The 115,343-nt window shown below is 68.1% G+C and carries 102 protein-coding genes, 5 pseudogenes, 3 CRISPR repeat arrays and 1 riboswitch (2 of these 111 running past the window's edge); of the genes and pseudogenes, 51 read left to right on the top strand and 56 right to left on the bottom strand.

Annotated features, from left to right (window positions below):
• The 3 genes from sdhA to P5P27_RS05165 all read left to right on the top strand — a co-directional run.
• On the top strand, window positions 1-1,282 hold the 3' portion of the coding sequence (gene sdhA, locus P5P27_RS05175) for a succinate dehydrogenase flavoprotein subunit (RefSeq protein ID WP_006897241.1). The gene continues 473 nt to the left of window position 1, outside the view; the window shows 1,282 of its 1,755 coding nt (coding positions 474-1,755); its start codon lies off the left edge, out of view; it ends in the stop codon at window positions 1,280-1,282.
• Complete coding sequence (locus P5P27_RS05170; RefSeq protein ID WP_006897240.1) at window positions 1,282-2,067, top strand: succinate dehydrogenase iron-sulfur subunit; 786 nt, start codon at window positions 1,282-1,284, stop codon at window positions 2,065-2,067. Before sdhA ends, P5P27_RS05170 begins: the two co-directional genes overlap by 1 nt.
• 311 nt (window positions 2,068-2,378) lie before the next feature.
• Window positions 2,379-3,629, top strand: coding sequence for a D-alanyl-D-alanine carboxypeptidase family protein (locus P5P27_RS05165; protein WP_006897239.1), 1,251 nt, complete (start codon window positions 2,379-2,381; stop codon window positions 3,627-3,629).
• Between the two features lies 1 nt (window position 3,630).
• On the opposite strand, the gene P5P27_RS05160 is transcribed toward P5P27_RS05165, so the two are convergent.
• Entirely contained in the window at window positions 3,631-4,692 is a 1,062-nt protein-coding gene (locus tag P5P27_RS05160; RefSeq protein WP_006897238.1) for a YhjD/YihY/BrkB family envelope integrity protein, read from the bottom strand.
• Between the two features lie 62 nt (window positions 4,693-4,754).
• A complete protein-coding gene (gene trpS / locus P5P27_RS05155) occupies window positions 4,755-5,786 on the bottom strand; it encodes a tryptophan--tRNA ligase (RefSeq protein ID WP_006897237.1) in 1,032 nt (343 codons plus the stop codon).
• Between the two features lie 223 nt (window positions 5,787-6,009).
• Here trpS and P5P27_RS05150 point away from each other — a divergent pair, with 223 nt between their 5' ends.
• Complete coding sequence (locus P5P27_RS05150) at window positions 6,010-6,774, top strand: hypothetical protein (protein ID WP_278126715.1); 765 nt, start codon at window positions 6,010-6,012, stop codon at window positions 6,772-6,774.
• Between the two features lie 232 nt (window positions 6,775-7,006).
• The gene (locus P5P27_RS05145) at window positions 7,007-7,690 is read left to right on the top strand and encodes a hypothetical protein (RefSeq protein ID WP_278126714.1); all 684 of its coding nucleotides are present in this window, start codon (window positions 7,007-7,009) and stop codon (window positions 7,688-7,690) included.
• 30 nt (window positions 7,691-7,720) lie between these two features.
• Here P5P27_RS05145 and P5P27_RS05140 read toward each other — a convergent pair whose 3' ends face one another.
• From P5P27_RS05140 to P5P27_RS05130, 3 genes are all read right to left on the bottom strand, one after another.
• Window positions 7,721-8,563 carry an exodeoxyribonuclease III gene (locus tag P5P27_RS05140; protein ID WP_278126713.1) on the bottom strand — a complete coding sequence of 281 codons (843 nt, stop codon included), beginning with the start codon at window positions 8,561-8,563 and terminating at the stop codon, window positions 7,721-7,723.
• Window positions 8,564-8,572: 9 nt separating this feature from the next.
• Entirely contained in the window at window positions 8,573-9,832 is a 1,260-nt protein-coding gene (locus P5P27_RS05135; RefSeq protein WP_278126712.1) for an MFS transporter, read from the bottom strand.
• Window positions 9,833-9,925: 93 nt separating this feature from the next.
• Window positions 9,926-11,143: an NADP-dependent isocitrate dehydrogenase gene (locus tag P5P27_RS05130; protein WP_278126710.1), complete on the bottom strand. Its 1,218-nt coding sequence runs from the start codon at window positions 11,141-11,143 to the stop codon at window positions 9,926-9,928.
• Between the two features lie 364 nt (window positions 11,144-11,507).
• A riboswitch (SAM riboswitch) is annotated at window positions 11,508-11,622 on the top strand.
• Between the two features lie 66 nt (window positions 11,623-11,688).
• Between P5P27_RS05130 and P5P27_RS05125 the strand changes: the two genes are divergently transcribed.
• Window positions 11,689-12,999: a bifunctional o-acetylhomoserine/o-acetylserine sulfhydrylase gene (locus P5P27_RS05125; protein ID WP_278126708.1), complete on the top strand. Its 1,311-nt coding sequence runs from the start codon at window positions 11,689-11,691 to the stop codon at window positions 12,997-12,999.
• Between the two features lie 48 nt (window positions 13,000-13,047).
• Window positions 13,048-14,208, top strand: coding sequence for a homoserine O-acetyltransferase MetX (gene metX / locus P5P27_RS05120; protein WP_006897230.1), 1,161 nt, complete (start codon window positions 13,048-13,050; stop codon window positions 14,206-14,208).
• Window positions 14,209-14,231: 23 nt separating this feature from the next.
• On the opposite strand, the gene P5P27_RS05115 is transcribed toward metX, so the two are convergent.
• The 4 genes from P5P27_RS05115 to P5P27_RS05100 are packed head-to-tail and all read right to left on the bottom strand — an operon-like array spanning window position 14,232 to window position 16,532.
• Window positions 14,232-14,609, bottom strand: a complete 378-nt coding sequence (locus P5P27_RS05115) for a nuclear transport factor 2 family protein (RefSeq protein ID WP_278126705.1) — start codon at window positions 14,607-14,609, stop codon at window positions 14,232-14,234.
• 42 nt (window positions 14,610-14,651) lie between these two features.
• Window positions 14,652-15,014 (bottom strand): DUF3017 domain-containing protein, encoded by a 363-nt coding sequence (locus P5P27_RS05110; RefSeq protein ID WP_278126704.1) that lies wholly within the window; start codon window positions 15,012-15,014, stop codon window positions 14,652-14,654.
• Window positions 15,014-15,880: a bifunctional methylenetetrahydrofolate dehydrogenase/methenyltetrahydrofolate cyclohydrolase gene (locus P5P27_RS05105; protein ID WP_278126702.1), complete on the bottom strand. Its 867-nt coding sequence runs from the start codon at window positions 15,878-15,880 to the stop codon at window positions 15,014-15,016. The genes P5P27_RS05110 and P5P27_RS05105 overlap by 1 nt, the downstream gene beginning before the upstream one ends.
• A gap of 43 nt (window positions 15,881-15,923) precedes the next feature.
• On the bottom strand, window positions 15,924-16,532 hold the full coding sequence (locus tag P5P27_RS05100) for a TetR/AcrR family transcriptional regulator (protein ID WP_006897226.1): 609 nt from the start codon (window positions 16,530-16,532) through the stop codon (window positions 15,924-15,926).
• Window positions 16,533-16,653: 121 nt separating this feature from the next.
• On the opposite strand from P5P27_RS05100, the gene P5P27_RS05095 reads away from it, so the two are divergent.
• Together P5P27_RS05095 and P5P27_RS05090 are read left to right on the top strand one after the other, a co-directional pair.
• Window positions 16,654-17,991, top strand: coding sequence for a cytochrome P450 (locus tag P5P27_RS05095; protein ID WP_278126700.1), 1,338 nt, complete (start codon window positions 16,654-16,656; stop codon window positions 17,989-17,991).
• An 80-nt stretch (window positions 17,992-18,071) separates the two neighbouring features.
• Window positions 18,072-18,407 (top strand): PASTA domain-containing protein, encoded by a 336-nt coding sequence (locus tag P5P27_RS05090; protein ID WP_278126699.1) that lies wholly within the window; start codon window positions 18,072-18,074, stop codon window positions 18,405-18,407.
• A gap of 80 nt (window positions 18,408-18,487) precedes the next feature.
• Here the strand turns inward: P5P27_RS05090 and P5P27_RS05085 are convergent, their stop codons facing one another.
• The gene (locus P5P27_RS05085; protein WP_278126696.1) at window positions 18,488-18,658 is read right to left on the bottom strand and encodes a hypothetical protein; all 171 of its coding nucleotides are present in this window, start codon (window positions 18,656-18,658) and stop codon (window positions 18,488-18,490) included.
• Between the two features lie 304 nt (window positions 18,659-18,962).
• Here P5P27_RS05085 and P5P27_RS05080 point away from each other — a divergent pair, with 304 nt between their 5' ends.
• Window positions 18,963-19,427, top strand: coding sequence for a tRNA (cytidine(34)-2'-O)-methyltransferase (locus P5P27_RS05080; RefSeq protein ID WP_006897221.1), 465 nt, complete (start codon window positions 18,963-18,965; stop codon window positions 19,425-19,427).
• A gap of 37 nt (window positions 19,428-19,464) precedes the next feature.
• Here the strand turns inward: P5P27_RS05080 and P5P27_RS05075 are convergent, their stop codons facing one another.
• Window positions 19,465-20,529 carry a citrate synthase gene (locus tag P5P27_RS05075; RefSeq protein WP_278126694.1) on the bottom strand — a complete coding sequence of 355 codons (1,065 nt, stop codon included), beginning with the start codon at window positions 20,527-20,529 and terminating at the stop codon, window positions 19,465-19,467.
• A gap of 54 nt (window positions 20,530-20,583) precedes the next feature.
• Between P5P27_RS05075 and P5P27_RS05070 the strand changes: the two genes are divergently transcribed.
• Window positions 20,584-21,738, top strand: a complete 1,155-nt coding sequence (locus P5P27_RS05070) for a citrate/2-methylcitrate synthase (protein ID WP_278126692.1) — start codon at window positions 20,584-20,586, stop codon at window positions 21,736-21,738.
• On the opposite strand, the gene nagB is transcribed toward P5P27_RS05070, so the two are convergent.
• Both nagB and P5P27_RS05060 read right to left on the bottom strand, forming a co-directional pair.
• The gene (nagB, locus tag P5P27_RS05065; RefSeq protein ID WP_278126691.1) at window positions 21,735-22,484 is read right to left on the bottom strand and encodes a glucosamine-6-phosphate deaminase; all 750 of its coding nucleotides are present in this window, start codon (window positions 22,482-22,484) and stop codon (window positions 21,735-21,737) included. The two genes, P5P27_RS05070 and nagB, sit on opposite strands and share 4 nt — an antisense overlap.
• A 75-nt stretch (window positions 22,485-22,559) precedes the next feature.
• Window positions 22,560-25,850, bottom strand: a complete 3,291-nt coding sequence (locus P5P27_RS05060) for an error-prone DNA polymerase (RefSeq protein ID WP_278126689.1) — start codon at window positions 25,848-25,850, stop codon at window positions 22,560-22,562.
• Window positions 25,851-25,996: 146 nt separating this feature from the next.
• On the opposite strand from P5P27_RS05060, the gene P5P27_RS05055 reads away from it, so the two are divergent.
• A complete protein-coding gene (locus tag P5P27_RS05055; protein ID WP_278126687.1) occupies window positions 25,997-27,916 on the top strand; it encodes an SDR family oxidoreductase in 1,920 nt (639 codons plus the stop codon).
• A 33-nt stretch (window positions 27,917-27,949) separates the two neighbouring features.
• On the top strand, window positions 27,950-29,014 hold the full coding sequence (locus P5P27_RS05050) for an alanine racemase (RefSeq protein ID WP_278126686.1): 1,065 nt from the start codon (window positions 27,950-27,952) through the stop codon (window positions 29,012-29,014).
• Between the two features lie 33 nt (window positions 29,015-29,047).
• On the opposite strand, the gene P5P27_RS05045 is transcribed toward P5P27_RS05050, so the two are convergent.
• Both P5P27_RS05045 and P5P27_RS05040 read right to left on the bottom strand, forming a co-directional pair.
• Window positions 29,048-30,655 carry a DNA polymerase Y family protein gene (locus P5P27_RS05045; protein ID WP_278126684.1) on the bottom strand — a complete coding sequence of 536 codons (1,608 nt, stop codon included), beginning with the start codon at window positions 30,653-30,655 and terminating at the stop codon, window positions 29,048-29,050.
• Window positions 30,652-31,431 (bottom strand): hypothetical protein, encoded by a 780-nt coding sequence (locus tag P5P27_RS05040; RefSeq protein WP_278126682.1) that lies wholly within the window; start codon window positions 31,429-31,431, stop codon window positions 30,652-30,654. The genes P5P27_RS05045 and P5P27_RS05040 overlap by 4 nt, the downstream gene beginning before the upstream one ends.
• A gap of 213 nt (window positions 31,432-31,644) precedes the next feature.
• Between P5P27_RS05040 and P5P27_RS05035 the strand changes: the two genes are divergently transcribed.
• The gene (locus P5P27_RS05035) at window positions 31,645-32,157 is read left to right on the top strand and encodes a hypothetical protein (protein ID WP_278126681.1); all 513 of its coding nucleotides are present in this window, start codon (window positions 31,645-31,647) and stop codon (window positions 32,155-32,157) included.
• Window positions 32,158-32,229: 72 nt separating this feature from the next.
• Here P5P27_RS05035 and P5P27_RS05030 read toward each other — a convergent pair whose 3' ends face one another.
• Complete coding sequence (locus P5P27_RS05030) at window positions 32,230-33,156, bottom strand: SPL family radical SAM protein (RefSeq protein ID WP_278126679.1); 927 nt, start codon at window positions 33,154-33,156, stop codon at window positions 32,230-32,232.
• A gap of 100 nt (window positions 33,157-33,256) precedes the next feature.
• On the opposite strand from P5P27_RS05030, the gene P5P27_RS05025 reads away from it, so the two are divergent.
• On the top strand, window positions 33,257-34,510 hold the full coding sequence (locus P5P27_RS05025; protein ID WP_278126677.1) for a serine/threonine-protein kinase: 1,254 nt from the start codon (window positions 33,257-33,259) through the stop codon (window positions 34,508-34,510).
• A 12-nt stretch (window positions 34,511-34,522) separates the two neighbouring features.
• Here P5P27_RS05025 and P5P27_RS05020 read toward each other — a convergent pair whose 3' ends face one another.
• The gene (locus tag P5P27_RS05020; RefSeq protein WP_006897209.1) at window positions 34,523-35,191 is read right to left on the bottom strand and encodes a response regulator; all 669 of its coding nucleotides are present in this window, start codon (window positions 35,189-35,191) and stop codon (window positions 34,523-34,525) included.
• A complete protein-coding gene (locus P5P27_RS05015) occupies window positions 35,188-36,435 on the bottom strand; it encodes a sensor histidine kinase (protein WP_045537802.1) in 1,248 nt (415 codons plus the stop codon). Before P5P27_RS05015 ends, P5P27_RS05020 begins: the two co-directional genes overlap by 4 nt.
• A 99-nt stretch (window positions 36,436-36,534) precedes the next feature.
• On the opposite strand from P5P27_RS05015, the gene P5P27_RS05010 reads away from it, so the two are divergent.
• On the top strand, window positions 36,535-37,818 hold the full coding sequence (locus tag P5P27_RS05010) for a PspC domain-containing protein (protein WP_278126674.1): 1,284 nt from the start codon (window positions 36,535-36,537) through the stop codon (window positions 37,816-37,818).
• Window positions 37,815-38,033, top strand: a complete 219-nt coding sequence (locus tag P5P27_RS05005; RefSeq protein WP_278126672.1) for a hypothetical protein — start codon at window positions 37,815-37,817, stop codon at window positions 38,031-38,033. The genes P5P27_RS05010 and P5P27_RS05005 overlap by 4 nt, the downstream gene beginning before the upstream one ends.
• Window positions 38,034-38,187: 154 nt before the next feature.
• On the opposite strand, the gene guaA is transcribed toward P5P27_RS05005, so the two are convergent.
• Window positions 38,188-39,771: a glutamine-hydrolyzing GMP synthase gene (gene guaA, locus P5P27_RS05000; protein WP_006897205.1), complete on the bottom strand. Its 1,584-nt coding sequence runs from the start codon at window positions 39,769-39,771 to the stop codon at window positions 38,188-38,190.
• A 311-nt stretch (window positions 39,772-40,082) separates the two neighbouring features.
• A CRISPR array of direct repeats spans window positions 40,083-45,663; the repeat unit is 28 nt; unit sequence GTGCTCCCCGCGCGAGCGGGGATGGTCC.
• Window positions 45,664-45,798: 135 nt separating this feature from the next.
• On the opposite strand from guaA, the gene P5P27_RS04995 reads away from it, so the two are divergent.
• The 3 genes from P5P27_RS04995 to P5P27_RS04990 all read left to right on the top strand — a co-directional run bounded on the left by P5P27_RS04995 (window position 45,799) and on the right by P5P27_RS04990 (window position 47,826).
• Window positions 45,799-46,686, top strand: coding sequence for an IS5 family transposase (locus tag P5P27_RS04995; protein ID WP_278126670.1), 888 nt, complete (start codon window positions 45,799-45,801; stop codon window positions 46,684-46,686).
• A 19-nt stretch (window positions 46,687-46,705) separates the two neighbouring features.
• A CRISPR array of direct repeats spans window positions 46,706-47,040; the repeat unit is 28 nt; unit sequence GTGCTCCCCGCGCGAGCGGGGATGGTCC.
• A 191-nt stretch (window positions 47,041-47,231) separates the two neighbouring features.
• The gene (locus tag P5P27_RS20755; protein ID WP_423201244.1) at window positions 47,232-47,570 is read left to right on the top strand and encodes an EndoU domain-containing protein; all 339 of its coding nucleotides are present in this window, start codon (window positions 47,232-47,234) and stop codon (window positions 47,568-47,570) included.
• Between the two features lie 10 nt (window positions 47,571-47,580).
• On the top strand, window positions 47,581-47,826 hold the full coding sequence (locus tag P5P27_RS04990; RefSeq protein WP_278126668.1) for a hypothetical protein: 246 nt from the start codon (window positions 47,581-47,583) through the stop codon (window positions 47,824-47,826).
• A 77-nt stretch (window positions 47,827-47,903) separates the two neighbouring features.
• On the opposite strand, the pseudogene P5P27_RS04985 reads toward P5P27_RS04990, so the two are convergent.
• A pseudogene (locus tag P5P27_RS04985) lies at window positions 47,904-48,103 on the bottom strand (transposase); the annotation flags it as partial.
• A gap of 555 nt (window positions 48,104-48,658) precedes the next feature.
• On the opposite strand from P5P27_RS04985, the gene cas3 reads away from it, so the two are divergent.
• The 13 genes from cas3 (at window position 48,659) to cysE (ending at window position 63,949) form a co-directional block, all read left to right on the top strand.
• Entirely contained in the window at window positions 48,659-51,442 is a 2,784-nt protein-coding gene (gene cas3, locus P5P27_RS04980) for a CRISPR-associated helicase Cas3' (RefSeq protein ID WP_278126666.1), read from the top strand.
• Window positions 51,439-53,028: a type I-E CRISPR-associated protein Cse1/CasA gene (casA, locus tag P5P27_RS04975; RefSeq protein WP_278126664.1), complete on the top strand. Its 1,590-nt coding sequence runs from the start codon at window positions 51,439-51,441 to the stop codon at window positions 53,026-53,028. The genes cas3 and casA overlap by 4 nt, the downstream gene beginning before the upstream one ends.
• Window positions 53,025-53,651 (top strand): type I-E CRISPR-associated protein Cse2/CasB, encoded by a 627-nt coding sequence (casB, locus tag P5P27_RS04970; RefSeq protein WP_006897196.1) that lies wholly within the window; start codon window positions 53,025-53,027, stop codon window positions 53,649-53,651. Before casA ends, casB begins: the two co-directional genes overlap by 4 nt.
• Window positions 53,608-54,849, top strand: coding sequence for a type I-E CRISPR-associated protein Cas7/Cse4/CasC (gene cas7e / locus P5P27_RS04965; protein WP_278126661.1), 1,242 nt, complete (start codon window positions 53,608-53,610; stop codon window positions 54,847-54,849). Before casB ends, cas7e begins: the two co-directional genes overlap by 44 nt.
• A complete protein-coding gene (gene cas5e / locus P5P27_RS04960; RefSeq protein WP_006897194.1) occupies window positions 54,846-55,547 on the top strand; it encodes a type I-E CRISPR-associated protein Cas5/CasD in 702 nt (233 codons plus the stop codon). Before cas7e ends, cas5e begins: the two co-directional genes overlap by 4 nt.
• Window positions 55,548-56,219 (top strand): type I-E CRISPR-associated protein Cas6/Cse3/CasE, encoded by a 672-nt coding sequence (gene cas6e, locus P5P27_RS04955; protein WP_278126659.1) that lies wholly within the window; start codon window positions 55,548-55,550, stop codon window positions 56,217-56,219.
• Window position 56,220: 1 nt separating this feature from the next.
• A complete protein-coding gene (gene cas1e / locus P5P27_RS04950) occupies window positions 56,221-57,198 on the top strand; it encodes a type I-E CRISPR-associated endonuclease Cas1e (protein WP_278126657.1) in 978 nt (325 codons plus the stop codon).
• Complete coding sequence (cas2e, locus tag P5P27_RS04945) at window positions 57,192-57,539, top strand: type I-E CRISPR-associated endoribonuclease Cas2e (RefSeq protein WP_341338032.1); 348 nt, start codon at window positions 57,192-57,194, stop codon at window positions 57,537-57,539. Before cas1e ends, cas2e begins: the two co-directional genes overlap by 7 nt.
• Before the next feature lie 94 nt (window positions 57,540-57,633).
• Window positions 57,634-59,908: direct repeats of the CRISPR family, unit length 28 nt; unit sequence GTGCTCCCCGCGCGAGCGGGGATGGTCC.
• A gap of 350 nt (window positions 59,909-60,258) precedes the next feature.
• Window positions 60,259-60,876 (top strand): biotin transporter BioY, encoded by a 618-nt coding sequence (locus P5P27_RS04940; protein WP_006897190.1) that lies wholly within the window; start codon window positions 60,259-60,261, stop codon window positions 60,874-60,876.
• Window positions 60,869-61,567 (top strand): energy-coupling factor ABC transporter ATP-binding protein, encoded by a 699-nt coding sequence (locus P5P27_RS04935; RefSeq protein ID WP_006897189.1) that lies wholly within the window; start codon window positions 60,869-60,871, stop codon window positions 61,565-61,567. Before P5P27_RS04940 ends, P5P27_RS04935 begins: the two co-directional genes overlap by 8 nt.
• Complete coding sequence (locus tag P5P27_RS04930) at window positions 61,564-62,160, top strand: energy-coupling factor transporter transmembrane component T family protein (protein ID WP_278126654.1); 597 nt, start codon at window positions 61,564-61,566, stop codon at window positions 62,158-62,160. The genes P5P27_RS04935 and P5P27_RS04930 overlap by 4 nt, the downstream gene beginning before the upstream one ends.
• 269 nt (window positions 62,161-62,429) lie before the next feature.
• Entirely contained in the window at window positions 62,430-63,368 is a 939-nt protein-coding gene (gene cysK, locus P5P27_RS04925; protein ID WP_278126652.1) for a cysteine synthase A, read from the top strand.
• Window positions 63,368-63,949 (top strand): serine O-acetyltransferase, encoded by a 582-nt coding sequence (cysE, locus tag P5P27_RS04920; protein WP_006897186.1) that lies wholly within the window; start codon window positions 63,368-63,370, stop codon window positions 63,947-63,949. The genes cysK and cysE overlap by 1 nt, the downstream gene beginning before the upstream one ends.
• A 78-nt stretch (window positions 63,950-64,027) precedes the next feature.
• On the opposite strand, the gene P5P27_RS04915 is transcribed toward cysE, so the two are convergent.
• The 6 genes from P5P27_RS04915 to guaB all read right to left on the bottom strand — a co-directional run bounded on the left by P5P27_RS04915 (window position 64,028) and on the right by guaB (window position 70,906).
• The gene (locus P5P27_RS04915) at window positions 64,028-65,758 is read right to left on the bottom strand and encodes a GMC family oxidoreductase N-terminal domain-containing protein (RefSeq protein ID WP_278126650.1); all 1,731 of its coding nucleotides are present in this window, start codon (window positions 65,756-65,758) and stop codon (window positions 64,028-64,030) included.
• Between the two features lie 54 nt (window positions 65,759-65,812).
• Window positions 65,813-66,406, bottom strand: coding sequence for a TetR/AcrR family transcriptional regulator (locus P5P27_RS04910; protein WP_231875708.1), 594 nt, complete (start codon window positions 66,404-66,406; stop codon window positions 65,813-65,815).
• Window positions 66,403-67,626 carry a cytochrome P450 gene (locus tag P5P27_RS04905; RefSeq protein WP_278126648.1) on the bottom strand — a complete coding sequence of 408 codons (1,224 nt, stop codon included), beginning with the start codon at window positions 67,624-67,626 and terminating at the stop codon, window positions 66,403-66,405. Before P5P27_RS04905 ends, P5P27_RS04910 begins: the two co-directional genes overlap by 4 nt.
• Before the next feature lie 67 nt (window positions 67,627-67,693).
• Complete coding sequence (locus tag P5P27_RS04900) at window positions 67,694-67,984, bottom strand: DUF4287 domain-containing protein (protein ID WP_006897182.1); 291 nt, start codon at window positions 67,982-67,984, stop codon at window positions 67,694-67,696.
• A 180-nt stretch (window positions 67,985-68,164) separates the two neighbouring features.
• Complete coding sequence (locus P5P27_RS04895) at window positions 68,165-69,331, bottom strand: GuaB3 family IMP dehydrogenase-related protein (protein WP_039867727.1); 1,167 nt, start codon at window positions 69,329-69,331, stop codon at window positions 68,165-68,167.
• 63 nt (window positions 69,332-69,394) lie between these two features.
• On the bottom strand, window positions 69,395-70,906 hold the full coding sequence (guaB, locus tag P5P27_RS04890; protein WP_006897180.1) for an IMP dehydrogenase: 1,512 nt from the start codon (window positions 70,904-70,906) through the stop codon (window positions 69,395-69,397).
• A gap of 66 nt (window positions 70,907-70,972) precedes the next feature.
• Here guaB and P5P27_RS04885 point away from each other — a divergent pair, with 66 nt between their 5' ends.
• Window positions 70,973-71,359, top strand: a complete 387-nt coding sequence (locus P5P27_RS04885) for a DUF5319 domain-containing protein (protein ID WP_039867726.1) — start codon at window positions 70,973-70,975, stop codon at window positions 71,357-71,359.
• 93 nt (window positions 71,360-71,452) lie between these two features.
• On the opposite strand, the gene P5P27_RS04880 is transcribed toward P5P27_RS04885, so the two are convergent.
• The 3 genes from P5P27_RS04880 to P5P27_RS04870 form a co-directional block, all read right to left on the bottom strand.
• Window positions 71,453-72,274 carry an anti-sigma-D factor RsdA gene (locus P5P27_RS04880; protein WP_051999664.1) on the bottom strand — a complete coding sequence of 274 codons (822 nt, stop codon included), beginning with the start codon at window positions 72,272-72,274 and terminating at the stop codon, window positions 71,453-71,455.
• Between the two features lie 11 nt (window positions 72,275-72,285).
• On the bottom strand, window positions 72,286-72,861 hold the full coding sequence (locus P5P27_RS04875) for a sigma-70 family RNA polymerase sigma factor (protein WP_278126642.1): 576 nt from the start codon (window positions 72,859-72,861) through the stop codon (window positions 72,286-72,288).
• Window positions 72,862-72,944: 83 nt separating this feature from the next.
• Window positions 72,945-73,787: a hypothetical protein gene (locus P5P27_RS04870; RefSeq protein WP_278126640.1), complete on the bottom strand. Its 843-nt coding sequence runs from the start codon at window positions 73,785-73,787 to the stop codon at window positions 72,945-72,947.
• 460 nt (window positions 73,788-74,247) lie between these two features.
• On the opposite strand from P5P27_RS04870, the gene P5P27_RS04865 reads away from it, so the two are divergent.
• Complete coding sequence (locus P5P27_RS04865) at window positions 74,248-74,487, top strand: WhiB family transcriptional regulator (RefSeq protein ID WP_045540292.1); 240 nt, start codon at window positions 74,248-74,250, stop codon at window positions 74,485-74,487.
• Between the two features lie 124 nt (window positions 74,488-74,611).
• On the opposite strand, the gene groES is transcribed toward P5P27_RS04865, so the two are convergent.
• The 16 genes from groES to rplM all read right to left on the bottom strand — a co-directional run bounded on the left by groES (window position 74,612) and on the right by rplM (window position 88,035).
• Window positions 74,612-74,908, bottom strand: a complete 297-nt coding sequence (gene groES / locus P5P27_RS04860; protein ID WP_006897174.1) for a co-chaperone GroES — start codon at window positions 74,906-74,908, stop codon at window positions 74,612-74,614.
• A gap of 169 nt (window positions 74,909-75,077) precedes the next feature.
• On the bottom strand, window positions 75,078-76,106 hold the full coding sequence (tsaD, locus tag P5P27_RS04855; RefSeq protein WP_278126639.1) for a tRNA (adenosine(37)-N6)-threonylcarbamoyltransferase complex transferase subunit TsaD: 1,029 nt from the start codon (window positions 76,104-76,106) through the stop codon (window positions 75,078-75,080).
• Entirely contained in the window at window positions 76,103-76,675 is a 573-nt protein-coding gene (gene rimI / locus P5P27_RS04850) for a ribosomal protein S18-alanine N-acetyltransferase (protein WP_278126638.1), read from the bottom strand. The genes tsaD and rimI overlap by 4 nt, the downstream gene beginning before the upstream one ends.
• Window positions 76,668-77,378: a tRNA (adenosine(37)-N6)-threonylcarbamoyltransferase complex dimerization subunit type 1 TsaB gene (tsaB, locus tag P5P27_RS04845; protein ID WP_006897171.1), complete on the bottom strand. Its 711-nt coding sequence runs from the start codon at window positions 77,376-77,378 to the stop codon at window positions 76,668-76,670. Before tsaB ends, rimI begins: the two co-directional genes overlap by 8 nt.
• Window positions 77,375-77,827: a tRNA (adenosine(37)-N6)-threonylcarbamoyltransferase complex ATPase subunit type 1 TsaE gene (gene tsaE / locus P5P27_RS04840; protein ID WP_006897170.1), complete on the bottom strand. Its 453-nt coding sequence runs from the start codon at window positions 77,825-77,827 to the stop codon at window positions 77,375-77,377. The genes tsaB and tsaE overlap by 4 nt, the downstream gene beginning before the upstream one ends.
• Complete coding sequence (locus tag P5P27_RS04835; protein WP_006897169.1) at window positions 77,824-79,023, bottom strand: alpha/beta fold hydrolase; 1,200 nt, start codon at window positions 79,021-79,023, stop codon at window positions 77,824-77,826. Before P5P27_RS04835 ends, tsaE begins: the two co-directional genes overlap by 4 nt.
• The gene (gene alr, locus P5P27_RS04830) at window positions 79,016-80,176 is read right to left on the bottom strand and encodes an alanine racemase (RefSeq protein WP_278126635.1); all 1,161 of its coding nucleotides are present in this window, start codon (window positions 80,174-80,176) and stop codon (window positions 79,016-79,018) included. The genes P5P27_RS04835 and alr overlap by 8 nt, the downstream gene beginning before the upstream one ends.
• Before the next feature lie 5 nt (window positions 80,177-80,181).
• On the bottom strand, window positions 80,182-81,612 hold the full coding sequence (locus tag P5P27_RS04825) for an NAD(P)H-hydrate dehydratase (RefSeq protein WP_222111262.1): 1,431 nt from the start codon (window positions 81,610-81,612) through the stop codon (window positions 80,182-80,184).
• A gap of 13 nt (window positions 81,613-81,625) precedes the next feature.
• Window positions 81,626-83,488, bottom strand: a complete 1,863-nt coding sequence (glmS, locus tag P5P27_RS04820) for a glutamine--fructose-6-phosphate transaminase (isomerizing) (RefSeq protein ID WP_045540802.1) — start codon at window positions 83,486-83,488, stop codon at window positions 81,626-81,628.
• Between the two features lie 17 nt (window positions 83,489-83,505).
• Window positions 83,506-84,408, bottom strand: coding sequence for an alpha/beta hydrolase family protein (locus P5P27_RS04815; protein WP_006897165.1), 903 nt, complete (start codon window positions 84,406-84,408; stop codon window positions 83,506-83,508).
• 50 nt (window positions 84,409-84,458) lie between these two features.
• Complete coding sequence (locus P5P27_RS04810) at window positions 84,459-84,704, bottom strand: hypothetical protein (RefSeq protein WP_006897164.1); 246 nt, start codon at window positions 84,702-84,704, stop codon at window positions 84,459-84,461.
• Window positions 84,701-85,318 (bottom strand): hypothetical protein, encoded by a 618-nt coding sequence (locus P5P27_RS04805; protein ID WP_101841721.1) that lies wholly within the window; start codon window positions 85,316-85,318, stop codon window positions 84,701-84,703. The genes P5P27_RS04810 and P5P27_RS04805 overlap by 4 nt, the downstream gene beginning before the upstream one ends.
• Window positions 85,315-85,635, bottom strand: coding sequence for a hypothetical protein (locus P5P27_RS04800; RefSeq protein ID WP_006897162.1), 321 nt, complete (start codon window positions 85,633-85,635; stop codon window positions 85,315-85,317). Before P5P27_RS04800 ends, P5P27_RS04805 begins: the two co-directional genes overlap by 4 nt.
• A gap of 95 nt (window positions 85,636-85,730) precedes the next feature.
• Window positions 85,731-87,059: a phosphoglucosamine mutase gene (glmM, locus tag P5P27_RS04795; RefSeq protein ID WP_062367114.1), complete on the bottom strand. Its 1,329-nt coding sequence runs from the start codon at window positions 87,057-87,059 to the stop codon at window positions 85,731-85,733.
• 14 nt (window positions 87,060-87,073) lie between these two features.
• The gene (gene rpsI, locus P5P27_RS04790) at window positions 87,074-87,595 is read right to left on the bottom strand and encodes a 30S ribosomal protein S9 (RefSeq protein WP_006897160.1); all 522 of its coding nucleotides are present in this window, start codon (window positions 87,593-87,595) and stop codon (window positions 87,074-87,076) included.
• Window positions 87,592-88,035 carry a 50S ribosomal protein L13 gene (rplM, locus tag P5P27_RS04785; protein WP_006897159.1) on the bottom strand — a complete coding sequence of 148 codons (444 nt, stop codon included), beginning with the start codon at window positions 88,033-88,035 and terminating at the stop codon, window positions 87,592-87,594. Before rplM ends, rpsI begins: the two co-directional genes overlap by 4 nt.
• A 175-nt stretch (window positions 88,036-88,210) precedes the next feature.
• Here rplM and P5P27_RS04780 point away from each other — a divergent pair, with 175 nt between their 5' ends.
• Entirely contained in the window at window positions 88,211-88,744 is a 534-nt protein-coding gene (locus tag P5P27_RS04780; RefSeq protein WP_278126629.1) for a YceI family protein, read from the top strand.
• Here the strand turns inward: P5P27_RS04780 and P5P27_RS04775 are convergent.
• Window positions 88,741-89,922 (bottom strand): type VII secretion-associated protein, encoded by a 1,182-nt coding sequence (locus tag P5P27_RS04775; protein WP_278126627.1) that lies wholly within the window; start codon window positions 89,920-89,922, stop codon window positions 88,741-88,743. The two genes, P5P27_RS04780 and P5P27_RS04775, sit on opposite strands and share 4 nt — an antisense overlap.
• Window positions 89,919-92,402, bottom strand: a pseudogene (eccCb, locus tag P5P27_RS04770) (type VII secretion protein EccCb); the annotation flags it as partial. The gene P5P27_RS04775 and the pseudogene eccCb, both read right to left, overlap by 4 nt.
• Before the next feature lie 1,587 nt (window positions 92,403-93,989).
• Here eccCb and P5P27_RS04765 point away from each other — a divergent pair.
• The 6 genes from P5P27_RS04765 (at window position 93,990) to P5P27_RS04740 (ending at window position 99,357) form a co-directional block, all read left to right on the top strand.
• A complete protein-coding gene (locus P5P27_RS04765) occupies window positions 93,990-94,481 on the top strand; it encodes a hypothetical protein (protein WP_278126625.1) in 492 nt (163 codons plus the stop codon).
• Between the two features lie 88 nt (window positions 94,482-94,569).
• Window positions 94,570-96,936, top strand: coding sequence for a bifunctional DNA primase/polymerase (locus tag P5P27_RS04760; protein WP_278126623.1), 2,367 nt, complete (start codon window positions 94,570-94,572; stop codon window positions 96,934-96,936).
• Window positions 96,937-97,002: 66 nt separating this feature from the next.
• Window positions 97,003-97,695 (top strand): hypothetical protein, encoded by a 693-nt coding sequence (locus P5P27_RS04755; RefSeq protein ID WP_278126620.1) that lies wholly within the window; start codon window positions 97,003-97,005, stop codon window positions 97,693-97,695.
• Window positions 97,692-97,925, top strand: a complete 234-nt coding sequence (locus P5P27_RS04750) for a glutaredoxin family protein (protein WP_278126618.1) — start codon at window positions 97,692-97,694, stop codon at window positions 97,923-97,925. The genes P5P27_RS04755 and P5P27_RS04750 overlap by 4 nt, the downstream gene beginning before the upstream one ends.
• A complete protein-coding gene (locus P5P27_RS04745) occupies window positions 97,922-98,275 on the top strand; it encodes a hypothetical protein (protein ID WP_278126616.1) in 354 nt (117 codons plus the stop codon). The genes P5P27_RS04750 and P5P27_RS04745 overlap by 4 nt, the downstream gene beginning before the upstream one ends.
• Entirely contained in the window at window positions 98,272-99,357 is a 1,086-nt protein-coding gene (locus P5P27_RS04740; RefSeq protein WP_278126615.1) for a helix-turn-helix domain-containing protein, read from the top strand. Before P5P27_RS04745 ends, P5P27_RS04740 begins: the two co-directional genes overlap by 4 nt.
• A gap of 1,800 nt (window positions 99,358-101,157) precedes the next feature.
• Here the strand turns inward: P5P27_RS04740 and P5P27_RS04735 are convergent.
• The 9 genes from P5P27_RS04735 to P5P27_RS04695 all read right to left on the bottom strand — a co-directional run bounded on the left by P5P27_RS04735 (window position 101,158) and on the right by P5P27_RS04695 (window position 107,513).
• Window positions 101,158-102,126: a hypothetical protein gene (locus tag P5P27_RS04735; RefSeq protein ID WP_278126612.1), complete on the bottom strand. Its 969-nt coding sequence runs from the start codon at window positions 102,124-102,126 to the stop codon at window positions 101,158-101,160.
• Between the two features lie 29 nt (window positions 102,127-102,155).
• Complete coding sequence (locus P5P27_RS04730) at window positions 102,156-103,466, bottom strand: hypothetical protein (RefSeq protein WP_278126611.1); 1,311 nt, start codon at window positions 103,464-103,466, stop codon at window positions 102,156-102,158.
• A gap of 13 nt (window positions 103,467-103,479) precedes the next feature.
• On the bottom strand, window positions 103,480-103,839 hold the full coding sequence (locus tag P5P27_RS04725) for a hypothetical protein (protein WP_278126609.1): 360 nt from the start codon (window positions 103,837-103,839) through the stop codon (window positions 103,480-103,482).
• 52 nt (window positions 103,840-103,891) lie between these two features.
• Window positions 103,892-104,980 carry a hypothetical protein gene (locus tag P5P27_RS04720; RefSeq protein WP_278126607.1) on the bottom strand — a complete coding sequence of 363 codons (1,089 nt, stop codon included), beginning with the start codon at window positions 104,978-104,980 and terminating at the stop codon, window positions 103,892-103,894.
• Window positions 104,981-105,099: 119 nt separating this feature from the next.
• Window positions 105,100-105,393, bottom strand: coding sequence for a helix-turn-helix domain-containing protein (locus P5P27_RS04715; RefSeq protein WP_278126605.1), 294 nt, complete (start codon window positions 105,391-105,393; stop codon window positions 105,100-105,102).
• A 369-nt stretch (window positions 105,394-105,762) separates the two neighbouring features.
• Window positions 105,763-106,062, bottom strand: a complete 300-nt coding sequence (locus P5P27_RS04710) for a hypothetical protein (protein WP_278126603.1) — start codon at window positions 106,060-106,062, stop codon at window positions 105,763-105,765.
• Window positions 106,062-106,622 carry an antirestriction protein ArdA gene (locus P5P27_RS04705; protein WP_278126601.1) on the bottom strand — a complete coding sequence of 187 codons (561 nt, stop codon included), beginning with the start codon at window positions 106,620-106,622 and terminating at the stop codon, window positions 106,062-106,064. Before P5P27_RS04705 ends, P5P27_RS04710 begins: the two co-directional genes overlap by 1 nt.
• A gap of 11 nt (window positions 106,623-106,633) precedes the next feature.
• Entirely contained in the window at window positions 106,634-107,008 is a 375-nt protein-coding gene (locus P5P27_RS04700; RefSeq protein ID WP_278126599.1) for a hypothetical protein, read from the bottom strand.
• Window positions 107,009-107,066: 58 nt separating this feature from the next.
• Window positions 107,067-107,513: a hypothetical protein gene (locus tag P5P27_RS04695; RefSeq protein WP_278126597.1), complete on the bottom strand. Its 447-nt coding sequence runs from the start codon at window positions 107,511-107,513 to the stop codon at window positions 107,067-107,069.
• A 1,012-nt stretch (window positions 107,514-108,525) separates the two neighbouring features.
• Between P5P27_RS04695 and P5P27_RS04690 the strand changes: the two are divergent.
• From P5P27_RS04690 to P5P27_RS04650, 9 genes and pseudogenes are all read left to right on the top strand, one after another.
• Window positions 108,526-109,044 (top strand): annotated as a pseudogene (locus P5P27_RS04690) (DUF262 domain-containing protein); the annotation flags it as partial.
• Window positions 109,045-109,161: 117 nt separating this feature from the next.
• Window positions 109,162-109,368, top strand: a pseudogene (locus P5P27_RS04685) (IS481 family transposase); the annotation flags it as partial.
• Window positions 109,368-110,069 (top strand): annotated as a pseudogene (locus P5P27_RS04680) (ISL3 family transposase); the annotation flags it as partial. The pseudogenes P5P27_RS04685 and P5P27_RS04680, both read left to right, overlap by 1 nt.
• A gap of 155 nt (window positions 110,070-110,224) precedes the next feature.
• Complete coding sequence (locus P5P27_RS04675) at window positions 110,225-111,118, top strand: alpha/beta fold hydrolase (protein ID WP_006897061.1); 894 nt, start codon at window positions 110,225-110,227, stop codon at window positions 111,116-111,118.
• Between the two features lie 38 nt (window positions 111,119-111,156).
• The gene (locus P5P27_RS04670; RefSeq protein ID WP_006897060.1) at window positions 111,157-112,107 is read left to right on the top strand and encodes an MFS transporter; all 951 of its coding nucleotides are present in this window, start codon (window positions 111,157-111,159) and stop codon (window positions 112,105-112,107) included.
• A 75-nt stretch (window positions 112,108-112,182) separates the two neighbouring features.
• Entirely contained in the window at window positions 112,183-113,049 is an 867-nt protein-coding gene (locus tag P5P27_RS04665; RefSeq protein ID WP_006897059.1) for an aldo/keto reductase, read from the top strand.
• A gap of 138 nt (window positions 113,050-113,187) precedes the next feature.
• Window positions 113,188-114,651, top strand: a complete 1,464-nt coding sequence (locus P5P27_RS04660) for an aromatic-ring-hydroxylating dioxygenase subunit alpha (protein ID WP_006897058.1) — start codon at window positions 113,188-113,190, stop codon at window positions 114,649-114,651.
• Window positions 114,652-114,653: 2 nt separating this feature from the next.
• The gene (locus P5P27_RS04655; protein WP_006897057.1) at window positions 114,654-115,265 is read left to right on the top strand and encodes a 3-phenylpropionate/cinnamic acid dioxygenase subunit beta; all 612 of its coding nucleotides are present in this window, start codon (window positions 114,654-114,656) and stop codon (window positions 115,263-115,265) included.
• On the top strand, window positions 115,262-115,343 hold the beginning of the coding sequence (locus tag P5P27_RS04650) for a hypothetical protein (RefSeq protein WP_006897056.1). The gene runs 224 nt beyond the window's last position; the window shows 82 of its 306 coding nt (coding positions 1-82); its start codon is at window positions 115,262-115,264; the stop codon falls past the right edge of the window. Before P5P27_RS04655 ends, P5P27_RS04650 begins: the two co-directional genes overlap by 4 nt.

Genomic DNA, 115,343 nt, shown 5'->3' with positions numbered 1-115,343 from the left:
CAACGAGTTCTACGCTCTGGACGTCAACATGACGACCGACGAGAACGGCGAGCCCGTCGCCAACGGTGTCGTCGCGTACGAGTTGGCCACCGGCGAGATCCACGTCTTCCACGCCAAGTCGATCGTCTTCGCCACCGGCGGTTCGGGTCGCATGTACAAGACCACGTCCAATGCGCACACGCTCACCGGCGACGGCATGGGCATCATCTTCCGCAAGGGCCTGCCGCTGGAGGACATGGAGTTCCACCAGTTCCATCCGACGGGTCTGGCCGGTCTGGGCATCCTGATCTCCGAGGCGGTCCGAGGCGAGGGCGGCATCCTCCGCAACGCCGACGGCGAACGCTTCATGGAGCGGTACGCACCCACGATCAAGGACCTCGCCCCGCGTGACATCGTCGCCCGGTCGATGGTGCTCGAGGTGCTCGAAGGCCGCGGCGCCGGACCCAACAAGGACTACGTCTACATCGACGTGCGTCACCTGGGCGAGGACGTGCTCAACGAGAAGCTCCCGGACATCACCGAGTTCTCGCGCACCTACCTGGGCGTGGACCCGGTCACCGAGTTGGTCCCGGTGTACCCCACCTGCCACTACGTGATGGGCGGCATCCCGACCAACGTCCGCGGCCAGGTGCTCGCGAACAACGAGCAGATCGTTCACGGTCTGTTCGCCGCCGGCGAGTGCGCCTGCGTGTCGGTCCACGGCGCGAACCGCCTGGGCACCAACTCGCTCCTCGACATCAACGTCTTCGGTCGCCGCGCCGGAATCGCCGCTGCCGAGTACGCCAACTCCACCGACTTCACCGAGCAGGTGGAGAACCCGACGGCGATGGTCGACGGCTGGCTCGCCGGCCTGCTGTCCGAGCACGGCAACGAGCGCGTGGCCGACATCCGCACCGAACTGCAGCAGACCATGGACAACAACGCGTCCGTGTTCCGCACCGACGAGACCCTGAACAAGGCGCTCGCCGATGTCCGCGCACTCAAGGAGCGGTACAACCACATCCGCGTCCACGACAAGGGCAAGCGCTTCAACAGCGATCTGCTCGAGGCCGTCGAGCTGGGCTTCCTGCTCGAACTGGCCGAGGTCACCGTCGCCGGTGCGCTCAACCGCAAGGAGTCGCGCGGCGGTCACGCCCGCGAGGACTTCCCGAAGCGCGACGACGAGAACTACCTGGTGCACACCATGGCGTACAAGAAGGGCGACGGCCTGCTCGCCGACATCGAGCTCGACTACAAGCCCGTCGTTCAGACCCGCTACGAGCCGATGGAGCGTAAGTACTGATGACTGCCACACTCGAATCCACCCCGGCGACCAATGAGCCCCCGCTGCCTCCGGTTCCGGCCGAGGCGACGATGGTCACGCTGAAGATCTACCGGTTCAACCCGGAGAACCCGGACGCCCAGGGCTTCGAGAGCTTCCGTGTCCCGGCGCTGCCGACCGACCGCCTGCTCAACCTGCTCCTGTACGTCAAGGGTTACCTGGACGGCTCGCTGACCTTCCGCCGCAGCTGCGCCCACGGCGTCTGCGGTTCGGACGCGATGCGGATCAACGGCGTCAACCGGCTGGCCTGCAAGCTCCTCATGAAGGATCTGCTGCCGAAGGACTCGTCCAAGGAGATCACCATCACCATCGAGCCCATCAAGGGCCTCCCGGTGGAGAAGGACCTCGTGGTCGACATGGAGCCGTTCTTCGACGCGTACCGCGCCATCAAGCCGTTCCTGATCACCTCGGGCAACGAGCCGACGTACGAGCGGATCCAGAGCCAGGCCGACCGCGCCCGGTTCGACGACACCACCAAGTGCATCCTGTGTGCGTGCTGCACCACGAGCTGCCCGGTGTTCTGGAACGAGGGATCGTACTTCGGACCGGCCGCGATCGTGAACGCTCACCGGTTCATCTTCGACAGCCGTGACGAGGGCGCCGCCGAGCGTCTCGACATCCTCAACGACGTCGACGGTGTGTGGCGCTGCCGCACCACCTTCAACTGCACCGACGCATGCCCCCGCGGCATCCAGGTGACGCAGGCGATCCAGGAAGTCAAGCGCGCCCTGATGTTCGCCCGCTAGAAGCAGACCTTTCTCTGCAGCCCCGACGAGGCCCCCGGTTACTTCCGGGGGCCTCGTCGTCTGCGCTGCGGGCAGCGTTTGTTTCGACTCGCTTCGCTCGCTCAACTGGCCTGGGTGGCGTTTGTTTCGACTCGCTTCGCTCGCTCAACTGGCCTGGAGTTCGCTCGCTCAACTGGCCTGCAGAAGGACTGCGACTGTCGAACGCTAACGCTCCCCCAGGCTGGTTGAGCGAGCGGAGCGAGTCGAAACCACCCGCACCCGGACGCCGAGCGCGGACCGCCCGACGACCGCCCTGTAGGGTGACGCTCGTCATGAGCATGTCCGTCTTGAAGCGCGCCGCGGCGACGGTCGCCGCGTTCGGCGTCGTCGCGGCGCTGTGCGCACCGCCCTCGTCGGCCGATCCGGCCGTGGCGGTCACTCCTCCGGTGCCGATGACCACCCCGAACACCGACGCATGCCCGCATCGCACCGATCCGCCGCCCGCGGTCGACGAATCCGAAGCGGTCGCTCCCGGCGTCCCCTCGCCCTCGCCGCTGCCGGTGCCCCAGCGGCCAGTCGGCGGTGACGCGCTCGGCGGATGCGGCGTAGTCGCCGACCCCGCGGCGGGCCCGCTGCCCGACCGTCTCAACTCCTCCGGCTGGCTGATCGCCGACCTCGACTCGGGTCGAGTGATCGCCGCGAAGGATCCGCACGGCCGGTACCGCCCGGCGTCGACCATCAAGGTCCTGCTCGCGCTCGTCGTCCTCGACGAACTCGACCTCGACTCGTCTGTGGAACCGACGCCCGCGGACTGGTCGATGGAGGGCGACTCCTGCGGGATGGGCCCGGGCGGCCGCTACACGGTGCGCGACCTGCTCACCGGCCTGCTGGTCGTCTCCGGCAACGACTGCGCCTCCGCGCTGGCCGGGCGTCTCGGCGGGCATGACGCGGCGCTGGCGAAGATGAACGCGAAGGCCGCCCACTTGGGCGCCGACGACACCCGTGCGGCCAGCCCGTCGGGCCTGGACGCACCGGGGATGTCGACCTCGCCGTTCGATCTGGCGGTGATCTTCCGAGAGGCGATGCGGAATCCGGTGTTCCGTCAGATCGTCGCACTGAGGACCTTCACCTTCCCCGGCTATCCGAAACGGCCGGACGTTCCCGGCGACGTCGACCATCCGGCATGGACGATGCACACGTCGAACACCCTGCTCCGCGACGGCTGGCCCGGCATGCTCGGCGGCAAGACCGGGTACACCGACGACGCCCTGAAGACCTTCGTCGGCGCCGCCGAGCGCGACGGCCGCAGGGTGATCGTGACTCAGATGTACGGGCTCAACGAAGCCGACAACATGTACTCGCAGCAGGCTGAGCGGATGTTCGACTACGGGTTCGCGGCCCCGCCCGACACCTCCGTCGGAACACTCGACGTCGCCGATCCGCCATCGGCCGCTGCCACGACCGCCGAGCCGGGCCACGACGATCCCTCGCCCGCCTCGGTCTGGACGGCAGGGCTCGTGGCCTTCGCCGCCGTGTGTCTCACCGCCGCGGCGGTCCTGTGGCGGAAGCGATCACGGCGCTGACTCAGCGGTCGTGACGGCCGAGCCAGCCGGCCAGCCCCGCCGCCGCGGCGCCTATCCCGGCCGCGGCGATCAGACGGCGCGCCTGCTTCTCCGGCTCCGCCTCATACACCGGCGCCAGGACCACGGGTTCGGCTTCCGGCTCCTCCGGGTGCTCGAGCTCGTCGACGATCAGGAACCGCTCGTTGTTCGGGTCGGCGGCGCTCCAGGCGGCCGCGTAGAGCACGATCCGGGAAGCGAGATAGGCGAAGACCATCACACCGATGATCGGCCCGAACGCGGTGCCCGCCGGGCTCCCCAACACCTTCTGCAGATACAGGCTGCTCACCGATTTCAGGATCTCGAACACGACCGCCGTGCCGAGGGCCGGCCACAGGATCGCACGTGCCGACACGGTGCAGCGCGGCATCCACGCGAGAACCACGATGAACAGCACCCAGGTGGCGGCCACCCCGACGATCACCGACGCCGCGCGCAGCAGGAAAGTCATGAGCCAGTTGTCGGGCAGACCCAGATAGTCGGTGATCTGCGAGCCCAGCGGCCCGGTGGACACGATGTTCAGTCCGATGGTGACGAGGAACAGCAGTCCCAGCGCCACGAACGTGCCGAGGTCGTACAGTTTGCCGAGAATCGCGTTGTTCTTGACGCGCCCGCCCCACATCTCCGTGAGACCGTTGCGCATCAACGTCATCCAGCCGATACCGGTCAGCGCCGCGGTCACCAGACCGATCACACCGACCGTGCGGCGCGAGGCGATGGCGGAGTCGATCACCGAGTTCAGCTGATCCCCGAGCTCGCCGGGCACGTGTTCGACGATCGCATCGGTGATATCGGTCAGCAGCGCGGGATTCCAGACCAGCACGAAGGCTGCGGTGGCGAACGACACCATCAGGATCGGGACGAGAGCCAGGATGCCGATGAAGCTGATCGCCGCGGCGTAGGCATTTCCGCGACGCTCGTTGTACCGGTCGAGCGTCGCGACGACGTGGCGCAGCAGGCCCCACCGGTCGATCGACGCGTCGTACAGCGCCTTCAGCCGGGCGATGATCTCCTTGATGCGGTCCATGCTCCCCTTCGTCTCGGCCACGTCACTCCCCGCGGCGTCGTCGCTCGGACCCTACCCGGTGATCAGCCGGGCAGCAGGAATCCGACCTTGTCGTAGACGGCGGCGACGGTGTCCGACGCGATCTCCCGAGCGCGTGCGGCTCCGTCGGCGAGGATGCCGTCCAGGTGAGCCCGATCGGCCAGGATCTCTTCGACGCGACCGCGCAACGGCGTGACGAACTCCGTGAGGATGTCGGCGGTATCGACTTTCAGCTCACCGTATCCCTTGCCCTCGTACGACGCGACGATTTCGTCCATCGCACGCCCGGTCAGCGCCGCTTGAATGGTGAGGAGGTTGGAGACGCCCGGTTTGTTCTCGCGGTCGAAGGCGACGACCCTGTCATTGTCGGTGACGGCCGAGCGGATCTTCTTGGCCGACCGCTTCGGTTCATCGAGCAGAGAGATCAGACCCGAGTCGGAGTCGGCCGATTTGCTCATCTTCGCCGTCGGGTTCTGGAGGTCGTAGATCTTGGCGAACTCTTCGACGATGTACGGCTTCGGCACCGTCAGCGTCTTGCCGTATCGCTTGTTGAAGCGCTGGGCGAGGTCGCGCGTCAGTTCCAGATGCTGCCGCTGGTCCTCGCCCACCGGAACACTGTCGACCTGGAAGGCGAGGATGTCGGCCGCCATCAGGATCGGATAGGTGAACAGGCCTACGCCGGCAGCATCGGTTCCCGACTTCGCCGACTTGTCCTTGAACTGCGTCATCCGGCTGGCCTCGCCGAACCCGGTGAGACACGACAGCACCCAGGTCAGCTGCGCGATCTCCGGAACGTGCGACTGCACGTAGATGGTCGCGCGCTTCGGGTCGACGCCGACCGCCAACAATTGTGCGACGCTGCGTCGGGTGCGCTCCCGCAGCACCTTCGGGTCCTGCGGAACCGTGATCGCATGCATGTCCGGGATGAAGTAGAAGGCCTCGTCGAACTCGTCCTGCAACTGCACCCACTGCCGTACCGCGCCGAGGTAGTTCCCGAGGTGGAACGAGTCGCTGGTCGGCTGGATTCCGGACAGGACGCGGCGGCGCGGTGCGGGCCGCGATACAGGCGATGTCATGACCTCAATTGTTTCAGACCCGGACAATCGAGTTTCCGACGGTCGCGGACCGGCTTCCGCGCCGGTCGATCGGCCGACGAAACACCGAAATCGTGTCGCCATATGTGACATGTCCGGTCATTGGATCGTCACGTGGTCACCACCACTGTTAGCTTCAGGCTTCAACCGGTCACCGCACCGGCCTCTCCCTCCTGGTCAATCCCTTCCGAACAACGGAGCCCCCATGAAGCTGTCCCTCGTCAAGCGCGGCGCGATCGTCGCTGCTGCCGCCGCCGTCGCGGGCGCCGGACTCACCGCTGCCCCGGCGGTCACCGGTGCCGTCGGCGGCGCCTCGGCCGCCACCTGCAAGTCGGAGTCGACCGAGAAGAGGTCGCTGGTCGTCGACTACTCCTTCCAGAAGTCGGTCCCGGCGACGGTGGCTCAGGGCGGAACTGTCACTTACTCGCTCGCGGTGAGCACATCCAGCGTCGGCAATCCGTACGTTCAGAAGGTCTGGGACGTTCCCCCGACCGCTCTCCGCGACGTGAAGCCGGTCGTCAAGGTGAAGGCATTCACCTTGCTCGGCGGCATCCTCGGCGGCGGCGGGGCCTTCGGCCCGCTCATCAACGAGAGCACCATCAACCCGGCGAATGTCCAGAAGGACGGCATCAGCTGGAGCATCGCGCACACCGGCTGGGCTGTGTTCTCGGGTCAGGCATTCGTCGCTGAGTTCTCTTACCAGTTGCCGAGCAGCATCCGGGCCGGCAAGCAGCTCACCAGTGGCGGCGCGACCTTCAACGCGACCCCGAATCCTCCGCTGGGCCACGTCGACATGCCCGGCCTGACCGCCTGCACCACGGTGCGCGCACCCAACGCCGGCGAGGCGATCACCGGCAGCCTGGACTCGGCAGGCTTGGGCTCCTCGGAGGGTCAGCTCTCGAGCACCGGCTCGCTCACCGACATGATTCCGGCCATCATCGGCGGCGCCGTCGGCGGACAGGACGACTGACCTCCACGACACCGACACATAGGCGACGGGTCCGCTCCATGGGAGCGGGCCCGTCGTCGGTTTCTCGACATGAGAGGGGTGAAGTCCGACCTCGGATTCGTGCCATCGCCCGCGCCGCGAATCGGCTACTCGACTGTGTGCGTGCCAGGATCGCACCGAAGCGCCCTTGGCGCAGTCACTGACGATTCTCTCTGAACGGTGGTCCCGCATGAAGCGAATCCCCTTGTCCCGCATGACTTCTCTCGTCACCGCAGCCGCCCTGATCTGCGGTGGACTCACCGCCGCCTCCGTCGGCGCGGCAGGTGGCGCCGACGCCGCGACCTGCTCGTCGGCGAGCCGCACCACGAAGAATGCTTGGGGAGTGACGCATAACTACTCCAAGTCGGTGACCCAGACCGCCGGTGCGCTCGCGAAGGTGACCTACACGATCGACGTCGGCACCTCCGGTGCCGGCAATCCGTACGTCAACTCGATCACCGACACCCCGCCCGCCGGATTCGGGAAGCCGACGGCGAAGGTGAGGGCGTACCACCTCGCCGGCGGACTCAAAGAAGAGGCGGTTCCGGTGACTGCGGCCGGGACCGGCTGGAAGGTCTCGAACACGGGCTGGTCGGTGACCTCGAGCCATCCCGTCACGGCGTCGTTCACCTACGACATGCCGCTGTCGAAGTTTCCCGGCTTCCCGGTCACCAGCGGCGGCATCGCCGTCACCGGAACCGCCGGGGTCGAAGGCGACTTCCCCGGTCTCACCGCGTGCTTCCTGACTCGCCCGATGTCTCCCGGCGAGGCGATCGGCAGCGTCAGCGGCGATCTGTCCAGTTCCGGGTCCACCCAGGACATCATCAGCGAGGTGGTGGCCGGACTGGTCGGCGGCGTGATCGGCGGCATCGGCAGCGGAAGCAAATCGGCCAGCTGACCGGATGCGCCCCGGGTGGCCGCGGACCGCTCAGCCGAACACCGCGGTCACCGGGGCGTGATCGGACCACCGAAGGTTGTACGCGCCGGCTCGATCAACCCACGTCCGTTGCGCTCGTGCAGCCAATGCCGGCGTCGCGAGGTGGTAGTCGATACGCCAGCCGGCGTCGTTGTCGAACGCCTTGCCCCGCCACGACCACCACGCGTACGGCCCAGCGACGTCGCCGTGATGCTCGCGCGCCACGTCCGCCCAGCCGGCCTCCAGCAGTCCGGCGACCCATGCCCGCTCGTGCGGGAGGAAACCCGCGTTCTTGAGATTGCCCTTCCAGTTCTTGATGTCGCGCTCGTCGGGCGCGATGTTCCAGTCGCCCGCCACCACCGCCAGTCCCCCGGTGCCGAGCAGTTTGTCGAGGTAGGGCCGGAACGCTTCGAGGAAGCGGCGCTTCTCCTCGTACTTCTCGATGTCTTTCTCCTGCTCGGTCGGCGCCGCCCCCGTCGGCAGATACAGGCTCGCCGCGGTCACCGTCTCACCGCCGAAGTCGAAGTCCGCCTCGATATAGCGTCCCGCCGTGTCGAACTCGTCGCTGCCGAAACCGACCCGCACCTGCGAGGGTGCGCGGCGAGACAGGATCCCGACGCCGGCGCGGCCCTTGACCGACGATTCCGTGTGCACGAAGTGCCACCCGGCATCCAGCGCGGGCTGCAGCGCCTTGCGAGCGATCGCGTCGCCTGCCCTCACCTCTTGCATCAGCACCACGTCGGGTGCGGCGTCCTCGAGCCACGGGAGCATGCCCGGATTGTCGTCCGAGCGCTGCTTCACAGCGGCACGGATCCCGTTGACGTTGATCGTGGTGATGGAGAACGGTGTGGTCACGGGACCACCCTAGCGACCGCTTCGGACATCGCCCACGGGCTCGTCTCCGACCGGAACCGCGACCTCCCGCTGCGGCATCTCCTCGCCGGACCGCCGCGCAGCCGCCACCGCCGCCGCGAGCACCAGCACGCCGCCCACCGCGAGGACCGCACCGACCAGTGACGGTGCCCGGTAACCGAGACCGTGGGCGATCACCAGCCCGCCGACCCATGCGCCGAGAGCGTTGGCGACGTTCAGCGCCGAATGGTTGAGCGCGGCCGCGATCGTCTGCGCATCGTGCGCGACGTCCATCAATCGCGTCTGCAGCCCGGGGATGGCGGCCGATCCGGAACAGCCGACGAAGAAGGTCATGATCACGGCCGGCCACCCGGTGGACACCAGGAGCGCGAACAGCACCAGCGCCGACGCTGCGCTCGCCATGCCGATGGCGATGGCCTTGTCGCCCAGGCGGTCGGCGAGACGGCCGCCGAGGTAATTGCCGCTCACCATTCCCGCGCCGAACAGCATCAGCGCGATCGGCACCGCGGCCTCCGACAGTCCGCCCAGCGAGGTGAGCGCGGTGTTCAGATACGTGTAGAAGGCGAAGAAGCCGCCGAATCCCACCACGCCGACCAGCAGCGTCAGCCAGATCTGCCCGTGGCGGAGTCCGCCGAGTTCAGTGGCGGGATCGGTGGTGCGCATCGACCGCAGATCGGGCACCACGCGCCACAGCGCGAGCACCGTCACAGCACCGATCACCACGACGAGGGCGAGGGCGGCGCGCCACCCGAGCGCCTGGCCCAGCCAGGTGGCCGCCGGCACCCCGAGGACGTTGGCCACCGACAGTCCCATCATCACCTGCCCCACCGCCTGCGCACGGCGGCCGGGGCCGGCGAGGTGGGCGGCGACCAACGAGGCCACGCCGAAATACGCCCCGTGCGGCAGCCCGGCGACGAAGCGTGCGGCCATCAGCGTCGGATAGTTCTGCGCCACCAGACTCAGCGCATTGCCGAGAGTGAACGCCACCATGAGTGCGATCAACAGCGTCCGTCGCGACACCCGGGCCGCGACCACCGCGATCAGCGGCGCGCCCACCACCACGCCCAGCGCATAGGCGGAGATCAGGTGCCCGGCGGTCGGCTCACTGACGCCGAGGCTCGACGCGATGTTCGGCAGCAGCCCCATCGCGACGAACTCGGTGGTTCCGATGCCGAATCCGCCGAGCGCGAGTGCTCCGACCACCCAGCCCACCCGCCGAGCCGGATGCTCGCCGTCGCACGATGCCGCCACGTCCTGAGTCTCGGTGTCCACCCGATGCGCAACACCCGCACGCCGAGCGCCATTCCACAGACCGCGGTGACCTCCGACACCCGGAGGAGAGGACTACCGCAGCGCGGCCTGCAGATTGTCGTCGAGGGCGCCCAGGAACTCCTCGGTGGTGAGGTACGCCTGGTCGCCGCCGACCAGCAGTGCCAGGTCCTTGGTCATCTTCCCCGACTCGACGGTCTTGATGACGACGTCCTCGAGCTTCTCCGCGAACTCGCGCACCTCGGGAGTGTTGTCGAGCTTGCCGCGGTGGTCCAGACCACGCGTCCAGGCGAAGATCGACGCGATCGGATTGGTCGACGTCGGCTTGCCCTGCTGGTGCTGCCGGTAGTGCCGGGTCACGGTGCCGTGCGCGGCCTCGGCCTCACAGGTCTGGCCGTCGGGTGTCATCAGAACCGAGGTCATCAGTCCGAGCGAGCCGTAGCCCTGGGCCACGGTGTCCGACTGGACGTCGCCGTCGTAGTTCTTGCACGCCCAGACGTAGCCGCCCTCCCACTTGAGCGACGAGGCGACCATGTCGTCGATCAGCCGGTGCTCGTAGTGCAGCCCCGCGGCATCGAACTCGGCCTTGAACTCACGCTCGAAGACGTCGGCGAAGATGTCCTTGAACGCGCCGTCGTAGGCCTTGAGGATGGTGTTCTTGGTGGACAGGTACACCGGATAGTTGCGCTGCAGTCCGTAGTTGAACGACGCGCGCGCGAAGTCCTCGATCGACTTGTTGAAGTTGTACATGCCCATCACGACGCCGCCCGACTCCGGGATTCGGACGATCTCGTGCTCGATCGGCTCGCTTCCGTCGTCGGGCGTGTACGTGATGGTGACCGTTCCCGCCGAGGGCACCTTGAAGTCGGTGGCGCGGTACTGGTCACCGAAGGCGTGACGCCCGACGACCACCGGCTTGGTCCAGCCGGGCACCAGCCGAGGCACGTTCGAGATCAGGATCGGAGCGCGGAAGATGGTGCCGCCGAGGATGTTCCGAATGGTGCCGTTCGGCGATCGCCACATCTTCTTGAGACCGAATTCCTCGACGCGGGCCTCGTCGGGGGTGATGGTGGCGCACTTGACGCCGACACCGTGCTTCTGAATCGCGTGCGCGGCGTCCACGGTGACCTGATCGTCGGTCGCGTCGCGGGTCTCGATCCCGAGGTCGTAGTAGTCCAGATCGATGTCGAGGTAGGGGTGGATCAGCTTCTCTTTGATGAACTGCCAGATGATTCGCGTCATCTCGTCGCCGTCGAGTTCGACGACGGTGCCCTCGACCTTGATCTTGCCCATATGGCTCTGTGCCCTCCTCAGCAGTAGACCGCCGGCCACTCGTCCTCAAACGTAATACGGACGGTCGTTCGGCGCGGCGGGCTCCAAACAGAACGCGCGTACTGTTTTAACCAGCATATCCCATGAGCAGCTCAGCGACCGAGCGATCGTGCAAGCACCGCCGTGCCACCGCAGATCCGCGCCGAATGCACTGTGCGGCAGCAGTTCTCCTTGTACACAGCGCCGACGCGCCGAGACCGACCGCTCGCACCGGTCGCCGCTTTTGCGCGGTCCTACCACATCGCCCACCGAGTCGACAGATTTACGACCAGGGGCGGTGAAGCCGTTTCAACAGCCGCATCGAGTTGATATATCCTCAGCAACAGGTCATGAGTGTCAGCGCACAGCCCCGGCTTGCTGACCGGCAACCCTCCATCCGCGGTGGGGTGCTCCGGGTGATGACCTGGCTGCGACGGAAGTCGCCGCAGCAAGCGCGGGTCCGAGGGTCGGACCCAACATACGAGGCCCGCCCCGGGCCGCCGACCGAAGAAAGAGAATGACGTCTCATGTCTGACGCCGCGAATTGGAGCTTCGAGACCACCCAGGTGCACGCCGGGCAGGTAGTCGACGCGACCGCCAAGACACGCGCACTGCCGATCTACCAGACCACGTCGTACGTGTTCGACAACACCGACCACGCGGCGAACCTGTTCGCGCTCGCCGAGCCGGGCAACATCTACACCCGGATCATGAATCCGACGCAGGACACCGTCGAGCAGCGCCTCGCGGCTCTCGGCGGCGGCGTCGCGGCCCTCTTGGTGGCCTCCGGCCAGGCCGCCACCACCTACGCGATTCAGAACATCGTCGAGGCCGGCGGACACGTCGTCTCTAGCCCCCGCATCTACGGCGGCACATACAATCTCTTCCACTACACGCTGCCGAAGTTCGGCATCGAGGTCTCGTTCGTCGACGATCCCGACGATCTCGAGTCGTGGAAGTCGGCGATCCGGCCCAACACCCGCGCACTGTTCGGTGAGACCATCGCGAACCCGCACAATCAGGTCCTCGACATCGCCGGAGTGGCGGACGTCGCACACTCGCACAGCCTCCCGCTGATCGTCGACAACACGGTCGCGACGCCGTATCTGCTGAATCCCATCGAGCACGGGGCCGACATCGTCGTGCACTCGGCTACCAAGTACATCGGCGGTCACGGCACCGCGATCGGCGGCGTCATCATCGACGGCGGCACCTTCGACTGGCGCGTCCAGCGCGACGGTGAAGACCTGTTCCCCGGCTTCACCACCCCGGACCCGAGTTACAACGGCGTCGTCTTCGCCGACCTGGGGGCTCCGGCCTACGCGCTCAAGGCGCGGACGCAATTACTGCGCGACACGGGCGCGGCCATCTCGCCGTTCAACGCCTTCCTGCTGGCTCAGGGCATCGAGACGCTGAGCCTGCGCGTGGAGCGCCACGTCTCCAATGCACAGAAGGTGGCCGAGTTCTTGGAGGCCAACGACCAGGTCACCTCGGTCTCGTACGCCGGTCTCAAGTCGTCGCCGTACTACGAACGGGCGCAGAAGCTGCTGCCGAAGGGCGCCGGCGCGGTCATCGGATTCGAGATCGAGGGCGGCGTCGAGGCGGGCAAGGCCTTCGTGAACGCGCTGACCCTGCACAGCCATGTCGCCAACATCGGCGACGTCCGCTCGCTGGTGATCCACCCCGCGTCCACCACGCACAGCCAGCTCTCCCCGGAGGAGCAGCTGGCCGCCGGTGTGACGCCCGGTCTAGTCCGGCTCGCCGTGGGCATCGAGGGCATCGACGACATCCTCGCCGACCTCACCACCGGGTTCGCCGCGGCAGCGCGAGTCAAGTAGCCGTTGTCTCGTCCACTGCCGTTGTCTCGTCCACTGAAGGGAGGCCAGGTGTCGGTCAGTATCGACCCGGCCACGACGGTGAGCGACCCCGACTGGGCCACCCGTCCGGACGGAGCTCAGGTCAGTGTCTCGATCGGCGATCTGACTCTCGATTCGGGGGCCACGCTGGCCGACGTCACCGTCGCCTTCCAGAAGTGGGGCACGCCGACGGCGGCCCGGGACAACATCGTGTTGGCGCTGCACGCGCTCACCGGTAACTCGCACGTCGCCGGCCCGGCCGACGATCAGTTCTCGATGACCGGATGGTGGGACGGACTGATCGGGCCGGGCTGCGCGGTCGACACCGACGAATGGTGCGTGTTGGCGCCGAACGCGATCGGCGGCTGCTTCGGCTCCACCGGTCCCGGCTCCCTCGCTCCCGACGGCAGGCCGTGGGGGTCACGCTTCCCGCGGCTCACCGTTCGCGACCTCGTCCGGTCGGAGTCGCTCGCGCTGGAGGCACTCGGCATCAGCCGGCTGGCCGCCGTCGCGGGCGGCTCGATGGGCGGTGCCCGTGCCCTCGAATGGGCGGTCACCTACCCCGACGCGGTCGGCGCCGCGCTGGTGCTGGCGGTGGGCGCGCGGGCCAGCGCCGATCAGATCGGCACGCAGACCACCCAGATCGAGGCGATCAAGTCCGATCCCGCGTGGCAGGGCGGCGACTACTACGGGACCGGCCGCTCCCCCAGCACCGGAATGGGTATCGCGCGCCGGATCGCGCATCTGAGCTACCGAAGCGACCGCGAGCTCGACCAGCGTTTCGAGAACCGCCCCCAGGGGGAGGAGAACCCGCTGGTCGACGGCCGCTACTCCATCGCCAGCTATCTGGAGCACCAGGCCGAGAAGCTCAAGCGGCGCTTCGATCCGGGCGCCTACGTGGTGCTCTCGGACGTCCTCAACAACCACGACGTCGGCCGCGACCGCGGCGGCGTCGCGGCGGCCCTGGCCGGATGCAGCGTGCCGACCGTCGTCGGCGCCATCGACTCCGACCGGCTGTATCCGCTGTACCAGCTCGAGGAGATCGCCCGCGAGCTCGGCGACTGCGTCGGCGGGCTGCACGTGATCCGCTCCGACGCCGGCCACGACGGATTCCTCACCGAGTTCGAGCCGATCCGGGAACTCCTCGCGAAGACGATGGACGTCGCGCGCCTGCGGCGGTCGGCGGACTGAGCCGCACCCCGCAGCGCTCACTCTCACAGTTCCGTCGAGGTCACCCAGTACTCGGTGAACCGTCCGTCGCGGACGCTCAGGATGTCGTTGCCCGTCAGATACGAGATCTGTCCGTCGGACGTCGTACCCTGACCTGCCCACCGCCCGGCCACGTAGCCGTCGGCGGCGAACGGCCCGACCTCCACCTCGAAGACCAGGTCCCGGTAGGTGGCTTTCGTGGCGTCGACCAGTGCGGCGAGCTTGCCGGGACCGGCGACCTCCGCGCTCGGCCAGTGCCCGAGGAAGTCCTCGCTCACCAGTTCCTCGGCGACCGCCTTGAGACGTTCACGGTCGGTCGGCCCGTTCCACAATTCATCGATCCAGCGGCGATACAGATCGCATGCGTCGGCAGATTCGGTCATGCCTCAACCGTGACACATCACGGCGCCGACCCGGCGGAGGTGCTATGCGGTTCCGAGCGAGTCGATCGATGTGGCGAGCCAGAGCACGGTGCCGCCGAGCGCCGCCATGGCGCAGATGTCGAAGACGCGGCTGCGCACCTGCAGGAGGCCGACGCGATTCGCCGGAAGGAACGCACGGAACACCGCGCCCAGGAGCATCGCCGAGCCGAAGACGAATGCCCCGCGTCGCCAACGGTCGATCAGCACCAGCAGCGCCGCGACGGCGATCACCGCCAGAACGGTGTAGTAGGGCACGTTCGCGATGAAGCCGTGCAGCTTGCGGGCACGGCGCATCGATTCCACCCGTGCCGAGTCGACCGGGACGGGCCCGTCGTGCGCGGCACCCCCGGACGCCTCGGCCGCCATCACTTGCTCTCGAGGTCCGCCAGCTGAGCTTCGGCGCGCTCGACGACGTTCGCCAGCAGGAATGCGCGCGTCAGCGGACCGACGCCGCCCGGGTTGGGCGACACTGCGCCGGCGACCTCCCAGACGTCGGGGTGCACGTCGCCGGTGAGTCCCGCCTCGGTGCGGCTGACGCCGACGTCGATGACGGCGGCACCCGGCTTCACCATGTCGGCCGTGATCAGGTGCGGCACGCCGGCTGCCGCGACCACGATGTCGGCGCGGCTCACCTCGGCCGCGAGGTCGCGGGTACCGGTGTGGCACAGCGTGACCGTCGCGTTCTCGCTCCGGCGGGTCAGCAGCAGGCCGATCGGCCGGCCGATGGTGACGCCGCGGCCGACCACGGTGACGCGCGCGCCGTCGAGCGGGATGTCGTAGCGGCGCAGCAGGTGGATCACGCCGCGCGGCGTGCACGGCAGGGTCGACTCCTTACCGAGCACGAGGCGGCCGAGGTTGATCGGATGCAGACCGTCGGCGTCCTTCTCCGGTGCGATGCGCTCGAGCGCCGCGTTCTCATCGAGGTGCTTGGGCAGCGGCAGCTGCACGATGTAGCCGGTGCACGCGGGGTCCGCGTTGAGTTCGTCGATCGCGGCGTTCAGCTGCTCGGTGGTCGCGTCGGCCGGGAGATCCTTGCGGATCGACGCGATGCCGACCTTGGCGCAGTCGGAGTGCTTGCCCTTCACGTACGAGTGCGAACCCGGGTCGTCGCCGACGAGCACGGTTCCCAGTCCGGGAGTGATCCCGGCTGCGTTGAGCCGCGCCACGCGGGCGCTCAGATCGGTGAAGATCTCGTCGCGGGTGAGTTTGCCGTCCAGTCGAATCGCCGTCACGGGTCTCTATTGTTCCACTATCCCCGCCGATCGCGCGTACCCCCTAGTCGACGGCGCGCGCAGCGGCCGTGCCGCCGACCAGTGCGACGCACGCCGCCACCGCCGGCTCCTCGAGCGAGCTCAGCGGAAGGCCGCGTTCGATCGTCGATGCCGCGAGTTCCCGAATGCCTCCCCAGACGATCACCGCGGTCTCGCGAGACATCGGCGGGATGCCCGCGGCGTGGAACCGGTCCGTGCCGGTCAGGCGTGCCATCAGAGCCGTGAACGCCTCCAGCGAAGCGAGCTGCACCGCACGGGCCGCGTCACCGAGAGCCGGCAGTTCCCGAATCCAGCTGCGCGTGGTGCCGGGATTCGATTCACACACCGTGATGTAGGCGTGCACCGCCTGTCGCACCTGCGCCGGCCACGCGGACGCCGGGTCGACGGCCGTCTCGATTGCCGCCAGCAGTTCTACGTTGACGGCGCCCAGCAGTTCTACGTAGCACTCCTGCTTGTCTGCGAACTCGGCGTAGAAGGAACGTTTCGACGTGCGTGCCACACGCACGATGTCGGCGATGGTGGTCGCTTGGTAGCCGCGATCGGTCAGGCACTGGCGCATCGCGTCGAGCAGCCGTCCGCGGACGGTCGGGCTCTCCTGCGCTGTCGTCGGCATCTCCCACCTCACGGGTCCCCTTGGCAAGTTCGGTACTTCATCGTACCGTTGGTACTGACTGGTACCAGAGCGGACGCGGGCCGCGTTCCGCCGGTGCCCGCTCCCGAGAAAGGACGATGTCGTGGATCTCCAAGTCTCCGATCCGGAACGCACTCGCGCCGACGGGCCGCACCGTCTTCCACCCGGCCCTCGACTGCCGCGCGCGGTGCAGGGTGCCGGATTCCTCGTCGACCGACGTCGATCCCTGCGCTGGATCGCGCACCGCTACGGCGACGCCGCCGCGCTGTCCCTTCCGTTCTTCGGCGAGACCGTGCTGATCAGCGATCCGGCGATGGCCAAGCAACTGTGCATGGCGAAGTCGGACACCGTCGTCAACGTCCGGCCCAACCTCGGGCGCACTCTGGGCCGCGGTTCGATGTTCGCACTCGACGGCGACGAGTACCGGCGCCGACGGCGTCTGCTCACTCCGCCGCTGCACGGGCGGCGAATCAAGGAGTACGAGGCGATCGTCGCGCAGGAGTTCGCCTCGGAGGCGTCGCGCTGGCCGGTCGGACGTCCCTTCGCGACGCTCGAGCCGATGATGCGGATCACGCTGAACGTCATCCTCCGCGCGGTGTTCGGGGCGCAGGGCAGCGGACTCGACGCGCTTGCCGACCTCATGCCTTCGTTGGTGACGAACGGGTCGCGGCTCGCCACGCTTCCCGAACTGCCGCGGTTGGGAGGAAAGGCCAACCCGCGCAACCGATTCGACGCCGAGCGAGCCGAGTACGACGCAGTCATCTCGCCGTTGATCACTCAGGCCCGCGCTGACGCCCACCTCGCCGAGCGCAACGACATCCTCGCGCTGATGGTGCAGAGCAGCTACGACGACGGCACAGTCATGTCCGACGCGGAGATCCGCGACGAACTGCTGACCCTGCTCGCCGCCGGTCATGAGACCACCGCGACCACGCTCGCGTGGGCGATGGAGCGTCTGAGCCGGCACCCGCGGATTCTCGCCGACCTCGCGGCCGAGGCGCGGTCGGAGGAGAACGCACTCCGGATCGCGACGATCCACGAGGTCCAGCGGAGCCGGCCGGTGATCGACCTGTTCGGCAGACACGTCATCGCCGAGGACGGTCTCGAACTCGGCGACTACCGAATCCCCAAGGGATACAACGCGGTGGTGGCCATCTCACTGCTGCACGACGACAGCCGGCAGTTCGCCGACCCGGCACGGTTCGACCCGCAGCGCTTCGTCGACGCGAAGCCCGGGCAGGCGTGGCTGCCCTTCGGCGGCGGCACCCGGCGCTGCATCGGAGCAGCGTTCGCGCACATGGAGATGGATGTGGTGCTCCGAGAACTGCTGCGCACGTTCACCGTCCAGCCGACCGCAGCGAAGGGCGAACGCTGGCACTCCCGAGGCGTCGCGTACGCGCCCGCACGAGGCGGGCGCGTGGTGCTGTCGCGACGAATCTGAGGCGGCGGACGCGGGGTGGTTCCCCGCCGCCGGCCGATATGAGTCGGTATCGTCCCATTCATCAGAATGAGAGGCGCCCCATGTTTCGCTCTGTGACCGGTGTTGTTGCGGCAGTCGTCGCAGCCGGCCTGCTCGTCGGCTGTTCCACAGGCGACGTCTCCGCCGGAGGCGCGACGTCGCCGGAGACGACCGAGATGAATACTCAGCACCCTGCGGCGCCAGTCAGCTCGCCCGCGAACGCGATCATGCCGAACGTCGTGTGCATGAACCTCCAAGAGGCTCAGAACGAGATCCAGCGCGCCGGTGTCTTCTACTCGCGAAGCAACGACGCCACCGGCAGGGGCCGGCACCAGATCCGCGACCGGAACTGGGTGGTCGTCGCTCAGACTCCGTCCCCCCGGGACGCCGATCGGTGAGGGCGACGCCGTTCTGTCGGTCGTCAAGATCGGCGAGCCCAGCCTGTGCTGAACCGCCCGGTACCTGCCGCGAACAGAGGTCAGGCGGCGGCCATCTGCTGCGACCGCGCGACGGCGAGGAACTCCTCGACCGTCACGTAGAAGCCGGTGGCGTCGTCGATCTGAAACCAGACGGTCTGCTTCGGATCGAGCCCGGCCCGTCCCGCGATCGAGGTGATGGTGGTGGTGTTGTTGTCGATAGTGCTGTTCATGTGATGCCTCCTGGCATTCGGGTAGATGGCAACGGCTCACGCCGTCGCGGGAGATGTCATGGGTCTGGGGGCTCCGATATCGGCCCAGTCACGGACTTCATGAGGCTCTCGTGGTTCGGCTGCATCGATGCGCCGATCCTTGACCCAGAGTTCCTCGGGAGATTCGCGGATCGCTTCCGGCGGACCGTGAGAGGGTCTACGCCAGCGAATCGCGGATACAACATCCTCGCACATTCATTCGAGACGCGTCAAGCGCCCGTCCCTCGACTCCGGCTTCCGAGGTGCCGGAGCATAGGATCCTCGTGTGTTCCGAATCGTCTACTACCAGCCCTGCATCCCTCCGAACACCGGCAATGCGATTCGGATCGCGGCCAACACGGGCTGCGAACTGCACCTCATCGAGCCGCTCGGGTTCACCATGACCGATGCCCAGGTGCGCCGTGCCGGTCTCGACTACCACGAGATGGCCAATGTGACCGTCCACCCGGACCTGGACACCGCGTGGGAACGGCTCGCTCCCCGACGGGTGTTCGCCTTCACCGCCCACGCCACCCGCTTCTACACCGACGTCGCCTACGAGACCGGCGATGTGCTGTTGTTCGGACCGGAACCCACGGGACTGCCCGACGAGGTCCTCGCCGATCCGCGGATCACCGACCGGCTGCGCATCCCGATGCTGGAGGGGCGGCGTTCGATGAACCTGGCGAATGCCACCAGCGTCGCGCTGTACGAGGCGTGGCGTCAGCACGGGTTCGACGGCGCGGTGTGACGCCGGTGACGAGGTCGCGTCCGGCACGTCCCACTCGTCACCCCGTCCTGCTGCCTCGCCACCGCAGCGGCGCCTCGCCGTACTCCTCGACCGCGTGCGCGGCCATCCCGACCGTCCGCCCGTACTGAAACAGCACCTCCCCCGACCGCACCGGGAGCCCCAGCTCGTGGGTGACGACAGCACCGGCGAAGTCGATGTTCATCGGCCGCCCCACCCGGCGGGCGATCGACTCGGCCGCAGCCAGGGCCTGCGAGTCGGGCCGGTCGGCCCGGACACGGTCGAGCACGATCCGCGCCCGCGGATCCACCCCGGTGTAGATCACGTGCCCGAACCCCGGCACACGGCCTCCGACTACCGCGTCGGCCAGCGCGCGATCGACTGCCGTCCCGCCGACCACCGCGTCGAGCAGCACCCGGGCAGTGGCCGGCGCCCCACCGTGCAGCGGACCCGACAGCGCCGCGTATCCGGCGAGCAGCGCGTCGAACACCCCGGCGCGTGCCGACGCCGCGACCCGGGCCGCCGTCGTCGACGCGGCGAGCCCGTTGTCGATCAGGACGGTCGCGAGCAGGTCGATCCACGGGTGCGTGAAGTCGATTTCGGGCACTGATGCGGCAAGACGCGGAAGCAGTCCCACGACGCGGTCGCCGATGTCCGACAGATCGGCCCGCAGCGGGTCGGCCGCGGCGATCAACGCCACCGTCAACGGGATGCGGCGCTCGACGGGCACGCCCGACACCACGGAACCGTCGACGTCGGGCGGGGTCACGGCCGACGAGGCTCCGAGGACCAACTTCGCCGCCCCCGCGAAATCGGTCTCCGCGCACAGTTCGGCGAGATCACGGCCCCGCAGGTACAGGCGGTCGTCGCGGATCGCGGACACGCCGCTGGCGACGGCGCGGAACCGCAGCAGTCGGTCGCCCGCCCGGCGTCCGTCGTGCTTGGCGGCGGCCAGGGAGTCGATCTGCGTGCGGTCGAACAGCGATTCCGACTGGCCCGGCATCCGCCGCGAGGACAGGACGCCGCGACTGACGTACGAGTACAGCGTCCCGCGCTTGACTCCGAGCCGAGCCGCCGCCTCCGACGTGGTGATCCACTGGTCCACGGGTTGATTCAATCAACATTGCAGATGTTGATCAATGGGCGCAGACTCGGCCGCATGACTCAGAGCACGCCCATCACCGTTCCCCGCGGACTGAAGAATGTGATCGTCACCGACACGGCCATCGGCGACGTCCGCGGCGAGGAGGGCTTCTACCACTACCGGCAGTACGACGCGACGGAGCTGGCGCGCACGGCGCGCTTCGAGGACGTCTGGCATCTGATGATCTACGGCGAGCTTCCCGACGCCGCGGCGTCGGAGCGGTTCGCGCGCCGCATCGGTGAACTCCGCGTCCTCGACGGCACCACCGTCGATCTGCTGCGCAGCGTCGTCACCCCCGACGTGGAGCCGTTGGCGGCATTGCGCGTGGCACTGGCGACGGCGGGGATCACCGAACGCCCGCTGTTCGACCTGCCCGAAGCCGACCGCATCCACGCCGCGCTGCGCTACGCGGCCATCGCTCCCACCGTGATCGCCGCCGCGCACCGGCTCGCGCGCGGACTCGACGTCGTCGACGCCGACCCCGCCGCCGGACACGCGGCCGACTACCTGCGGATGGCGACCGGGAACACCGCCGACGACGCCGTCAGCGCCCTGCAGACCTACCTCGTGACCACCATCGACCACGGCTTCAACGCCTCGACGTTCGCCGGGCGCGTGGTCGCCTCATCGGGGTCGGACATGACCTCGTCGATCCTGGGCGCGCTCGGTGCGTTTCTCGGCCCGCTGCACGGCGGCGCGCCCGGACGGGCGCTGGCGGCGCTCGAGGAGATCGGCGATCCGTCGAACACCCGGGACTGGGTGCGGGGAAAGGTGGCCGGCGGCGAGGTCATCATGGGCTTCGGTCATGCCGTCTACCGCACGCACGACCCCCGCGCCGAACTGCTGAAAGAGGTGGTCACCACGCGCTACGACTCTCCCCTGGTCCGGCAGGCGGCCGCGGTGGAGGCCGAGATCGAAACCGCGATCAACGAACTCAAGCCCGGTCGGCGGCTGTACGCGAACGTCGAGTTCTACGCCGGTGTGCTGATGAGCGAGGTCGGTCTGCCGCCGGAGATGTTCACGCCGACCTTCGGCGTCGCGCGAATCGTCGGCTGGACCGCGAACATCCTCGAACAGGCCGCCGAGCGCAAGATCATCCGTCCGGTGGCCCGCTACGTGGGACCGGAGCCGAGCCGCACCGCGAGTTCGCGAACCACTGCGGACGCCTAAGGCTTGTGGGCGTAGACGTACATGTAGTAGTCGGCGTCGGCCAGCTTGCTCGCGGCCGCGGGATCGATCACCACCGTCGCGTGACGATGCCACTGGAGGATCGATGCCGGGCACGACGCCGACAGCGGTCCCTCCACCGCCGCCGCGATCGCGTCCGCCTTGCCCTCGCCGGTGGCGACCAGCGCGAGCCGTTCGGCATCGCAGATGGTGCCGAGCCCCTGGGTGATCACGTGCATCGGCACTTCGTCGAACGAGTCGAAGAATCGGGCGTTGTCCTGCCTGGTCTTCTCGGTCAGCGTCTTGATCCGGGTGCGTGAGGTCAGTGACGACGACGGTTCGTTGAATCCGATGTGCCCATTGCTGCCGATGCCGAGGATCTGCACGTCCACCGGGCCGAGGCGGCCGATGAGCGCGTCGTAGGCTTCGGCGGCGGCCTTGAAATCGGGAGCCATGCCGTCCGGCGAGTGCACCGTGCCGATGTCGATGTGATCGGTGAAGTTGTCGCGGATGAACCGGGCGTACGACTCCGGGTGCGTGGGCGGAAGCCCGACGTACTCGTCGAGCAGTACCGCGTCGACGCCCGCGAACGACAGCCCGTTCTCACGGTGCCTGCGGATCAGCTCGGTGTAGGTGGCCAGCGGCGACGATCCGGTCGCGAGGCCGAGCGTCGATGCACCGCCTTCGATCGCCTCGGCGATGATGTCGGCCATCACCAGCTCCGGACGATCGACGATCACGACCTCCATGCGTCTCCCCGCTCTCTGTGCGCCTCCGTCGTCACCGCGACGATATCCCGATTCGGCCGGTGGTGCGGCGAGTCGTCAGCACCAGTCCCGAGACCGCGTTCCCACTTTCAGATCCAGTCGCTGCAGCCGATCGGCGACGACGGTCACCGCTCCCTCCGCGTTCTGCACCCGGCCCCGGATCAGCAACGCCGACGCCGTCTGCGCCAGTGACCGATAGCGTGCCCACAACCCCACCGAACACACCACGTTCACCATGCCGGTCTCGTCTTCGAGGTTCACGAACGTGACACCCGAAGCGGTGGCCGGCCGCTGCCGATGCGTCACCGCTCCCCCGACCAGCACCCGGCTGCCGTCGGCCACCGACAGCAGCCGGGCGGCCGGGACCACACCCATCGCATCGAGCCGGGGCCGCAGGTATTCGGTGGGATAGGACTTGGGTGAGATGCCGGTGGAGAGCGCGTCGACGGCCGTGAGTTCCACCTCCGACATGCCGGGCAGCGTCGGGGTCGCCCGCGGTGGCGGCACGTCGAGCTGGTCTTCGCGCAGTCCCGAGGCGGCACCGGCCTCCCACAGCGCCTGTCTGCGATCCAGACCGAGGCTCTCGAACGCGCCCGCGGTCGCGAGAGCCTCCAGCTGCGCCGTCGTCGCATTCACACGCCGGGACAGATCCGCCACCGAGACGAACGGACCGCCGCAGGTCCGCTCCTCGACGATCCTCGTCGCGAGGTCGTCGGACAGTCCGCGCACCGCACTCAGGCCGATCCGCACGTCGAGCCCGTCGTTCTCCAGACTCGCGTGGGAGAGCGAGGAGTTCACATCTGGTCGGTGCACCTGGACGCCGTGCCGCCGGGCATCGGCGACCAGCGACTGCGGCGAGTAGAAGCCCATCGGCTGGGCGCGCAGCAGCGCCGCGCAGAAGGCCGCCGGATGATGGAGTTTGAACCACGCGGAGTAGAAGACCAGCGACGCGAAACTCTGTGAATGACTCTCCGGGAAACCGAAATTCGCGAACGCGGCCATCTTCTCGTAGATGCGGTCGGCGAGGTCGCCGGTGATGCCGTGTCTCTCGCGCATCCCGTCGTAGAACCGTGTGCGGAGCCGCTGCATCTTCTCCGGCGACCGTTTGGATCCCATCGCACGACGCAACTGGTCGGCCTCCGCGGCGCCGAAACCCGCGACATCGCGCGCCACCTGCATCAGCTGCTCCTGGAACAGTGGAATGCCGAGGGTGCGCCCGAGTGCGTCCTCCATCGACGGATGATCGCAGTGCGGCTCCTCCAGCCCGTTGCGCCGGCGGATGTACGGATGCACCGAACCGCCCTGGATCGGCCCCGGCCGGATCAGCGCCACCTCGACGACGAGGTCATAGAAGTTCCGCGGTTTCAGCCGCGGCAGGGTCGCCATCTGCGCCCGTGACTCCACCTGGAAGACGCCGACCGAATCGGCGCGGCACAGCATGTCGTAGACGGCCTCCTCGGTCAGGTCGAGCCGTGCCAGATCCACCCGCACGCCCTTGTGCTCGGCGACGAGATCGATCATGTAGTGCAGTGCCGACAGCATGCCCAGGCCCAGCAGATCGAACTTCACCAAGCCGACCGCCGCGCAGTCGTCCTTGTCCCACTGCAGGATGCTGCGGTTCTCCATCCGGGCCCATTCGGTGGGGCAGACGTCGGCGATCGGCCTGTCGCAGATCACCATTCCGCCCGAGTGAATCCCCAGATGTCTCGGCAGCGAGGAGATCTGCGCGGCGAGCTCGCGGACGTCGTCGGGCGCGGAGTCGGGGATCTTGCTCCAGGCGTCCTGCTGTCCGGGGGCGTACCCGAGCGCCCGGGCCATATCGCGCACGGCCGACCGCCCGCGGTAGGTGATGACATTGGCGACCTGTGCGCTGTGACTGCGCCCGTGCTTGGCGTAGACGTGCTGGATCGCCTCCTCACGGCGGTCGGACTCGATGTCGACGTCGATGTCCGGCGGACCGTCCCGCTCGGGTGAGAGGAATCGCTCGAACAGCAGATGGTTGGCGACCGGGTCGACGTTGGTGATCCCGAGCGCGTAGCAGACCGCCGAGTTCGCCGCGCTGCCCCGGCCCTGACACAGGATGTCGTTGTCCTTGCAGAACGAGACGATGTCGTGCACCACGAGGAAGTAGCCGGGGAAGGTCAGCGTCTCGATGATCGCCAGCTCGTGGTCGATCTGCCGGTACGCGTCGGGACGCTGCTCCCTGGTGCCGTAACGCTCGCGGGCTCCCCGTTCGGTGAGTGCGCGGAGCCAACTGGCCTCGGTGTGGCCGTCGGGGACGTCGAAGGGCGGCAGGTTCGGGGCGATCAGCCCGAGCGAGAAGGCGCATTCCTCCGCGAAGGCGACGGCGTTGTCGATGGCTTCACGGTGGGCGGGCATCAGCCGGAGCATCTCGTCTCCGCTGCGCAGGTGCGCCCCGCCCACCCCGGGCATCCAGCCGTCGATGGTCGCGATATCGGTCCGGGCGCGCACCGCCGCCATCGCCGTCGCGAGTCGGCCGTTCTCCGGCGCGGCGAAGTGCGCGCCGGTGGTCGCGACTGTCGGCACCCGATGGGATGCGGCCAGTGACGCCAGAATCGCATTGCGTTCGTCGTCGTCCGACCCGGCACCGGGGCTCAGCTCGACGGCGACGTTCCCGGCCCCGAAACGGTCGATCATCGTCCCGAGCGCGGTGTCGGCGGCCCGCCGGCCGCCGCGGTCGAGCGCCCGGCGCACCGCACCCTTGCGGCACCCGGTCAGAACCAGCCAGTCGCCGTCGGCGGCGTACTCGGTGATCGCGTCGGCGTCGTAGCGCAACAGCCCCTTCTCGCCACCGCTCATATGCGCGTCGGCGATGACGCGGGAGAGCCGGCGGTAGCCCTCGGCGCGGCGTGCGAGGACCAACAGGTGCTCCCCCGGCGGGTCCACCGCACCGGCGCGGGCACTGTCTCGCTGCAGCGAGAGTTCGGCGCCGAACACCGTCGGCATGCCGAACTCGCGGGCCGCTTCGGCGAATCGGACGACACCGTAGAAGCCGTCGTGATCGGTCAGCGCGAGCCCGCGCAGCCCCAGCCGCTGCGCCTCCTCGACCATGGCCTCGGGCATCGACGCGCCGTCGAGGAAGCTGTAGGCACTGTGCGCGTGCAGCTCGGCGTACGGCACCGTCGATGCGCCGAACTCGATGTCGGTGGCCTGGTACGGGCCCCGCTTACGCGACCATGCCGGCGAATCGCCGCCGTCCCCCGGCGGCCCCGCGCCGTTGAACGTGGGCGGAAACGTCTCACCGAGCCGGTCGCCGCGCGCAGGCGCACGCCCCGACAGCACTCGCTCCATCTCCGACCAGGTCGGAGGCCCGTTGTTCCATCCCACACACCGATGATAGAACATATGTTCGACATCTGCCTTGCCGTGGCCCGCCCCGGCCACACCCCAAACGCGTGCCAGAGACCGGACCGACGCACGAATTACCGCTGTCAATCATTCACATCGGTATCTCTCTGTGAGACTCTGGGCCGGTGACGAGCTATTTCGTGACCGGCGGCAGCGGCTTCATCGGCCGTCGAGTCGTCGCGCGCCTGCTGGCCCGCGACGAGCAGGCCCGGGTGTACGCGCTCGTGCGCACCGGATCACTGCAGCGATTCGCCGCCGCCATGGAGAGGATCGACGGCGGCGACCGCGTCGTCGCCGTCGCCGGCGACCTCACACACGAAGGCCTCGGCCTGCACGGATCCGACGTCGACGAGGTCGACCACGTGATCCACCTGGCCGCACTGCACGACCTCACCGCCGAGGAGGCCGACCTGCGGGCGGTCAACGTCGACGGCACCCGCAGGGTCGCCGAGTTCGCTCTCGCCCGCGGCGCGCTCCTGCACCATCTCTCCTCGATCGCGGTGGCCGGCGACCATCGCGGCGACTTCACCGAGACCGACTTCGACCTCGGCCAAGGCCTGCCGACCGAATGCCACCGCACCGTGTTCGACGCCGAACGCGTCGTGCGGGAGACCGAGGGTCTGCGCTGGCGGGTGTATCGGCCGTCGGCCGTCGTCGGAGACTCCGTCACCGGACAGGTCGACAGGGCCGACGGCCCCTACTACTTCTTCGGTCACCTCGCCGTGCTCAGTCAGCTGCCCTCGTTCCTGCCGCTGCCGATCCCCGATCCGGGGCCCCTCAACGTCGTCCCCGTCGACTTCGTCGCCGAGGCGATGGTTGCGCTGACCGATGTGCAGGACGGCCGGAGCGGGCTCGTGTTCCATCTCGCCGACCCCGACCCACGCTCGATCACCGACCTGTTCAACGCCCTGTCACCGGCCTTCGACGGACCGTGGGCCTTCACCGCACTGCCTTCGGGGCTGGTGAGGCCGATGCTGGCCGCCAGCGGTCGCGGACTGCTGCGGCCCGGCCGCGACCTGATCGCCGAACAGACCGGCGTCCCACCCGCGATCCTCGACGTCGCCTCCCTTCCCGTGGTGTTCCGCAGCGACGCGACCGCCGCCGAACTCGACACGCTCGGTGTGAGACTGCCCGACCTGGACGAGTACGCACCCCGACTGTGGCGGTACTGGTACGAGAATCTCGATCCGGCCCGTCACCGCCGGAACGATTCGCGGGGCCCGCTGGTCGGCAAGAACATCTTGATCACCGGGGCGTCGTCGGGAATCGGCCGCGCGACCGCCCGCATGTGCGTGCGCCGCGGCGCCAACGTCTTCCTGGTGGCCCGCGACGCCGATCGGCTGATCGAGACCGCCGCCGAACTCGACGCGGAGGTTCCCAAACCCGGGCTGCCCGTCGGACGCGCGTACGCCTATCCCGTCGACATCACCGACGAGGCCGCGGTGCAGACCCTTGTGAAGTCGGTGATCTGCGAGCACGGCCATGTGGACGTGCTGGTCAACAACGCAGGCCGGTCCATCCGACGGGCGACCGCGAACGCGGTGACCAGGTCGCACGACTATCACCGGATGATGGCCGTCAACTACTTCGGCGCCGTCTATCTCACGCTCGCCCTGCTGCCGCACATGATCGAGCGGCAGTCCGGACACATCGTCAACGTGTCCTCGATCGAAGTCCAAAGCCGCGCACCGCGATTCGGCGCGTACGCCGCGTCGAAGGCCGCACTGGAGGCGTTCAGCGACGCCACCGGTGCCGAGACCCTCTCCGATCACGTCACGTTCAGCAATGTGCGCATCCCGTTGACCCGAACGCGGATGATCGTTCCGACCAACGCCTACGACAGCGCTCGGGGGATCTGGAGCGTCGACAAGGCCGCCCACCGGGTGCTGCACGCGATCGTCGAGCGCCCCAAGCGGGTGAACACGCTACTCGGCGACCTCATCGATTTCGGTCATCACGCCGCACCGCGGCTCACCAACCGACTGCTCCATCAGGACTTCCTTCTGCATGAGGAGTCCGACGCCGCGCTCGGCCGCACCGGCTGACGACGAAAGCCGTCGTCCATGCCACCATCAGGTATGCCCGACACTCCGTTCCTGCACGTCGATCCCGCTCGCCTCGACCGCAATCTCGCCGCGATGGCCGGGTGGGCCGAACGGCACGGCGTGCGATTGCGACCACATGCCAAGACGCACAAGTGCGTTCGGGTCGCGCAGCGGCAGCTCGCCGCCGGTGCCGTCGGACTCACCGTCGCGACGATCGGCGAGGCGGAGGTCTTCGCCGACGCCGGATTCGACGATCTGTTCATCGCCTATCCGCTGTGGTTGTCGGAGGACAAGGCCCGCCGCCTGCGTGCACTGGCCGGTCGGGTGACGCTGACCGTCGGTGCCGATTCCGTCGAGGGCGTGCGCCGTCTCGCCGAAGGACTCGGCGGCGCTCCCGTCGGAGTGCTCGTGGAGATCGATTCGGGCATGCACCGCAGCGGTGTACCCGCCGATAGCGTGGTCTCGGTCGCCGACGCGGCTCGCGACGCGGGACTGACCGTGGCCGGGGTCTTCACCTTCCCCGGCCACGGCTACGGACTCGACACAGCGCGAGCCGACGCCGCGGAGCAGGAAGCCCGATCCCTGGCCGTCGCTGCGAACGCTCTGCGCGACAACGGTATCGACGTCTCCGTGGTGAGCGGAGGGTCGACGCCGACCGCACGACTCGCCGATCCCGGCGTGGTCACCGAGTTGCGTCCGGGCGTCTACGTCTTCAACGACGCCCAGCAGTTGGAACTCGGCAGCTGCGGTATCGACGACATCGCACTGACCGCGGTGTCCACGGTGGTCAGCGCATCCGGCTCCCGGGTGGTGCTCGACGCCGGCAGCAAGATCCTCGGGGCGGACCGCCCCGGCTGGACCACCGGTTTCGGCCGGCTCGCCGATCATCTCGACGCCCGTCTCGTCTCGCTGTCCGAGCATCATGCCGTCGCCGAGTTCCCACCGGCTGCCGTCGTGCCCGAGGTGGGCGACCGGGTACGGGTGATACCCAACCACGTCTGTACCGCGGTGAACCTGGTCGACGAACTGTTCGCCGGTCCGGACCCGTACGGTGAACTCGAATCATGGCCGGTCGCGGCGCGTGGCGCGAACAGCTGAGTCCTCCTCCGGGATCGCCGGAACGGGTTCGCCTCACTCATAGACTCCTTCCACAACCCACACCTCCTCCCGGCAGCAGAGCAGCAGTGCGCGGCCGTCTTCCAGCAGTGCCTGTGCCCGAGCGTTCCCCGGACCGAACGGCCACGGTCCCGCCCACCAGTGCAGACGATGCGACCGCGCCCCGAGCCGCACGGTCACCGGCTCCGCACTGAACGCACCGCGCGGACTCACGGCGACCGACCGCCCCTCGGCGTCGAGGACCTCCGCTGTGGCCTGCACCAGCAGCGAGGGCGTCGGCCGGGCAAGGCGGTCCGGCCAGGCGGCCGCCGGATCGCGCGGCGGTCGCAGTTCGTCGCCGAAGGCCACCAGCGCCACCTGCTCGGCCGGTCCCCGACCACCGCTGCGCACCGGCACCCGCACCGACTCGCCGCCGAGCAGCCCTTGGACCCGGACCAGAGCCCGACGTGCTTGATCGCCGAGACCGCCACCGGTGTCGCCCGGAAGCCCGGCGCCCGTCAGCGCCGACTGCAGCGTTCCCGGATTCACCACCTCGACCGGCTCCAGCACCAGTCGGACGACCGGTGAGTCAGGCGCTTCGACGCTGCCGGCCCGGCCGGTCAGCCACCCCTCCAGCTGCCAGCGCACACGGTCGGCAGTGGCCTCCGGCGTGAGCGGCTCCACGCATCGCCAGGTCCGTGAGTGCCGTTGTCCTCGCTCCGTGAACGCGTGAATCGTCAGTCGCATACAGGCCAGCGAGGCTGCGGACAGTCGCTCGTGCAGCTCCTGCGCCATTCGCCGTCCCAGGAAGGCCGCGGCGTCGATCCGATCGACCGGCGGATCACAGCTGTGCTCCACCGCCAAACCCGGCGGGATCGGTGCCCGGCTGGGCCGCCGGCCCGGCAGACCTCGGGCCAGCCGATGCGCGGTGATCGCATCGCCGGAGAAACGTGATGCGATATCCGCGGGATCCATCGCGGCGAAGGCGCCCAGGGTGCGAATCCCCAAGCGCCACAACAGACTCACCAGATCCTCACGTCCCGGGCCGTTCAGCGCGGGTTCTGCCACCAGGTCGGCGACCGGCCTCGCCGAGAGATAGGCGGCATCCGTCCCCGGCGGGACGGTCTGCCCCGATCTCGCGGCGAGCACCGCGGTGAACAGCTCATCGGCCACCCCGACTCTGGCCGTGACTCCCCCGACCACCGTCCTTCCGAGACCGTCTGCGTCGCGGCCCCTGCCGACCTCGGCCACCGCATCGGTGAGCCGTTCGGCCAATTGCTCCTCCCCGCCGAAGAAGCGCGCCGCACGATCTGCGGCCACCACCAGCAGTCCCGGCCGCAGCACCTCGGTCATCGGGACCACGCCGGTCACCGCCGCCACCACCGGCTCGAACAATCTCCCATCGCGTGCCGGGTCGGCGTCGTACACGGTCAGCCGCGGACACGACGACTGCGCCTGCCGCTTGCGCATCCCCCGTCTCACCCCGTCGACGCGGGCCGCATGCGAACACGCCTCCACTCGTCCCGCCCGCAGCACCGCCACCGGATCGCCCGGAACTCGCCCGGCCGCCGCGGCGGCCGCCGTCGTCGGCCAGTCCGGACACCACAGTGCCAGCACTCGTCTGCCGGGAGAATCGGCGGTCAATTCGCCACCGCCAGCGCCGCCGGCACCCGGGCCTCGTGTTCTGCACCCGACCCCGCCTTCGGCATCGTCGGCCGGACCAGCCGCATCACTCCTTCTTCCCCCAGTCCCGGCACCACGAGGTCGAACACGTCGCTCACTGGGCGAGCCCCCGGCGCCGACACCTGAACTTCCACCCGAAAACCCCCGATGCGGCCGTATCCGCTTCGCCGTACCGGCAGATGCCGGTACTCCCGCACTCGCCCCTGCACACGCGTGGCCGTCCCCGGCCAGTCACCGAGGACCAGCAGCGTGGACGACTGCTTCCTCGCCCGGCCCCCGAGCACCCGGGCTCGGGCCGGTGCCACCGACGACCCCGTCGGACCCAGTCGATCCTCGAATCCCAGCACCACCAGGTCCATTCCGTCCAGCAGCACCCCAGCCACCTCCAGTCGATCGGCTCCCGGCTCGGCGACCACCGCGATCCGGCTCAGATCCGCCCCCATCTCCACCGCCGCGGCCAGATTGAGTCGCGGCAGCCCGACCAGAGCCACCGTGGCCCCCGTCCGACTCGCCTCGGCGATGATCGACATCGGCACCACCGAAGCACCGGACACCGCGGCCACCGAGCCACGCGGGAGCCCGCGCTTCGGAAACAACGACGCCACGGACTCCGGCACGGCGATCACTCCCGACGACACCACTCCCGAGGCCGTTCCCGCACGAGCGCCCGACTGGCCGGACAGCCGGCTCAGCTTGCGACGCAGGTGTTCCAGTTCGGCCTTCTCCGCTGCATTCATGGCGCTTCCCCTCGTCGTTCCGGGCTTGCGCCCGTGTTCTCACCTCTCGTCCGAAGCGGCAGGGAAGATGCCGGCGTTCGAACTTGTGTTCGATGTTAAGCCTGCCCTCTGACAACCGTCAACGGAGCAGGAAACACCCGCCACACGCGAGAATCTGCGTCCCTTCAGTCGCAACAGCGACCGTCGGCGCACCATGCTCTACCATTCGGATCCATGCAGTCCCGAGCCCTTCCATTCGCCGTCATCGCCGCCGCCGTCACCGGAATCGCGGTCACGGCGCTGCCGTGGTTCGACCTGCGCCGACTGGGCATGGACGCCTCATGGAACGGACTCGGAATCGGCACCGTGAGCCAGAGCGACCTCGGCGTGGCACCGGCCGGCCGCGGCTGGCTGATCGTCGCCGCATGCGCGCTGGCCGCCCTCGCCGGAATCGTCGCACTGCTGCCCGCCGCGAAAGCCCAGAGCATCGGCCGAGTCCTGGCCGGAGTCGCCGCCGTCGGATCCACTGCCGCCGCCTTCGTCCCCATAGCGGTGTGGATCTGGCCGTCCTGGTACTTCGCCGGATTCCTCGACGGACTCGGATTGAGTGACGCCCAGGAGCTCGTCACCGTCAGCAAAGCGATCCTCATCGGCCTGATCGTGATACTGCTGATCCTGGCCGCACTGTGCGGCGCACTCTTCATCGACCGCAGCGAACAGAACCTGATCGACGACTCCGACGCCTGACCCGGCCCGCTTCCTGGCGGTACCTCGATTCCGCACGCAGCGACCGCAGCCGCAGACCCGATCCGAACCTGATCAGAACAACGTCAGATCTGGCGAGGGAGCCGTCCCCGCCGGCGGAAGCACCGACGGTTCGGCCGGATTCACACTCTCCGACTCCGGGTCACTGCCCAGACCGTACTTCTCCACGAGCGGCGTCATCCGTGCCCGGAGACCGAGCGCATACTCCGCCGACACGAAGCTCCGTCGGCCGTAGAGGGAGCGGTACCTGCGCACCAGCGCAGGGTGCTCATTTCCCAGCCAGCCGAGGAAGTCAGCACCGTCGTCACCGCCCAACTGCAGCGGAGACACCGACACCCGGGCGGCACCCGCGGCCGACAACGCCGCGAGGAGTTCGTCGAGCTGCGCCGTGCCGTCGGCGAGCAGCGGCGGCAGCGGCGCGATCCGAATATGCGGCGCGAGTCCCGCCTCCGACAGCCGCGCCACCATGTCCAGTCGCGCCCGTGGCGACGATGCCGAAGGATCGACCCGCGCCGACAGTCCCGGGTCGAGGGTGGCCAGTGAGATCGACACCGTCACCGGCACCGCCCGCCCGATCAACCGCAGCAACGGCAGATCGCGCAGCAGCAGCGTCGACGCGGTGTAGAGAGCGATCGGCGTCTGCGACTCCGACAGGACCGACAGGACCTGAGGCATCATCCGGTAGTGCTCTTCCACCGGATGGTAGGGATCCTCGGCCACTCCGATCGCCACGGTGTCGCGACGCCACGACCGACGCCGCAGCTCCCTCCGGAGCACCGCCGGGGCGTTCATCTTCACCTGCATCGCCTCGCCCGACCGCCGCAGAGCCGAGGCCGCGAAGGAGTGCCGATGACTCCGGTCGCCGGTGACCGATTCCAGCACGGTCCGCGCCAGCACCTCGTGCACCCGGACGCCCGGCGCCTCCGGGATCATGGTCGATCGCATGAAGTCGCCGCACACCAGTTCGGTCAGCGCTGCCATGCCACCTATCCGAACATACGTGCGATGGACTCGTCAAGGGCCGGCGCGCACAGTGAGTGCGGCCCCGATCGCCGTCACCGCCTGCGGCTATCATCGGGCCATGACCTCTCCTGCCACACCCGGCCCGTCGTATCTGGTGGCCGGACGCTACCGGCTGATCCGAAGGATCGGACACGGCGGCATGGGTGCGGTGTGGCTGGCGCACGATCAACTCCTCGACCGCGAGGTGGCGGTGAAACAGGTCCTGACCACCAGCGGGATGGACGAATCAATCGCCGAGACCTCCCGGGCCCGAGCGCTGCGTGAGGGCCGGTTGGCAGCTCGGCTCTCGCACCGGAACGCCGTTGCGATGCACGACGTCGCGCTCGATCGCAACGAGCCGTGGCTGGTGATGGAGTACCTGCCGAGCCACAGCGTGGCCGACGTCCTGCACGAGAACGGGACGATCGATCCGGTCGAGGCCGCGCAGATCTGCGCGCAGGTGGCCGACGCCATCGCCGAAGCGCACGCCTCCGGCATCGTCCACCGCGACATCAAGCCGGCCAACATCCTGATCGCGAACACCGGCCGCAACGTCGGCCTGGTCAAGATCACCGACTTCGGCATCTCCCGCGCGAAGGACGACGTATCCATCACTCAGACCGGTGTCGTGACCGGCACGCCCGCGTATTTCGCACCGGAAGTGGCCCGAGGCGATGAACCGGGCGAGTCCTCGGACGTCTACTCGCTGGGGTCCACCCTGTACACGATGATCGAGGGGCGTCCCCCGTTCGGCAGCGAGGACAATTACATCGCCACGCTGCACCGGGTGGCGCTCGGTCAGATCAATCCGATCACTCGGGCGGGCGCGCTCTCGCCGATCCTCCTGCGGCTGCTGGAGCCGAATCCCGCCAATCGGCCGACGATGGCCCAGGCCCGAGATCTGCTCGCCAAGTACGCTGCCGACACCCTCGGCACCACCGACAACGTGCTCACCGGGCTGGTGGCGACCAAACCGCTGTCGGCGCGGAACCGGTCGGCCACACTGCCCCCGATCAGTAGTCAGTCCACATCGCAACCGTCCACTCCGCAGACGTCCGCCCCGCAGACGCACTCGGCCCCGGACACGTCGCAGGGCTCGACGCCCCACAACCCGACTCAGGTCGCCTCCGGCTATTACGCGCCGCGAACCACGCCGGAACCGGTGCCCTACGCTCCCACGCAGTATTCGTCGGCGCCGGGCCTGTACACGCCCCCGCCCACCTACTACCAGCAGCAGGGGCCGAGCAGTCACGCCGGTCTCGCGGCCGCTGTCTTCGCCGTATTCGCACTGCTCACCGCGATCGCCGCGGGCATCATCATCCTGGTGATGTGACAGGCGACCGCCTCATCCGATCTGGCGGTTCACCGCCCAGCGGGTGAGGGCGTTGCGGTTGGACTGCTGCGTCTTGCGCAGCACGTTCGACGCGTGGGTCTCCACCGTCTTCACCGAGATGAACAGTTCCTCCGCGATCTCCCGGTAGGTGTAGCCGCGCGCGAGCAGGCGCAGCACCTCCATCTCGCGGCGGGTCAGCGAATCGAGTTCGGGATCGAGCTGCGGTTCGGGCACCGGCGACCGCCCGGTGAAGGAGTCGAGGACGAACCCGGCCAGTCGCGGACTGAACACCGCGTCGCCCTCGGCGACGCGACGGACCGCGTCGGCCAGTTCGGTGCCGTCGATGGTCTTGGTGACGTACCCCCGCGCGCCGGCGCGGATGGTGGCGATGACATCGGTGGCGGCGTCGGAGACGCTCAGTGCGAGGAACACCGGCGCCTCCGAACCCAGCGCGTCGGTCACCCCGCGGAGCACCGCGACACCTCCGCCGCCCGGCATGTGGACGTCGAGCAGCACCACGTCGGGACGCGCCTGGACGATGCCCGCGACCGCTTCGGGAACGTTGCCCGCGTCGCCGACCACCTCGAGTCCGGCCTCGCCGGCGAGCTCGGTGCGCACCCCCGAGCGGAACACCCCGTGGTCGTCGACCAGGAACACCCGGTAGGTCTTGTCGGCGGTCATGAGAGCTCCTGTGTCCGTTGAGTTTCTGAATCGATGGACGCCGACGGCCCGTGCCGCCGGCCACGCGGCAGCATCAGCGCCACATTGGTACCACGGCCCGGTGTCGAGGTGATCCGCACCGACCCTCCCACACGCTCCATGCGCGCGCGGATCGACCGCGCGATGCCCTGGCGGTCCTGGCTCACCGCGTCGGGATCGAACCCCTTGCCGCGGTCGCGGACGAAGACCTCGACGTGGTCGTCGTCCACCTCGCAGTAGACGTCCACCTTGTCGGCGCCGGAGTGCTTGGCGGCGTTCACCAATGCCTCGCGAGCGGCCGCGACCACCGTCTGCAACCCGTTGGAGACCGTCTCGTCGCGCAGTTCGTCGGGAGTCACGTCGCCGACCGTCACCGTCTCGATCTCGACACCGTACGCGTCCTCCACCTCCGCCGAGACCGCCGAGACGGCCGCGGCGAGCGACTCGCGCCTGCGCGCCTGGTCGCCGAAGAGCCACTGCCGCAGCTCGCGCTCCTGGCGACGGGCGAGCTGTGCGACGGCGTCGGGCTGGTCGGCGCGCTTCTGGATCAGCGCGAGCGTCTGAAGAACCGAGTCGTGCAGGTGCGAGGCGATCTCCTCGCGTTCCTGGTTCCGGATCCGCGCGGCACGCTCGGCGTTCAGCGTCCGCCACATCCGCATCCACAGGGGGATGGTCAGCAGCAACACGCCGAACAGCGTCCCGAGGACCGCGAGCAGGGTCGGGTTCATTCCGGCCAGCGCGGTGTCCGGGGCGGTCACCAGCACCACCAGTCCTCCGACCACGAGGACGGCGCCGGCGGCCAGTCGGAGCCACGTCACCACGCCCCCGCGCGAGGAGACGCCGGTGACGTCCACCTCGCGCCACACCAGCGCCGCACCGCCGAGTACCACCACCAGTGCCAGCAGCGTGGACGCCGGCGCGCTCGAGGCTGCGAAACCGTTGAGCAGCAAGGCCACCACGCCGATGACGATCAATCCCTGCGCCTGCCGGCGCTCCCGAGGAGCGGGCCGCTCCACGTCGGTGCCCGTCGGACAGAAGAACCACAGCAGTCCGTAGGCGGCCACGCCCGCCCCCGCCAGCGCGGCGAGCACGACGAAGACCACGCGGACGCGGAAGACGTCGACGCCCAGGTGGTCGGCGATGCCGCCGCACACTCCGCCCACGACCTTGCCTCCGTTGCGCCGGCGCACACGGTCGACTTGCGGGGTCTGCGTCACGTGAGTCATTGATTCGATAGTGGCACGAACCGGACCGCGTGCACATCAGGGAGCATCTCAGGGTTTAACCCGATTTGCCTCGCTGATCAGGCGTCCAAGATTGACTGCATGGACACCAAGACTCTGATCGACATCTGGAACACCCGGCCGGTCCGCCGCCGGACCGGAAAGTCCGTCGGCGGCGTCTGCACCGGCATCGGCATGCGCTACCGGGTCGATCCGACGCTGGTGAAGGTCGCATTCGTCGTCGCGGCGTTGTTCGGGGGCAGCGGAATCCTGCTCTACATCGCCGCGCTGATCGCTCTTCCCGCCGAAGACGAGACGGCACCCCGCAAGATCCATCAGTCGCATCGCGCACATCACCGCGTTCGGCACGACATGCCCTGGTACTGGATCGTGGTCGCCGTCATCGCGGTCATCGTCTTCAGCAACATGGGCTCGTCGCCGTTCTGGGGCACCAGCGGACTGCTCGGACTCGTGCTGATGCTGGGCGGCTGGTGGCTGCTCTATCAGCGCACCCCGACCGCGCCCGCCGGAACCAGCGCGGATCAGCTGAGGCCGTCCGACGGATCGACGACCGCGACGCCCGCGCCGACGCTCATCGCGGACGAGGTGGTCACGCACGACGTTCTCGCCGACACCGCCGTCCGGCCCGCGTCCGAGACGATCCCGTTCGCGGCCGCTGAACCGCCGGCGCCCGCCCCGCCCGACGCACCGCCGTCGTGGGATCCGCTCGGGACCGCGAGGTTCGCCTGGGATCTGCCGGAACCGACACCGCCCGAGCCGCCCGTGGTGAAGCCTCCCCGGTCTCCGTTGACGTCGGTCTTCGCCGGTCTCGCCCTCATCGCCGCGACCGTCGGCACCGCCGCCCGCGTACTCGACGACGTCGAGTGGTTCACCGTGGGCCGGATCGCCGGACTCGCGCTGGCGGTGCTGGGTGTCGGCATGGCGATCGACGCGCTGCAGCGCAGGCAGAGCAATACGCGCGCGGCCGGACTGGTGCCGCTCGCCATCATCGTCGGCGTCGTGGCAGTCACCGCCACCGCGTTCTCCGGCGATCGGCCGGCCTTCGCCTCCGGCGGGATCGGCGACCGGTCGTGGCATCCGCGCAGCGCCGAGCAGCTCAGCGACACCTACCAGCTGACCATCGGCACCACCAGCCTCGACCTCCGCGATCTCGGCGGACTCGACCACGACCGGACCATCGAGATCCACCAGGGCATCGGCGATATGACGGTCTGGCTGCCCGACGACATCCGCGTCAAGACCGAGTGCAGCACGGGGGTCGGTGATCAGACGTGCACCGACGGGATCGTCAACCCCGACGCCAAGACACCGACGCTGACTGTGAAGGCGAACCTCAACCTCGGAACCGTGGAGATGAAGCAATGATCGACGAGACTCCCGACCAGACCGGTACCGCCGAACCCGAGCGCCACCGCTCAGTGGTGATGGGGCTCTCGGCGCTGGTGACCCTCCTGGTGGCCGCCTGGTGCCTGGCCGACGGCCCCTTCCTCCTCGACACGACCTACCTGCCCTGGGCACCGCTCGCGATCGGAATCGTGGTCGGCGTCGGCCTGATCGCGAGCGGATTCCGAAGAAAGTAGGACCCTCGCCGTCTGCCCAGGCTCGTCGAGCCGCACCGGAGCGCAGCGACGGAGCGAGTCGAGACCACCCACCGCCACACACCACCCGCCCCGAAACCACCGAGTGCCGCCCACATCCAGATGCGGGCGGCACTCGGCGCGGTTCAGTGGGAGGTCACTCCCATTCGATCGTGCCCGGCGGCTTGCTCGTCACGTCGAGCACCACGCGGTTCACGTCCGGGACCTCGTTGGTGATGCGGGTCGAGATCGTCTCCAGGACCTCGTACGGCACGCGCGTCCAGTCGGCGGTCATCGCGTCTTCGCTCGACACCGGGCGCAGCACGATCGGGTGGCCGTACGTACGACCGTCGCCCTGCACCCCGACGCTGCGGACGTCGGCCAGCAGGACCACCGGGCACTGCCAGATCTGGCCGTCGAGGCCGGCGGACGTCAGTTCCTCGCGCGCGATCAGGTCCGCCTTGCGCAGCAGTTCGAGCCGGTCCTTGGTGACCGATCCGACGATGCGGATCGCGAGACCGGGGCCCGGGAACGGCTGTCGTGCGACGATCTCCTCCGGCAGGCCGAGTTCACGGCCGACGGCACGGACCTCGTCCTTGAAGAGCAGGCGCAGCGGTTCGACGAGCTTGAACTCAAGGTCTTCCGGCAGGCCGCCGACGTTGTGGTGGCTCTTGATATTCGCAGTCCCGCTGCCGCCACCGGATTCGACGACGTCCGGGTACAGGGTGCCCTGAACGAGGAAGTCGACCTTCTTGCCCGCGGCGGCCTGGTCGCCCAGCACCTCCGACACCGCGCCCTCGAAGGAGCGGATGAACTCGCGGCCGATGATCTTGCGTTTGGTCTCCGGATCGGAGACGCCGTCGAGGTGGCCGAGGAAGACGTCCTCGGCGTCCACCGTCACCAGCCGCGCGCCCGTCGCCGCGACGAAGTCGGTCTGCACCTGCTCGCGTTCACCGGCGCGCAGCAGTCCGTGGTCGACGAAAACACAGGTCAGACGGTCGCCGATCGCGCGCTGCACCAGTGCTGCCGCCACCGCCGAGTCGACGCCGCCGGACAGTCCGCAGATCGCGAGACCCTCGTCCCCGACCTGCTCCCGGATGTCGGCGATGAGCGCCTCGGCGATGTTCGCCGCGGTCCACGTCGGCGTGAGGTTCGCGATCTCGTAGAGGAAGCGGGTCAGCACTTCCTGGCCGTGCGGGCTGTGCAGGACCTCCGGGTGGTACTGCACGCCGGCCATCTGCCGCTCCGCGCACTCGAACGCGGCGACCGGCGCGCCCGGCGTGGACGCGGTGACGGTGAAGCCCTCCGGGGCCACCTGCACGGCGTCGTTGTGGCTCATCCACACCGGCTGCGACTCCGGCAGTCCGCGGTGCAGTTTGCCGCCGTCGGCGACCGTGAGCGTTGTCCGGCCGAACTCGCGTCCGCCGGTGTTCGCGACGGTGCCGCCGAGAGCGGCCGTCATCTTCTGGAATCCGTAGCAGATGCCGAATACCGGAACGCCGAGGTCGAAGAGCTTCTCGTCGATGGTCGGCGCATCGTCGGCGTACACCGACGCCGGTCCGCCCGACAGGATCAGCGCGGCCGGATTCTTGGCCTTGATCTCCTCCAGCGTCGCGTCGTGCGCGATCACCTCCGAGTAGATGCGGGCCTCGCGAACGCGGCGAGCGATCAGCTGCGCGTACTGGGCTCCGAAGTCGACGACGAGTACGGGACGCGGGTGGTCGGGGGATGTTTCCGTCACGACGTGAAGTCTATCTTGCGCACGATCGTCGCTGGTGGTCCGGACCAGCCGCGCTCAGTGGCGGTGCACGGGCTCCGACGTCGCATCGATCGCACCGCAGTGCGATCGATGCGTGGATCGACGCGCTGTGAACCAACCTCCTGCTCGGGAAAGCCGTTGCGATGCCTCTGTTAGCTCCCCTGGTTCCGCTCGACGCCGATCAACGATTCGAAACCGAAATGGGGCCGGACGCCGTGGGGAATTCGCGATCGCGGTCGGCTAAAGTGATTGAAGAATCGCTTCCCGGCGTGCGAACATGCAGGTCAGGAAGTGTGCTCCCCGCGCGAGCGGGGATGGTCCCACCGAGAAGGACTACGACGGCGGCGACTACATGTGCTCCCCGCGCGAGCGGGGATGGTCCCCCGCGGGTACTTGGCCCACATGCCCGGGGCCGGTGCTCCCCGCGCGAGCGGGGATGGTCCCCACCCGCAGGAACGATGAGGGCCGCGGATTCGGTGCTCCCCGCGCGAGCGGGGATGGTCCGGTCGATGCGAATGCGCAGGCGCCGATGCCCGGGTGCTCCCCGCGCGAGCGGGGATGGTCCCTGCAGATTGATCAGGCCGTCCCACAGTCTGATGTGCTCCCCGCGCGAGCGGGGATGGTCCCCTGGCGGCGACAGACGCAGACGCGAGCAATCCGTGCTCCCCGCGCGAGCGGGGATGGTCCCGTTGCCCGCGCATCAGTCTGGTGATCTCATCCGTGCTCCCCGCGCGAGCGGGGATGGTCCCACGCCGATCCAGTTGCCGAGCTGCCCGTACGCGTGCTCCCCGCGCGAGCGGGGATGGTCCTCCAGAGAACCGTTCACCAGCCAACCCGAGGAGGTGCTCCCCGCGCGAGCGGGGATGGTCCCGCTACGAGTGCTCCCCCTCGCCATCTGGGCAAGTGCTCCCCGCGCGAGCGGGGATGGTCCGGTCGCGGTCTTCACAACCGGTGGCCAGGTGTCGTGCTCCCCGCGCGAGCGGGGATGGTCCGCCACGCGATGTGCGAGAACTGCCCATCACGCGGTGCTCCCCGCGCGAGCGGGGATGGTCCGGCGACGCGCGATCACGTCCTGATCGGCCGCAAGTGCTCCCCGCGCGAGCGGGGATGGTCCGGGCGCTCCCGAGGTAGCGGGATTCGCTCGGCGGTGCTCCCCGCGCGAGCGGGGATGGTCCCCGCGAGCTTGCGCGGGACGATGACCAGCTTGTGTGCTCCCCGCGCGAGCGGGGATGGTCCCTGGCGTTTGTGGTGCGCACTCGCCGACGGACAGTGCTCCCCGCGCGAGCGGGGATGGTCCCCCGCATGGGGAGACCCGCTGTACACGCAGTTGGTGCTCCCCGCGCGAGCGGGGATGGTCCCGTCAGTGCTGGTGCATCGGTGAAGTGTGGTGGGTGCTCCCCGCGCGAGCGGGGATGGTCCGCATGACGTGTCAGTGTCGACGATCCTTTACCGGTGCTCCCCGCGCGAGCGGGGATGGTCCGCCGTCGGTGTCGGTCTGATGCTGAAGAACACGGTGCTCCCCGCGCGAGCGGGGATGGTCCCCCGCGTGGGGAGCGTCCCTGTACGAGCAGATCGTGCTCCCCGCGCGAGCGGGGATGGTCCCCCGAACACGCGTGTCAGGTGAGCGAGAATGTCGTGCTCCCCGCGCGAGCGGGGATGGTCCTCCGGCGCGGTCGAAGGGTGATGCTCTGGCTCGGTGCTCCCCGCGCGAGCGGGGATGGTCCCACGATCGGTCGAGTGACCGGAAGCGTCGGCGAGTGCTCCCCGCGCGAGCGGGGATGGTCCGGTCGTCGACGACATCTACGCCGCGAACACCGCGTGCTCCCCGCGCGAGCGGGGATGGTCCCCGGGTCGCCAAGCGTATCGGTGTCGCACGCCGGTGCTCCCCGCGCGAGCGGGGATGGTCCCGTTGCGACCGGCTTCCCGTTCGACGTGAACCGGTGCTCCCCGCGCGAGCGGGGATGGTCCGGCCAAGCATCCTTCGCAGCCTCCGCGAGGCCGGTGCTCCCCGCGCGAGCGGGGATGGTCCCCGCCTGACCCTTCGACAGCTTCTCTGCGGACTGTGCTCCCCGCGCGAGCGGGGATGGTCCACCTCGAAGACTACGAGGACATGGTGTGGGATCCGTGCTCCCCGCGCGAGCGGGGATGGTCCGCAGATCCGCCGAGCTTTGCCACCAACTCTTGAGTGCTCCCCGCGCGAGCGGGGATGGTCCCTGGCACCAGGTCGCCCCACACATCACGCACTCGTGCTCCCCGCGCGAGCGGGGATGGTCCCCACAACCGGGCCCGAATATCCCACAGCCCTTTGTGCTCCCCGCGCGAGCGGGGATGGTCCCAGTGCCAGTCGGCGCGTTCGCCTTGCTTGATTGTGCTCCCCGCGCGAGCGGGGATGGTCCCACGACGTCAAGCGGGTCCGGGGTACCGGTGGAGTGCTCCCCGCGCGAGCGGGGATGGTCCGTGAAATGAGTGAACGCTACACGCTGGGGGATCGTGCTCCCCGCGCGAGCGGGGATGGTCCGATGCGGCGCGCTCGACTCGCCACCGGCGTGCAGTGCTCCCCGCGCGAGCGGGGATGGTCCCTACACGAGCAAGCTGGAGTTCTCGGCCGCGCAGTGCTCCCCGCGCGAGCGGGGATGGTCCCATGCCGGCCTACCTGGCGATGTTCGGCGTCGAGTGCTCCCCGCGCGAGCGGGGATGGTCCCGCCGCCGATGACGTAATGGCCCGGGTCGCGGGGTGCTCCCCGCGCGAGCGGGGATGGTCCGCCGGGTCGCTTTCCAGTGCCTCTCGGACTGTAGTGCTCCCCGCGCGAGCGGGGATGGTCCCCACGCCCGCGACCCTGCTGAATAAGAGCCTGAGTGCTCCCCGCGCGAGCGGGGATGGTCCCGTTGTCCATGCCGCGCTCACCGACATCACCAAGTGCTCCCCGCGCGAGCGGGGATGGTCCGACGCGGAAGAACTCGACGTTGATGACGTCCTTGTGCTCCCCGCGCGAGCGGGGATGGTCCGCAGTGTTCACGTACGCGGCGGCGAGATCCTCTGTGCTCCCCGCGCGAGCGGGGATGGTCCCGGTTCTGTAACAATCAGTGTTACCTATTGCATGTGCTCCCCGCGCGAGCGGGGATGGTCCGGTTCGTACCTGTCGCTTACCGTCTTTGTCAAGGTGCTCCCCGCGCGAGCGGGGATGGTCCTGGTTTGCGCGCACTGAGCGCAGCCGGTACCGGGTGCTCCCCGCGCGAGCGGGGATGGTCCCAATAAGTCGTCCACGGTCCAGAGCATCCGATGGTGCTCCCCGCGCGAGCGGGGATGGTCCTCGGCAGACTAGTGATCCTGTAAAGCCACGTGAGTGCTCCCCGCGCGAGCGGGGATGGTCCCCCGAGAACTTCCTGACCAAGCGAGCTGCGGTCGTGCTCCCCGCGCGAGCGGGGATGGTCCCAGGCCCGTGCCGCGTGATTTGTCGAGCCATTCGTGCTCCCCGCGCGAGCGGGGATGGTCCCGTCCCCGAGCTCGATGCGCGGATGGAGTCGATGTGCTCCCCGCGCGAGCGGGGATGGTCCGTACTCGGATACGTCCTACTATCCGGCGGTAGTGTGCTCCCCGCGCGAGCGGGGATGGTCCTCTCACGTTCCTCGGCGTGGTTGGTCTCCGGAAGTGCTCCCCGCGCGAGCGGGGATGGTCCGGTGAGCGACGACAATAGCGCCACCACCGATACGTGCTCCCCGCGCGAGCGGGGATGGTCCCATCTTCATGCTGCTGATCCGCTTCTGCGACTCGTGCTCCCCGCGCGAGCGGGGATGGTCCCGTGCCGACGACGCCGGCGTCGGTCTGCTCGGCGTGCTCCCCGCGCGAGCGGGGATGGTCCCAGGACCTCGTCGCCGAGCGCGATCAGGTCGATGTGCTCCCCGCGCGAGCGGGGATGGTCCCGTCGTCAGCAGGTGCATGAGGCGGGCATGGCGGTGCTCCCCGCGCGAGCGGGGATGGTCCCAACGGCGAGCCTGGCTTCTGGGACATCAGTCTGTGCTCCCCGCGCGAGCGGGGATGGTCCCGTTCGTCAACTAATCGCCTAAGACCGACATTCGTGCTCCCCGCGCGAGCGGGGATGGTCCCCTGGTGGTCAATTCGGAAACGAGCGACTGTCGGTGCTCCCCGCGCGAGCGGGGATGGTCCCGACATGGCCGCGAACGACGCGGTCCACGCACCGTGCTCCCCGCGCGAGCGGGGATGGTCCCCGTACCAGAATCCGACAGGGCGCCAATCGTTTGTGCTCCCCGCGCGAGCGGGGATAGTCCGTAGACGCTCAAAGCCTGAGCGAACACCCGCTCGTGCTCCCCGCGCGAGCGGGGATGGTCCCTGTATCGGCGGCACGGTTGGCCGGGAGTGTTTGTGCTCCCCGCGCGAGCGGGGATGGTCCTTCCGATTACCTAGAATGTCTGGAATAGCAATTGTGCTCCCCGCGCGAGCGGGGATGGTCCATTCAGCTTGGTTATGCGCTTGCTGTTACGGCTGTGCTCCCCGCGCGAGCGGGGATGGTCCGTCGATTTCCTTGTTGAATACCGACTCGAAGAAGTGCTCCCCGCGCGAGCGGGGATGGTCCCGAAAAACCAGTCTCGCGAGCGCGCGTACGTGTGTGCTCCCCGCGCGAGCGGGGATGGTCCGGTCACGACCATTGCTCCCGAGACCGTCGAATTGTGCTCCCCGCGCGAGCGGGGATGGTCCTTGGGCGCAGGTTGCGCCATCCCGGGGAACCACGTGCTCCCCGCGCGAGCGGGGATGGTCCGCCTACCCGTTCCCGTTCCCAGCATCCTCATCCGTGCTCCCCGCGCGAGCGGGGATGGTCCGTTCAGACTGTCGCCGGCCTTGCGCATCGCCGTGTGCTCCCCGCGCGAGCGGGGATGGTCCGTGCGTACTGCGGCCACAGATCCGACTGAGGGTGTGCTCCCCGCGCGAGCGGGGATGGTCCCGCGTGGCACGCCTCTCCGTGGGTGCTCTATGTGTGCTCCCCGCGCGAGCGGGGATGGTCCCTGCGACAACGCGCCCGCCCCGCAGACGCAACCGTGCTCCCCGCGCGAGCGGGGATGGTCCCTTGTCGGTCGGGTTGTCCATAGCCGGCATTCTGTGCTCCCCGCGCGAGCGGGGATGGTCCCGTGCCCGAACCCACTCGACCATCTGATCGTCGGTGCTCCCCGCGCGAGCGGGGATGGTCCGTTGCGGGCGGCGTCTTTCCACATGGGTTGACCGTGCTCCCCGCGCGAGCGGGGATGGTCCGGCCCGTAGACGAGACGATACCCGCGTCAGGCAGTGCTCCCCGCGCGAGCGGGGATGGTCCTGTACGAACCTGGCGCTTACCGTCTTTGTCGAGGTGCTCCCCGCGCGAGCGGGGATGGTCCGAAGTGGCCCAGCATGTCCGACGCGCCGTTCCTGTGCTCCCCGCGCGAGCGGGGATGGTCCGTCGGAGTATGGCCGTCGGTGGTCATCGAACCCGTGCTCCCCGCGCGAGCGGGGATGGTCCCAAGGCGCAGACCCTGTTCGTGGGCGAGAAGCAGTGCTCCCCGCGCGAGCGGGGATGGTCCACGAGCGCCGACACCGTCGACTTACGCTGATCGGGTGCTCCCCGCGCGAGCGGGGATGGTCCCCATCTCCTCGACCAGACGGGGAAGGTGATGGCGTGCTCCCCGCGCGGGCGGGGATGGTCCGGCTCAGATCACGTTCAAGGCCCGCCGCACGAGGTGCTCCCCGCGCGAGCGGGGATGGTCCGTCGCCGACACGCTCACCGACGCGGCGGAGCTTGTGCTCCCCGCGCGAGCGGGGATGGTCCCGGCGGCGTGGCGTACACGAACAAGGCGATCGAGTGCTCCCCGCGCGAGCGGGGATGGTCCTCAGTGATCACCTACTCCACTAGGTTCTGTTACGAAAGTGGCTGGTGTGGTGTCGGCGTGTCTGCGTGCATGACGGGAGGCCTCCGCGCTAACGCAGTTGGTGTCTAATCATCAACGCTCGCAGGGAGGCCTCCCATGGCCACCGTATCGGCATCAGCGCGCCATGACCTGACCGACAGGCAGTGGACGGTTCTCGAGCCGCACCTTCCAACCCCGCCCAGACGCGGTCGACCCCGCCAGTATTGTCTGCGAGCGCTGATCGACGGGGTCCGCTACCGAACTCGCATCGGCTGTCCGTGGCGAGACGTTCCAGACCGTTACGGCCCGTGGTGGCGGGTGTCCGTCTTGTTCACTCAATGGCAGGTCGCCGGAATCTGGGCACGAATCGATGCCGAACTACGCGCCGATGCTGCCGCCTCAGATCGACTGTCGTGGCAGGTCAGCGTTGATTCGATGACGTCCAGAGCTCATGCGCACGCCGCAGGCGCTCGCGCCGACAGCCTCGAGAAGGTGCCCGACGAACCGTCCAATCACGCGCTCGGACGATCCCGCGGCGGCTGGTCGACGAAAACCCATGTCGCGATTGATCAGCACCGCGGAGTGCTCTCCTTCCTCCTGACCGCCGGCCAGTGCGGCGACAGCCCCGAGATGATTCCCGTTCCGGAAGGAATCCGAGTCTGCCGCGCCGGTCCCGGCCGACCACGGTCTCGCCCCGACCGGGTCCTCGCGGACAAGGCCTACTCATCGAAGGCCAACCGGACCTGGCTGCGAACCCACCACATCAAGGCCACGATCGCTCAACCGTCCGACCAACACCGACACCGCAAACGACGAGGATCGGTCGGCGGACGCCCACCCGCGTTCGACTCCGAGCGACACAAGGACCGCCATACCGTCGAATGTGGCATCAACCAGCCAAAACAACACCGAGCCCGCGCAACCCGCTACGACAAACTCACCGTCCGCTTCGCCGCCACCATCGAAATCGCAAGCATCAATCACTGGCTCAGACGACTTTCGTAACAGAACCTAGGTAGCACGTAGTGCTCCCCGCGCGAGCGGGGATGGTCCCCTCTATCCGGGGTTGCCGGAACCTCCGGCCGAGGTGCTCCCCGCGCGAGCGGGGATGGTCCCAGCGTCTCGGTGTTCCGCGGTACCTCGATCCCGTACTCCCCGCGCGAGCGGGGATGGTCCCGTCACCGGCGCACCTTTGGTAGACCGCGCTGAGTGCTCCCCGCGCGAGCGGGGATGGTCCGCCGCAGAAGGGCGAGGATACCGGGGCGAGCTCGTGCTCCCCGCGCGAGCGGGGATGGTCCGCGGGACTACGACCACTGCGATCCCGGCGCCCGGTGCTCCCCGCGCGAGCGGGGATGGTCCTGAGTAGGCGCCTCCCATACGTCGTACAGGCGTGTGCTCCCCGCGCCTGATGGACCGGCCAGGCAGGTCTCGCACCGTTCGCGGTGGCGCGGACATCACTCGACCGAAGGAAGCGCGCAGACCTGTGACTCAGGGAGGATCTACCCGGGGGCGGCGGTCGCGTCCCTCCGAACAGGTGGAACCCTGGGGGCATGGACGTGCCGGAGGAGTACCCGCCGTTGGGCGATGGTTCCTCGATTCCCTTCACACCGCGCAATGCTCCGATGCCGACTGTTGGAGATATGCGCAGGGTGTTGCACAAGCACCGGCACGGATCGACTGTTCCGAAGAAGTCGCACTTCCCGCGGTCGTGGTCCGATCAGGACATCGAAGACGCGTTGGAGTTGACTGTTCGCACGCCGGACCGCGTGACCAGGTGCGGAGACAAGCTCCAGTTCACTCGGGAAGTCGACGGTGTGGAGGTTCGGGTGATGATCAGAACCGATCCACCGGGACCGCGGTTCTGGTCCGGATACCCAGCGCGAGGATAGACTCGTGAGCATGGACATCGAGGAGTTCGCGACCACGCTGGTGCGCCGTCATGGCACCGCGCTTGACGCCGCCTCCCGAGACATGGCCACAGGTGCCCTTGACGCTGGCGAGTTCGAAGTCGCGGCGATCATCGTCGCAGAGGACGCTGCGGACGTCTCGGCTGAGGAGATGGAGCAGTTGCTGGCGCTGTCCGCCGACTTCGATGAGCAGGACGTCGTGGTGGTGCGGAACATCGCGCGTCGCCTTGCATCCTGAGTTATCCACAGCATGCGGATATCGGTAGTTACCCCAATGCCTTGATGCGGTTTCAAGGGGTCGACGCAACACTGCTGTTAGTTGGTGGTGATTAGATCACGCAGACGCTCGGCAGGGGTATCCCAGCCGAGCGTTTTGCGTGGGAACCGTTGAGTTCGTGGGCGACGTGCTCGAGATCGGCAGGACTGTAAACGCTCAGGTCGGTGCCCTTGGGGACGTACTGCCGGAGCAGGCCGTTGGTGTTCTCGTTGCTCCCGCGCTGCCAGGGGCTGGCGGGGGGGGGTCGCAGGAGTCCCCGATCCTGGACCGGCTCCCGCTGATGCCGATCGAAGGCAACGCGTACGCGTACGACCAGGAGCAGACGCTGCCCGGTGTCGCGTTCTGTGGTGTCAGCGAGGCATACTCCGAGTCGACCGGCACGTTCAAGTTCTCCCCGCGCGAGCGGAGAGGGACGGAAGCGGACGCTGCCGCTATGCATCCGATACCTCCGGCCCAAAGCCGCAGCCAGTCCCGTTACGGAGAACGGCCGCTGAGCTCGACGATCCTCTACGCAACACGCACGGAACCCCCTTCTCCCTGCGGAAGTTAGCGAAGCCTAATACGCTGATGTTCGGTTGAACGTGACTTCAACCAAGCCCTCTTCAGGGATGATCCTTGAGTACTTGCGTTCGGCAGACTCAGATCAAGGTGATCCCCGCCAACGCGGGGTCCGGGAAGCGAGGGTTCGGCACGCCGCGGCAGGCCGAACCCTCGCTAACGCAACTCACTTTAAAATTGAGTACTTTCTTTCGGACTAGTTGCCTCCGTCACACCCACCTGCTAAACCTGACTCATGCCTAGCAAAGCACTCGGGTCGGACATTTCCGCCGCGGTCGTCGGCCTCTCCGACGCCGCGCGGTCGTTGTGGGCCAAGTCCGACTACACCGAAGGCGTCGAGTGGCTGCCGCTCTATCAGCACATGGCCGACGCGGCCGCCGTCGCCGGGATCCTGTGGGACGAGTTCCTTCCGAACGCAGTGAAGCGGGAGGTCGCAGCGGCGCTCGGCGACGACGCTGACCTCGCCCGTCGGATGCTCGTATGGCTCGCAGCATCACACGATTCAGGCAAGGCGAGCCCCGCGTTCTGCGTACAGGTAGAACACCTGCGGGGGAAGGCCGAGGACGCCGGACTGCCGTTCCACCCGTCTGTCTGCCGGAACCGGTCGGCCTTGCCTCACTCGATGGCCGGCTACCTCATCCTGAGAGATCGTCTGACACGCACACACGGTCTGGGCAAGCGGGAGGCTGCAGCACTGGCGGCCATTTCCCTCGGCCACCACGGCACCTACGCTACCCCGCCACCCCACTACGATGGCGGCAGCGTCGAACTCCTCGGCACCGGCACGCAATGGGAGACGGTTCAGCGAGAACTCGTCGCATTCACTGAGACCCTCGCCGGCTTGACCACTGAGGATTTCACTGAACTCGGTTCACGCCTCATCCCCCAAACAGCGGCGGTCGTCGCGACCGGGCTCACGATCATGGCGGACTGGATCGCCTCCAATTCCGACTCGTTCCCCCTGCGTACCAGCCCTCGCCCTGCACATGCAGCAACCGACGCTATGCGCGCCCTGAGGCTTCCTCCGCCGTGGTCAGCCGACCTCCCGGACGACAACGAACTCTTCGCCGCCCATCTCGAACTTTCCGCGCCGAGACCGCTTCAGACTCGCTTAGTGGACCTCACCAGGTCCATCGAACGTCCGGAACTGATCATCATCGAGGCGCCGACCGGCGACGGGAAGACGAAGGCCGCGCTCGGCGGAAGCGAGATCCTCGCCGCACGGTTCGGGCTCGGCGGCGTCCTGTTCGCGCTCCCGACGCAAGCGACGTCCGACGGGATCTTCGGCACCGTGCGCGAATGGCTCGATCTGATTCAAGGCGACGACGATGTCTCTCTCGGCCTGGCCCACGGAAAGGCACAGTTCAACTCCGACTTCCAGGCCGTGCCGCGCATGTCCTCGGTGTTCGACGACAGTCGAGACGGCCGCGCTGTGGCTCACTGGTTCCTCACCGGCCGCAACAAGCTCGCGACCATGTCGGACTTCGTCGTCGGCACGATCGATCAGCTTCTGCTCGGGGCACTGTGCGCCAAGCACGTGGTGCTCAGACACCTCGGAGTCGCGGGAAAGGTCGTTGTCCTCGACGAGGTCCACGCGGCCGACCACTTCATGCGCCAGTATCTGTGCCGCATGCTTACTTGGCTCGCCGCATACGGAGTGCCCGTCATCGCTATGTCGGCCACTCTCCCACCGTCGATCCGTCACGAACTGGTCAGTGCGTACAACGACGGGCTCGGCAGGCAGACTCCAAAACCCGCAAACGATGCCACCTACCCACGGCTCACATGCACGTCAGACAGCGGATCGACAGTGATCGCGGTGCCCTCGTCTGGGCGCAGCTCACGGTTGACGATCGATGAGCTGCCAGGCGATACAGACGAAATCGCGGACGCCGTACTCACGGCGGCTATGGGCGGCGGAAACATCGCCGTCGTCTGCGACACCGTTCGTCGCGCCCAGGACCTCTATCGTCTGTTGACCGACATCGTGCCACCGGAGGTTGAGATCGACCTCTTGCACTCGCGGTTCCTCACTCCGGACAGGATGCGGAAGGAGCAACGTCTCCGAGAGCGGCTCGGACCCGACGCCGAACGGCGCGACGGTCCGTTGATCGTGATCGCGACCCAGGTCATCGAGCAGTCGCTGGATATCGACTTCGACGCCATGTTCAGCGACATCGCACCGATCGACCTCCTGATCCAGCGCGCCGGTCGACTGCATCGTCACGGTCACAAGGACGCCTCCCGACCGTCGGCACATCAGACCCCACGGCTTCGGATCACCGGAATCGCACGCAGAGACGACGCGGCACCGGAATTGGACGCCGGCTGCCGGGCCGTCTACGGCAAGTCCGCGCTGTTTCGCTGCATCGCCACACTCGACGAGCACTTCGCCCGTCATGACGTGATCGTCAGCCCGGACCATGTCTCCGGTCTCGTCTCGCACGCATACGAATCGGTGACCGCACCGCCCGGATGGGAGACCGAGTGGGAGGACGCCGAGGCATCTGCTGACGAAGTACGCGCCAAGAAGGCACAGCGCGCACGCTCGTTCTTGATCCCGGCACCGGCCAAACGCCCACTCGTCGGCTGGGCCGATCAAGCTGCGCTCGCATCCGACCCCACAGGCGAACGCAGTGTGGCACAGGTCCGGGACTCGGAGGACACGATCGAAGTTGTCGTGATCCAACGGATGGCCGGCCGCCGCATCATTCCCGAGTGGGCGACGGAGATGGCAGGCGAAGACGTTGATTTCGCAACCGTCATCGAAGACGACATCGCGCGCGCCGCCGCGATGAACACTCTCCGACTCCCCGGATTCCTGGGCTCGGCCGGGATCGGCGACGCACTCATCGCTGAACTCGAAGACAACTGCATCGACACCTGGCAGAACTCACGCTGGCTTCGAGGCGTGCTGCCCCTAGTTCTGGACCGCGATGGAAACGCCGAACACGTCGACCATCACTTCCACTACGACGACGACCTTGGGCTGGTCGTCACCCCATTGGAGAAACTATGACTGAACCGAACTTCAATCTGGTCGATGAGCCGTGGATTCGCGTGCGCCTCTGCGACGGCCGGCCCGACACGGTCTCGCTCCGAGCGCTCTTTCACCGCTGCACTGAAATCCGGCGCATCGCCGGTGAACTCCCGACACAGGACTTCGCGATTCTGCGCATCGCGCTCGCAGTGATGTACCGAACGCTGGGCACGGACGAAGAGATCCATGACGTCTGGACCTCCGGTTCGCTACCGCTGGATCGCATCGACGAATACCTCGACCAGTGGCACGACCGCTTCGACCTCTTCCATCCGACACAACCGTTCATGCAGGTCGCTGGGTTGCGGAGTACTTCCGGCGACACTAAGCCGCTGGGCATTCTGATTCCCGACTCGCCGGGCGACGACAGCCTCTTCACCATGCGGCGAGACGTTGCATCGTTGCCGTTCGCCGAGGCCGCACGGTGGCTCGTCCATTGTCAGGCCTACGATTTCGACGGCATCAAGACCGGTGCGGCAGACGACCCTCGGACCAAGGGCGGGCGCGGCTATCCCATTGGCATCGGCTGGGCCGGATGGCTGGGCGGGCTGTATCTCGAGGGTCGCGATCTCCGGGAGACTCTTCTCCACAACTGGGTGCCTGACAATGATCATCTGCAGCGAGATCGTGCATTGTGGGAGCTCGAGCCGCTGACGCCTGAGCCGCGGCCGGCATCGGCGATCGGGCCGTTCGGTCCCGCGGGTCTGTTCACCTGGCCGATCCGTCACATCAGACTCTTCGCGGACGGGGACCACGTGACCCGAGTGCTGATCTGCGTCGGTGATCCGATCGCGAAGGCGTTCCAGTACGGGATCGAGCCGATGACATCGTGGCGTTACAGCGATCCTCAGACGAAGAAGGAGAAATCGCAGACCCCGTTGTACATGCCGCGCGCTCACTCCCAGGAGAGGTCGCTGTGGCGCGGACTCACCGCACTCCTGCCGTCGCCCAGGCCGCAGCAGGACAAGAACGGCGTGGTCTTGGCCCATCCGTCGACGATCGTGGCACGCCTCGGCGAGCGCGTGTCCATCGGTGACATCCCCAACAGCCTCGTCGACGTCGTATCCGTCGGCGTCGAGTACGGCGCGCAGATGTCGAGCTATTCGGAGATCTTCACCGACAGTCTCGTCGTCTACCCGGCGATCGCCGACCCCGAGGGATCCGCGTACGCCTGCGTCATCGACGCCGTCAAGCGCGCCGACGACGCGGTCAGCGCGTTGGCGCGACTGGCGGGCGATCTCGCCGTCGCCGACGGCGGCGAACCGGCCGGCGCCGCATCGGCCGCGCGGTCCGCCGCGTACGCCGCCCTCGACCAACGCTTCCGGGACTGGATCCGATTCGTCGACAATGATCGCGACAGCGAAGAGCTGTCGCAGGCGTGGTACGGACTGGCCCGCGACGCACTCTCCGATCTCGCTGACCAACTCCTCGATTCCGCCACACCGCGATCACGCGCAGTCAGAACCGTCGACGGTCGACAGGTCTCGGCCGGCACGTCGGCCAACTGGTTCCGGTACAACCTGCTCAAACATCTCCCCGACGCCCGAAAGGACGATGCGAAATGACCGATGGCACCGAAGCCCGAGAGCGGTACGGCATCAACAGGCATGTGGCCAAGCGCGCCGCCGACCTCTACGCGGGGGCCCGCAGGAACAGCGGCCCGGCCGTGGCCGCGTTCGCCAAGCTCCGGCGAGCGGCGACCAGCCAGATCGGCGAGGATCCCGCGGCCTGGCAGGTCGCCTTTCTCGGGTATCCGACGCCGGACGGCGATTTCCCGTTTCCCACCTTCGACGAACAAGCCGTCTACGACGCACTCCGGCTGTATGCGCTCCACCAGCAGTCGAAGAACGAGCCGATGCACGTCGACGGCCCCTCCTTCGGTACCGCCCTGAGCCGGCTCGCCCACACCGAGTCCTCCGACGGCCCCAGCGAACCGGTGCTCAAGCGCTTCAATGCACTGGTTACCGCAGACAGTCCGGAGGAGACCCGATGGCATCTGCGGAGTCTCGTCGGCCAACTCCGCGCCCACGGGATCCCACTGGACTACGGCCGTTTCGCCGATGATCTCGCTGCCCTGGCCGGCAAGCAACGCAAGGGCACCGCCCCCGGCGAGTCCAGGCGCAGAGTGCAACTCCAGTGGTCTCGTGACTTCAGCCGCACTCCCCAAACCACCGCCGAATCTGTTTGAACACGTCCCTCGAATAACAGGAGAAACCATGTCCCTCTTCATCGATTTTCATGCCATCCAGGCCGTCCCGCCGTCGAACATCAACCGCGATGAGGACGGCAGTCCCAAATCCACTGTGTTCGGCGGCACCCGACGTGCACGCGTCTCGAGTCAGGCGTGGAAGCGTGCGATGCGACACGACTTCGACAGTCACCTCGACCAGACCGAACTCGGCGTACGGACTCTCCGAATGATCGATCAGATCGCTGCCCGCATCACCGACCGCGACCCGTCCATCGTCGGCGAAGCCGCCGAGAAGCTCGCGGTCGATGTGCTCACTGCCAGCGGTATCAAGGTCGAGAAAGTGAAGCCCCGCAAGTCGGACCCCGACCAGACCGAGTACTCGAAGACCGGCGCTCTCCTATTCCTCAGCAATCCGCAGATCGACGCACTCGCCGACCTCGCCGTGCGGTCGGAGGGAAAGGTCGAGAAGAAGGAAGCGAAGGCGGTTCTCAACCGCGGCAACTCGATCGACCTCGCGCTGTTCGGCCGTATGGTGGCCGACGCTCCCGACGTCAACGTCGACGCCGCCGCACAGGTGGCGCACGCCATCGGCACCCACACCGTCGTTCCCGAATTCGACTACTTCACCGCCGTCGACGACAAGCAGTCCGAAGACAACGCGGGTGCCGGGATGATCGGCACCGTCGAGTTCAACACGGCCACCCTGTACCGCTACGCCACGGTGAATGTCTCGCTCCTACAGGAGAATCTGGGCTCCGCTGACGCTTCCGCACGAGGAGTAGAGGCCTTCGCTCGTGCCTTCATCCGGTCGATGCCGACCGGCAAGCGCAACACTTTCGCCAATAAGACCCTGCCGTCGTTCGTGCTCGCAACGGTCCGCACCGACGAGCCGATCAATTTCGCTGCGGCATTCGAAGAAGCGGTTGAGCCCGTACAGGCACAGCATCGTCCCGCGCGGGCCGCCGGAACGGACCCGGTCAAGCTCGAGGGAAGCCTGACACAGCGGTCGATCACTGCGCTGGTCGATGAGGCCCAGCGCGTCTACGAATCCTTCGACGCCGCGCCCGAGTCGGCGTACGTCCTGTCGACCAAGTACGTCGACGGACTCGACGACTTCGCGCAGGCGGTGTCGATCAGCGAGTTGGTGTCCGCGCTCGGCGACAAGGTCCGCGACCAGTTGGACAGCCGACAGTGAGCACTCTGCTTCTGGAACTCGCCGGGCCGCAGCAATCGTGGGGTGACTCGAGCCGGTTCACACAACGGCAGACGAGACCGGAGCCGACCAAGAGCGGGGTGGTCGGACTGTTCGCTGCGGCACTCGGTCGGCGCCGCACCGACCCCATCGAAGATCTGGCCGCCCTGACCTTCGGAGTCCGGACCGACCAGCCCGGCCGGCTCGAGCGCGACTTCCAAACCGAGATCGATTGGCGGAACGGCAAGTCGAGGCCTCTGACGCATCGCTACTACCTCGCCGACGCACGATTCCTCGCCGCTGTCGAAGGTCCGCGTGAATTGCTCGACGGTCTGGCGGAGAGTCTGCGCCATCCGACGTTTCCGCTCTACCTCGGCCGGAGGGCCTTTCCCCCCGCAGGGCCATTGCGCGGTCGGATCGTCGAGGCTTCAGTGAAGGAGGCGCTTGCGACGGCGCCGTGGGTGGCAAGCGCTCGCCACCGCCGGCTTCAGGGTGCAACGGTTCATCTGCCGGTCGTCCGCGACGCCGGTCCGGGAGACGATGTCGCGGAGTCGGTCCGCGACTACCCCGTCAGCTTCGACCCCGAGCACCGCCGCTACGAGTGGCGTGACGTGGTTCATGATCTGGTGCCCGTCGACAATCCCGATTCTCAGCGTCCGGCGTCGCATCCGGACTGGCTGGCCGCACTAGGAGGCAGCTGAATGTACATGTCTCGAATCGCCCTCAATCATCGGCGACGTGGAGCTGTGAAGCTCCTCGGCAGTCGACACGCAATGCACGCGGCTGTGATGTCCGCGTTCGCGCCAGGGACCACCACGGAGTCGGCGGAGGGGCGCGTCCTGTGGCGTGTGGATCGGCGCGATGACGCGGTAGACCTGCTGATCGTCAGTCCGTCGGAACCCTGCTTAGTACACATCGGCGAGCAGGCGGGGTGGACCACCGGATCACCGTGGGCCACACGCGACTACACGACCTTTCTGGAGTCGTTGTCCGCAGGAGAGGAGTACGTGTTCAGGCTGACCGCCAACCCGACTCACCGAATGACCGCCGACGACGGGCGGAAACAGATCGTCGGACACGTCACCTCGGCGTATCAGCGGCAGTGGTTCAAAGAGCGCGCCGAGCGCCACGGCTTCGAACTCGTCGCGAGCGCCGCCGACGACGTCGAAGACCCTCGGGAGGAGCTGGTAGTGAGCGAACGCGACACCGCAGTCTTCCGACGCGGCCAACGGCAGGTGACCCTGGTGACCGCCTCGTTCGAAGGACGTCTGCGCGTCGCCGACGCGGACCTGCTCCGCCGAGCACTCACTCACGGCATCGGACGCGCCAAAGGCTACGGCTGCGGGCTCATGACCTTGCTGCCGGCGAGCTGACATGGATATCCCCGGCGTTCGCCCGTCGCGGCCGAGTGAACTCGTTCGCGTGCAGGATCGACTCTCGTTCGTGTACGTCGAGCGCGCGACCATCGGCCGCGACGACAGCGCCATTACCGCGACCGACGATGCCGGCGTCATCCACATCCCGGCAGCATCGCTTGGCGCGCTGCTACTCGGGCCGGGGACTCGCGTCACCCATCAAGCGATGCTGCTGCTCGCCGACAGTGGGTCGACTGCTGTCTGGGTCGGTGAGCGCGGCGTTCGCTACTACGCGCATGGACGTCCACTCGGGCGAACCACCCGCCTGTTGGACGCGCAGGCGCGGGCCGTGACCAATACACGGTCACGGGTGGCCGTGGCGCGGGCGATGTACGAAATGCGATTTCCCGACGACGACGTGTCCGAGTGCTCCATGCAACAGCTGCGGGGGCGTGAAGGCGCGCGGGTGCGAGGTCTGTACCGGACCCATTCCGATCGCACCGGCGTCGAGTGGAATCGCCGAGATTACAAGCCGGACGACTTCGCGAGTTCCGACGTGATCAACCAGGCGCTGTCAGCGGCTCACTCGTGTCTCTACGGAATCGTGCACTCGGTAGTGGTCGCTCTCGGTTGCAGTCCGGGTCTGGGCTTCGTCCACACCGGTCACGACCGCTCGTTCGTTTACGACATCGCCGACCTCTACAAGGCTGACATCACGATTCCGGTGGCGTTCGACGTCGCCGAGACCATCGAGCGTGAGGGTCTTCCGGAGGACGACGTCGGCGGCATCACTCGACGGGCGGTACGCGACGCGGTGAAGTCCGGAGCGATTCTCACGCGCTGTGTGCGCGACATCCACACCCTGTTGCTTCCCGGAGACGATCGCGGCGATGCACGGGAGGATTACGCCGACGTCATCGAATTGTGGGATGACCGGCAGGGGAATGTCGTCGGCGGCACCAACTTCGCGCCCGAGGATATGGAACCGCCGTGGTAGTCGTCGTGCTCACGAGTTGCCCACCGAAGCTACGCGGTCATCTGACGCGGTGGTTGCTCGAGGTGAGTGCGGGGGTATACGTCGGTCACGTGCCCGCGCGAGTCAGGGACCTCTTGTGGTCGCAGATCATCGAGTACGTGAGCAACGGCAAGGCCATCATGGTGCACAGTTCAGATGGAGAACAACGGCTTGCGTTCAGAACTCACCGCCATGAATGGGAGCCCGTCGACCTGGATGGAATCACCCTGATCCGCCGCCCGACCGACAATGCGACCACGCGCGGCCGCGTCCGCAAAGGATGGAGCACAGCGTCGCAGATGCGGCGGCGTCGACGCGGGTAGACGTACATCAACGCTCCGCGCGCATTCCGCAGCACGACCGCGCAAAGTGATTCCAGAACAACTTCTCGAGTTACGTAGTCGCTGTTCAGGAAGTGTGCTCCCCGCGCGAGCGGGGATGGTCCGAAGTCCGCAATCCCCGACAGGGCGCCGCCGAGGTGCTCCCCGCGCGAGCGGGGATGGTCCCCGGGTGGCGTTGGAGCGGTTCGCGGTGTGCGAGTGCTCCCCGCGCGAGCGGGGATGGTCCGAAAGAGCCCCCGACATGTGACTGTCGGGGGCTGTGCTCCCCGCGCGAGCGGGGATGGTCCCCGCCGAATGTCATCGGCGTCGAGTCGCTGGCGGGTGCTCCCCGCGCGAGCGGGGATGGTCCCGCGACATCCTGTTGCCGTTAGCGGTGCGGGGGGTGCTCCCCGCGCGAGCGGGGATGGTCCTCGCCGGGTGCTCGTCGCAAGATGAAGGAAGCCGTGCTCCCCGCGCGAGCGGGGATGGTCCGGCAGGCGAGAAGCGGTCAGTATTCGAGGTGAAGTGCTCCCCGCGCGAGCGGGGATGGTCCGTTCGCTGACGGCGGTGTCGCGTCGGCGGCGGAGTGCTCCCCGCGCGAGCGGGGATGGTCCCACCGTGATCCTGGGCCTAACCACTGCAAAGGAGTGCTCCCCGCGCGAGCGGGGATGGTCCCGCGCCCAGGAGTACGAGGCTGCAGTCAAGGCGGTGCTCCCCGCGCGAGCGGGGATGGTCCCTACAAGCCGGGGCAGCAGTCGGGTGATACGACGTGCTCCCCGCGCGAGCGGGGATGGTCCCGCAGCGGCTCACTTCTCCGGTGGACAGGCTCCGTGCTCCCCGCGCGAGCGGGGATGGTCCCTTGAGCAGCAGCGGCGTGCGAAAGCTGAGAGGGTGCTCCCCGCGCGAGCGGGGATGGTCCCATTTATTGCGCTTGCCAGTATCAATACCGATAGTGCTCCCCGCGCGAGCGGGGATGGTCCTGTTCTCGCTGACGCGACTGTCGATGTGCTGGCGTGCTCCCCGCGCGAGCGGGGATGGTCCCTCACAAACAGGAGGAATTATGAACAAGTCCGGGTGCTCCCCGCGCGAGCGGGGATGGTCCCTGCTCGGCCGGCATAGCGCGGGTTCAGCAGGAGTGCTCCCCGCGCGAGCGGGGATGGTCCGTGCATCGAACGTGCCGCGGGCGTATGCCTCGAGTGCTCCCCGCGCGAGCGGGGATGGTCCGATGCGGTTAGCAAGGTCCGAATGCTCATACAGGTGCTCCCCGCGCGAGCGGGGATGGTCCGGCGTACGACGCCAAGATCTCCGCTCTGTCCGCGTGCTCCCCGCGCGAGCGGGGATGGTCCCGTCGATCCGGTACCGAGAGGCCCGGCGACGGTGTGCTCCCCGCGCGAGCGGGGATGGTCCCCATTGTTATCGGTACCGTCCGGATTCTCGCGTGTGCTCCCCGCGCGAGCGGGGATGGTCCCGTCTCGCATCCCAAAGATTAGGGATTAGCGAAGTGCTCCCCGCGCGAGCGGGGATGGTCCCGAACTCTAGGACCGCTTCACGGCTACCAGCGAGTGCTCCCCGCGCGAGCGGGGATGGTCCTGACTCAGCAGAAGATCAATGCGATTGGCCGAAGTGCTCCCCGCGCGAGCGGGGATGGTCCCCTCACAGAAGGGTCAAACAATGCCAGACATCCGTGCTCCCCGCGCGAGCGGGGATGGTCCTCGACGGCAGCCGCGTAACCCTCATCCGCCGGAGTGCTCCCCGCGCGAGCGGGGATGGTCCGTGTCCTGCGCAGGGGAGGTCATCACATACGGGGTGCTCCCCGCGCGAGCGGGGATGGTCGACTTCGTGTACACAGCTCCGCGGTGCTCCCCGCGCGAGCGGGGATGGTCCGGGTCTATTCAGTTGTGAGATTCAGAAGGTGATGCGCTCCCCGCGCGAGCGGGGATGGTCCCGTGTCATACACATCCTCCGGCTCACCGCTCGCGTGCTCCCCGCGCGAGCGGGGATGGTCCCGATGCCGCCGAGCACGCCGAAAGGTAGACACCGTGCTCCCCGCGCGACCGGGGATGGTCCCAGGGATTACAACCACCACCAAGGAGCACGACAGTGCTCCCCGCGCGAGCGGGGATGGTCCTGCCTCAGCTTGCTTCGTCAGCGCCGCATACACGTGCTCCCCGCGCGAGCGGGGATGGTCCGAAGCGCAACATCTCCGATGCCGAGTGGGACATGTGCTCCCCGCGCGAGCGGGGATGGTCCGCTGATCACCCATTGGATCGCGTTGCCCACGCCGTGCTCCCCGCGCGAGCGGGGATGGTCCCGGGTACGGGCGCTGGCCGAGCGTTGGGACGCCGTGCTCCCCGCGCGAGCGGGGATGGTCCCAACGCGAATCAGGTCACGATCGGCATCGAGGCGTGCTCCCCGCGCGAGCGCGGGATGGTCCTTCGAGCCGTGACAATGTCCTACTAGGTGATGTGTGCTCCCCGCGCGAGCGGGGATGGTCCCATCTGCAGGTAGTCGTTCTTCTGGACCTCGGCGTGCTCCCCGCGCGAGCGGGGATGGCCGTCAGAGCGGCACCGTGACGCCACCTCACCTCGGTCGCGAACTCCTCAATGTCCGCCCGACGAGGATATTCCTGCACCCGCCCACCCCACCCGTTTTCGCTCCCGCACCACGCTCCCGCCCAGCCCGCAATAGGTATCTGTGCCACTCGCCAAATACCCTTGACCCTGTGACGCACCTTTCCTCCGACACCGAAGGCCGCCGCTCGCGCTGGTCGCTGACCATCGCCGACCTGGCTCAGGCCGCCGTCTTCGCCGCGCTCATCGCGGTCCTCGGCCTCCCCGGACAGATCAATCTCGCCGGCGGAGTCCCGATCACACTGCAGACGCTCGGCGTGATGCTGGCGGGGGCGGTACTCGGACCGAAGAAGGGCACGCTCGCGGTCGTCATCTTCATGGTGCTGGCCATCGCCGGGCTGCCGATCCTGGCGGGCGGACGCACCGGCATGGTGGCGCTCGGCTCCCCGACCGCAGGCTACTTCGTCGGCTTCCTGCCCGCGGTGATCGTGATCGGCCTACTCACCGCGCTGATGATGCCGAAGTACAACATCGTGGCGGGCATCGTTATCAACCTCTTCGGCGGCGTCCTGATCATCTACGCGTGCGGCATCGTGGGCCTGCTCCTGCGCACCGACATGTCGCTGGGCGCGGCCATCGCCACCAACGGATCGTTCGTCGCCGGCGACGTGCTCAAGGCGCTCGTGACCGCTCTCGTCGCGGCCCCCGTGCATCGCGGCCGTCCCGGTCTCATCGCGCCGCTGCGGCCGTCGTTCCTCCGCCGTGCCTGAGCCCGCCCCGTCGTCGATCGTCTTCGACGGCGTCGAGCACGCCTTCGGCGACCGCGTGGTACTGCGCGGAGTGGACCTGGCCATCTCGCAACGCCGCGTCGGCATCGTCGGCGCCAACGGCAGCGGCAAGTCGACGCTGGCACGGATGATCAACGGGCTCGTCCTCCCCGACCGCGGGACGGTCACGGTCAACGGGCTCGACGTCCGCAAGAACAAGCGCAGGGTCCGGCGCGACGTCGGCTTCATCTTCTCCGATCCGGACCGGCAGATCATCATGCCGACCGTGGCCGAGGACATCGAGCTCTCGCTCTCGCGCATCGTCTCCGACAAGGCCCAGCGTCGCGCCCGGGCGCGCGAGGTACTCGCCGACTTCGGCCTCGACGGCCACGCCGACCAGCCCGCGCATCAGCTCTCCGGCGGCCAGAAGCAACTGCTCGCGCTCGCCGCAGTGATGGTGGTCGGACCGACCATTCTGGTGGCCGACGAGCCCACCACCATGCTCGACCTCCGCAACGCGCTCATGCTCCGGAGAGTGTTCGCCGACCTCGCAGAACAGCTGATCGTACTGACGCACGACCTCGACATGCTCGACGATTTCGACCGCGTGCTCGTCCTCGACGACGGCCGGGTGGTGGCCGACGACGAACCGGCCCCCGCACTCGCCTTCTACCGCGACCTGATGAGCCGATGATCGGCGTCTACGTTCCCGGCCGCTCCCTGCTGCACCGGCTCCCGGCGGGGTTCAAGATCGTCGCGCTGATGGCGTCGATCATCACGCTCGCAGTGGTGGTCCGAACACCGATCGCCGCCGGGATCGCCCTGGCGGGCACCGTCGCGACGTTCGCCCTCGCCTGGATTCCGCCCCGCCACGCCTGGTCGCAGATCAAGGGCGTGGTCTGGGTACTGGCGGCGCTCTTCGTCTTCCAGTGGATCATCACCGACGCCGCGCGAGCCTTCGTGGTGTGCGCGGTCCTGCTCACCTCGGTGGGGCTGGCCGCCGTCGTCACACTAACCACCCGGACCACCGACATGCTCGACGCGATCATCACCGGACTCTCCCCGTTGCGCCGGCTCGGCGTGCGGACCGACCTCATCGCCATGGCGTTCGCGCTCACCATCCGCAGCATCCCACTGATCGCCGAAGTGCTCGCCCAGGTGGACGAGGCGCGTCGCGCCCGCGGACTGCGCGCCGGCCCGCGCGTTCTCCTGGCACCGACGGTGCTCGCCGCCCTGCAGACGGCCGACGGCTTCGCCGAGACCCTCGCCGCACGCGGAATGGACTGACGAGCAGCCCTTCCCCGATCTGTCGGTCACCGCGGTCTGTTAGCCTTCAATCAGACGGCTTGACGACTTCAAGGAGGATGCGGTGGACCCCTTCCCGCACCTGTCGCGCGCCCTCTTCGCCCACTCGGTGTACTTCCTCACCGATCACTGTCAGTAGGGCTCATCGCACCGTGCCGTCCCGTTCTCAGGGTCGGCACCTGAGCACCGGATCCAGGCCATCAGTGCCTGCAAACCGACCCCTCACGGACCCATTTCGCAAAGGAAAAGTCATGTCTCCCACCATTTTCGACGACGTCACCGCTCTCATGGGCCGCACCCCGCTGGTGCGCCTCAACCGCATCACCGACGGCGTGGACGCCACGATCCTGGCCAAGCTGGAGTACTACAACCCCACCAACTCCGTGAAAGACCGCATCGGCGTGGCGATCGTCGACGCCGCGGAAGCCTCCGGAGAACTGCCCGCGGGCGGCACGATCATCGAGGCCACCAGCGGCAACACCGGCATCGCACTGGCGATGGTCGGCGCGGCGCGCGGCTACAACGTCGTCCTGACGATGCCCGAGTCGATGTCGAAGGAACGCCGCGCCCTGCTCCGCGCCTTCGGCGCCGAACTCGTCCTGACCCCGGCCGCCGAAGGCATGGCCGGCGCCGTCAACGCCGCGGAGAAGATCGCCGCCGAGCGCCGCGGTTCGGTCCTCGCCCGCCAGTTCGCCAACGAGGCCAACGCCGAGATCCACCGTCGCACCACCGCCGAGGAGATCTGGAACGACACCGACGGCGCGGTCGACGCCGTGGTGGCCGGCATCGGCACCGGCGGCACGATCACCGGTATCGGCCAGGTCATCAAGAAGCGCAAGCCCGAGATCAAGATCTACGCCGTCGAACCCGCCGAGTCGCCCATCCTCAACGGCGGCGCGCCCGGACCGCACAAGATCCAGGGCCTGGGCGCCAACTTCGTCCCCGACGTCCTCGACACCACCGTGTACGACGAGGTCATCGACGTCGACGTCGACACCGCCGTGAAGTGGGCCCGCCGGGCGGCCACCGAGGAGGGCCTGCTCGTCGGCATCTCGTCCGGTGCCGCGCTGGCCGCCGCCGTCGACGTCGCCAAGCGTCCGGAGCTCAAGGGCAAGACCATCGTCGTCGTGCTCCCCGACTTCGGCGAGCGCTACCTGTCGACGCTGCTCTTCGAAGGGCTGGTCGACTGATGTCCGAGCCGGTTCCGCTACTGCGCCTGCTGCGCGAAGATCTGCGCGTCGCGCAGGAGCGGGATCCGGCGGCCCGGTCGATGATCGAGGTCGCACTCGCCTACCCGGGAGTCCATGCACTCTGGTTCCACCGGGTGGCTCACCGACTGTGGAACTCCGGCGGGGCGGCGCGTCTACCCGCGCGCTTGCTCTCGCAGTTGGGCCGGTTCGTCACGGGCATCGAGATCCATCCCGGCGCGAGGCTCGGCCGCCGCATGTTCATCGACCACGGCATGGGTGTGGTGATCGGCGAGACCGCCGAGGTCGGCGAGGACGTCGTGATGTTCCACGGATCCACCCTCGGCGGCGTCAGCATGTCGAAGGGCAAACGTCATCCCACCGTCGGCGACCGCGTGCTGATCGGCGCCGGCGCCAAGGTCCTCGGTCCCATCACTCTCGGTGACGACGCGAAGATCGGCGCCAATGCCGTTGTGGTGCATGACGTTCCGGCCGGATTCGTCGCAGTGGGCGTCGCCGCGACGACACGGGCGGCCGGCGCACCGGTGCACGATCCGTACGCCGACCCGGCGATCTACATCTGATTCTTCCTGCTCAAACGCTTATGCCGTTCTCCGTGACCCGATTCGGGTCACGGAGAACGGCATAAGCGTTCAGGTCGGTCAGGCCTTCTCCACCGGGGTGATCGGCAAGCGCAGCGCGCCGGGCGCGTCCGCCGGAACCACCGGCGCCTTCGGCGCCACCGGAGTCAGCCGCCGGTAAACGTCGCCCTGTGCGGGACGCGGGTCGGCCTCACCCTTGTTCGGCCACAGGGAGATCGCACGCTCGGCCTGCGCGCAGATCGACAGCGACGGGTTCACGCCGAGGTTCGCGGTGATCGCCGCGCCGTCGGTGATGTGCAGCGTCGGGTAGTTCCAGACGCGGTGGTAGGGGTCGATGACGCCGGTGGTCGGGTCGTCGGAGATGACGCATCCGCCGAGGTAGTGCGCGGTGAGCGGCATGTTGAAGATGTCGCCCCAGGTGCCGCCCGCCAGTCCGCCGGGCAGCTTGGCCGCGATCCGGCGGGTCGCCTCGTTGCCCTCCGGAATCCAGGTCGGATTCGGCTCGCCGATGCCCTGCTTGCTCGTCACGTACTTGAACGGACCGCGCTTGCGGACGAAGGTCGTCAGCGAGTTGTTGTTGTTCTGCATCACGAGCGCGATCACCGTCCGCTCGCTCCACTTGCGGACGAAGAACAGCCGCAGCAGCATCAGCGGGTTGGTGACGGCGTTCTTGAGGAACTGGCCGAGCCGGTTGGGAACGCTGCCGCCATCGGTGAGCAGCGTCTGCAGGTAGGCCATCGCGTTGCTGCCCTTGCCGTACCGCACCGGCTCGATGTGAGTGTTGGACGTGGGGTGGAACGACGAGGTGATCGCGACGCCCTCGGTGAAGTCGCGGCTCGAATCGTACGACCGCGCCTGCGCCCCGAGGATGGATTCGGAATTGGTGCGTGTCAGCACGCCCATCGCGTCCGAGAGCCTCGGCAGGGTCGAGCCCTTGGCGCGATGCATGATCTTCTGCGTATTGAACGTGCCCGCGGCGACGATCACCTGGTCGGCGGTGAACTGCCGCCGCCGGGCGCCGAACGGGCCCCAGGACGACGACCCGTGCGCCGACACCAGCCATGAGCCGTCGGCCCGCTGCTCCAGGCGATCGACGGTGGTCCGGTCGATGATCGTCGCGCCGTTCCGCTCGGCCAGACCGAGGTAGTTCTTCATCAGCGTGTTCTTGGCGCCGACGCGGCAGCCGGTCATGCACGCGCCGCACTCCGTGCAGGCGGTGCGTTCGGGACCCGCGCCGCCGAAGTAGGGGTCGGGCACCGTCTGGCCCGGGGCGCCCTCGCCGCCGGTCTTGGCTCCGAAGAAGACGCCGACCGGGGTGGAGGTGAAGGTGTCGCCGACGCCCATCTCGTCGGCCACCTCTTTCATGATGCGGTCCGAGTTGGTGAACGTCGGGTTGGTCACCACACCGAGCATCCGGCGAGCCTGCTCGTAATGGGGCGTCAGCTCCGATTCCCAGTCGGTGATGTGGTTCCACTGGGGATCGGTGAAGAACGGTGTGGGCGGCTTGTAGAGCGTGTTGGCGTAGTTCAGCGATCCGCCGCCGACGCCGGCGCCGGCGAGAACCATCACGTCCTTGAGCATGTGGACGCGCTGAATGCCCATCAAACCGAACTTCGGCGCCCAGACGAATCGGTTGAGACGCCAACTCGTCTTGGCGAACTGGTCGTCCTCGAAGCGGCGACCGGCTTCGACGATGCCGACGCGATATCCCTTCTCGATGAGGCGGAGCGCACTGACGCTGCCGCCGAATCCGGAACCGATGATGAGGACGTCGAAATCAGTCTGCGCCATAGCCGACCATACTAATGATCATTGTCTCATTATCGAAAGCCAGTGTAGGCTACGCTAACTTCTGGTCTCGGTGAATCCGAGCACGGTCGGCGTGACGAAACGAGCGATCACGGCGCGCTCTCGCTCCGGCGACCCCTCTGGCACCGCGAGCAGCGACACGATCACCCGGACCACCCATCGCGCCGCCTCTCCCCCGTCCTCACCGCCGGCGCCGAGGAAGGCCGTCGCCACCGTCTCGATGAACTCCGACGACAGCGCCAGTTCACCGGCCACCCCCGCACCCGCCGCGGTGAACCAGGCGGCCAGCGCGGGATCCCGGCGGACCTCCGTCAGCGCCACGATGATCGACTCGGTCAGCCGGTCCGCAGGCTCCGGTCGGTCGGAGACGGTCTCGGCCACCACGGCGCCGATACGGCGAGCGACCCGTTCGATGTACGCCAGCTGCAACTGGCGCCGGCCGTCGAAATAGCGGTACAGGGTCGCCCGGGAACACCCCACCGCGGCGGCGATGTCCCCCATCGAGGCGTTGGCCCCCTTCGTGGCGAACACCTCGCCCGCGATCTCGAGGATCGCGTCCTGTACGGCGGGCCGCCGGGTGCCGCGCATCCAATCCGCCCCGCGCACTCGGAGATCCTGATCGTCGGTCATGCCGAGAACGGTACCGAGACCGGTCGCCGCACATAGTTTCCGGACGCCCATTCGATTCCGTCGACGTCGACGTGGAAGTCCGGGCACCGCGCGAGCAGTTCTTCGAGCGCCACCCGCGCCTGCATCCGTGCGGCGGCGGCGCCGAGGCAGTGGTGGGATCCGTGGCTGAAGGCGAGGATGTTCGCGGGGTCGCGGCGGACGTCCAGGTCGGCGGCGTCCTCCCCGTACATGCGTTCGTCACGGTTGGCCGACGCGTAGCAGAGCAGCACCTTGCGGCCCGCCGGGATCGTCACCCCCTCGACCTCGACGTCGCGCGTCGCCGTACGGGCCAGCCCCTGCACCGGCGAGGTCAGCCGCAGCAGTTCGTTGATGGCCGACGGCAGCAGTTCCGGTTCTCGACGAAGAATCGCACGCTGATCCGGATGCATGGTCAGCAGCGCCGACGAGCCGCCCAGCATGCCGGTGGTCGTGTCGTTTCCGCCGGCGACCATCGTGAAGGCGAACGCCAGCACCGACAGGACGCCCGACTGGTCCGCCGGGTCGTCGGTCAGGCCGGCGGCCACCAGATGCGACACCGTGTCGTCGCCGGGACTGCGCTTGCGGAATTCGATGAGGTCGGCGAAGTACGCCATCAGTCCCATCACCGCCTCCGACGCCGATTCGACGGCCGAGGCCATGTCGGCGCCCGGGTTGGCCGCGACGATCGCGTCGGTCCACGCGTCGAACTGTCCGCGATCGGACTCCGGCACGCCGAGGTAGTGGGCGACGACCATGCTCGGCAGCGGTTTGAACAGGTCCGCGGCGATGTCTCCGCCGCCGCGGGAGGCAAGGTCGTCGAGCCGCTCGATCACGAACTCGCGAACCTCGGGCTCCAACGTCGTCACCTGTCTCGGCGTGAAGCCGCGCGCCACGAGGCGACGGAAGGCGGTGTGCCGCGGCGGATCCTGCATCACCATCGGCGGGTTGTCCTGCAGGCCGATGCTCTCCAGTTCGCCGTACGCCACGGTCAATCCGCGCGCCGAGGAGAAGGTCTCCCAGTCCCGCGCGGCGGCCATCACGTCGGCATGGCGAGTGAGGACGTAGTAGTCCGCCGCCGGATCCCCCTCGGGCACCACGCGATGGACGGGGTCGCGGTCGCGCAGGAGCGCGTACATCTCGAACGGATCGCGCCAGGACGGACCCGACCGCAAGGTGAACTCCGGAGACAGATCGTTCTTCATGTCCCGACTATGAGACAGTTCTCACATATTGTCAACGACGAACGATGGCCTCCGCCTCCCGCCCGCGTCAGCGTGACGGGTTCGTCGCCGCCCCGTCGAGCCACAGCGTGTCGCCGGCATCGCGGTGCGGGCCGGACGTCCCGACGTGTTTCGCGCTGATCTTCGGCCCCTTGGTGATGACGTGGACCAGCGCCATGCCGTGTCCACGGCCGAGCCCGTACTCGTCCTTCAGCCATTCGAGAATCGGCCCGGCCTTGGTGCCCGGGCCGAAACCGCGTTCGGCTGCCTGCTCGACGAGTTCGCGTGGGGTGTGCCCGGTCTTGATCTCGATGGTGTCGAGGTATGCCTGGAATGACATGACGGTTCTCCTGTCGTCGGATGCTGTCACCAGTATTGACAGCCGCCGGCACCGAAACTGATCGGTATCAGCCCGAAACGACTCAGGACTGTTCACGACCATGTCGCAGACCAAGAGAGCCGAGACCCCGGTACTCCGGGGTCTCGGCTCACCGAGTGGGCGACGCCTGGCGTCGCGAGGTCAGGCTCGGACCGAGAGGCCGACCTTCTGGAACTCCTTGAGATCGGAGTAACCCGCCTTCGCCATGGACCGGCGGAGGCCGCCGACCAGGTTCAGCAGGCCGTCCGGATCGTCGGACGGTCCGTTCAGCACGGTCTCGAGGGAAGGCCGCTCCTCGTCGATCGCCACCTGCAGCAACGCACCGCGCGGAGTGTCGGGGTGCGCCGCAGCCGACGGCCAGAACCAGCCGCGGCCCGGAGCGGTGTCGGCGGCGGCGAGCGGTGTGCCCAGCACCGCGGCGTCGGCACCGCACGCGATCGCCTTGGCGAGGTCGCCCGAAGTGTGGATGTCGCCGTCGGCGATCACGTGCACATAGCGTCCACCGGTCTCGTCGAGGTAGTCGCGACGGGCCGCGGCCGCGTCGGCGATCGCGGTCGCCATCGGGACCCCGATGCCGAGGACCTCACCGGTCGTGGTGGATCCCTCCGTGGAGCCGTATCCGACGATGACGCCCGCGGCGCCGGTACGCATCAGATGCAGTGCCGTGCGGTGGTCGTGCACGCCTCCGGCGATCACCGGGATGTCGAGGTCGGAGATGAAGGTCTTCAGGTTGAGCGGTTCGGCGACGAGTCCGTCCTCGTGGCCGCGGTCGACCAGCACCACGTGCTCGGCGGAGATGATCGTGCCGTGCACCACCAGAATCTCGGCGCCCGCCTTGATCAGCGCGGGTGTCAGTTCGGGGGCGTGCTGGGGGCTCACCCGGACCGCCGTGGTGACACCGGCCTCCCGCACCCGGGCGACAGCCTGCGACAGCAGGTCGAGGTTGATCGGGGCGCGATGGAGCTCCTGCAGACGACGGATCGCCGCGGACGGGTCCGGATTCTTCTCCGCGATCTCGACCAGCTCGGCGATCTTGTCCTCGACGTGCTCGTGGCGGGCCCAGAGGCCTTCGCCGTTCAGCACGCCGAGCGCACCGAGCTTCCCCATCGCGATGGCCGACTCCGGCGAGCCGAGCGCATCGGTCGGATGGTTCAGGATCGGCGATTCGAAGCGGTATGCATCGATCTGCCATGCGGTCGAGACGTTCTTCGACGACCGCGTCCGCCGGGACGGGATGATCGAGATGTCTTCTAGTTCGTACGTTCGGCGAGCCGTCCGGCCCATGCCGAATTCGACGAGGTCACGCACCATTGCGCCTTTCTAGTGGAAACTCAGGCGAGCGGGGCTGCGGCGGTCGCGCCGCAAACCGGCTCAGCGTGCATAGTAGTTGGGCGCCTCGGCGGTGAGGGTGATGTCATGCGGGTGCGACTCCTTGAGACCCGCTGCGGTGATCTGCACGAACTGCGCGTTCTGCAGGTCGGCGATGGTCTGCGACCCCGTGTAGCCCATGGCCGCGCGGAGGCCGCCGGTGAGCTGATGGATCACCTGCGACAGCGGTCCGCGGAACGGCACCCGACCTTCGATGCCCTCGGGGACCAGCTTGTCCTCGGCGAGCACGTCGTCCTGGAAGTAGCGGTCCTTGGAGTACGACTTGCCCTGGCCACGCCCCTGCATCGCACCCAGCGAGCCCATGCCGCGGTAGCTCTTGAACTGCTTGCCGTTGACGAGGATCAACTCACCCGGCGACTCCTCGGTACCCGCCAACAGCGAGCCGAGCATGGCGGTCGAGGCACCGGCGGCCAGCGCCTTGGCGACATCGCCCGAGTACTGCAGACCGCCGTCGGCGATCACCGGGACATCGGCCGCCTTGCACGCGGCGACGGCCTCGAGGATCGCGGTGATCTGGGGCGCGCCGACGCCCGCGACGACGCGGGTGGTGCAGATGGAGCCGGGGCCGACGCCGACCTTGACCGCGTCGACGCCCGCGTCGATGAGCGCCTGCGCACCCGACCGAGTCGCGACGTTGCCGCCGATCAACTGGACGCGGCCGCCGACCTCCGCCTTGAGCTTGGCGATCATCTCGAGCACCCCGCGCGAGTGGCCATGGGCGCTGTCGACCACGAGCACGTCGACGCCGACCTCGGCGAGGGCGAGCGCGCGATTCCACGCCTCGTCGCCCGCTCCGACGGCCGCGCCCACCAGCAGCCGGCCGTCGGCGTCCTTGGTGGCGTCGGGGTGCTGCTCGGTCTTCACGAAGTCCTTGACCGTGATCAGTCCGGTCAGCTTGCCGTTGCCGTCGACGATCGGCAGTTTCTCGATCTTGTGCCTGCGCAGCAGACCGAGCGCCGCCTCGGCGGAGACGCCCTCGGACGCGGTGATCAGCGGCGCGGGAGTCATCACCTCGGACACCGGCCGGGTCTCGTCGGCCTCGAATCGCATGTCGCGGTTGGTGATGATGCCGACCAGATCGCCGGACGCGTCGACGACGGGCAGACCCGAGATCCGGTACCGCGCACACATCGCGTCGACCTCGGCGAGCGTGTTGGTCGGCAGACAGGTGACCGGGTTGGTGACCATGCCCGCTTCCGAGCGCTTCACGGTCTCGACGGCGGCGGCCTGCGCCTCGATCGAGAGGTTGCGGTGCAGCACGCCCATACCGCCGGCGCGCGCCATCGCGATCGCCATCCGGGCCTCGGTGACGGTGTCCATCGCCGAACTGACGAGCGGGACCCGGAGGGTGATCTCCCGGGTCAGCCTGGACGAGGTGTCCACGGCGTTCGGGACGACATCCGACGCCGCCGGGAGCAGCAGTACGTCGTCGAAGGTGAGGCCGAGCATTGCGACCTTGTCGGGATCATCTCCACCAGTGCGAACCTGCGTCATCTGCACATCGTATCCGCTGTGGATTGAGGAAGCCTGTCCGCCCGGTTATCGGCTACGGTGGAGGACGTGCATGACCAGTTCCCCGGACTCCCGCCGGACCCCTTCGCCGATGACCCGAACGACCCTGCGTCGGCCCTGGACGCGCTCGACCCGGGAATCCCTCTTGACGAGGGTGAACGCACCGCGGTGGAAGAGGATCTCGCCGACCTCGATGTGTACGAACGCCTCCTCGCGCCGCGCGGTGTGCGGGGCCTGGTAGTGATGTGCGAGGACTGTCGCGAAGATCACTACCACGACTGGGACATGTTGCGCTCCAATCTGCGCCAATTGCTCGTGGACGGCACGGTCCGACCGCACGAGCCCGCGGTGGATCCCGAGCCCGACGACTACGTCACCTGGGATTACTGCCGCGGGTACGCCGACGCCTCACTGCGCTATCACGAACGCTACTGATCCGCAGGGGAACGAACTCCGGACACACGAGAGGGACCGTGATCGTCGATCACGGTCCCTCTCGCTGTTCGGACTACCTCGCGGCCCCTCGGGTCAGCGGATGCTCTCCGACGGCGCGGTGGTCGTCACCGACGCCGACGCCGTCGCCGACGACGTGGTGGTCGTCGGCTTGTCCGTGTCCGTCTTGCTCGTGGACGGTTCCTGCGTGGTCGACGGCGCGGTGCTCGGGCTGCTCGAACCGCTGGAGGAGCCCGGCGGCTTCAGCATCACGGTCGGGTCCGGGACGTCGGGGCTGGTGGCGGAGGTCGGCAACGGCAGCGACGGCAGGGACGACAGCGGCGGAATCAGCGCACTCGGGTCCTGCCTGCGCACGTCCTCGATCAGGCTGCGCAGTTGATCGGCCTCGGACTTGTCCTTGAGCGGGCCGATGTCCTTCTCGGCCTTCGCGATCAATTCGCGGGCCTTGACGGTGTCGCCCGCGGCGAGCGCCTTCTTGGCCTCGGCGATGTTCTGCTCGGCGTTCATCCGCGACTGCGTCTGCTGCGCCTGCTCGGAGAACACCACCTGCTTCACCGACCACAGCGGATCGCCGGGCTGTGATCCCTCCGACAGCACGAGCAGGCCGGCACCGGCGACCGCCAGGATGGCGGCGGCACCCGAGACCACCCGGAGCCTGCGCGCCAGTCCGCCGCGACGCTCCCGCTCGTTGGCCCGAGCGATGGCCGTCTCGATGTCGGCGATCGTCGGCGTGCTCGGAACCGGCCCGGCCAACGACTCCGCGCGCCACTGCGCGAGCAGACCGGCGAGCCGGTACTCGGCGTCGTCGCCGATCCGGGCGGCCCTGCCTGCCGCGAGATCGTCGATGAATTCGTCGTCGTGGTGCACCGCGCCCACGTCGATGGGACCGGTAGGCATTTCGTCCTCCGTCATCGACGTTCACCTCCTGGGGTCATGAGTTTCTTGAGCTTGGTGAGCGCCCGATGCTGTGCCACTCGCACCGCTCCCGGGCTGCTGCCGACCATGTCCGCGGTCTCCTCAGCGGAGAGACCGACGACGAGCCGAAGCACCAGAATCTCGCGTTGCTTCTCGGGAAGGGTGCCGAGAAGATCTCGCATCTGCCTCGAGGCATCTGATTCGAGGGCAGCCTGTTCCGGCCCGTTCGAGAAGTCGAGCGAGTCGGGGACGTCTTCTACCGGATCTGACTTCACGCGGGCCGCCGAACGCATCGCGTCGGCGACCTTGTGCGAGGCGATGCCATAGACGAACGCCATGAAGGGACGCCCCCGGTCTTCGTACCGGGGCAACGCCGTCATCACCGCCATCAACACCTCCTGAGCCACGTCGTCAGCGGAGAACAAGTGTCGTTCTCCGGCACCGATTCGTCCTCGGCAGTAGCGCAGGACTGGTTCCCGCACACTGTCGAGCACTGAGGTCAGCGCAGCGCGGTCACCATCGGCCGCCGCACGGACCGCCTGGCCCAACGCATCACCTGTAAGTTTCATCGCCGCTTAGGTGCCCGGGTGTTACGCATTCGGGAGACTACTGACCGCGGTGCGCCGTGTGGTTCGCCTAGATCAGTCATCAATCAAGCGTACCGAGCCGCGTGCGCCGAACCCGCCAAGGGCGCGAAGCCCATGCCCAGGCCGATGAGTTTCTCCTGGATGGCGGCCACCGCCCGGCTCTGCTCGTCCCGGTCGGCGGCGAACGAGGCAAGCATGCTGCGTGCTGCCCACTCCAGCGGCGCCAGTCCGGCCGCCGCGCAGTCGCCTGCGACGTTCCGCGCCGTCTGCTCCGCCGCCTCGACCCGGCCCGAGGCCGCGTCGGCGGCAGCGGCGATCAGTGCGGTCTTGAGCCGATGGCGCACCGACGGTGCCTCGGCGGACAACTCGAGCGCCCGCGCCGCGAGGTCCGTGGCGTCGGACCGGCCGGTGTACAGGGCCAGTTCGGTACGCACCCACGCCAGGCGCAGTGCCGGACGGCCGTCGAGCACCCAGTTCCCGCGGGCCGCCGTCGATACTGTGCCCGCCGATTCTGCCGCCGCGCGTTCCAGGAGCCGGGCCGAGCCGGCGAAGTCGCCGATCCCCAACCCGTCCGCGGCCAGCCCGACGAGGGCGTCCACTCGAGCGACGGCGGCCCAGCGGCTCTCCTCCGCTCCCGCGCTCACCGCGACGCGCAGTGCCGCACCGTCATCGGCTCGCGCGTACCCGTGACCCCCGGCCTGCCGCGTGAGCGACGCGCGAGTCGCCAGTGCCAGTGCGGTGACCCCGGCGCCGGTGGCCGGATCGGCGAGCAGGTCGGCGATCAGCGCACGCGCCGCGGCGGCCCTGCCGAGCGCCCCGAGCCGAACCGCACGCGCCCAGCGATCGCCCCCCGGCGGACACTCCGGCGGCGCGTCGACGCCGAATGCGTCGTTCCACTGATCCGACATTCGCAATTCACCTTTCACTACCGGCGCCTGCGCGCAGAATGAAGATTTCATTTCGACTAACAAAAGATGATCACGTGGAAGCAGAATTGCCGCAGTCGACAACTCCCGTTATCTCCGACGTAACCTTCGTACGATTGCAGTCCATCCTCCCACCGAGGCGCCGCGCCGTTCGACCGGCCCGGCGCCTCCGCCCTCGATCAACAAAATCGCAGGTAAAGGGCGACATAGAGTCGGAGTATCCGTCGCCCGCCGAGACCGCCGTGGTCCCCGTCACGTCACCGGGCGTTCACTTGTTCGCTTTTAATCGCAGTGATTCGAGACCGGAGAACGAGTTGACTCGCTTTTCCGGACGCACATACCGTGAGCGTCGTAGGTAAGAGCGTTTCTCATTCAGGAGCGAAGATTGACGACCACAATCGACAGACTGCCCGGCCCCAACTCCGACTTCTGGGACTGGCAGATGCAAGGCAGATGCCGAGGGCTCGAATCGTCGGTCTTCTTTCACCCCGAGGGTGAGCGCGGCCAGGCGCGGATGCAGCGCGAACGGCGCGCCAAGCAGGTCTGCGCCGACTGCCCCGTGCTGCAGCAGTGTCGTGCGCACGCCCTGCGTGTGGACGAGCCGTACGGGATCTGGGGCGGCCTCACCGAGTCCGAGCGGAATCTGATGCGGCGACGCAATCCCCGGCGCCTGGCCGGCTGAGCGTCCCGGGGCGCGGTCGCTGTGCGAGACCCGAACGCCCCGGACATCGAGCCTCAGACAGCGATCAGCCCCGGTTGAGATCGAACTCAACCGGGGCTGATCTGTGTCTGTCCGCCGACTGGCGTCAGCCGACCACCGCGAGGATGTCGCGGGCCGACAGGATCAGGTATTCCTGACCTGCGTACTTGATCTCGGTGCCGCCGTACTTGCTGTAGATGACGACGTCGCCTTCCTTGACGTCGACCGGGATACGGTTGCCCTGATCGGTGACGCGGCCTTCGCCGACAGCGATGACCTTGCCCTCCTGCGGCTTCTCCTTGGCCGAATCCGGGATGACCAGGCCGGAAGCAGTGGTGGTCTCAGCCTCGACGGCCTGAACGAGGATCTTGTCCTCAAGCGGCTTGATGTTCACGCTCGCCACGATGTCAGTTCCTTTTCCTTCATGTAACTGATGGGAAGTTCGCGGCACCGGGTCGCTTTGCCACGTCGTCGCGGGTGCCGCGGCGCTGCATTTCGGATGCCAACTAGCACTCTACCCATGAGAGTGCCAGCACATCAAGGGCCCCGGCGTCCGAGCCGGTCGCGGCAGCTCAGAGCTTGCTGATCTGCACGCTCATCCCGGGATCGGTCGCCACGGTGAGAGGCGACGGAGGGGCGCCGCCGCCGATCACGTGGGCTCCCAGGGTGGCGACCATGACGCCGTTGTCGGTGCACAACCTCGGCTTCGGCACGCGCAGTTCGATACCCGCGGCGGCGGTCCGCTCGGCCGCGAGCGACCGGATCCGCGAATTGGCGGTCGCACCGCCGCCCAAGACCAGGGTGCCGACGCCGCGATCACGGCATGCGCGCAGCGCCTTGGCGGTCAGCACATCCGCGACCGCCTCCTGGAACGACGCGGCGACGTCGGGCACCGACACGGGGGCACCCGACCGGACCCGGCCCTCCACGTATCGCGCGACGGCCGTCTTGAGACCGCTGAAGGAGAAGTCGTACGGCGCGTCACGGGGCCCGGTCATGCCGCGCGGGAACGTGATCGCGGCGGGATCGCCGTCACGGGCGGCCGCATCGAGTGCGGGACCCCCCGGGTAACCGAGATCCAGCAGCCGCGCCACCTTGTCGAAGGCCTCCCCCGCGGCGTCGTCGACGGTGGTGCCCATTTCGACGATCGGCTGTGACAGGTTCTGCACACCGAGCAGATGCGTGTGCCCGCCGGAGACCAGCAGCGCCACCGCGGGCGGCATCGGACCGTGCTCGAGGGTGTCGACCGCGACATGTCCGCCGAGGTGATTGACCGCGTACAGCGGCACATCCCAGGCCAGCGCGTACGCCTTGGCCGCGGCGACGCCGACCAGCAGGGCTCCGGCGAGCCCCGGTCCGATCGTCACCGCGATGGCGTCGGGCCGGTCGATCCCGGCCGCCTCACGCGCCCGCTGCATCGTCGGGACCATCGCCTGCAGGTGGGCCCGCGAGGCGACCTCCGGGACCACGCCGCCGTACCGCGCGTGCTCGTCCACCGACGATGCCACTTCATCGGCCAGCAGCGTCGCCGTCTCGCCGTCCCATTCGACGACACCGACTCCGGTCTCGTCGCAGGAGCTCTCGATACCCATCACGATCATGAGGTCGCGTGCCCTTCCGGCCGGTGATTGCCCGGTTCGTCGTTACTGTGTTCGTCGCCGCTGTGTTCGTCGCCGCTGTGTTCGTCGCCGGCCCGGCGCGCGGCGCGCACCATCGTGTACGCGTCCGCGCCGGACGGCTGATAGTAGTTGCGTCGCACTCCCGCCACCTCGAATCCGCTGCGCTCGTACAGCGCGATCGCCGGGACGTTGTCGGTGCGCACTTCCAGGAATACCGGCGCGTGGACGGCGTCGGCAACCCGCAGCAACGCGTCGAGCAGAGCCCGCCCGTAGCCGCGCCCCTGGCAGGCGGCGTCGACCGCGATGGTGTGCACCTCGCACTCGTGGTCGCCGGCACGGCCCAGCACGCTGATACCCGCGTAGCCGGAGACCGGGACGCCCGGGGCGGTGCGCACCGCGAAGTAGGTGTTGTGCGGCGCCCGCAGTTCGGCGACGAAGCCGGTCAGCGGCCACGGCGAATCCGTGGCGAAGAGTTCCCGCTCGATCTCGGCACATCGGGCCAGGTCGGAGGGAGTCAGTTCGTCGACGACCGGGCCGGGGCCCTCACTCATGTGTCGCCGAGGGCAGCAGCGACTTGCGCTTCTGGTCCTTGAGTTCGACGGCGTCCGGGCGGCGCAGGTACAACGGCGTCAGAGGCTCGGCCGGAGCCCGAGCGGTGAGTCGCTCGGCGGCGACGGCGACCAGCGAGGCCGGGGTCGGTGTGACCAGGTCGGCGCCCGCCGCGCCGAAGCGCTCGGTGAATCTGCTCTCCCCCACCACGTCGGAGAGCGTGCGACCCGCCAGTTCCGCGACCAGCGTGTCGGGTGAGTCGACGGCCGGTCCCGCGACACGCCGACCGGCCTCGTACAGCGCCCAGTACACCTCGCGGCGACGGGCATCGGTGAGCACCAGTCGCGTCCCCGCCTCCGGCGCAGGCGTGCCGCGGTCGATCGCATCGAGGGTGCACACTCCGTAGGCGGGAAGGCCGAGCGCGTCGGCGTACGCCGCTCCGGTGGCCATTCCGACGCGCAGCCCAGTGAACGGTCCGGGACCGCAACCGACGACCACGGCGTCGAGGGCGTCGCCCGCCACACCCGCCTCGGCGAGCACGTCCCGCATCAGGGTCGTGAGCACTTCGGCGTGACGGCGCTGATCGGTCACGATCCGCTCCGCGAGCGTCACGGGCCCCTCGTCGCGCAGTTCCACCACGCCGGTCACCACGGCGGAAGTCGCGGTGTCCAGCGCCAGAGCCCGAATCGGCGGCTGCGCGGTCATCGGTTCACCCACTCCCAGGTCGCATGTCGTGTCTCGGTGTCGTCGTCGCGGCGCAGCCGGACGATCAGGTATTCGTCGACGAGTCGCTCCACGACGCCTTCGCCCCATTCGACCACGACCACGCTGTCGTCGAGGTCGGTGTCGAGATCGAGGGCGTCCAGATCGTCCAGGCCGCCCAGCCGGTAGGCGTCGACGTGGACCAGGCCGGTGCCGCCGGGCACGCCGGGAGCGTGCTGACGGGCGATGATGAAGGTCGGCGACGAGACACGGCCGGCCACGCCGAGCCCGGCGGCGATACCGCGCGTCAGCGCCGTCTTCCCCGCACCGAGCGGACCGTCGAGGATCACCAGATCCCCCGGGCCGAGGTCGGCGGCGAGCTCGCGGCCGAGGTCTTCGGTGTCGGCCACCTCGGGCAGGTCGCGGGTTCCGGAGGTGCGCTGCGGCGTCATCCCTGTCGCTCCGATCGTGCGTGCTTGTCCGAACGCGCGCGGCCGGAGAGCCGCCACGGCAGCACCGGCCGGCCCAGCGCCAGGCGCGACCGCGAGACCAGGTCGTCGATGGCGTCGGTGACCAGCTCCGGGTCCTCCATGGGGAGCATGTGCCCGCAGCCCTCCGCGATGACCATGCGGGAGTCGTGACCGAGCTGTCCGTACATGCTCAGTGAGTTCGGCAGCGGCGTCAGCCGGTCCTCGTCGCCGCACATCACCACCGTCGGTACCTGAGCGAGCACCGGCAGCGCCGTCGCCTCGTCGTGGCTCTCCAAGACGTGCAGGAAGTTCACCATGGTCGCGATCGACGTGTTCTGAATCATCGACTCGACGGCGTGGCCGGCGCGCGGGCTGTAGTGGTCGTGGCCGAAACTCGCCGCGACGAGCACCGGTTCCACCGCCCGGCGCGTGATCCCCCGGCCGGCCTGCACGGCGCCCGGGATGTAGCGGACCGACAGGCGCAGCGCATCGACGATCGGGTTGTTGAGTCCTTCGCCGAGCCCGGCCTCGGTGATGCCCCTGGCCGCCGTGGAGACCAGTGCGACGCCCGCGATGCGCCCGCTGTGAGAGAACATCCGCGAATGACGTCGCGCGAACGACATGATCGACATCCCGCCCATCGAATGGCCCACCAGAACCACCGGTCCGGTCGGCGCCATCGTGCGGATCACCGCGGCGAGGTCGTCGCCGAGCTGCGCCATCGTAGAGCTCTCGGCGGACGCCGGGTCGCTCGCTCCGTGGCCGCGCTGGTCGTAGAAGACCATCTTGATGTGCCTGCCCGCCCAGCGCTCGGCGAGACCGAACCGCTGGAAGTGCCAGGCCGCCATCCGCAGGGTGAACCCGTGCACGAAGACCACGGTCAGCTCGGGCGTCGCGGTGCGCCCCCACTTGCGGTCGCCGCGCACGTCGGGACCGCCGGTGAGCACCGTGCGGACCGCGAGACACACGCCGTCGTCGGCGGTGACCGTCGCAGCTTCGTCGGCGTAGATCGCTTTGAAATCGACGCCCGCGTGCGGATCGATCCGCCCGTCGGCCTTGCGGAGCTTGCGGCGGCGGAAGGCGCCGCCCGCCGTCACCGCGCCGAGCGAGCGCGCCTCCGACAGTCCCGAGCGCCATGCGGCCTTCCGTCGCGGCTTCGCACGCTCGCGGTCAGGCATCGACGTCTCCCCCGGGACCGCCGACATACCGTCGCACCGCGCGCGAACCGATTCGGGAGATGATCTCGTAGTCGATCGTGCCGATGGTGTCGGCCCAGTCGGTCGCGGTCGGCACCGGCGCGCCGCCCGCGGCGCCCGCGGGTCCGAACAGCACGGCCCTGTCGCCCTCGGCGACGCCGCCGCCGTCCGGTCCGAGGTCGATCACCAGCTGATCCATGCAGACCCGCCCGACGTTCGGGAAGATCCGGCCGTTCACGTGCACGCCGAACCGGCCGGACAGCAGGCGCGGAACTCCGTCCGCGTAGCCCGCGGGCACCACGCCGAGAACGGTGTCGGCGGGAGCGACCCACGTGTGGTTGTAGGAGACGCCCTGCCCGGCCGGAATCCTCTTGACCAGCGAGATCCGCGTCTCCAGCGTCATCGCCGGAATCAGCCCGAAGTCGCCGATGTCCGGGACCGGCGAGTAGCCGTAGATCGACAGTCCCGGACGGACCGCGTCGCGCGCCAGGTCGGGCCGGGTGAGCGCCGCCGGAGAGTTCGCGATGTGCACCAGCTGCGGCCGTACGCCGCGCGCACGCAGGTCGGCGACGGCATCGTCGACACGCTGCGCCTGCTGTGAGTTGAGCGGATGGTCGGGCACGTCGCCGAAGGCGAGATGACACATCACACCGTGCAGGCTGATCGCGCCCTCCGCACATGCGGCAGCCACCGCGTCGGCGGTCTGCGCCCATTCCTCCGGGCTGACGCCGCTGCGCGCGAGCCCGGTGTCGAGCTTCACCGTCACCGTGGCGGTCCGGCCGAGTCTGCGCGCCTGCGCCAGCACCAGCTCCAGTTGCCGAGGCGAGGAGACGGCGATGTCGATCCCGTCGGCGATCGCCCCGGCGAAATCGGCCTCCGCGGTGTGCAGCCAGGCGATCAGGTGCCCGTCGATGCCGGCGGCGCGCAGTGCGCGGGCCTCGCTGATCTGCGCCACACCGAGCGCGATGGCACCCGCTCCGATCGCGGTGCGGCCGACGGCGACCGCCCCGTGCGCGTAGCCATCGGCTTTGACCACCGCGATCACATCGGAGCCCGAGCGCTCCCGCAGGACGCCCACATTGTGGGCGATGGCGTCGAGATCGACAGTGGCGTAGAGGTTAGCGTGCGAGTCCATCGCACCTATTCTCGCAAATCCAGCAGACGGCGGAGCGTCGGCGCGACCGCGTCGCGCAACGCGGCGGCGCTGATCGGCGCTCCTCCGCTCGCGAGCGCGGCGGCGCGCGCGTGCACCCGGGCCGCGCAGACGCCGGCCGAACGAGCGGGGAGTCCCGCCGCCAACAACGATCCGGCGATGCCGGTGAGCACGTCGCCCGCCCCGGCGGTCGCGGCCCAGGACGACTCCGCGTCGTTGCCGCTGACCCGACCGTCCGGGTCGGCCACCAGGGTGATCCGGCCCTTGAGCAGCACCGTCACCCCGAGCCTCTCGGCCAGGCCGCGCACTGCGCTCAGCCGGTCCGGCCCCGGTTCGGCTCCGGCGAGCCGGGCGAACTCCCCGGCGTGCGGCGTCAGCAGCGTCGGTGCGGTCCGATCCGCCAGAAGCTCGGGCGCACGCGCCAGCACGGTGAGCCCGTCGGCGTCGACCAGTGTCGGAAGGTCGGTCCCGAGCACATCTGCCAGTAGATCGTGTGCTTGCTCACCCGTGCCGATTCCGGGGCCGATCGCCCACGCCTGGACTCGCCCGGCATCGGCGACGGTGGACGCCGCGACCACCTCCGGCGACTTCGCCAGCACCTCGTCGACCGCCGGACCGACGTAGCGGGTCATGCCCGATGTGGCGGCCACCGCGGCCGAGGTGGCGAGCACCGCAGCCCCCGGGAACACCGCGGACCCGGCGATCACGCCGACCACGCCCTGCGAGTATTTGTCGTCGCCCGGCCCGGGAAGCGGCCACAGCGCGGCCACCTCCGCATCGCTCGGACTGGTCACCTGTGCAGCCGGTACCGGGATGCCGATGTCGGCCACCACCACCCGGCCGCAGGCCGGCGCGGCGAGCAGGTGGGCGAGCCTCGGCGCCCCGAAGGTCACGCACACGTCGGCCCGCACCGACGGTGTGTTCACCACGCCGGTGTCGGGATCGACGCCAGACGGAAGGTCGACGGAGAGCACCGCCGCGCCCGTGTCCGCGATCCGCGCGAAGACCTCCGCAGCCGGCGGTCGCAGCGGGCCGCGGCCGCCGAGCCCCACCACGGCGTCGACGGCGATGTCGAGTTCGTCCGGCACGGTGGCGCTCACGCGGCCGCCGGCGCTCCGGAACGCCGCCAGGCCCGCACCGTGCGCGTGATCGGGATCGAGCAGGAGTGCGTCGACTCTGACGCCGCGCCGCCGCAGACGAACTCCGGCGTAGAGCGCGTCGCCGCCGTTGTTTCCCGCGCCGACCACCAACAGCGCGCGCCGGCCGTAGACACCGCCGGTCCGCGCTCGCAGTTCGGCGCTCACCTGCGCCGCCACCGCATTCGCGGCCCGGGCCATCAGCACACCACCGCTGAGCAGATCGCCGGTCGCGGCTTCGGCGTCCCGGATCTGCGCGGCGGTGTAGTAGCCGGTCACCACGAGGTCCTCATCGCTATTCGACGGTGACGGACTTGGCCAGGTTCCGCGGCTTGTCGACGTCGTAGCCGCGCGCCTGGGCGACGGTGGCTGCGAACACCTGCAACGGGACCGTCGAGACCAGCGGTTGCAGGAGGGTCGCGGTGTGCGGGATCGGGATCAGATGGTCGGCGACCTCCGCCGCCGCGGTGTCCGTGGCCTCGGCGATCACGATCGTACGGGCACCGCGCGCCTGGATCTCGCGGATGTTGCTGATCATCTTGGAGTGCAGCAGGGCCCGGCCCTCGGGGGACGGCATCACCACGATCACCGGCAGCCCGTCTTCGATCAGGGCGATCGGGCCGTGCTTCAGCTCGCCTGCCGCGAAACCCTCGGCGTGGATGTACGCGAGTTCTTTGAGTTTGAGCGCGCCTTCCAGCGCCACCGGGTAGCCGACGTGCCTGCCGAGGAACAGGATCGTGTCGGCCGAGGCGAGGCCGCGGGCGAGCTCTCGGACGGGCTCCATCTGCTCGAGCACCTTCTCGACCGCGGCCGGGATCTGTTCCAGTGCCTCGAACTCGCGGGTCACCTCGTCGGCGTACTTGGTACCGACAGCCTGGGCCAGTGCGAGGCCCACCATGTAGGCCGCGGCGATCTGCGCGAGGAAGCACTTGGTGGACGCGACCCCGATCTCGGGGCCGGCGTGGGTGTAGAGCACGGCGTCCGATTCGCGCGGGATCTGCGCGCCGTTGGTGTTGCAGATCGCCAGGACGCGGGCCTTCTGGTCCTTGGCGTGGCGTACGGCCTCCAGGGTGTCGGCGGTCTCGCCGGACTGGCTGATCGCCACCACCAGCGTCGACCGGTCGAGCACCGGGTCGCGGTAGCGGAACTCGCTGGCGAGTTCCACCTCGACGGGCAGTCGGGTCCAGTGCTCGATCGCGTACTTGGCGATCAGTCCGGCGTGGTAGGCGGTGCCGCAGGCGACGACGAAGACCTTGTCGACGTCGCGCAGGTCCTGATCGCTCAGGCGCTGTTCGTCGAGCACGATCCGGCCGTTGCGGAGGTGACCGATCAGGGTGTCCGAGAGCGCCGCGGGCTGCTCGGCGATCTCTTTGAGCATGAAGTAGTCGTAGCCGCCCTTCTCCGCGGCGGCCAGGTCCCAGTCGATGTGGAACGGGGTGCCGCCGGTCGGGTTGCCGTCGAAGTCGGTGACCGCATAGGTGTCGGCGGTGATGACCACGACCTCGTCCTGACCGAGTTCGATCGCGTCGCGGGTGTGCTCGATGAACGCCGTCACGTCGGAGGCCACGAACATCTCGCCGTCGCCGACCCCGACGACCAGCGGGGTGGACCGGCGTGCGGCGACGATGGTGTCCGGGTGGTCGGCGTGGGTGAAGACCAGGGTGAAGGCGCCCTCCAGACGCCGCAGCGTGGCGTACGCGGCGGCCACGAAATCGCCCGCGTGCCGGCCCGACGCGTATTCGCGCTCCATCAGATGCACCGCGGTCTCGGTGTCTGTGTCGGAGGAGAATTCGATGCCGGAGTCTTCGAGCTCGGCACGCAGCGGCGCGTAGTTCTCGATGATCCCGTTGTGCACGACGGCGATCTTGTGGTCGGTGCTGAGGTGCGGGTGCGCGTTGCGATCGGTCGGTTGACCGTGCGTGGCCCAGCGCGTGTGGCCCATACCGGTGTGACCGGTGAGCGCCGCACGGCCGACTTCAGCGATCTGCTTGTCGAGGTTCTCCAGCCGGCCGGCCTTCTTCTCGACCGTCACCGCACCGTTGCCGTCCAGGATCGCCACGCCGGCCGAATCGTAGCCGCGGTACTCCATCCGGCGGAGGGCGTCCACGACGATGTCGAGCGCGTCGCGCTTGCCCACATATCCCACGATTCCACACATGGGTACCAAGAATAGCGTCAGGCGGAGCGTGGTTTAGCGCCGAGCAACTGGGACACGGTGTCCAGTTCGGGACGGTCGGCGGACTCGAGGTCGACGGCGAGCGCGTCGCCCATGGTGAGCTCGGGGTCGGAGAAGGCGGCGTACTTCTCGTCGCCGGTCAGCCGATGCAGGAAGAAGCCGGTCAGCTGCGCCCGAACCGCCTTGTGGACGGCTCGATCGGCGCCGTTGATGCCGATGAGGGACTTGACCGAGGGCGTCTCGACGAGGTCGCCCGCGTCCGCTCCGGGGAGTGTGCGCAACACCACATCGCCTGCGACGTTCTCCGCCAGGTCGAGTGCGTTGCCGGTCATCGACGCCAGGTGTCCGCTGCCTGCCAGCACCAGCGACGGCACCCGGACGGTCGCGGCCGCGGCAGGCAGGTCGGCGGTGGTGGGCGCGGGGAACACGGTCGCCAGCGCCTTGACGTTCATCGGCGGCCTGCCCAGCAGCACGGCGTCGGATGCGGCCCGGACCGCGGCGGCGGCACCGAACCCGTGTCCGGCGAGCCCGATCCGGTTCGGATCGACGCGGACCCGGCCGGTGCCGAGTTGCACGCTGCCGGCGACGGTCGCCGCGGCGCGCAGGTCGGTGCCCAGGGAGATGTCGGACGGGAACGGGCCCCGGCTGCCGTCGGGCGCGGCCGCCACGATGCCCCATGAGGCGAGGTGGAACAGCAGATCCCGGTAGCGGGCACTTCCCACCAGCCAGCCGTGCGCGAACGCCACTGCCGGAAGGTCGCTGCCGGTGCGCGGTGCGAAGATCTGACCGGACATGCCGACTATCCCGAGATCGCCGCGATCGACCTTGTTGGGTCCGCGGCGCGCGAGTTCCTTCATCAGCTTGTCGGGCGGAGGCGCCACGACCTTGTTGTTCCCGAACACGGCTCCCACCCTATGACATCGATCGCGGATAGGGACTCGGTGCCGACCGATCACCGTCCGCGCGTGCGCGGCCGCGCCGCGTCGAGTCCTGCGGCCAGCATCAGCCGCCCGAGCACGGCGTCGGCCGCATCGGCGTCGGCGCGCAGCCGGGCGCGGAGCCGCTGGACGCGCACCGGATCCTCGCGGGGTGCGGGCGCCGCCGCTGCCAAACGGTCGCGGTAGCGTCGGCCGGCCTGTTCGAACCCGCTCGCGGATTCGGCGGACAATGCCTCGAGTCGGTTCTCCGGAGACGTCACCGCAGATCCGCCAGTACGAGTTCGCCCGCCGAGCCGGTGTCGGTCGTCCATGCCGAGGCCACCTCCGCGAGGGCTGCGGCGATGGCGTCGGCGGCCAGCGCCCCCGCGGAGTCGGCGTAGTCAAGACGCGCATGCACTTCGGCTCGCAGTTCGCCTTCGGTGACCGCGCCGGCATTCAGAGCGGCAGGTACCGCGTCGAGGTCCACCCCGCCCAGCCTGCGACGGGACACCGTCTCCAGTACCGCCGCGTGGCGTGCGAGCACCTCTTCGAGGACCCGAGCGGCGTGGGTGGTCACGGCCGCCCCCTGCGTCAGCCGGCTCCGCAGATCGGCGACGTCGCCTGCCACCACCCGTACCGCGCTGCCCGCCGCGTGTCCGGATCTGCCGGACCATTCCCCGACCGTTGTCGCCGTCGCACCCGCTGCTCCCTCCGCGCGGGCGAGGCGGTCGGCCAGGTCGCTCAACCGTTGCGCATCCGCCACGAATGCCGGCATCCGAAACTCGTCCACCGCTGAATGAGGCCGGCGTACGGCCGCCTCGTCCACCGCGGTCAGGCCCAGTTCCCGGCAGGCGGCGATCACCGTCGCGAAACCGTCCGCGCACGAGCCCGTCATGCCGGCCGGCCCGTCGCCCACGACGCCGCGGCCGACTCCGCGTCGGCGAACGCCGCACCGGCCCGCCCCAGATCCGCGGCCACCGCGTCCACCGCGACTCCGCAGCCACGGAGCCGGGCGGCGAGATCGAGGAGCCGGTCCAGCGTGGCGTCCGCCGCACGACGCGGCGGACCGTGATCGGCCCAGTCGCACATCCCGCCGCCGTCGAGTTCCGCGGCGCATTCCGCGAGCGTCGTCACGATGTGCTGCTGGGCGGCGGTGAAGTCCGCGAGTTGGTCCAGATCGACGTGGATCGAGTCATTGCTTCCGGCGTCCATGCCTATTGGACGCACGCGCCGCCCGCACGGTTCCGCGACACGCCGAAAATGTCGCGTCCCCGACCGGGTCGGGCGTGTCTATCGCGGGGTGCTGGTCAGACGCCCGCGACCACAGCGGCCACGCGTTCGGCGATTCCGCGCGCCGACTCGGGGGTCTGCGCCTCCACCATCACCCGGACGAGTTGCTCGGTTCCCGACGGACGCAGCAGGATGCGCCCGCATCCGTCCAGTTCGGACTCGGCGGCCGCTACCGCGCTGAGCACCTCTTCGGCGACTGCGACGGCGTGTTTGTCGGAGACGGGGACGTTGATGAGCTCCTGCGGCAGAACCGTCATCACCCCGGCCAGATCGGCCAAGCGCTGTCCGGTCTGCGCCACCCGCGCGGCGAGCATGAGACCGGTGAGCACTCCGTCGCCGGTGGTTCCGACGGCCGGGACCACGATGTGGCCGGACTGCTCACCGCCGAGGGCGTAACCGCCCGAGCGCAGTTCCTCGAGGACGTAGCGGTCGCCCACGCCCGTCACCTTGAGCTCGATTCCCGCGCTCTTCATCGCCAGGTGCAAGCCGAGGTTGCTCATGACGGTGGCCACGAGGACGCCGTCGGTCAGGTGGCCCGCCTCGTGCATCGCCAGCGCCAGGATCGCCATGATCCGGTCGCCGTCGACCACCGAACCGGTCGAGTCGACCGCCAGGCACCGGTCGGCGTCACCGTCATGGGCCAGGCCGAGGTCGGCGCCGTACTCCAGGACGGCGGCCTGCAGTTTGTCCATGTGCGTGGAGCCGCACCCGTCGTTGATGTTGAGGCCGTCGGGCTCGGCGTGGATCGCGATGACCTTGGCGCCGGCGGCCTCATACGCGCGGGGAGCCACATGGGACGCCGCACCGTGTGCGCAGTCGACCACGAGCGTCAACCCGTCGAGCGAGGTCGGGACCGACTCGGCCAGATGAGCGAGGTAGCGTTCGGCGGCGTCCTGGGCGTCGCGGATCCGGCCCACACCGGCGCCGGTGGGACGGGGCTGGTCGGCGTGCATCGCCGCCTCGATCTCGTCCTCGACGTCGTCGGGGAGTTTGTGGCCGCCCGCGGCGAAGAACTTGATGCCGTTGTCGGGCATGGGATTGTGCGAGGCGGAGATCATCACTCCGAAATCCGCCCGATAGTCAGCCGTCAGAAAGGCGACGGCCGGGGTGGGGACCACTCCCACCCGGATGGCGTCGGCGCCCGCCGCGGCCAGACCGGCGCACAGCGCGGCCTCCAGGAGTTCGCCGGAGGCGCGGGGGTCACGTCCGACGACGACGCGCGGACGGGAACGAGCGTTTGCACCGAGAACGCGAACGGCGGCCGAGGCCAGGGCCAACGCCAGCTCTGCGGTGAGCTGGTCGTTGGCCCGGCCTCGGACGCCGTCGGTGCCGAAAAGGCGAGCCACAGTAGCCGAAGCGATCAGCGCTTGCTGTACTGCGAGGCCTTGCGGGCCTTCTTCAGGCCGTACTTCTTACGCTCCACAGCACGCGCGTCGCGGGTCAGGAAGCCGGCCTTCTTCAGTGCCGGACGATCCTCGGGGCTGACCTCGATGAGGCCGCGCGCGATGGCCAGACGCAGCGCGCCCGCCTGACCCGACGGGCCGCCGCCGACCAGGCGAGCGTGGATGTCGAAGGCGTCGGTGCGCTCGACGGTGACGAGCGGAGCCTTGATGAGCTGCTGGTGCACCTTGTTCGGGAAGTAGTCCTCGAGGGTGCGGCCGTTGAGCGTGAACTCGCCGGTGCCGGGCACCAGGCGGACCCGGACGATGGCCTCCTTGCGGCGGCCCACGGTCTGGATCGGGCGGTCGAGCACGACCGGTCCGCGAGTGGCGGTCTCGGTCTCGACGACCTCGACGGACTCCGTGGTGTAGCTGCCGTCCTCGTTCAGGGTCTCTTCTTCGATGACCTCGACGTCGACGTCGTTCAGGTTCTCGTTGGTCACTGGGCCACCTGCTTGATCTCGTAGTTGACCGGCTTCTGCGCGGTGTGCGGGTGGTTGGGGCCCGCGTAGACCTTGAGCTTGCCTGCGATGGCGTTGCCCAGCTTGTTCTTCGGGAGCATGCCCTTGACGGCGCTCTCGACGACGCGCTCGGGCTTGGTGGCCAGGAGCTCACCGATGCTCTGGGACTTCAGGCCGCCCGGGTGACCCGAGTGGCGGTAGAGACGCTTGTCGGTCAGCTTGTTGCCGCTGACGGCGACCTTCTCCGCGTTGATGATGATGACGTAGTCGCCGCCGTCGACGTGCGGGGCGAACGTGGGCTTGCCCTTGCCGCGGAGCAGGTTGGCGCTCGCGACGGCGAGGCGGCCGAGCACCACGTCGGTGGCGTCGATGACGTACCACTCGCGGGTCACGTCACCGGCCTTCGGGGTGTAGGTAGGCACAGTAGTCCTCTTTTGAACTCGTTTGCTGCTGGTCAGGCACTTCTGCAGAGCGTGCTCCCGGCGACCAGTGGGGACCCGGGCACTCTGTTGACGCAGGGCACCAGCGATCTAGCTTACGCGGGCTCGTCGACGCGGGTCAAAACGCGCGTCCGGCTGGGTCCGTATCGTCGATAGCATGACTTCAGTGATCAGCATCGGTCCCGGCGACGGCGCCCTCACCCTGCGCACCGGCGTCGCCGGGCGGGCGGCGCGGACCGGCCACAGCTTGACGATCGGGTTCGACGCGTGGCGAGCCGACATCGCCTTCGACGGCGACACTCCGGTCTCCGTGGCGCTGCGGGTGGACGTCGACTCCCTGCAGGTGCTCTCGGGCGAGGGCGGGCTGACTCCGATGACCGGTCCGGAACGGCTGGTCGCGCGCGCCAACGCTCTCAAGTCGCTGAAATCGTCCGCCTTCCCCGAGATCGTCTTCCGAGCCGGCGGCGTGTCGGCGAGCGGCGACGGCTACCGGTTGTCGGGCGATCTGACGATCTGCGGAGTCACCGAGCCCCACACCGTCGACGTGGCGGTGGACGGCAGCACCGTCTCCGGGCAGTCCGCGGTGACGCAGACGACGTTCGGGATCAAGCCGTATTCGCTGATGATGGGCGCCCTGAAGGTGGCCGACGAGGTGGTCGTGACGCTGGAGGCGTCGGTCACCGTCTCCTAATCGCTCACCACACGCAGCGAACCCACGGCCCCGCGGCACGGACCGTCCACCGACTCCTCCCCCGTGCCCGTCTGACAACCGATGCTGACCTGCGTGCCGCTCTCGACGGCCACGTACCAGGCCACGGGAGAACCCGACGCCGGCGTCTCGCGATACCCGATGACGCGACGGCCCGCATAGCTCACGTCGGCCGCGAACTCGGCCACCGCGTCGTCCCCGCGCTGCGCGATGCGGTTCCGCAGGCTCTCCGCGACCGTCGCGACGGTGGAACCGCCCCGCAGCCGCGAGACGACGACGATCAGCCGCCTGCCGTCGTCGGGGGCCGCGAACACCGTGCGGCTTCCGGCGGTCGCATCGTCCCCGTCACTGCGCCGCCACTGGCCCGGAACGGCGAGTTCGGCCCGGCCCACCTGGACCGTCTGCTGCGCGGACCGCTCCGGCCGCGGCCAATGCGCCCACCCGGCGGTCGCGGCTGCGGCCAGCACCAGCACCGCGGCGACGGCTGCCGGCGCGCGCAGTCCCCGGCGCGACGCGGCGATCGGTGGCGCGGGCAGGCCGGCGAGCAGCTCGGCGGCGCTCACCGGACCGAGCCGACCTCCGTGCCTGGTCAGAACCGTTCTGTCGACGGCCATCGCGCGGACACCGAAGGCTTCGAGCAGCAACCGCTGGGCGGCGGCGACCGATTCCGGATCGGGACCGTCGACGAAGACCGCGTCGGCGGCGCGCAACGGAGCCGACCACCCGGGTTCGGCCGATATCCGGCGCGGGAGGTCCACCGCGCCCCGCCCCAGCGACCACCGGCCGTCGGTGCGAGTCACCGTGTGCACGCTCCAGTGTCCGCCGGTGGCCGGCAGCATCCGGGTCTCCACCACGGCGCAGCGGTGCACGGTCGCGTCGGCGTGCGAAGCGGCGATCGCCACCGCCCGTGGAACGGGCTCGGCGGCGGCGCCCACGGAGGCGAGTTCGCCGACCAGAGCCTCGGTGCGGACCGGTCCCCATACGGTGGGCAGCAGGATCCGGGAGGCGCCGGCGGCGCGCCGCATCACCTCGCGCAGCGCCTGCCGGGCGAGGGCCCGCCGTTCGGCGCAGTCGATGTCCTCCAGCAGCGTCGTCAGGTCCACGGTGCCGCCGGGACCGGTCACACGTCCGTACGCGAGATCGATCACCGGGCCGCTCACGCCCGTTCTCCCAGCGCGACCTGGACGATCTCCGGCGACCGGTTGCGCGACACCAGTTCGCCGCGGCCGGCCGGCAGCCGCTGCAGGCGGTGCCTGCCCACCACGTAGCCCTCGTCGGGGTCGCCGTTCATCAGGAGGACATCGCACGAGAGGTCGCGCAGACAGGCGATCAGCGGATCGAACAGCGCTCGGCCGACACCGCCGGATCGGCGCGTGAGGATCAGCCGGAAACCGATGTCGCGACCGTGCCCGAGCAACTCGATCAATGGCGACAATGGATTCCCGGACGCCGTGGCGACGAGGTCGTAGTCGTCGACCACCAGATAGACGGTGGGCCCCGACCACCAGCTGCGGTCGACGAGTTGTTGCGGTGTCACGTCGTCGCCGGGCAGCCGCGCGGCGAAGTACTCGGCGAGTTGCGCCATCATCGGCCGCGCCGTGCGTTCGGAACTGGCGTAGCCGCCCAGATGCGTCTCCGGCACCTCTCCGAGCAGTCCGCGACGGTAATCGACGAGGACGAGCTTGACCTCGTCCGGATCTCCGCCGGCCACCAGTCCGCGGACCAGCGTGCGAAGCGTCTCGGTCTTGCCCGATTCGACGTCGGCGAACACCAGCAGGTGCGGCTGGGCGTCGAAGTCGAGGACGCACGGCCCCAAGTCGGTCTCCGACAGCCCGAGCGCGACCGTACCGGCCCGCGTCCCGGCTCCCTGCGCGGCGACGGTCTCCGCGAGCACGGAACCGTCCACCACTCGTGCGAGAGTCCGCACCTCCGGAGCCCGGCGATCGCCGTATTCCCGCGCGACGGCCTCGACCAGCTTCGCCGTTCCGGCGGACACATCGGTCGCGTCGGCGACGCCGTCCACCCGCGGCAGCGCCACCAGTAGGTGCTTCTCCTGCGCGGTCAGCCCGCGGCCCGGCCGTCCCTCCGGCACTCCGGCCGCGGCGCGGCGGCTCATCTCGGAATCGAGGGCGTCACCGAGCCGCAGTTCCACGCGACCGGCCATCAGGTCCTTCATGGCGGGCCGGATCTCGCCCCACCGCGACGCGCTGACCACCACGTGCACGCCGTACGCCAGCCCCGTCGAGACGAGGGCGTCGACCTTCTCCTCCAGCGCCTCGAAGTCGGCCCGGAGCACGCCGATCCCGTCGATGACCAGGAAGACGTCGCCGTACCGGTCGTCGGCGAAGCGGCCCGCAGCGCGCGCCGCGCGGTACTCCCGCATCGACTCGATGCCGTGCTCGGCGAAGCACGCCTCCCGGCTCGTCTTCACCGCCAGGATCTCGGCGAGCGTGCGGCGGATCCGGTCGTGCTGGACTCGGGTGGCCACCGAGCCGACGTGCGGCAGACCATCGAGTGCGGCGAGCGTGCCGCCGCCGAAGTCCAGACAGTAGAACTGCACCTGTTCGGGGGTGTGGGTCGTGGCGGCTCCGCAGATCAGGGTGCGCAGCGTGGTGGACTTGCCCGACTGCGGACCGCCCACGACAGCGACGTGCCCGGCCGCACCCGCGACGTCGAGCCATGCGGTGTCGCGCCGCTGCTCGAACGGCAGGTCGATGACCCCGTACGGAAAGGTCAAGGTGCCGGGTGCGGTGTCGCGTGCCAGCGCATCGAGGGTGATCGCCCGCTCCAGCGGCGGCAACCACACCCGATGCGGGGTGCGGCCGTGCCCGGCCAGTGCCGCGACCACCGTCTCGAGCACCGTCGCGGACGGACCCTCGTCGGCCTGGCCGTCCGGCTGCTCCGTGGCCGGTTCGGCGAGCGGGACCTCCGCGGTGGTGAACGCGACCGGCCGGGTCTGCGCACACGACGCGGAACCGGCAGACGGCCCCGCCGGTGGTCGATAGGGGCCGGAGACGAAGCACGTGTTGAAGCGTGTCGGCGCCGACGAATCGCACTTCAGGTAGGCCGCGCCGGGCGCACTCGGCAGGTGATAGGCGTCGGGGACGCCCAGCACAGTCCGGGACTCGTTGGCGGAGAAGGTCTTCAATCCGATCCGGTACGAGAGATGACTGTCGAGCCCGCGCAGCCTGCCCTCCTCGAGACGCTGGGACGCGAGCAGCAGGTGGATGTGCAGGGAGCGCCCCAGCCGGCCGATCGCCACGAACAGGTCCGCGAATTCCGGTTTCTGCGCGAGCAGTTCGGAGAACTCGTCGACGACGATGAAGAGGGCGGGCAGCGGGTCGAGCGGCGCCCCCGCCCGGCGGGCCTGTTCGTAGTCGGTGACATTGGCGAAGTTGCCTGCGGCGCGCAGCAGTTCCTGACGGCGGTTCAGTTCGCCGGAGAGTGCGTCGCCCATCCGGTCCACCATCGCGAGTTCCTGCTCGAGGTTGGTGATCACCGCGGCCGTGTGCTTGGCCTGCTCCAGACCGAGAAAGGTGGCCCCGCCCTTGAAGTCGACCAAGACCAGGTTCAACTCGTCCGGGGAGTGCGTCGCGATCAGCGCGAGGACGAGGGTGCGCAGCAGTTCGCTCTTAACAGAGCTTGGATAGTGACTGCGACTAGCGGGAACGCCGACACGCGACAAACGCAGGACGTTTACGCAGGTGCTCGCCGGGAGCTGGGGTGTTCCTTACAGTGGGGCTACGGCCCGAGACAGCAAACGGCCGAGCGGACCGGGGTTGTGCCCGGGCGCGACGAGGACAGCGGCACGGTTGCCGCACGTTCCGCATCTCCGCCGCGAGGCGTAGAGACCCGGTAACAGGGTGGTGTGGCGCGGTCGCTCGAAGAGAACTTCTTCGAGGGAACGCTGCTATGCCCGCTACAACGAATTTCGATGACGCCCTCCGGGCGTGGCTCGATGCCGTACTGGAGGACGCTCCGGTGCTCCCGCCGGAACGCACCGCCGCGATCGCGGCGCTGCTCGCGCCGTAGACACGAGGCTGAGAACGCCCCACCGGATGCTCCGGTGGGGCGTTCTGCTGTTCCGGGACCGTGGGAGCGAGTGTGGAGGTGTCGACGTGCTGGGGAGCGGGGGCATGGGTGGGCGTTCAGAACGGCCCGTAGCCCTCCGCTCCACCCCTGCGGCAGGCCAAAGTCGAAGACCTCCGACGATGCCAGTCCTCGATGTGGACATGTGGACATGCCCGCGCGGCAAAAGCCGCCGAAGACTGAAGGAAACCTGAGAGAACCACCATGAGGTCACCCTAAGTGAGGGTCACACAGAAGACCTCTACCTGCATATATATGACTAAATGCATATGAAGGTCTATTTATGTCATGCGCGAGGGCCCCGGGTGTGGACGTCTTGGCGGAGCCGATGTCCACATGTCCACATGTCCTCATTTGATTGCGTCACCGCAACCAATGCCAGCGGAGGTGGCTCGGCGACATGAGTCAGGGGCACACGTGCAAACCTCACAGGTGGATCCAGATGCCCCCGGGGACGCTCGGCTATTCCCCCGGGCCGCAGAGTAGCTGCCGCCCCTACTCAGCACCCTGTCGAAAGCTGAAGACTCGGCGCCATGGGGCACAGCTGGTCGCCCGCGGGCACCCAGCGATCTGAGACCCCTCGCCACAATGTGATATGTATCACTTCTGGCGGGTTGGGCTGAGTGAATCGCATTGTCGGGCGTTTTATTCGGGCCCGCTGCTGGGTGCGACGTTTTCGCCGATGAATGCCCCGACTTCATGGCGATCATCCCATGAGATTCGCCGTCGTGCATTATTGCGAAGTATTAGTTACACGGCCCTGACCTGCTATTTTGCCGTGTTCACGGGTGGACACAGAGGTACACATCGGGCAACCTGATGGCACGGCGAAAGACGCCGAGATCGAATCCCGAAAGGCGGGCCAATGACACAGCAAGACGCACAGCGCATCCAGCCCGCGAAGCGCATCCGGTGGGTCAGCCCAGCGGAGTACGCGGGAATCCACGACCTTAACGTCAAGACCGTCCGCCGGCGCTTGAAGGCCGGCTTGATCCCCGGGGCTATGCAGCCGGCGCCAGGCCACGCGGTCCGCATTCCGATCGCGGACGAAGCGGCTTAACCCCAACCCCACCCCCAGCACGACGACGAGGCGACACCTCGTTAGTTCGTCGTGCCCTCATCCAGAAGGAGAAGCACTATGTCATTCGCAAGCAGGGACAACATCAACCTGGACGTGCTCGACGCGATCGACGCGGCATTCGAGCCGTCGGCGACGACGGCGTTCACCGCCGATACCCCGGTCGGAACCGTCGTCGGTGGACCGATCAAATCGGTGGACATGCGTCAGTCGCGCGATTTCACCACCGGCAACCCCGCGACCTTCGCCGACGGCCGACCGAAGAACGAAGTCGTCGTGCGTCTCGACACCGAGGACGGCGAGAAGGCGGTCTACATCAAGACGTGGGGGCGCGATCGCAATGTCCTCAGCGCGGCGGTGGGTGCCGCCGGCCTCAGCAAGGTCTCGGAGGCTCTGCGGCCGGGAAACGTGCTCACCGTGCGATTCAACGGCAAGAAGGACGCCACCACCGAACGGGGAGAGAGCTACTCGTACCGGGACTACGAGTACAAGATCGAGCCCGCCCCGTCCGCATCCGCTGCAGCGACCCCGAGCTGGGGCAAGGCCAACTAAGGAGCAAACGAGGAGAGCCGGCGTCCGATGGCGCGGATGCCGGCTCCCGTTGCCCAAACATTCTGACTGATTTATAAAGGGGTGAATCATGTCGAGCGTAGCTCTCGACGATCTCGACGCGGCGTTCGATGACGACGACGAGGACGACTACGGGACTGACCGTAGCGCTAGCGTCGTCGACACGTCGACAGGCTACGGGGCTGCCGCTCCGGCCTATTGGGAGAAGGATTGGCGGTCGGTGCTGCCGCTCCCGCGCGGCAAGAAGTTCCCGCCGCCTACCGGCTACACCGGTGACGGTGCCGCGGTGCCGTCGTACCCCGACGTGCAAGCGTGGAGCGAGGACCATCCGCAAGGAAACCTCGCGCTGGTCATGCCCGACGGCGTCATCGGCATCGACGTCGATGCCTACGTCGGCAAGCACGGCGCGGCCACGCTGGCCGCGGCCGAAGCGGCCTGGGGCCCGTTGCCGCCGACGGTTCGGTCGACGTCGCGTGATGACGCCGTCAGCGGCATCCGGCTGCTCCGCGTGTCGCTGGGCAAGCGACTGCAAGGGCAACTCTCGATGGGCGGCCGTAGCGACGTCGAGATCGTTCAGCGGCATCACCGGTACGTGGTCGCCCACCCGTCGATCCATCCCACGACCGGCACGATGTACCGGTGGCTGGATGACGACGGTAACGACGTGGGCATTCCCCGCGTCGACGACCTGCCGATGCTGCCCGACCGCTGGGTGCAAGAACTCACCGCCGCGTCGGTGCCGTCGACCGCCGGCGTGACTGTGGATGTGGCGGCAATCCTGCAGTCGATGACCGACGGCGACATGGATCAGGTCGTGGCCGCCCGGCTGGACCAGGCGATGACCGACCTCCGATCGGGCAGTGGTAGCCGGCATGAGACCGCGACGCGGCATGTGATGGCACTGCTGCGGTTCGCAGAGCAGGGGCGCCCCGGAGTCCGCAGCGCTCTGAGGGCGCTGGGCTCGGTCTTCGTCCACGCGGTGACCGTCGATGGATCGCGATCCGAGGACGACGCGGTGGCTGAGTTCGGGCGCATGGTGACGAATCGGGGGGGCCACGCGCTCATCGCCGCCTCACCGACGCTGGACTTCGACGAGTTGGCCGAAGCCGCCGAGGTGGCGGGAGGTGGGGTGACGCCGCCGACCGGGCCTCCGAGCCCGCCTCCACCTCCTGCAGGTGGGCTCGATGATGCGTTCTGGGATTCGCGCCCGAGCCTCGCCCGGATCAGGGACGCGGCATACGGCCGGATGGTCGCCCCCGCAGCCGTCCTCGGTGCCGTCCTGGCACGGGCCATCTGCGCAGTGCCGTACACAGTCCACCTTCCCCCACTCGTGGGCGGCAGGGCGTCGCTCAACCCCTTTGTCGCGATGGTCGGTGAGTCCGGAACCGGGAAGGGGGCCTCCTCCGCGACGGCGGATGACCTGGTGCCGCTCGGGCCGCTCATCCCGTCTGTCGAACTGGGCAGCGGGGAGGGCCTGGCGCATCAGTTTTGCCGGCCCGCCAAGGAGAGCGAGATGAACTATGACGAGGTCGACGCCCGCGGGATGTATTGGAAGCGACGATCCGTCCTGTTCAACGCCAGCGAGGTCGACTCGATGGCCGCGCTCGGCACCCGCAACGCTGCCACGTTGGACAGCAAGATCCGCTCGGCATGGTCCGGGGAGGAACTCGGTTTTGCGTACGCCGCTACGGACAAGGCGCTGACCACGGGCAGCCACACGTACCGCCTGGGCCTGATCGTCGGGGTGCAGCCCGAACGAGCGGGCGCGCTGCTCGACAACGCCGCGGGTGGTACGCCTCAGCGTTTCGTGTGGGTGTCGGTGACCGATCCGCGGATCAGTCGCGACAGGTTCAACCCCGCACCGATCGGGCCACTGAAACTGCCGACCGACTGGCCCGACGAGCCGTACGCGATGCCGGTGCCCGACGTGGCCATCGACATGGTGCTCGACGCTCATGTCGCCCGGCAGCGGGGCGACGGCGACGCCCTCGATGGGCACGCGTTGCTGTGCCGACTCAAGGTAATGGCGGCGCTGTGCGTCATCGACGGCCGGATGGAGCCGACCGACGAAGACTGGGAGCTGTCCGGCGTGGTCATGGCCCATTCCGACGCGGTGCGTGCATCGGTGGTGGAGACGCTCAAGACCGCTGATCGCGAGGCGGCGGCGGAAAAGGGCGAGCGGTCGGGCGTGGAGCGCGAGGCCGCTGCTCGAAGCGAGTACGACACCAGGCTCGACCGCGTGTGCGGGGTCATCCTTCGTGCGGTCGGGCGGCTTGCCGAGGCTGGCAAACCGGCGACCGAGGGGTCCATTAATCGCCTGATCGCCGGGCGCGACCGGTCGATGAAGACCGATGCGCTGGAGGCACTGATCCTGCACGGGGCATTGGTCCGCGACGCGTCGACCGGCACATTCTCCCTGGCTGAGGGGGCGGCATGACGGCATGACGGCATGACGACGAGGTGAACCGCAACAGCAAACAACAAATCAAGCAAAGGAAAGACCATGAACTCCACCATCATTGACGACGAACGGAACACGGGGACCCCCGCGCGACGGGCACTGCGTGAGGCTGTCAAGGCGGCGAGCGCGGCGCGCTCGTGGGCCGACGCCCAGCTCGAATGGGACATCGCCGGTCCCCCGGGCATCGACCCGGACAGTGGTTCGAGGTGCGCCTGCGGCCAGGACGGATTGATGTACCTGTACACCGTCGCCAACCGCGTCACCGGCACCGAGTTGTACCCCATCGGCTCGACGTGCATCGTCGAGCACTTCGGAGCAGCACCGGCGATGATGGCTCGGATGGCGACGCTCCGCGCAGTGGCTGGCGTCACCGTAGCGATGCGGGACCACGGGGGCTGCCTCGACCTCAAACGGGACTTGACCCCGACGCGGATCAAGGCACTGGCGGCTGAGGGTGTCCTCGGGGCACGTGACGCCCATCTGCTGGTGACCCTGCGGCGCCGTCGACGGCCGCTCACGCTCGACCAGCACGTCGCCGCCGAGCGGCTGCTGCGGGAGGCGGTAGCCCCGGCTCTCGGCGGCGATTCGGAGGCAGAGATCGTCGATGATCCGGCATACCGCCACGGCCACCACGACGGGCTCACCGGCGCACGGTGCCATACCGGTGCGCCGTCGGCGTATGTCGTCGGGCATCACGACGGGCTGGCCCTCTTGGACATGGCGGGTGCAGCGTGATCACCGTCTACACGCAGCCCGGCTGCGGCCCGTGCCGAGCGACCCAGCGGGCCCTGGACAAGGCTGGGCTGCAGTACGACGTCGTCGACATCAGCCAGGACGACGAGGCTCGCGACCACGTCAGGGTGCTCGGTTACCAGCAGGCGCCGGTCATCGAGGCTGGCGACGAGCATTGGTCAGGATTTCGGCCAGAGCGCATCAAATTGGTCAAGAAGGAGGCAGCGGCATGACCACTCGCGTTCGCACTCCTGCACAGTGGGTCGCATGGATCGACGGCTGGCGGGCTCGACCTCCCCGCGATCTGTCCGGGTACCGCAGCGAGGCCGAGATCGACGCTGTGGCGACTCTTGACGCGCTGTTGGCAGCGGTTGAAGAGCACCTGGTTCGGCTCGGCCACAACGGCGAGCCCGGTCTCCAGAGGCTCGGTGGGGTCGCACTGGAGGCCCTGCGCGATCTTCGCCCGCGTAATCCGAGGGCCTTCGCCGAGCACGCGGCACACGTCATCGGACTCCCGATGCCGCCGAAGTTCGATCACCGCGCCTACGAGACGTGGCACAAACGGCAGGAGGCGAACCAATGACGACTAACAGCACCCCCGAGGAGCACCGCTGGGGCTTCTATGCCGCGATCCTAGGATTCTTCCTGCTGCTGTCGATGATCGGCAACGCGCTGCATGTGTGGGCCGTCTGGGTTACCGATGTTGCCGCGGGCACCGACCGCGGTGGCGTCCCGGTCGGCATACCGATCGCCGCAATCGTCCTGGTGCCGGTGGCTGTCGTGGCGATGACCGAACTGGTGGCGGTAGCCAGCCGGCGTAACGGCGGTGCGGTACGCGTCGTGGTTATCTCGTCGGCCGCCCTCGTCGGATCGATCGCCCTGATCGTGTCGTACATGGGCTTGGTCTATGTATGGGCGACGATCGTCGGTCTGCCGACCGTCCTGGCGTGGGCGGCACCGCTGATCATCGACGTGCCGATCGTTGCGGCGACGATCGGCCTGTGGGACGTCCACGCGACGATCCGAGCCGATCGTGAGCGCGCGAGCAGTCAAGTGGTCGACCACCACTTGGCCGCTGGCCGGAACGTGCTCGGTCGGGCGTACCTCGAACCGAGTGCGGACTCGGTCATCGACCACGAAGTCCATCTGGTCGACCGGGCGGACTTCATGCGCGATCCCCACTCGCCACCCGTGGCCGATGAGCCGGTGCACACCGGAAAGATTGGTCCTGACCAGCGCGTTCAGGTGGTCGATGACCAGTCGGCCACTGACAAAGTCCAGGCGGACCCCAAGGTTTATGACGCGGTCGCCGTTCACACCGACGCTTTCGGAGCAGTGGTCGATAACCACGTCATAGACCACTCTGATGATCGGGCAGTACACGTAGTCGACGATGCGTACAGCGTGGTCGATGTACACCCAGCCCCCGCAGTCGACGATCCGGTGTACACCGACCTTGCTGAGCGGGTCCATGCCGCCACCGGTGCGACTGTGGACGTCGACGTTGTTGCTCGCGCGTTGGCGCTCCGCGCCGAGGGCCTGGGTCTACGCAAGATCGCCGATCGCGTCGGCGTTGGCTCGCACAGCACAGTCGGAAGGTGGGTGAAGGCCGCTGAGGAGGCAGGCGCACCCGATCATCGCCCGGCGCTGGCCGCAGTCCGCTGACCGGCCCCGTCGCAACCCCCGTCGCCCTCATGGTGGCGGGGGTCTCGTCGTCTCCGGGGCTCGCCCCGTCGACCTGGGCTCATACCCGGACCGTAAGCCGCGCAAAACCCCGGAGATTGGCTCTGGGTGGCCCGTGGGCGGGCCGCTGCATTCGTCTGGGAACTACTCAGAAAGTCCGAATGGCCTGGCCCACCGAGTCGCCCTCCTCAACGCGTCGACACCTTCCGACTCGTTCCACCACCACGCCGACCGTGACCGACTGGGACCGGATCCCCGCCGCCGCTCATCCAGCCTTGGGCCCGGCTGATCACGGGACTCTGTGACGATCCACGATTACGACTCCGCCGCGGACTCAGCCGCCGGCGTCACCGAGCCGGCCCAGTGCGGCAGCAACCATGAGGCCGACTCTCGCGCATCGTTGGCGCGATCTCTTCCTGAGTGCGGCATGGGCCCGGTGCGAGCGAGCGAGCACCGGGTCTGTGCAGTGCCCTTCCCGGCCCGCAGGGCCGAGGACGCGCCGACGTGGGCGCCAGAGACCGCCTCGGCGCTCGCTGCTCGTTACGGACCGTCGCCGCAGCGGCGGTCCCCGCATGGGAGCCGACGGCGGGCCGGCCCGAATAGGGCCGGTTCGCCAAGGCGACCTCACGGGCGTCCGCGCCCGTGTCAGCCCCCGTCAGGGGCGTCAAGTCAGACCCGCCCGCAGGGCTGGTAGACGGGAAGTCGAGGGCAGGGGCGGGTGCGAGCGCCAGCGAGTACCCGTAGGGGCCGGCGCGCCAGCGCCGGTGGCCACCCAAACGAGGGGTCCGAAGGCGAGCGCAGCGAGCCGCCCGGACCGCTAGGAGTGGCCAGGCGTCCCGGCTCTGCCGGGCGCACGGAGGTCGTAGAGAGCGTAGCGACCGGAGACCGGAGTGCGTCACGCCCCCTTATGCCCTTTCAGCTTTCTTCCCCCGTCAAGCGAGGCGTTAGCCGAGCGTCGGGGGCGAACAAGGTACTACCTGCGGTTTCGCAGAGCGACGAAGGAGCGGTGCGCGCCGGAGCGACAGGGCGCAGCAATGTCGCTACGGGCGGCATAACCGCAGGTAGCGGGCTTACCTGGAGCGTCGTGCAACGACGCGACGTGACGCAGTAGTCGCTACGGGGGTTCTCGTGCTCTGTTACAGTCCTGACGCAGCCCTGCGCGCCAGCGCAGGCACCGGCGCCAGCCGGTGTGAGAGTCGATCTGACGCAGTCATCGGCTCGGCTGCGTCAGGGGTGAGACCGTTCGCTAGAACGGTGATTCTGCAGGCACGGGAACCCCCGTAGGACCCAGGTGTGCAAGCGCCTCGGGTGGGCTCGGCAGGGCCCCGTCAGGGGCATCCCAACAGCTCTGCCGATGGAGGGCCCCACCCGAGGAGCGGAGCGTCGATCCAGTGCTGCTGTGCGAATTTCTGTCAACGGCCCGACCGGGCCGCGTGTGCAGCTCTTTCGCGCTTCGCTCCGGACGGAACACGAAGTCAACGTAGTCGAGTCAGAGACACCGACTCGAGCTGGTCTCGGCAGAATCGTTGGTTGCTGGCGTGATCGCGACGATGGCGAAGGCGTCATTGCGAACGCGGCGGCGAAAAAGAGAACCCCGATACCGACCAAATCGGTACCGGGGTTTCTTGCTCGGTGAGGCTTGCCCTCGACGATTCACGCAGCGTGAATCCGAGCGAGCGTGCACGGGTGCGAGTTCAGAGGGACTTCATGCAAACTCGCGTGAAGAACTCCCACCTCGACATCGCGCTCACCCTCTCGGGGAAGTGGAGTTGGAAGATCATTTTAGTTCTGCGCCTTCTCCAGCTCGGCGATCAGCACGCCGGGGAAGCCCCAGACCGTGACGTAGACGTGGTCGCCGTTCTGGAAGGCCGAGAGCACTTCGCGGTAGTCCTGCCGCTGAGCCTCCGGGGCTTCGCTCGTGACCTTGCCCGGGGCCCCCGCGGCGAAGAGGAACACGCCCGACGTCTGGCCCACGGTCGGGTCCGGAACGCCCTTGCGGGCACCGCTCTTGACGGGCTTGCCCACGACGTTGTCCCCCAGGGCGACCTTCTCGCTGCGCACCTGTCCGTTCGGCGTCAGACTCGTGCCGCCGTCGCCGATCGCCAGGTCCACCCAGGTCTCTGTGTGGGCGCCGTCGCTGTCGGTCTTGCCGTTCCAGTAGGCGCGGACCGTCTGCTCGTCGGGCTGAGTCAGATAGACCTTGTCCGACACCATCCCCGGCTGGCCTGCCAGCGAGTCCTGCCCGACCACCTTGAGCCTCGCCGTCGGTATCGTCCCGTAGTCGGTGTCGAACTGCGCCGAGTCGAGCGTCAGCTTCTCGGCCTTGGCCGTCGTCGGCTCGGTCGTCGCCGAACCCTGGGTCTGACTCGTACCGGTGCTCGACGGGCTACCGTCATTCCCTCCGCTGCACGCCACAGCCGAGATCACGACGATCAGAAGCACACCGAGCGCGGCGGCGATGACGGCGAGCACCCGCGGCTGCGCGAACGGCTTGGCCTGTGCGGGCGCGGGACGGCCAGCTAAGACCGCGAGGGTCGCCTCGGTGATGGGCGGTGCCTGCGGGTCGGCAAGCTGGGCGTCGTAGGCCTGCCGACGCTGCGGATCTCCAAGGATCGCGCGGGCGGCATCGATGCGCTGGCGAGCGAGCTGCTCGGTTGCAGCGTTGAGCTGCGCGGTCAGCTGCGCGGCGAGTTCCGGTGACGGCGCGCTCCTGTCGAGGTGGTGGATGTCGTAGAGATTGAGGTCTGACATGTCGTCTCCTGATCGTTAGTTGGATACAGTCAGCGAGCGGCGCGGTCGGGGCTCACCATCTCCGCGTCCCGTTCGGCCCGTACTTGACTGTCCATCGACGCGTTGAGCCGCCAGTCGCCGCGGATGACGGCGACGAACACCCCGACCATCACCACCGAGGTGAGGCTGAACCGTACGAACACCTCTAGGACGAGCGTCGGCAGTTCCACGTACGATTTCCAGGCTTGATCGGCTGCGACCGCGTCGGGATCGCCGAGGAGGCTTCTGCCGAGGGCTTCACCGGTCACCGCGTAGATCACGAGGAGCACGGCACCGCCCAGCGTGCATAACGCTGCGACCAGTGATGGCACCCGCAGGGCTCGGGAGGCGTCGGTGTGCGTCATCGGGGCGAGGTAGCGCCCGCGGAAGATCAGGAAGACCAGCGGTGCGGCCACCAGCAGCAGGGCCCCAGTCATCGCGAGCCGATCGTCGAGCACAGGTGCCAGGATCGAGTACACGGCCAGCAGGATCGCGGCACTGAACGGGGCGATGACGCTGAGGAACCAGCCTGGCAGAGTCGACGCTGGCAGCAGTCCTTTCACGCGACGGACCCCGCGCAGGACGCCGCTGACCAGGCTCACGGTCACTGGTAGCACAGTGATCGCGACGAGCACGGTCCACACGGGTCGTGCGAGCGAGATCAGGTCCGCGCGCGACAGCCCCGTCGCCGGGTCGTAGGCGGGCAGGTCGAAGTACCAGTCGATCGGTAACACGAAGCTGATCAGGGGCACCAAGGTCGCCGCCAGCCATGTCCAGAAGAGCATTCGGCTGGTCCAGTGCTGTTCGGTCCACCTGAGTATGACGACCACGACGGCAATCGTCGCGAGTGCCATCGTCACCGACGGGAGCCGGATGACGATCATGCCGAGCGAGGTAAGGCCGCTGTCGTCACCTCCGAACGTGCTGTACAGGCTCAGCGCCACGTACACGAGGAGAATGGGCAGCAAGAGCACGAGGGCCGCCCGTCGCCAGGCGAGCATGGTTCTGGCTCCGGTCGAGGTCACGCCCGCACGGTCAAGCGCGGTGGACTCCGCACTCGACAGCGAGACATCGCCGATGCCGACGAATCGCGCGACGTACTCGGCGAACTGCCCCATGACGGCACGATCGGTGCCGCTGCCGGAGAGCCAGGCGTCGTACGCGGACTTCCGGTCAGGCGCGCCCAGCGTGGCCCAGGCCTGTTCCAGATAGGCACGGTCGGGCCCGGGCGGTGTGCGGTGGGCGATTGCGGAGATCTGGTCTGCGAGCACCTGAGGCGGCGCGCTCGGGTCCAGACCGAGGGTTCGGTAGAAGTCAGTCAACGTCGATCGCCTGTCAACGGCGCGGGACCAGCGTGCTGTGACCGATCACAACCGGGCCCCACTGGGTCGGCCCCGAGTAGACGCCGCCGCGCTGCTTTCGCAGCACATACCGGGTGCCCATGACATCGTAGAACGCACCGGATCGTGTCTGGTGGAGGCGGTAGCGCTGGACTCCCGCTGGCGCGTAGACCGTCAGCGAGCTTCCGCGGATGACGGCTCGGCTCTTCGACGGGACGCCGAACGAGACCGTCGTGTACGTGTAGGAGCCGCTGGCGACGCGGGCAGATGCCTCGGGCGCGGTCGCGGCGGTGCCGGCCAGTGCGGCGACGGCGACGAAAAGCCCGGTGAAGGCGGTAATGATCCTGGTCTTCATGGTCGTGACCCCTCTCGTAATGGTTTCCGGTGGTGTGTGGATGCGGGTGTTCTTATCGCGGTGTGCAGATGTCGATGGCGTTCCCGGGGTCGAACTGCTCCCCTTTGGACGGGAAGAAGTAGACGATCTTGGTGTACGCACGTTTGCCGCCGCACGTCCCGGGCGCGAAGGCGACTACGCTGCCGGGAACGCCGCTCTCTCTGTAGATTCCGCTCTTGCCCGGTGGCTGGTAATTGCCGATGCCAGTGCCGGTGGCCGGGTCCGAGCCCCAGTCGGTCCAGGCAATGTTCTGCATGTGGCTCGTTGAAGACGCGCCGCCCAGGTGGATCTCGGTCGGCTGCTCCGCGCCATATCCGCGCCCGTTCGACTGCGGAGCGCCGAGGACGATCGTGTCAGTGGTCGCCGTGGTCGTCGCGGGGCCGGGCTGACCGGGACCGTTGAAGGTCTCGACCTTCTCGTTCGAGAGGAAGACACCGGAGCCAGTCTCGGTGTTCCAGACGGTCAGGCCGTTCGTCTCAGATGCGATGACCCAGTCCTCGAAGAAGTAGACCTTGCCGTACTCCACGCGCGGGACCTGGTACCCCTCACCCGGTGCGTTCATCCATCCGGTCGTACCGGTGCTTCCGACCGGCGCACCGACCTTGTTGCCAGAAAACTGGAACAGCCACTTGCCCTTCGTGGTTCCGCCGATGACCTCGGTGCCCAGCGGGCTGTTCGTGGTGTTCATGCTCCGCACGCCGCACTGACCTTGACGGTCGTCCTGGTCAGGCGAGTTGAAATCGCAGGCGATGCCGCCGGTCGGTGTCATGAGATGCGCCGAGAGGAGTTTGGTGTAGCTGCCGGTGTACGTCGGGAGGGGCTCGGCGCCCGCTGGCCGCGGACCGCCCGCACCTACGTAGGCGCCGGCCACCGGTGCTTGTGGTTCGGGCTCGGCGGTCGTGGTCGCGGCGGGCGCCGTCTGCGGCGCGTCCGCGGTCTCGGTCGACGACGCGGCGGCCGGTGTCGCGGAATCGTCCGAACCGTCGTTCATCACGATGAGGACGACCGCGACAACGAGCGCGATTGCGAGCACTACCGCCGTGGCGATCAACCATGGCAGCGGGCCGCGCTTGGGCGGCGATGGATAGCTTGGGTAAGTCATCTCGGATTCCCGGTGGCGTTTCAGGTGGTGGTTTCAGGTGGTGCGTTCACGTCCGCCGAGGACGGCAAAGACGGACGTCGAGGGTGTCGACGCCTTCAGTAAGGAGTGGAGCGAGTCGGTTACGGCTTGAGCGTCTCGGCGGTCGCCGGATCGGCCTCTACCGCGCTGAGCAGGGCGCTCGGCGTAGTTCCGAGGGCTGCAGCGATCTGGAAGAGGGCGTCGACAGAGATCGTCGCGGTACCAGCCTCCAGGCGAAGGATCGCGTGACGGGACAGACCAGCGCGCTCTGCCAGCTGCGCCTGGGTCCAGCCCCGCTCTGTGCGAGCGGCCCTCAGGACCGCCGCGAGTGCCTGCCGACGCACGTCACGGTCTCGCCGCTGCTGCGGCGTGAGTCGGTCGTCGGCGATGGGCACGGCCCCATCTTGTCATGTACTGCATGTCAACTCCCCTCCTAAGATCTGCATCCAGCCCTGCGAGGTAGCGCTAGAGTTACATCGCAGCTTGGTCGATGACCCGTCTTGGCCGCAAGCGAACTCGGGCAAAGAAAGAAAAAATGCGCCGCCCGGCGTGAGCGACGCATCCATTCGTAGCAGGGGTTTGTGACAGAAGATAGGCCATGACCTGCGCAGACCGCTCCCGCGGTGGCCAATCTATTCGTCATAAGAGGGTAGCAGATCGTGTCAATAATGAGACGCATGTCACACTCGCCTGCAAAGTCTCGCGTCGTTTAGGTGGACGACCACACGGGGGCCGGCTCGCGCAGCGGCCAGCCCCCGTGGTGGTCAGTCGGCAGGCAGGACGTAGACGGTGGCGACTCCCAGTTCAGCGAGCAGCTCGAACGCGCCAATGCCGTTGTAGTCCGGGAAGCACTCGTCGAGCTGCTGACCGAGCGACATGTCTAGCCAGTCGGCGTCGCCCTCGCGGGCTGCGAAGAGTCGCTGCACCCGCTCGATCGTCTCGGTACGCAGGCCGCCGGACGCGGCGGTGTAGCCGAGCGTGCAGCCCTGTGACGCCGCGTCGGCGGCGATGTCGTCGTGCCAGGCCTCGGGCAGCAGATCGAGGGCGTCGTCGAGGTCGGTCATCACAGACTCCTGAACACGTAGATACCGCCGGTCTCGCAGGTCTCGACGCTGTAGTCGAAAGCGAGGTCCCTCGCCCAGGCACCACGCAGGTCGAAGTACCCGCGCAGCTCCTCGGGCACGTCGGCGAGCAGGCCGCAGCCCTCGGCAAGGTCCTCGGCGTAGTCGGCGAACGAGTCCCAGCAACCCGCGTACGCCTCCTCGAAGTCGGAGACGGACGGATAGTCGGTGTCGCCTTCGGCGGTGTAGCTGCCGGAGCGGACCCAGGCGCACAGTGCCGGCCACTGGATGTCGCCGACCTCTTCGTAGATCTCGCCCCAGCGGGCCGCCTCGGCCAACGAAGGCTCGCCGGACACCGGCAGGCCGTCGTTGTCCATGCAGACGAACTCCTCGCAGCCTTCGGTGCTCCAGTCCACGCCGGAGCCGGCGTGGATCTGTGCTGCGGTGAGTTCTGCCGCATCGATCGCGTCGACCCACACGCCGACGAGACGGCCTGCGGCGTAACAGCTTTCGCAGCCCGCCCAGACCCTGGGGGTGTTGGTGGTGGCGGTGACGATGGTCATGGCGGTTCCTCTCAGTCCCACGGCAGCGCCGCGATCAGGGCGTCGGCGCTGATGGTCTCGCCGGTGCAGAGACGGTGTTCGTCGACCGCCGCCTCGATCTGGCCGGGATTGGCCCGGTAGGTGTGGCCGCACCGTCCGGCGACGAGGTCGGTCAGCACCACGCGGGTGCCGGCCGGCAGGTCGATGCCGACCATCGACAGGGCGTCGCGGGCGACGTCCTGCGCCTGGCCGGGCGAGTACAGGTAGTCCGGGTCGGTCTGGTCCAGCGCGTTGGCGGCGTTGTGCTGGTCAGCGGCCTCGGCGCGGCTGAGGCCGCGGGCGCCGGGAGCCAGCCTGCCGGCGGCGATCATGCGCTCGACCCACGGGTCACAGAGAAGCGTGGTCATGATGGTCCTCCCTCGTTGTGATGTTCGAGGTGGAGACCGTCGACGGCTTCGCCGGCGCCTACCCGTAGCTGTCGACCTTGAGTCCGATCAAGTGCTCGAAATGCACTGGCGCGCAGAGAATTTCGACCTCATACGCCGCAGGAACTGACGCGTACTGCGGTCCCTCGCCGGTGTGTTCCCACAAGTTGTCGTAGCACCAGTCGTAGACGTCTTCGTCATCCCGCAGTGCGGGAGCGGTGACGTCGAGGGTGTGCTCGAAATTCGCACCCGGGTACGAATTCGTCACCCGGATCTGCACGGCGATCTCCGTCGTGGCGGCACGGGCGAGCATTCCGGCAAGGACTGCGGCGGTCGTCGGGGTGAAGCTCAGGATCTCGCCGTCGTCGGCCATGATGCTGATGATCGGCTCGGCGTCGTCGCGGACGCCGTCGGTGTGTGTGACGACGACGCGGGAGCCAGACCTGGTTACAGTGGTGGTTACTGGGGACGCGCTGGGTGCGGGCATGTGAAAAGCCTCCTCGACGTGAATCTGTGTCGAAGAGGCTTCCGTGGACGGCTGTGCCGTCGCGGGTGTTGTTCCTGAGCCCGCTGCCTGCTGGAAACCTGTTACGACCACGCGCAAGGTCGCAGCGACCGCCTCCGCGCCGGCCTGGATCTTCTCAGCTGCGATGGCTCGTGCCTCGGCCTGCTGGACCCGCTGGTCGGCCTCGGTGGTGACAGTGCCCCGAACGGCGTCAGCAACCGCCGCGGCCTCCTCGGCGGCTGTGATGCGGGACTCGGCCTCGTCGGCACGCCGCTCGGCCTGCTCGACGCGCTGTGCGGTCTCCTGTTCGACGTCAGCGACCGCGGCCTCTCAGATCGGTAATGCGTGTCTTGGCTCCGCTCCAGCCCGGCGCGCAGCTGCTCGATCCCTGTGGCTGCCTCGGCCTCGCGCAGGGCGGTCACCTCGGAGGCGGGTCTTCGCCGATCTCGTCGCGAGCTGCGGACAGAGCGACCGGCCAGATGCTCGCAGCGGCCGCGCCGCTGATGGCGGTGGCGACCTTGTCGGGAATCGGGCGTGGTGGCGGGTGTGGGACGGTTCGCGGCGATCTTCCGCTCGGTCCAGCAGCTCATTTTCGCCGCAGTCGTCGGCGTGAGCAGCGCTTCGGCCCCGTCGGCGACGGCTGTGAGGTAGTCGTGTGCGTACTCTTCGAGCGAGCGCGCGGTTGCGCAGTCGTTCGTGTCGTCGGCGTCCGCGATCTCGGCGCGATGGTTGCGCAGCTGTTCGAGCGACGCGATCAGGTTTCGAATCTGCGTTGATGCCGTCCTCGTCGAACTGGGTTCGAGGAAGGCTACGACGCGGGCTGCGCCTGCGGAACAAGGACAGCGCCCGCACCTGGTGGCGCGGGACGCTACTGGTGAACGAGTGCGGGACCACCGGCCGGGCTGAGCCCGATTCCGTGAGGCAGCGGGATCAGAGGCTTCGACGTTGCGGTCGACCAGCGGTCATGCGAGCTCGTTGAAGTCGAGGCGGCCCGATGGCGTCTGCCGCAATCTCTGTTGTTCAGATCGCCGTACCTAGCAAAGGTGGAGCCGAGATCTTGATGGTAATAGTGAGGGATCGCAAACGAAGAGGAGTGAACTTCAGCATGGAGGCCCATCCGCGCAGGTTGAAGTCGGTGTTCCGCCCCGATGTACGTCTCGTAGTGCCACTGTTTCAGCGGCCGTACGTGTGGGACGAGGAGGAGCAATGGGCTCCGCTGTGGGAGGATGTCTTGGCGGCGTTCGATCGTCGTGATGACGTCGACACGCCGCCACACTTCCTCGGCGCTATCGTCCTCGAACAGAAGCGTGGGGCGCTGGGCAGCCTCGAAGTTCGCGAGGTCATCGACGGGCAACAGAGGCTGACGACGTTGCAGCTGCTGATCGCCGCGCTACGTGACACCTACATCGCCGAAGGAATCAAGACCCGGCTGTTCAATCATCTGCGGAAGACACTGGAAAATGACTCCGACCTCATCGACCGCCCTGAGGAGGAGTTCAAGCTTTATCCCACGAATCGGGATCGTACGCCGTACATCGACGTGATGCGAGGTGGATACAAGGATAAGACGTCGGACCCTCGATACTCGCAGATTCCGCGAGCCTATTTGTACTTCCGAGGACGACTAGCCTCGACGGTGCACAAGATCCTGTCCCGCTTCGGGTGCGTGCGCCTGGCGTTCACCGACCCGGCCACCGGCGCCCCGGTGCGCGCCACCAAGCGACGCCCGCAGCGCTATGAGCACGCCGCACCGGGCGATCTGGTGCACGTGGACATCAAGAAGCTCGGACGCATCCCCGACGGCGGCGGGCACAAGTTCCTCGGCCGCGCCAAAGGATGGTCCCGGGCCGTTCGGCGAAGGTCCTCACCGAGTGGCTCAACGCCCGCGACCAGGCATTTCGAGACCGAGTCAAGGTGGTCACGATGGACGGGTTCGCCGGCTACCACTCCGCCGCAGCCAAGGCCGTGCCCGCAGCACGCACGGTGATGGACCCGTTCCACGTCGTGCATCTTGCCGCCGACAAGCTCACCGTGTGCCGCCAACGCATCCAGCAGGCCACCACCGGGCACCGGGGCCGCACCGGCGATCCGCTGTACGGCATCCGCAGGACGCTCAACACCCGGGCAGGGCTGCTGACCGACAAACAGAAAGTGCGCTTGTTCAAGGCGTTCACCGCCAACGATGCGCACGCGGCGGTGGAGGTCACCTACGGCGTCTACCAGCGACTCATCGCCGCCTACGAGGCCTCGGGCAAGCGGGAGGGCAAGATCGCGATGTACAAGCTCCTGCGCTCGATCCGGACCGGGGTGCCCACCGAGCTGCCCGAGCTCGCCCAGCTCGGCCGGTCGCTATGGAAGCGGCACCGCGAGATCCTCGCCTACTTCGACGTGGGTGCCTCCAACGGCCCCGTCGAGGCCATCAACGGCAGGCTCGAACACCTCCGCGGAATCGCCCTGGGCTTCCGCAACCTCAAGCACTACATCTTGCGGTCACTGATCCACTCCGGACAGCTTCAGGATCGGATCAATGCACTCTGAATCCGGAAGGGCCCTTTCTATTGACAGTCGATGCGGAGGCGCGTAGCTTTCAGGCACACGCAGAAGAGATTTCTACTGGCCAGAACTACCACGTCGGTAGGGGTCGAACTGCGATGAATTGTTCAATCGTTATCGTGCACAGAAAGGCGTTATCCGTGCCAAGCTCTTCAATCACCCAGAAGTTCCATTTCGTCGATGTGAAAGGGGTTCAGACGCGTTATTTCGACGACGGCCAGGACAAGGATCCGATCCTCCTCATCCATGGGGGGCATTTCGGGTTCTTCATACCGGCCGGAATCGAATCCTGGGGCAACGTTCTAGAGGATTTCGGCGAGTACGGCCGTGTCCTCGCGGTCGACAAACTCGGTCAGGGCGAGACTGGTCTCCCGCTGAATGACGAAGACTGGACTGTCGACGCGGTCGCCGAACACGTTGCGAACTTTGCAACTCAGTTGGGGCTCAAGAACCTGACCCTGGTGGGTCACTCGCGCGGCGGCATGACGGCGGTCCTTCTCGCGTTGAAGTACCCTGAGATGGTAAAGAAGCTGGTCATCATCAGCAGTGCGACTGCGGCACCGGCGCCGCCCGTCGGAACCGACATGGACTTCTACGAGCGAGTCGAAAGGACTGCCCCCGGAGGTTCGGCCGAGTTGATCCGTCACTATCATGCTGCCCAGGCGGTTAATGAGGGAGATCTGCCCGAGGACTACATCGGGATCGCCACAAAGTGGCTCGAGAGCGAAAAGCAGCGCGACGCTGTCGCCGGATATGCACGCAATGCGGAGGAGCACTGGTTGCCTAGCCTCAGCGAGGGCAGGCGCTGGGTTCAGGAACGGCTTGCCGACGCAGGAATCCCGGTGCCGACGCTGGTTGTGTGGGGAGTCAATGATCGATCGGCGCCGGTGTCGATGGGTAAGGGGCTCTTCGATCTGATCGCTGCCAACACCCTGGATAGCTCGCTCTATCTCATCAACAACGCTGGTCATCACGTGTTCAGTGACCAGCGCGAAAAGTTCAACGCCGCGGTTGGTGCGTTCATCTCGCTTTAGCAGAACCCTTCGTCGGTCTTTCGTGCTCGAAAGACCAGATGTCTGATACAAACAACTTCGAAGAGGAAGCTGGATCCGGGCTGATGATCGCGATCTCGTGCGCACTGCTCGCGATTTCTCCCGCGGTCGTGTTTTTTGTCGCGTCCCAGTTGGTCCAGGGAATAGCCCGGGCGTTCTTCTGGACCAGCAGCCAGACCCACGCCGTTCGTACATCCGCCGCACCGGTCAGTGGCCTCCGGGACGTCAATCTGGCGGCGGGGATCGGTGCGCTTCTCGGCCCCACGGTGGCCGGATACCTCTGGGAGGCCTCGGTGCAACTGCCACTCATGATGGGGATCGTCGCAGGTTCCGTCGCCGTCGTCCCCGCGGCCTTGTTGATCAGGTTTCCCCCGTTCGCGGCCAGGCCTTCTTCACCCACTGGCAGGGATGTCCGTCTGTGGCGACGACCCGGTGTCAACGCTGCCTGCTGGATGAACACGGGCGCAGGGGTTTGGAAAAGCCTTCTAAACTCCTACGTCCCTTTGGCCCTGTCCCTGGCAGGCCAACCGGCTGCAGTCATCGGTATCCTGCTCTCCATCGCCAACGCCACCGTTCTCGTCGGTAGTACCGCCAGCGGGTGGGTCCGGCGCCGGGGCGTCAGGGCGTCTCTGGTCATCGGGATGATAGCTACAGGGCTGGGACTGGCCGCAGTGGGACCGTTCGCCGGTCTGACCGCCCCGGTGGCCATTGCCCTGGCCATCTCCGGCATCGGTGCCGGGGTCCTGCAGACCGTCGGTCCGGCCATCGCAGCGGAGAAGGTGCACCCAGAAGAACGCGGAGACGCCCTCGCATTGACGGGCACTTTCCGCGCCACGGCGCTCTTCCTCTCACCGCTGGGCATGGCCGGGCTGGTCACCCTCGTTCCGGTGACCGCGGCCCTGCTGGCCGCGGGCCTGCTCATCATCACCCCAGCTGCAACCACCTGGAGATCCAACAAAGATGTCGACTGACCGACACAGACCCCGAGGCTCGCGCTATTTGCCTCCGGTGACAAGAAAGCAAGACGTTTCGACGAGAGGCTGTCCATGACGACGAAAACCCATCCGAGCGATGACCCCGCAACGGTCCCGAGGCTCCGACTGCGGCACGGGCATAGCATTCCGCATCTGGGCCTGGGCACCTGGCCACTGGTGGGGGAAGAGTGCGAGACGGCCGTCCGCTACGCCATTCAAAGCGGCTACCGGCTCGTCGACACCGCGTTCCAGTACCGCAATGAAGACGCGGTGGGACGCGGTGTCCGCACTGCCGGCGTTGCGCGTGAAGAGCTGTTCGTCTCCAGCAAGTTCAACAAGGAGTCCCACAGCGTCGACGGTGTGCAGAGGGCCTACGACCGCAGTCTCCAAGCCTTGGGCCTGGACTACCTGGACATGTTCATGTGCCACTGGCCCGTGCCGGCCTTGGACCAGTACACCGAGGCATGGAGAGGCCTCGTCAAGCTCTTGGACGAAGGCCGTGTCAAAGCGATCGGTGTCTCCAATTTCAAGCCGGACCATTTGGAGAAGGTCATTGCCGCGACCGGCGTGGTTCCTGACGTGAACCAGATCCAGCTCAGCCCCGATCTCGCACGGCTACCCCCGCGGGCAGTGCACCAGGACCTGGGCATCATTACCGAGGCCTGGAGCCCTATTGGTCGCGAATCGGGACTGCGTGACCACCCCATCGTGGTGCAGATCGCGCAACGGACAGCAAAGAGTCCGGCGCAGGTTCTGCTCCGCTGGCACGTCCAGCAAGGAATCGTCCCGATCCCGCAGGCCGCCAAACCCGCATGGCTGGTCGAGAACATCTCGGTGTTCGATTTCTCCCTGACTGCCGAGGAAATGGCCGCCCTGGCGAGGCTGGACCGCGGAGAGAACGCCGCCCGCGACTCCGACTCCCCCGAAAACGGCCACTGACCCTTGCCGCACCCACCCGTACCTGGCACGAAGAGTGGGAGGGGTTGACGTAGATCACAAAATGCGGAAACCTCTTCACGACAGAGTGGACCTCTGCTCTACAGACTGACTGATCGATGATCGAGAAGGAGCTCTCCCATGGCAGACCATCACGGCGTCCTCGAGGACGTACGGCGGGGCATGATCCCTGCACATATCTACAACGACAAAGAGCTCTTCGAACTCGAGAAGGAACGTCTCTTCAGCCGCAGCTGGCTGTTCGTCGCCCACGAGTCGGAGGTCCCCGAGGCTGGTGACTACGTGGTCCGCAGGGTCCTCGAGGACTCGTTCATTATCTCTCGGGACGAACAGGGCCAGGTCCGGGCCCTGTTCAACATGTGCCTCCACCGGGGCATGCAGGTGTGCCGGGCGGAGATGGGCAATGCCTCCCACTTCCGTTGCCCGTACCACGGTTGGTCTTACCGCAATGACGGGCGCCTCGTTGGCCTGCCGTTTCACAAGGAGGCATACGGCGGGGAGGAAGGCTTCAAGAAGAAGGGCCAGACCTTGTTGCCTGCTCCCTCGCTGGCCACGTACAACGGTCTGATCTTCATCAGCATGGACCCGGATGCCGAGCCCCTGGAGGAGTTCCTGGGGGACTTCAAGTTCTACCTGGACTACTACACGAAGCAGAGCGCGGACGGCATCGAGCTGCGTGGCCCTCAGCGTTGGCGGGTCAAGGCGAACTGGAAGATCGGGGCCGAGAACTTCGCCGGGGACATGTACCACACGCCCCAGACCCACACCTCGGTGGTGGAGATCGGCCTCTTCCGCGAGCCCAAGGCGGAGAAGCGCAAGGACGGCACCACGTACTGGGCTGGCAACGGTGGCGGCACCACTTACAAGCTGCCCGAAGGTGGCCTGGAGGAGCGCCTGCGCTACGTGGGCTACCCGGACGAGATGATCGCCCGGATGAAGGAGCAGTGGACCCAGGAGCAGCTCGACGTGGTCGGCAAGGACGGGTTCATGATCTCGGCGGCCTCACTGTTCCCGAACATGAGCTTCGTCCATAACTGGCCGCGGGTCGAAGAGGGCTCCGACGAGGTGCTCCCCTTCATCTCTATCCGCGTGTGGCAGCCGATCAGCGAGAACGAGACGGAAGTCCTCTCGTGGTTCGCCGTCGACAAGAACGCGCCGGAGGAGTACAAAGCGCTTTCCTACAAGGCGTATCTCATGTGCTTCGGCAGTGGCGGCATGTTCGAGCAGGACGACGTCGAGAACTGGGTGTCCCTCACCAATACTGCCGCCGGCTCCATGGCACGGCGTCTGCTGCTCAACAGCCGGATGGGCATGCTCGAGAACGGCGAGAACGTCGTCGAGGCCCTGTCCCCCGAGGAATACTCGGGACCCGGCGCCACCCGTGTCGGCTACAGCGAGTACAACCAGCGGGAGTTGTTGCGCCGGTGGGCCGATCACCTCGAACGTCCGGTAGAAGCCGCAGCGCAGGTGCACGTGGGCTCGGACCCGGTGCAAGCGCCACCGGCCGCCGGATCGGGGCCCGCCCGCCCGGCCTGCGGCAGCGCAGAGACCGCGCCCGCAGCAACCCTTCACGAGGAGGTCTGATCATGAGTGTTGGAACGGCACACGAGAACGAGAACTTGACGCTGTCCGAACAATCGGCGCTGGGAGCCCACGCCCCGCGTACTCAGCGGACGGGGCAGACCCTGCCTTTCAACGATGAACTTCACCTGGAGGCGCATCGTTGGCTGGTCGATGAGGCGTACCTGTTGGACGCCCAGGACTACGACGAGTGGCTCTCCCGGATCGCCGATGACGTGCACTATCTCATGCCCGTCCGCGTCACCACTGCCCTGGGCGCCGGATACTCCACCTCACCGGGGATGGCGCACTGGGACGAGAACAAGTACTCGCTCAGTCGCCGCGTGGCACGCTTCGCCACCGAGCACGCGTGGACCGAAGACCCCCCATCACGGCTGCGCCACTACATCACCAACGTGCGCACCTTCCGCACCCCCGACCCGCAAGAGATCATCGTGGACTCGGCGGTTCTTCTCTTCCGCAGCCGTGGTGACGTCGGGGAGTCCTCCACTGTCTCGGCAGGACGCGAGGATCTCCTCCGCCGTACCTCATCCGGGTCCGGGTGGGAGCTGGCCCGTCGCACCATCATGGTCGACGAGTCGGTCATCCGCATGCAGAACCTGGCGATCTTCCTGTGAAACTGGAATGGGAAGGCGAGGAGGAAGACCGCCTCGCGGCGATCCAGGCCACCGAGGAACGCCGCCGGCTCGAAGAGC

It is taken from the genome of Gordonia sihwensis, assembly GCF_029632925.1.
Taxonomy (GTDB): domain Bacteria; phylum Actinomycetota; class Actinomycetes; order Mycobacteriales; family Mycobacteriaceae; genus Gordonia; species Gordonia sihwensis.
The sequence above is the reverse complement of the archived record's forward strand: the minus strand, read 5'-3'. Positions and strand labels throughout refer to the sequence as shown.

Coding starts and splice junctions, on each gene's coding strand:
- P5P27_RS05170 (WP_006897240.1), top strand. CDS start 1,282: ATGACTGCCACACTCGAATCCACCCCGGCGACCAATGAGCCCCCGCTG.
- P5P27_RS05165 (WP_006897239.1), top strand. CDS start 2,379: ATGAGCATGTCCGTCTTGAAGCGCGCCGCGGCGACGGTCGCCGCGTTC.
- P5P27_RS05160 (WP_006897238.1), bottom strand. CDS start 4,692: ATGGACCGCATCAAGGAGATCATCGCCCGGCTGAAGGCGCTGTACGAC.
- trpS (WP_006897237.1), bottom strand. CDS start 5,786: ATGACATCGCCTGTATCGCGGCCCGCACCGCGCCGCCGCGTCCTGTCC.
- P5P27_RS05150 (WP_278126715.1), top strand. CDS start 6,010: ATGAAGCTGTCCCTCGTCAAGCGCGGCGCGATCGTCGCTGCTGCCGCC.
- P5P27_RS05145 (WP_278126714.1), top strand. CDS start 7,007: ATGACTTCTCTCGTCACCGCAGCCGCCCTGATCTGCGGTGGACTCACC.
- P5P27_RS05130 (WP_278126710.1), bottom strand. CDS start 11,143: ATGGGCAAGATCAAGGTCGAGGGCACCGTCGTCGAACTCGACGGCGAC.
- P5P27_RS05125 (WP_278126708.1), top strand. CDS start 11,689: ATGTCTGACGCCGCGAATTGGAGCTTCGAGACCACCCAGGTGCACGCC.
- P5P27_RS05115 (WP_278126705.1), bottom strand. CDS start 14,609: ATGACCGAATCTGCCGACGCATGCGATCTGTATCGCCGCTGGATCGAT.
- P5P27_RS05110 (WP_278126704.1), bottom strand. CDS start 15,014: ATGGCGGCCGAGGCGTCCGGGGGTGCCGCGCACGACGGGCCCGTCCCG.
- P5P27_RS05100 (WP_006897226.1), bottom strand. CDS start 16,532: ATGCCGACGACAGCGCAGGAGAGCCCGACCGTCCGCGGACGGCTGCTC.
- P5P27_RS05090 (WP_278126699.1), top strand. CDS start 18,072: ATGTTTCGCTCTGTGACCGGTGTTGTTGCGGCAGTCGTCGCAGCCGGC.
- P5P27_RS05085 (WP_278126696.1), bottom strand. CDS start 18,658: ATGAACAGCACTATCGACAACAACACCACCACCATCACCTCGATCGCG.
- P5P27_RS05070 (WP_278126692.1), top strand. CDS start 20,584: ATGACTCAGAGCACGCCCATCACCGTTCCCCGCGGACTGAAGAATGTG.
- nagB (WP_278126691.1), bottom strand. CDS start 22,484: ATGGAGGTCGTGATCGTCGATCGTCCGGAGCTGGTGATGGCCGACATC.
- P5P27_RS05050 (WP_278126686.1), top strand. CDS start 27,950: ATGCCCGACACTCCGTTCCTGCACGTCGATCCCGCTCGCCTCGACCGC.
- P5P27_RS05040 (WP_278126682.1), bottom strand. CDS start 31,431: ATGAATGCAGCGGAGAAGGCCGAACTGGAACACCTGCGTCGCAAGCTG.
- P5P27_RS05035 (WP_278126681.1), top strand. CDS start 31,645: ATGCAGTCCCGAGCCCTTCCATTCGCCGTCATCGCCGCCGCCGTCACC.
- P5P27_RS05030 (WP_278126679.1), bottom strand. CDS start 33,156: ATGGCAGCGCTGACCGAACTGGTGTGCGGCGACTTCATGCGATCGACC.
- P5P27_RS05025 (WP_278126677.1), top strand. CDS start 33,257: ATGACCTCTCCTGCCACACCCGGCCCGTCGTATCTGGTGGCCGGACGC.
- P5P27_RS05020 (WP_006897209.1), bottom strand. CDS start 35,191: ATGACCGCCGACAAGACCTACCGGGTGTTCCTGGTCGACGACCACGGG.
- P5P27_RS05015 (WP_045537802.1), bottom strand. CDS start 36,435: ATGACTCACGTGACGCAGACCCCGCAAGTCGACCGTGTGCGCCGGCGC.
- P5P27_RS05010 (WP_278126674.1), top strand. CDS start 36,535: ATGGACACCAAGACTCTGATCGACATCTGGAACACCCGGCCGGTCCGC.
- P5P27_RS05005 (WP_278126672.1), top strand. CDS start 37,815: ATGATCGACGAGACTCCCGACCAGACCGGTACCGCCGAACCCGAGCGC.
- P5P27_RS04995 (WP_278126670.1), top strand. CDS start 45,799: ATGGCCACCGTATCGGCATCAGCGCGCCATGACCTGACCGACAGGCAG.
- P5P27_RS20755 (WP_423201244.1), top strand. CDS start 47,232: ATGGACGTGCCGGAGGAGTACCCGCCGTTGGGCGATGGTTCCTCGATT.
- P5P27_RS04990 (WP_278126668.1), top strand. CDS start 47,581: ATGGACATCGAGGAGTTCGCGACCACGCTGGTGCGCCGTCATGGCACC.
- cas3 (WP_278126666.1), top strand. CDS start 48,659: ATGCCTAGCAAAGCACTCGGGTCGGACATTTCCGCCGCGGTCGTCGGC.
- casA (WP_278126664.1), top strand. CDS start 51,439: ATGACTGAACCGAACTTCAATCTGGTCGATGAGCCGTGGATTCGCGTG.
- casB (WP_006897196.1), top strand. CDS start 53,025: ATGACCGATGGCACCGAAGCCCGAGAGCGGTACGGCATCAACAGGCAT.
- cas6e (WP_278126659.1), top strand. CDS start 55,548: ATGTACATGTCTCGAATCGCCCTCAATCATCGGCGACGTGGAGCTGTG.
- cas1e (WP_278126657.1), top strand. CDS start 56,221: ATGGATATCCCCGGCGTTCGCCCGTCGCGGCCGAGTGAACTCGTTCGC.
- P5P27_RS04930 (WP_278126654.1), top strand. CDS start 61,564: ATGATCGGCGTCTACGTTCCCGGCCGCTCCCTGCTGCACCGGCTCCCG.
- cysK (WP_278126652.1), top strand. CDS start 62,430: ATGTCTCCCACCATTTTCGACGACGTCACCGCTCTCATGGGCCGCACC.
- cysE (WP_006897186.1), top strand. CDS start 63,368: ATGTCCGAGCCGGTTCCGCTACTGCGCCTGCTGCGCGAAGATCTGCGC.
- P5P27_RS04915 (WP_278126650.1), bottom strand. CDS start 65,758: ATGGCGCAGACTGATTTCGACGTCCTCATCATCGGTTCCGGATTCGGC.
- P5P27_RS04910 (WP_231875708.1), bottom strand. CDS start 66,406: ATGACCGACGATCAGGATCTCCGAGTGCGCGGGGCGGATTGGATGCGC.
- P5P27_RS04905 (WP_278126648.1), bottom strand. CDS start 67,626: ATGAAGAACGATCTGTCTCCGGAGTTCACCTTGCGGTCGGGTCCGTCC.
- P5P27_RS04900 (WP_006897182.1), bottom strand. CDS start 67,984: ATGTCATTCCAGGCATACCTCGACACCATCGAGATCAAGACCGGGCAC.
- guaB (WP_006897180.1), bottom strand. CDS start 70,906: ATGACGCAGGTTCGCACTGGTGGAGATGATCCCGACAAGGTCGCAATG.
- P5P27_RS04880 (WP_051999664.1), bottom strand. CDS start 72,274: ATGCCTACCGGTCCCATCGACGTGGGCGCGGTGCACCACGACGACGAA.
- P5P27_RS04875 (WP_278126642.1), bottom strand. CDS start 72,861: ATGAAACTTACAGGTGATGCGTTGGGCCAGGCGGTCCGTGCGGCGGCC.
- P5P27_RS04870 (WP_278126640.1), bottom strand. CDS start 73,787: ATGTCGGATCAGTGGAACGACGCATTCGGCGTCGACGCGCCGCCGGAG.
- P5P27_RS04865 (WP_045540292.1), top strand. CDS start 74,248: ATGCAAGGCAGATGCCGAGGGCTCGAATCGTCGGTCTTCTTTCACCCC.
- tsaD (WP_278126639.1), bottom strand. CDS start 76,106: ATGATCGTGATGGGTATCGAGAGCTCCTGCGACGAGACCGGAGTCGGT.
- rimI (WP_278126638.1), bottom strand. CDS start 76,675: ATGAGTGAGGGCCCCGGCCCGGTCGTCGACGAACTGACTCCCTCCGAC.
- tsaB (WP_006897171.1), bottom strand. CDS start 77,378: ATGACCGCGCAGCCGCCGATTCGGGCTCTGGCGCTGGACACCGCGACT.
- tsaE (WP_006897170.1), bottom strand. CDS start 77,827: ATGACGCCGCAGCGCACCTCCGGAACCCGCGACCTGCCCGAGGTGGCC.
- P5P27_RS04835 (WP_006897169.1), bottom strand. CDS start 79,023: ATGCCTGACCGCGAGCGTGCGAAGCCGCGACGGAAGGCCGCATGGCGC.
- alr (WP_278126635.1), bottom strand. CDS start 80,176: ATGGACTCGCACGCTAACCTCTACGCCACTGTCGATCTCGACGCCATC.
- glmS (WP_045540802.1), bottom strand. CDS start 83,488: ATGTGTGGAATCGTGGGATATGTGGGCAAGCGCGACGCGCTCGACATC.
- P5P27_RS04805 (WP_101841721.1), bottom strand. CDS start 85,318: ATGACGGGCTCGTGCGCGGACGGTTTCGCGACGGTGATCGCCGCCTGC.
- P5P27_RS04800 (WP_006897162.1), bottom strand. CDS start 85,635: ATGGACGCCGGAAGCAATGACTCGATCCACGTCGATCTGGACCAACTC.
- P5P27_RS04780 (WP_278126629.1), top strand. CDS start 88,211: ATGACTTCAGTGATCAGCATCGGTCCCGGCGACGGCGCCCTCACCCTG.
- P5P27_RS04765 (WP_278126625.1), top strand. CDS start 93,990: ATGTCATTCGCAAGCAGGGACAACATCAACCTGGACGTGCTCGACGCG.
- P5P27_RS04760 (WP_278126623.1), top strand. CDS start 94,570: ATGTCGAGCGTAGCTCTCGACGATCTCGACGCGGCGTTCGATGACGAC.
- P5P27_RS04755 (WP_278126620.1), top strand. CDS start 97,003: ATGAACTCCACCATCATTGACGACGAACGGAACACGGGGACCCCCGCG.
- P5P27_RS04745 (WP_278126616.1), top strand. CDS start 97,922: ATGACCACTCGCGTTCGCACTCCTGCACAGTGGGTCGCATGGATCGAC.
- P5P27_RS04740 (WP_278126615.1), top strand. CDS start 98,272: ATGACGACTAACAGCACCCCCGAGGAGCACCGCTGGGGCTTCTATGCC.
- P5P27_RS04735 (WP_278126612.1), bottom strand. CDS start 102,126: ATGTCAGACCTCAATCTCTACGACATCCACCACCTCGACAGGAGCGCG.
- P5P27_RS04725 (WP_278126609.1), bottom strand. CDS start 103,839: ATGAAGACCAGGATCATTACCGCCTTCACCGGGCTTTTCGTCGCCGTC.
- P5P27_RS04720 (WP_278126607.1), bottom strand. CDS start 104,980: ATGACTTACCCAAGCTATCCATCGCCGCCCAAGCGCGGCCCGCTGCCA.
- P5P27_RS04710 (WP_278126603.1), bottom strand. CDS start 106,062: ATGACCGACCTCGACGACGCCCTCGATCTGCTGCCCGAGGCCTGGCAC.
- P5P27_RS04705 (WP_278126601.1), bottom strand. CDS start 106,622: ATGACCATCGTCACCGCCACCACCAACACCCCCAGGGTCTGGGCGGGC.
- P5P27_RS04700 (WP_278126599.1), bottom strand. CDS start 107,008: ATGACCACGCTTCTCTGTGACCCGTGGGTCGAGCGCATGATCGCCGCC.
- P5P27_RS04695 (WP_278126597.1), bottom strand. CDS start 107,513: ATGCCCGCACCCAGCGCGTCCCCAGTAACCACCACTGTAACCAGGTCT.
- P5P27_RS04670 (WP_006897060.1), top strand. CDS start 111,157: ATGTCTGATACAAACAACTTCGAAGAGGAAGCTGGATCCGGGCTGATG.
- P5P27_RS04665 (WP_006897059.1), top strand. CDS start 112,183: ATGACGACGAAAACCCATCCGAGCGATGACCCCGCAACGGTCCCGAGG.
- P5P27_RS04660 (WP_006897058.1), top strand. CDS start 113,188: ATGGCAGACCATCACGGCGTCCTCGAGGACGTACGGCGGGGCATGATC.
- P5P27_RS04655 (WP_006897057.1), top strand. CDS start 114,654: ATGAGTGTTGGAACGGCACACGAGAACGAGAACTTGACGCTGTCCGAA.